Annotated in this window: 99 protein-coding genes, 1 tRNA gene and 3 pseudogenes; 45 read left to right on the plus strand and 58 right to left on the minus strand. The window is 71.7% G+C overall.

The window, feature by feature from the left end; all coding sequences use genetic code 11:
• The first annotated feature begins 371 nt into the window (after window positions 1-371).
• Window positions 372-1,721 (plus strand): hypothetical protein, encoded by a 1,350-nt coding sequence (locus ACIRSU_RS32380; RefSeq protein WP_403799831.1) that lies wholly within the window; start codon window positions 372-374, stop codon window positions 1,719-1,721.
• Here ACIRSU_RS32380 and ACIRSU_RS32385 read toward each other — a convergent pair.
• Both ACIRSU_RS32385 and ACIRSU_RS32390 read right to left on the minus strand, forming a co-directional pair.
• Complete coding sequence (locus ACIRSU_RS32385; RefSeq protein WP_403799833.1) at window positions 1,699-2,232, minus strand: NUDIX hydrolase; 534 nt, start codon at window positions 2,230-2,232, stop codon at window positions 1,699-1,701. The genes ACIRSU_RS32380 and ACIRSU_RS32385 overlap by 23 nt on opposite strands.
• A gap of 245 nt (window positions 2,233-2,477) precedes the next feature.
• Window positions 2,478-2,960 carry a GNAT family N-acetyltransferase gene (locus ACIRSU_RS32390; RefSeq protein ID WP_403799835.1) on the minus strand — a complete coding sequence of 161 codons (483 nt, stop codon included), beginning with the start codon at window positions 2,958-2,960 and terminating at the stop codon, window positions 2,478-2,480.
• Between the two features lie 285 nt (window positions 2,961-3,245).
• Here ACIRSU_RS32390 and ACIRSU_RS32395 point away from each other — a divergent pair, with 285 nt between their 5' ends.
• Entirely contained in the window at window positions 3,246-4,643 is a 1,398-nt protein-coding gene (locus ACIRSU_RS32395; RefSeq protein WP_403799837.1) for an NAD(P)/FAD-dependent oxidoreductase, read from the plus strand.
• 181 nt (window positions 4,644-4,824) lie between these two features.
• Here ACIRSU_RS32395 and ACIRSU_RS32400 read toward each other — a convergent pair whose 3' ends face one another.
• Together ACIRSU_RS32400 and ACIRSU_RS32405 are read right to left on the minus strand one after the other, a co-directional pair.
• Complete coding sequence (locus ACIRSU_RS32400; protein ID WP_403799839.1) at window positions 4,825-6,867, minus strand: restriction endonuclease; 2,043 nt, start codon at window positions 6,865-6,867, stop codon at window positions 4,825-4,827.
• A 101-nt stretch (window positions 6,868-6,968) separates the two neighbouring features.
• A tRNA-Thr gene (locus ACIRSU_RS32405) sits at window positions 6,969-7,042 on the minus strand.
• Window positions 7,043-7,232: 190 nt separating this feature from the next.
• On the opposite strand from ACIRSU_RS32405, the gene ACIRSU_RS32410 reads away from it, so the two are divergent.
• The 3 genes from ACIRSU_RS32410 (at window position 7,233) to ACIRSU_RS32420 (ending at window position 9,745) form a co-directional block, all read left to right on the plus strand.
• The gene (locus tag ACIRSU_RS32410; protein WP_403799841.1) at window positions 7,233-8,330 is read left to right on the plus strand and encodes an ABC transporter ATP-binding protein; all 1,098 of its coding nucleotides are present in this window, start codon (window positions 7,233-7,235) and stop codon (window positions 8,328-8,330) included.
• 237 nt (window positions 8,331-8,567) lie between these two features.
• Window positions 8,568-8,981: a hypothetical protein gene (locus tag ACIRSU_RS32415; RefSeq protein WP_403799843.1), complete on the plus strand. Its 414-nt coding sequence runs from the start codon at window positions 8,568-8,570 to the stop codon at window positions 8,979-8,981.
• 50 nt (window positions 8,982-9,031) lie between these two features.
• Complete coding sequence (locus tag ACIRSU_RS32420; protein ID WP_403799845.1) at window positions 9,032-9,745, plus strand: NDP-sugar synthase; 714 nt, start codon at window positions 9,032-9,034, stop codon at window positions 9,743-9,745.
• 72 nt (window positions 9,746-9,817) lie between these two features.
• On the opposite strand, the gene ACIRSU_RS32425 is transcribed toward ACIRSU_RS32420, so the two are convergent.
• From ACIRSU_RS32425 to ACIRSU_RS32450, 6 genes are all read right to left on the minus strand, one after another.
• Window positions 9,818-11,419, minus strand: coding sequence for a DoxX family membrane protein (locus ACIRSU_RS32425; RefSeq protein WP_403799848.1), 1,602 nt, complete (start codon window positions 11,417-11,419; stop codon window positions 9,818-9,820).
• Window positions 11,420-11,537: 118 nt separating this feature from the next.
• Window positions 11,538-12,494: a 23S rRNA (guanosine(2251)-2'-O)-methyltransferase RlmB gene (gene rlmB / locus ACIRSU_RS32430; protein ID WP_403799851.1), complete on the minus strand. Its 957-nt coding sequence runs from the start codon at window positions 12,492-12,494 to the stop codon at window positions 11,538-11,540.
• A gap of 101 nt (window positions 12,495-12,595) precedes the next feature.
• On the minus strand, window positions 12,596-13,996 hold the full coding sequence (gene cysS / locus ACIRSU_RS32435) for a cysteine--tRNA ligase (RefSeq protein ID WP_403799853.1): 1,401 nt from the start codon (window positions 13,994-13,996) through the stop codon (window positions 12,596-12,598).
• A gap of 82 nt (window positions 13,997-14,078) precedes the next feature.
• Window positions 14,079-14,576 (minus strand): 2-C-methyl-D-erythritol 2,4-cyclodiphosphate synthase, encoded by a 498-nt coding sequence (gene ispF / locus ACIRSU_RS32440; protein WP_403799855.1) that lies wholly within the window; start codon window positions 14,574-14,576, stop codon window positions 14,079-14,081.
• Window positions 14,566-15,336, minus strand: a complete 771-nt coding sequence (ispD, locus tag ACIRSU_RS32445; protein ID WP_403799858.1) for a 2-C-methyl-D-erythritol 4-phosphate cytidylyltransferase — start codon at window positions 15,334-15,336, stop codon at window positions 14,566-14,568. Before ispD ends, ispF begins: the two co-directional genes overlap by 11 nt.
• Window positions 15,337-15,624: 288 nt before the next feature.
• A complete protein-coding gene (locus tag ACIRSU_RS32450; RefSeq protein ID WP_003953493.1) occupies window positions 15,625-16,107 on the minus strand; it encodes a CarD family transcriptional regulator in 483 nt (160 codons plus the stop codon).
• Between the two features lie 598 nt (window positions 16,108-16,705).
• On the opposite strand from ACIRSU_RS32450, the gene ACIRSU_RS32455 reads away from it, so the two are divergent.
• Complete coding sequence (locus tag ACIRSU_RS32455) at window positions 16,706-17,368, plus strand: DUF461 domain-containing protein (protein ID WP_403799860.1); 663 nt, start codon at window positions 16,706-16,708, stop codon at window positions 17,366-17,368.
• A 262-nt stretch (window positions 17,369-17,630) separates the two neighbouring features.
• Here ACIRSU_RS32455 and ACIRSU_RS32460 read toward each other — a convergent pair whose 3' ends face one another.
• Both ACIRSU_RS32460 and ACIRSU_RS32465 read right to left on the minus strand, forming a co-directional pair.
• Window positions 17,631-18,311 (minus strand): response regulator, encoded by a 681-nt coding sequence (locus ACIRSU_RS32460; RefSeq protein WP_403799863.1) that lies wholly within the window; start codon window positions 18,309-18,311, stop codon window positions 17,631-17,633.
• Window positions 18,308-19,636: a sensor histidine kinase gene (locus ACIRSU_RS32465; protein WP_403799865.1), complete on the minus strand. Its 1,329-nt coding sequence runs from the start codon at window positions 19,634-19,636 to the stop codon at window positions 18,308-18,310. The genes ACIRSU_RS32460 and ACIRSU_RS32465 overlap by 4 nt, the downstream gene beginning before the upstream one ends.
• Window positions 19,637-19,910: 274 nt before the next feature.
• Here ACIRSU_RS32465 and phoU point away from each other — a divergent pair, with 274 nt between their 5' ends.
• Together phoU and ACIRSU_RS32475 are read left to right on the plus strand one after the other, a co-directional pair.
• Window positions 19,911-20,591, plus strand: a complete 681-nt coding sequence (phoU, locus tag ACIRSU_RS32470; protein WP_389205180.1) for a phosphate signaling complex protein PhoU — start codon at window positions 19,911-19,913, stop codon at window positions 20,589-20,591.
• Between the two features lie 144 nt (window positions 20,592-20,735).
• On the plus strand, window positions 20,736-20,888 hold the full coding sequence (locus ACIRSU_RS32475) for a hypothetical protein (protein WP_403799868.1): 153 nt from the start codon (window positions 20,736-20,738) through the stop codon (window positions 20,886-20,888).
• Window positions 20,889-20,939: 51 nt separating this feature from the next.
• Here the strand turns inward: ACIRSU_RS32475 and ACIRSU_RS32480 are convergent.
• From ACIRSU_RS32480 to ACIRSU_RS32490, 3 genes and pseudogenes are all read right to left on the minus strand, one after another.
• A pseudogene (locus tag ACIRSU_RS32480) lies at window positions 20,940-21,404 on the minus strand (GNAT family N-acetyltransferase).
• A gap of 108 nt (window positions 21,405-21,512) precedes the next feature.
• A complete protein-coding gene (locus tag ACIRSU_RS32485; RefSeq protein ID WP_403799871.1) occupies window positions 21,513-21,866 on the minus strand; it encodes a hypothetical protein in 354 nt (117 codons plus the stop codon).
• Between the two features lie 161 nt (window positions 21,867-22,027).
• Complete coding sequence (locus tag ACIRSU_RS32490; protein ID WP_403799874.1) at window positions 22,028-22,477, minus strand: hypothetical protein; 450 nt, start codon at window positions 22,475-22,477, stop codon at window positions 22,028-22,030.
• Between ACIRSU_RS32490 and ACIRSU_RS32495 the strand changes: the two genes are divergently transcribed.
• Window positions 22,470-22,631, plus strand: coding sequence for a hypothetical protein (locus tag ACIRSU_RS32495; protein WP_403799877.1), 162 nt, complete (start codon window positions 22,470-22,472; stop codon window positions 22,629-22,631). The two genes, ACIRSU_RS32490 and ACIRSU_RS32495, sit on opposite strands and share 8 nt — an antisense overlap.
• Window positions 22,632-22,952: 321 nt before the next feature.
• On the opposite strand, the gene ACIRSU_RS32500 is transcribed toward ACIRSU_RS32495, so the two are convergent.
• A complete protein-coding gene (locus ACIRSU_RS32500; protein WP_403799880.1) occupies window positions 22,953-23,711 on the minus strand; it encodes a phosphoglyceromutase in 759 nt (252 codons plus the stop codon).
• A gap of 162 nt (window positions 23,712-23,873) precedes the next feature.
• Between ACIRSU_RS32500 and ACIRSU_RS32505 the strand changes: the two genes are divergently transcribed.
• Window positions 23,874-25,232, plus strand: a complete 1,359-nt coding sequence (locus tag ACIRSU_RS32505; protein WP_403799882.1) for an MDR family MFS transporter — start codon at window positions 23,874-23,876, stop codon at window positions 25,230-25,232.
• Here the strand turns inward: ACIRSU_RS32505 and ACIRSU_RS32510 are convergent.
• Window positions 25,201-25,719: a YbjN domain-containing protein gene (locus tag ACIRSU_RS32510; RefSeq protein WP_403799884.1), complete on the minus strand. Its 519-nt coding sequence runs from the start codon at window positions 25,717-25,719 to the stop codon at window positions 25,201-25,203. The genes ACIRSU_RS32505 and ACIRSU_RS32510 overlap by 32 nt on opposite strands.
• Complete coding sequence (gene mshA, locus ACIRSU_RS32515; protein ID WP_403799886.1) at window positions 25,712-27,088, minus strand: D-inositol-3-phosphate glycosyltransferase; 1,377 nt, start codon at window positions 27,086-27,088, stop codon at window positions 25,712-25,714. The genes ACIRSU_RS32510 and mshA overlap by 8 nt, the downstream gene beginning before the upstream one ends.
• Before the next feature lie 309 nt (window positions 27,089-27,397).
• Between mshA and ACIRSU_RS32520 the strand changes: the two genes are divergently transcribed.
• From ACIRSU_RS32520 to ACIRSU_RS32530, 3 genes are all read left to right on the plus strand, one after another.
• Window positions 27,398-28,210, plus strand: coding sequence for a class I SAM-dependent methyltransferase (locus ACIRSU_RS32520; RefSeq protein WP_403799889.1), 813 nt, complete (start codon window positions 27,398-27,400; stop codon window positions 28,208-28,210).
• Between the two features lie 202 nt (window positions 28,211-28,412).
• The gene (locus ACIRSU_RS32525) at window positions 28,413-29,468 is read left to right on the plus strand and encodes an NlpC/P60 family protein (RefSeq protein ID WP_403799892.1); all 1,056 of its coding nucleotides are present in this window, start codon (window positions 28,413-28,415) and stop codon (window positions 29,466-29,468) included.
• A 151-nt stretch (window positions 29,469-29,619) separates the two neighbouring features.
• On the plus strand, window positions 29,620-30,921 hold the full coding sequence (locus tag ACIRSU_RS32530) for a PP2C family protein-serine/threonine phosphatase (protein WP_403799895.1): 1,302 nt from the start codon (window positions 29,620-29,622) through the stop codon (window positions 30,919-30,921).
• Between the two features lie 32 nt (window positions 30,922-30,953).
• On the opposite strand, the gene ACIRSU_RS32535 is transcribed toward ACIRSU_RS32530, so the two are convergent.
• The 4 genes from ACIRSU_RS32535 to ACIRSU_RS32550 form a co-directional block, all read right to left on the minus strand.
• The gene (locus ACIRSU_RS32535; protein WP_403800103.1) at window positions 30,954-31,292 is read right to left on the minus strand and encodes a DUF2516 family protein; all 339 of its coding nucleotides are present in this window, start codon (window positions 31,290-31,292) and stop codon (window positions 30,954-30,956) included.
• Between the two features lie 104 nt (window positions 31,293-31,396).
• Window positions 31,397-31,915: a hypothetical protein gene (locus tag ACIRSU_RS32540; protein WP_403799898.1), complete on the minus strand. Its 519-nt coding sequence runs from the start codon at window positions 31,913-31,915 to the stop codon at window positions 31,397-31,399.
• Between the two features lie 22 nt (window positions 31,916-31,937).
• A complete protein-coding gene (locus ACIRSU_RS32545; protein ID WP_403799900.1) occupies window positions 31,938-32,318 on the minus strand; it encodes a helix-turn-helix domain-containing protein in 381 nt (126 codons plus the stop codon).
• 145 nt (window positions 32,319-32,463) lie between these two features.
• Window positions 32,464-34,857, minus strand: coding sequence for an ATP-binding cassette domain-containing protein (locus ACIRSU_RS32550; RefSeq protein ID WP_403799903.1), 2,394 nt, complete (start codon window positions 34,855-34,857; stop codon window positions 32,464-32,466).
• 151 nt (window positions 34,858-35,008) lie between these two features.
• On the opposite strand from ACIRSU_RS32550, the gene ACIRSU_RS32555 reads away from it, so the two are divergent.
• Together ACIRSU_RS32555 and ACIRSU_RS32560 are read left to right on the plus strand one after the other, a co-directional pair.
• Window positions 35,009-35,443, plus strand: a complete 435-nt coding sequence (locus ACIRSU_RS32555; protein ID WP_403800106.1) for a helix-turn-helix transcriptional regulator — start codon at window positions 35,009-35,011, stop codon at window positions 35,441-35,443.
• Window positions 35,444-35,453: 10 nt separating this feature from the next.
• Window positions 35,454-35,882 (plus strand): VOC family protein, encoded by a 429-nt coding sequence (locus ACIRSU_RS32560; RefSeq protein WP_403799905.1) that lies wholly within the window; start codon window positions 35,454-35,456, stop codon window positions 35,880-35,882.
• Here the strand turns inward: ACIRSU_RS32560 and ACIRSU_RS32565 are convergent.
• On the minus strand, window positions 35,863-36,384 hold the full coding sequence (locus ACIRSU_RS32565; RefSeq protein ID WP_403799908.1) for an HAD domain-containing protein: 522 nt from the start codon (window positions 36,382-36,384) through the stop codon (window positions 35,863-35,865). The two genes, ACIRSU_RS32560 and ACIRSU_RS32565, sit on opposite strands and share 20 nt — an antisense overlap.
• 78 nt (window positions 36,385-36,462) lie before the next feature.
• Between ACIRSU_RS32565 and ACIRSU_RS32570 the strand changes: the two genes are divergently transcribed.
• The 3 genes from ACIRSU_RS32570 to ACIRSU_RS32580 all read left to right on the plus strand — a co-directional run bounded on the left by ACIRSU_RS32570 (window position 36,463) and on the right by ACIRSU_RS32580 (window position 39,519).
• The gene (locus tag ACIRSU_RS32570) at window positions 36,463-36,948 is read left to right on the plus strand and encodes a MarR family winged helix-turn-helix transcriptional regulator (protein WP_403799911.1); all 486 of its coding nucleotides are present in this window, start codon (window positions 36,463-36,465) and stop codon (window positions 36,946-36,948) included.
• Between the two features lie 88 nt (window positions 36,949-37,036).
• The gene (locus ACIRSU_RS32575; protein ID WP_403799914.1) at window positions 37,037-38,473 is read left to right on the plus strand and encodes an MFS transporter; all 1,437 of its coding nucleotides are present in this window, start codon (window positions 37,037-37,039) and stop codon (window positions 38,471-38,473) included.
• Window positions 38,470-39,519: a helix-turn-helix transcriptional regulator gene (locus ACIRSU_RS32580; protein WP_403799917.1), complete on the plus strand. Its 1,050-nt coding sequence runs from the start codon at window positions 38,470-38,472 to the stop codon at window positions 39,517-39,519. Before ACIRSU_RS32575 ends, ACIRSU_RS32580 begins: the two co-directional genes overlap by 4 nt.
• Here the strand turns inward: ACIRSU_RS32580 and ACIRSU_RS32585 are convergent.
• The 4 genes from ACIRSU_RS32585 to ACIRSU_RS32600 all read right to left on the minus strand — a co-directional run bounded on the left by ACIRSU_RS32585 (window position 39,434) and on the right by ACIRSU_RS32600 (window position 44,391).
• A complete protein-coding gene (locus ACIRSU_RS32585) occupies window positions 39,434-41,491 on the minus strand; it encodes a HelD family protein (RefSeq protein WP_403799920.1) in 2,058 nt (685 codons plus the stop codon). The two genes, ACIRSU_RS32580 and ACIRSU_RS32585, sit on opposite strands and share 86 nt — an antisense overlap.
• Before the next feature lie 91 nt (window positions 41,492-41,582).
• Complete coding sequence (locus ACIRSU_RS32590) at window positions 41,583-42,266, minus strand: TetR family transcriptional regulator (RefSeq protein WP_403799922.1); 684 nt, start codon at window positions 42,264-42,266, stop codon at window positions 41,583-41,585.
• A 22-nt stretch (window positions 42,267-42,288) separates the two neighbouring features.
• Window positions 42,289-43,539 (minus strand): GNAT family N-acetyltransferase, encoded by a 1,251-nt coding sequence (locus ACIRSU_RS32595; RefSeq protein ID WP_403799924.1) that lies wholly within the window; start codon window positions 43,537-43,539, stop codon window positions 42,289-42,291.
• 198 nt (window positions 43,540-43,737) lie between these two features.
• A complete protein-coding gene (locus ACIRSU_RS32600; protein WP_403799927.1) occupies window positions 43,738-44,391 on the minus strand; it encodes an ABC transporter substrate-binding protein in 654 nt (217 codons plus the stop codon).
• 129 nt (window positions 44,392-44,520) lie between these two features.
• Here ACIRSU_RS32600 and dtd point away from each other — a divergent pair, with 129 nt between their 5' ends.
• A complete protein-coding gene (gene dtd, locus ACIRSU_RS32605) occupies window positions 44,521-44,946 on the plus strand; it encodes a D-aminoacyl-tRNA deacylase (protein WP_403799929.1) in 426 nt (141 codons plus the stop codon).
• Window positions 44,947-45,042: 96 nt separating this feature from the next.
• Here the strand turns inward: dtd and ACIRSU_RS32610 are convergent, their stop codons facing one another.
• The 7 genes from ACIRSU_RS32610 to ACIRSU_RS32640 form a co-directional block, all read right to left on the minus strand.
• Window positions 45,043-46,023 (minus strand): YgfZ/GcvT domain-containing protein, encoded by a 981-nt coding sequence (locus ACIRSU_RS32610; RefSeq protein WP_403799931.1) that lies wholly within the window; start codon window positions 46,021-46,023, stop codon window positions 45,043-45,045.
• 10 nt (window positions 46,024-46,033) lie between these two features.
• Window positions 46,034-46,471 (minus strand): Fur family transcriptional regulator, encoded by a 438-nt coding sequence (locus ACIRSU_RS32615; RefSeq protein ID WP_403799932.1) that lies wholly within the window; start codon window positions 46,469-46,471, stop codon window positions 46,034-46,036.
• A gap of 49 nt (window positions 46,472-46,520) precedes the next feature.
• Complete coding sequence (locus ACIRSU_RS32620) at window positions 46,521-46,913, minus strand: zinc ribbon domain-containing protein (protein WP_403799935.1); 393 nt, start codon at window positions 46,911-46,913, stop codon at window positions 46,521-46,523.
• A 402-nt stretch (window positions 46,914-47,315) separates the two neighbouring features.
• Window positions 47,316-47,888 carry an FABP family protein gene (locus ACIRSU_RS32625; protein ID WP_403799938.1) on the minus strand — a complete coding sequence of 191 codons (573 nt, stop codon included), beginning with the start codon at window positions 47,886-47,888 and terminating at the stop codon, window positions 47,316-47,318.
• Between the two features lie 278 nt (window positions 47,889-48,166).
• The gene (locus ACIRSU_RS32630; protein WP_403799940.1) at window positions 48,167-48,907 is read right to left on the minus strand and encodes a hypothetical protein; all 741 of its coding nucleotides are present in this window, start codon (window positions 48,905-48,907) and stop codon (window positions 48,167-48,169) included.
• A gap of 353 nt (window positions 48,908-49,260) precedes the next feature.
• Window positions 49,261-50,124, minus strand: coding sequence for a hypothetical protein (locus ACIRSU_RS32635; protein ID WP_403799943.1), 864 nt, complete (start codon window positions 50,122-50,124; stop codon window positions 49,261-49,263).
• Entirely contained in the window at window positions 50,121-50,966 is an 846-nt protein-coding gene (locus ACIRSU_RS32640) for a hypothetical protein (RefSeq protein ID WP_403799946.1), read from the minus strand. The genes ACIRSU_RS32635 and ACIRSU_RS32640 overlap by 4 nt, the downstream gene beginning before the upstream one ends.
• Before the next feature lie 124 nt (window positions 50,967-51,090).
• Between ACIRSU_RS32640 and ACIRSU_RS32645 the strand changes: the two genes are divergently transcribed.
• Window positions 51,091-51,453, plus strand: coding sequence for a DsrE family protein (locus ACIRSU_RS32645; RefSeq protein ID WP_403799948.1), 363 nt, complete (start codon window positions 51,091-51,093; stop codon window positions 51,451-51,453).
• 71 nt (window positions 51,454-51,524) lie between these two features.
• On the opposite strand, the gene ACIRSU_RS32650 is transcribed toward ACIRSU_RS32645, so the two are convergent.
• The 7 genes from ACIRSU_RS32650 to ACIRSU_RS32680 all read right to left on the minus strand — a co-directional run bounded on the left by ACIRSU_RS32650 (window position 51,525) and on the right by ACIRSU_RS32680 (window position 57,094).
• Window positions 51,525-51,827, minus strand: a complete 303-nt coding sequence (locus ACIRSU_RS32650) for a DUF3099 domain-containing protein (protein WP_403800108.1) — start codon at window positions 51,825-51,827, stop codon at window positions 51,525-51,527.
• A 132-nt stretch (window positions 51,828-51,959) separates the two neighbouring features.
• Window positions 51,960-52,247 (minus strand): DUF1416 domain-containing protein, encoded by a 288-nt coding sequence (locus tag ACIRSU_RS32655; RefSeq protein WP_403799950.1) that lies wholly within the window; start codon window positions 52,245-52,247, stop codon window positions 51,960-51,962.
• 36 nt (window positions 52,248-52,283) lie between these two features.
• Window positions 52,284-53,129, minus strand: a complete 846-nt coding sequence (locus ACIRSU_RS32660) for a sulfurtransferase (RefSeq protein ID WP_403799953.1) — start codon at window positions 53,127-53,129, stop codon at window positions 52,284-52,286.
• A gap of 555 nt (window positions 53,130-53,684) precedes the next feature.
• On the minus strand, window positions 53,685-54,377 hold the full coding sequence (locus ACIRSU_RS32665) for a DUF2993 domain-containing protein (RefSeq protein ID WP_403799956.1): 693 nt from the start codon (window positions 54,375-54,377) through the stop codon (window positions 53,685-53,687).
• A 110-nt stretch (window positions 54,378-54,487) separates the two neighbouring features.
• On the minus strand, window positions 54,488-55,909 hold the full coding sequence (locus tag ACIRSU_RS32670; RefSeq protein WP_403799959.1) for a hypothetical protein: 1,422 nt from the start codon (window positions 55,907-55,909) through the stop codon (window positions 54,488-54,490).
• Between the two features lie 9 nt (window positions 55,910-55,918).
• The gene (locus ACIRSU_RS32675; RefSeq protein WP_403799962.1) at window positions 55,919-56,173 is read right to left on the minus strand and encodes a MoaD/ThiS family protein; all 255 of its coding nucleotides are present in this window, start codon (window positions 56,171-56,173) and stop codon (window positions 55,919-55,921) included.
• A 45-nt stretch (window positions 56,174-56,218) separates the two neighbouring features.
• Window positions 56,219-57,094 carry an alpha/beta hydrolase gene (locus tag ACIRSU_RS32680; RefSeq protein WP_403799964.1) on the minus strand — a complete coding sequence of 292 codons (876 nt, stop codon included), beginning with the start codon at window positions 57,092-57,094 and terminating at the stop codon, window positions 56,219-56,221.
• 192 nt (window positions 57,095-57,286) lie between these two features.
• Between ACIRSU_RS32680 and ACIRSU_RS32685 the strand changes: the two genes are divergently transcribed.
• The 5 genes and pseudogenes from ACIRSU_RS32685 to ACIRSU_RS32705 all read left to right on the plus strand — a co-directional run bounded on the left by ACIRSU_RS32685 (window position 57,287) and on the right by ACIRSU_RS32705 (window position 62,707).
• On the plus strand, window positions 57,287-58,171 hold the full coding sequence (locus tag ACIRSU_RS32685) for a response regulator transcription factor (RefSeq protein ID WP_403799967.1): 885 nt from the start codon (window positions 57,287-57,289) through the stop codon (window positions 58,169-58,171).
• Between the two features lie 61 nt (window positions 58,172-58,232).
• A complete protein-coding gene (locus ACIRSU_RS32690; protein ID WP_403799970.1) occupies window positions 58,233-59,258 on the plus strand; it encodes a LacI family DNA-binding transcriptional regulator in 1,026 nt (341 codons plus the stop codon).
• Between the two features lie 106 nt (window positions 59,259-59,364).
• On the plus strand, window positions 59,365-60,447 hold the full coding sequence (locus ACIRSU_RS32695; protein ID WP_403799973.1) for a S1C family serine protease: 1,083 nt from the start codon (window positions 59,365-59,367) through the stop codon (window positions 60,445-60,447).
• 44 nt (window positions 60,448-60,491) lie between these two features.
• Window positions 60,492-61,226: pseudogene (locus tag ACIRSU_RS32700) on the plus strand (response regulator transcription factor); the annotation flags it as partial.
• Between the two features lie 80 nt (window positions 61,227-61,306).
• Window positions 61,307-62,707, plus strand: a complete 1,401-nt coding sequence (locus ACIRSU_RS32705) for a sensor histidine kinase (protein WP_403799976.1) — start codon at window positions 61,307-61,309, stop codon at window positions 62,705-62,707.
• An 8-nt stretch (window positions 62,708-62,715) separates the two neighbouring features.
• On the opposite strand, the gene ACIRSU_RS32710 is transcribed toward ACIRSU_RS32705, so the two are convergent.
• Both ACIRSU_RS32710 and ACIRSU_RS32715 read right to left on the minus strand, forming a co-directional pair.
• Window positions 62,716-63,570 (minus strand): phosphatidylinositol-specific phospholipase C, encoded by an 855-nt coding sequence (locus ACIRSU_RS32710; RefSeq protein WP_403799978.1) that lies wholly within the window; start codon window positions 63,568-63,570, stop codon window positions 62,716-62,718.
• 55 nt (window positions 63,571-63,625) lie between these two features.
• The gene (locus ACIRSU_RS32715; protein ID WP_403799981.1) at window positions 63,626-64,231 is read right to left on the minus strand and encodes a TetR/AcrR family transcriptional regulator; all 606 of its coding nucleotides are present in this window, start codon (window positions 64,229-64,231) and stop codon (window positions 63,626-63,628) included.
• 168 nt (window positions 64,232-64,399) lie between these two features.
• Between ACIRSU_RS32715 and ACIRSU_RS32720 the strand changes: the two genes are divergently transcribed.
• The gene (locus ACIRSU_RS32720; protein ID WP_403799984.1) at window positions 64,400-65,179 is read left to right on the plus strand and encodes an alpha/beta fold hydrolase; all 780 of its coding nucleotides are present in this window, start codon (window positions 64,400-64,402) and stop codon (window positions 65,177-65,179) included.
• An 82-nt stretch (window positions 65,180-65,261) separates the two neighbouring features.
• On the opposite strand, the gene ACIRSU_RS32725 is transcribed toward ACIRSU_RS32720, so the two are convergent.
• Together ACIRSU_RS32725 and ACIRSU_RS32730 are read right to left on the minus strand one after the other, a co-directional pair.
• Window positions 65,262-68,588: a FlgD immunoglobulin-like domain containing protein gene (locus ACIRSU_RS32725; RefSeq protein WP_403799987.1), complete on the minus strand. Its 3,327-nt coding sequence runs from the start codon at window positions 68,586-68,588 to the stop codon at window positions 65,262-65,264.
• A gap of 163 nt (window positions 68,589-68,751) precedes the next feature.
• The gene (locus ACIRSU_RS32730; protein WP_403799990.1) at window positions 68,752-70,590 is read right to left on the minus strand and encodes a bifunctional metallophosphatase/5'-nucleotidase; all 1,839 of its coding nucleotides are present in this window, start codon (window positions 70,588-70,590) and stop codon (window positions 68,752-68,754) included.
• A 234-nt stretch (window positions 70,591-70,824) separates the two neighbouring features.
• Here ACIRSU_RS32730 and mshD point away from each other — a divergent pair, with 234 nt between their 5' ends.
• From mshD to ACIRSU_RS32755, 5 genes and pseudogenes are all read left to right on the plus strand, one after another.
• Window positions 70,825-71,751: a mycothiol synthase gene (gene mshD, locus ACIRSU_RS32735; protein WP_403799991.1), complete on the plus strand. Its 927-nt coding sequence runs from the start codon at window positions 70,825-70,827 to the stop codon at window positions 71,749-71,751.
• Window positions 71,752-71,809: 58 nt separating this feature from the next.
• Window positions 71,810-72,022: pseudogene (locus tag ACIRSU_RS32740) on the plus strand (ATP-binding cassette domain-containing protein); the annotation flags it as partial.
• Window positions 72,023-72,324: 302 nt separating this feature from the next.
• Entirely contained in the window at window positions 72,325-74,595 is a 2,271-nt protein-coding gene (locus ACIRSU_RS32745) for an RNA degradosome polyphosphate kinase (protein ID WP_403799994.1), read from the plus strand.
• Window positions 74,596-74,935: 340 nt separating this feature from the next.
• Entirely contained in the window at window positions 74,936-75,961 is a 1,026-nt protein-coding gene (locus ACIRSU_RS32750) for a CHAD domain-containing protein (protein WP_403800109.1), read from the plus strand.
• Window positions 75,958-76,401 carry an NUDIX hydrolase gene (locus tag ACIRSU_RS32755; RefSeq protein ID WP_403799996.1) on the plus strand — a complete coding sequence of 148 codons (444 nt, stop codon included), beginning with the start codon at window positions 75,958-75,960 and terminating at the stop codon, window positions 76,399-76,401. Before ACIRSU_RS32750 ends, ACIRSU_RS32755 begins: the two co-directional genes overlap by 4 nt.
• Here ACIRSU_RS32755 and ACIRSU_RS32760 read toward each other — a convergent pair.
• Window positions 76,352-78,004 (minus strand): recombinase family protein, encoded by a 1,653-nt coding sequence (locus ACIRSU_RS32760; protein WP_403799998.1) that lies wholly within the window; start codon window positions 78,002-78,004, stop codon window positions 76,352-76,354. The genes ACIRSU_RS32755 and ACIRSU_RS32760 overlap by 50 nt on opposite strands.
• 282 nt (window positions 78,005-78,286) lie before the next feature.
• Here ACIRSU_RS32760 and pstS point away from each other — a divergent pair, with 282 nt between their 5' ends.
• The 4 genes from pstS (at window position 78,287) to pstB (ending at window position 82,389) form a co-directional block, all read left to right on the plus strand.
• Complete coding sequence (gene pstS, locus ACIRSU_RS32765) at window positions 78,287-79,420, plus strand: phosphate ABC transporter substrate-binding protein PstS (protein ID WP_403800001.1); 1,134 nt, start codon at window positions 78,287-78,289, stop codon at window positions 79,418-79,420.
• Window positions 79,421-79,545: 125 nt separating this feature from the next.
• Window positions 79,546-80,520, plus strand: coding sequence for a phosphate ABC transporter permease subunit PstC (gene pstC, locus ACIRSU_RS32770; RefSeq protein WP_403800004.1), 975 nt, complete (start codon window positions 79,546-79,548; stop codon window positions 80,518-80,520).
• Window positions 80,517-81,587, plus strand: coding sequence for a phosphate ABC transporter permease PstA (gene pstA / locus ACIRSU_RS32775; RefSeq protein WP_403800005.1), 1,071 nt, complete (start codon window positions 80,517-80,519; stop codon window positions 81,585-81,587). Before pstC ends, pstA begins: the two co-directional genes overlap by 4 nt.
• A 25-nt stretch (window positions 81,588-81,612) precedes the next feature.
• The gene (pstB, locus tag ACIRSU_RS32780) at window positions 81,613-82,389 is read left to right on the plus strand and encodes a phosphate ABC transporter ATP-binding protein PstB (RefSeq protein WP_403800008.1); all 777 of its coding nucleotides are present in this window, start codon (window positions 81,613-81,615) and stop codon (window positions 82,387-82,389) included.
• A gap of 166 nt (window positions 82,390-82,555) precedes the next feature.
• Here the strand turns inward: pstB and ACIRSU_RS32785 are convergent, their stop codons facing one another.
• Complete coding sequence (locus ACIRSU_RS32785; RefSeq protein WP_403800011.1) at window positions 82,556-83,554, minus strand: anion permease; 999 nt, start codon at window positions 83,552-83,554, stop codon at window positions 82,556-82,558.
• Between the two features lie 6 nt (window positions 83,555-83,560).
• Window positions 83,561-84,181, minus strand: a complete 621-nt coding sequence (locus tag ACIRSU_RS32790; protein ID WP_403800013.1) for a DUF47 domain-containing protein — start codon at window positions 84,179-84,181, stop codon at window positions 83,561-83,563.
• A gap of 193 nt (window positions 84,182-84,374) precedes the next feature.
• Here ACIRSU_RS32790 and ACIRSU_RS32795 point away from each other — a divergent pair, with 193 nt between their 5' ends.
• A complete protein-coding gene (locus ACIRSU_RS32795) occupies window positions 84,375-84,752 on the plus strand; it encodes a metal-sensitive transcriptional regulator (protein ID WP_403800015.1) in 378 nt (125 codons plus the stop codon).
• Window positions 84,753-84,915: 163 nt separating this feature from the next.
• Here the strand turns inward: ACIRSU_RS32795 and ACIRSU_RS32800 are convergent, their stop codons facing one another.
• On the minus strand, window positions 84,916-85,077 hold the full coding sequence (locus ACIRSU_RS32800) for a hypothetical protein (RefSeq protein WP_403800017.1): 162 nt from the start codon (window positions 85,075-85,077) through the stop codon (window positions 84,916-84,918).
• Between the two features lie 124 nt (window positions 85,078-85,201).
• The gene (locus ACIRSU_RS32805; protein ID WP_403800020.1) at window positions 85,202-86,008 is read right to left on the minus strand and encodes a hypothetical protein; all 807 of its coding nucleotides are present in this window, start codon (window positions 86,006-86,008) and stop codon (window positions 85,202-85,204) included.
• Between the two features lie 111 nt (window positions 86,009-86,119).
• On the opposite strand from ACIRSU_RS32805, the gene ACIRSU_RS32810 reads away from it, so the two are divergent.
• Window positions 86,120-86,257 (plus strand): hypothetical protein, encoded by a 138-nt coding sequence (locus tag ACIRSU_RS32810; protein ID WP_403800023.1) that lies wholly within the window; start codon window positions 86,120-86,122, stop codon window positions 86,255-86,257.
• A gap of 35 nt (window positions 86,258-86,292) precedes the next feature.
• Here the strand turns inward: ACIRSU_RS32810 and ACIRSU_RS32815 are convergent, their stop codons facing one another.
• From ACIRSU_RS32815 to ACIRSU_RS32840, 6 genes are all read right to left on the minus strand, one after another.
• Window positions 86,293-87,003, minus strand: a complete 711-nt coding sequence (locus tag ACIRSU_RS32815; protein WP_403800026.1) for a phosphatase PAP2 family protein — start codon at window positions 87,001-87,003, stop codon at window positions 86,293-86,295.
• Window positions 87,004-87,181: 178 nt separating this feature from the next.
• Complete coding sequence (locus ACIRSU_RS32820; RefSeq protein ID WP_403800112.1) at window positions 87,182-88,210, minus strand: NlpC/P60 family protein; 1,029 nt, start codon at window positions 88,208-88,210, stop codon at window positions 87,182-87,184.
• A 67-nt stretch (window positions 88,211-88,277) separates the two neighbouring features.
• The gene (locus ACIRSU_RS32825) at window positions 88,278-88,799 is read right to left on the minus strand and encodes a hypothetical protein (protein ID WP_403800028.1); all 522 of its coding nucleotides are present in this window, start codon (window positions 88,797-88,799) and stop codon (window positions 88,278-88,280) included.
• A gap of 95 nt (window positions 88,800-88,894) precedes the next feature.
• Window positions 88,895-90,805, minus strand: coding sequence for an alpha/beta hydrolase (locus ACIRSU_RS32830; protein ID WP_403800031.1), 1,911 nt, complete (start codon window positions 90,803-90,805; stop codon window positions 88,895-88,897).
• Between the two features lie 4 nt (window positions 90,806-90,809).
• Window positions 90,810-91,250, minus strand: a complete 441-nt coding sequence (locus ACIRSU_RS32835) for a hypothetical protein (RefSeq protein ID WP_403800033.1) — start codon at window positions 91,248-91,250, stop codon at window positions 90,810-90,812.
• Window positions 91,251-91,410: 160 nt separating this feature from the next.
• Window positions 91,411-91,767: a hypothetical protein gene (locus tag ACIRSU_RS32840; protein ID WP_403800036.1), complete on the minus strand. Its 357-nt coding sequence runs from the start codon at window positions 91,765-91,767 to the stop codon at window positions 91,411-91,413.
• A gap of 474 nt (window positions 91,768-92,241) precedes the next feature.
• On the opposite strand from ACIRSU_RS32840, the gene ACIRSU_RS32845 reads away from it, so the two are divergent.
• The 6 genes from ACIRSU_RS32845 (at window position 92,242) to ACIRSU_RS32870 (ending at window position 99,528) form a co-directional block, all read left to right on the plus strand.
• On the plus strand, window positions 92,242-92,550 hold the full coding sequence (locus ACIRSU_RS32845; protein ID WP_116159777.1) for a hypothetical protein: 309 nt from the start codon (window positions 92,242-92,244) through the stop codon (window positions 92,548-92,550).
• A gap of 93 nt (window positions 92,551-92,643) precedes the next feature.
• Window positions 92,644-93,468 carry a hypothetical protein gene (locus ACIRSU_RS32850; RefSeq protein ID WP_403800039.1) on the plus strand — a complete coding sequence of 275 codons (825 nt, stop codon included), beginning with the start codon at window positions 92,644-92,646 and terminating at the stop codon, window positions 93,466-93,468.
• Window positions 93,458-94,846, plus strand: a complete 1,389-nt coding sequence (locus tag ACIRSU_RS32855; RefSeq protein WP_403800042.1) for a hypothetical protein — start codon at window positions 93,458-93,460, stop codon at window positions 94,844-94,846. The genes ACIRSU_RS32850 and ACIRSU_RS32855 overlap by 11 nt, the downstream gene beginning before the upstream one ends.
• Entirely contained in the window at window positions 94,843-96,396 is a 1,554-nt protein-coding gene (locus ACIRSU_RS32860; protein WP_403800045.1) for an SCO6880 family protein, read from the plus strand. The genes ACIRSU_RS32855 and ACIRSU_RS32860 overlap by 4 nt, the downstream gene beginning before the upstream one ends.
• A 20-nt stretch (window positions 96,397-96,416) precedes the next feature.
• Window positions 96,417-97,814 carry an ATP-binding protein gene (locus ACIRSU_RS32865; protein WP_403800048.1) on the plus strand — a complete coding sequence of 466 codons (1,398 nt, stop codon included), beginning with the start codon at window positions 96,417-96,419 and terminating at the stop codon, window positions 97,812-97,814.
• Between the two features lie 10 nt (window positions 97,815-97,824).
• The gene (locus tag ACIRSU_RS32870) at window positions 97,825-99,528 is read left to right on the plus strand and encodes a type VI secretion protein (protein WP_403800050.1); all 1,704 of its coding nucleotides are present in this window, start codon (window positions 97,825-97,827) and stop codon (window positions 99,526-99,528) included.
• Here ACIRSU_RS32870 and ACIRSU_RS32875 read toward each other — a convergent pair.
• Window positions 99,525-100,088, minus strand: a complete 564-nt coding sequence (locus ACIRSU_RS32875) for a GNAT family N-acetyltransferase (protein WP_403800053.1) — start codon at window positions 100,086-100,088, stop codon at window positions 99,525-99,527. The two genes, ACIRSU_RS32870 and ACIRSU_RS32875, sit on opposite strands and share 4 nt — an antisense overlap.
• Before the next feature lie 104 nt (window positions 100,089-100,192).
• Here ACIRSU_RS32875 and ACIRSU_RS32880 point away from each other — a divergent pair, with 104 nt between their 5' ends.
• Both ACIRSU_RS32880 and ACIRSU_RS32885 read left to right on the plus strand, forming a co-directional pair.
• Window positions 100,193-101,356, plus strand: a complete 1,164-nt coding sequence (locus tag ACIRSU_RS32880) for a sensor histidine kinase (protein WP_403800056.1) — start codon at window positions 100,193-100,195, stop codon at window positions 101,354-101,356.
• Complete coding sequence (locus ACIRSU_RS32885) at window positions 101,353-102,018, plus strand: response regulator (protein WP_403800059.1); 666 nt, start codon at window positions 101,353-101,355, stop codon at window positions 102,016-102,018. The genes ACIRSU_RS32880 and ACIRSU_RS32885 overlap by 4 nt, the downstream gene beginning before the upstream one ends.
• A 52-nt stretch (window positions 102,019-102,070) precedes the next feature.
• On the opposite strand, the gene ACIRSU_RS32890 is transcribed toward ACIRSU_RS32885, so the two are convergent.
• Window positions 102,071-102,895, minus strand: a complete 825-nt coding sequence (locus tag ACIRSU_RS32890; RefSeq protein WP_403800062.1) for a hypothetical protein — start codon at window positions 102,893-102,895, stop codon at window positions 102,071-102,073.
• Window positions 102,896-103,031 lie beyond the last annotated feature (136 nt).

Here is a 103,031-nt window from a genome sequence, read left to right on the forward strand (position 1 = left end):
TTCCCGTGCCAGATCGAGGGGCACCCGGCGCCAGTGCGCGCAACGCATCACGACACCATCCGGAAGGACTCACTGGCATTCCGGGCCTGCTGCGAGCACCGGGAGCAGACGCAGGGCGGGTAGCGGCCCGGGTTTTCCGGGACCACCGGGTCCTCGCCCACGCATACCTCCGTGAGAGGCCCCCATGTCTGGCCGGAGTCGCGGGAGACCCGCAGCGTCATCCGTACGTCGTCCTGTCCGTTCGCCATGGCCAGGAGCATCGCGATCCGCGGGCCCAGCCAGAAAGGCCAAGCTGATTACCCAACTTGGGTAACATCACCCTCGGTTGACCAAGTGCAGCGATCCGTAGTCCTCATGCCGGAGCGTGCCCGATGCCCGAGCCATCTCGCTCGAAGGAACTCCCGGTCGGCCTGCTCACGGACCCAGTGATGATCGAGGCATGCCAGGCCAGAGACTTCGGCCGCATCTTTCAGCTGGTCAAGGCACGCGCAGGCATCTATCCGTCGATGGTCGCGCGCCGCTGTGACCTGACCCCGAGTCGGGTGGGCGAGGTGATCGCCGGACGGCGGCAGTTGCTGCACATGGACGTGATCGAACGGATCTCGGACGGACTGCGCATCCCCGGGCACATGCTCGGCCTTGCCCGCCGTTCCTGGGAGACGCCGCCCAGCCTGACGGTCGCGCCCCGCGAGCCGACCGAGGTCCCGGCCCCCTCAGCCATCGAGCCGCTGGCCGTCGGACTACCGGGGGCGGACGTCGACAGCATCCTCGCCCTGGCGGCCGAGCGCGATCTCAGCCCGTCGACGCTGGACGCATTGCAATCGTCGATCGCGGACTACTGGCGCCGGGACGATGAACACGGCGGCGAGACCTTACGGCCGGCGGTCGTCGGCCAGCTCCGCTACGTCGTCGACCTCCTCAAGGAACAGCGGCCAGCCCCTCTTCGCGACGGCCTGCACAGCATCGCGGCCGAACTGGCCCGACTCACCGGATGGACCTACTTCGACGCCCGCCAGTACAACCAGGCGCGCGCCTACTTCACCGAATCCCTCGGCCTGGCCAAGGCCATCGACGACCGCCAGTTCATGGCCAACGTGCTTGCCTGCATGAGCCTCCAGGCCACGTACCAGGACAAGCCCGGCGACGCCCTCGCATTCGTCACGGCCGCCCAGGACCAGGCCCGAGCCGCTGCAGGGACAACACCGCGCGTGCTGTCCATGCTCGCGATGCGCGAAGCCTTCGCCCACGCCACCCTCGGCAACCACGCCGCGACCCACACCGCGATCTCGGAAGCCCACACTCAGTTCGGCCGGATCAGCACCAGTGATCCGGATCCGGCCTGGGTCGCCTATTTCGACGAACCAAAACTGATCGTGGACACCGGCATCGCGCACGGCCGCCTGGGCGAAGCCTCCCTCGCCGAACCCCTCATCGCGGACGCTCTTCGCCGAGAACACCAGTCGAACCACCGAGGCCGGGCCTTCCACGCCTTCTGGCTCGCCCGCACCCAGCTTCAGCGCGGCAAACTCGACGAGGCGTGCCACACGGCCATGGATGCTCTGGCCCCGGCAGCGGCCGTCAGCTCACAACGAGTCGCCGGCCACCTGCGGGAGTTCTACGAACAGCTGGAACCCTTCCGTCGCGAACCGGCCGCGGTGGCATTCGAGTCCCGGTTGCGGGAAGTACTGCCTCGCCAGGTCAGCGGATCACCTCGTCCATGAGGACGTAGAGCAGCCCGACCAGGGAGCCGCTGCTGACGATCTCGCGCCGGTCGATCATGCCCCGCACATCGGCCAGCGGGATCCACTCGATCCGGTCCGACTCGTTCTTCTCGGTCGGCGGGCCCTCGTACGTCGCCCCGTCGGCGCGGAAGACGTAGTGCTGGGAGTCGGTGATGCCGTTCGCCGGCTCTGCGTAGATCAGCGGCTTGGTGGGGCCAGGCCGCCAGCCGGTCTCCTCCAACACCTCACGGGCCGCCGCCTCGGCAGGCGATTCGCCCTCCTCGATCAGACCCATGGGCAACTCCCACGCCCACGCGTTCGTGATGAAGCGATGCCGCCACATCATCAGTACCTCGCGCCGCTCGTTGACGACGGCGGCCACGGCCAGGTGTCGGAGCTTGACGACATGGTGCTCCCACCGGTTCCCGTCCGGCGTCTCGACGTCGGTGAGCCACAGGTTCACCCAGCTGTTCTCGTAGATCGGACGTTCCCCGTGGATCTTCCACTGCATCGCTGCGGCCCCTCTCGATCGACCTCCAGCATCGCAGAGTCGACTTACGCAGAGCCGAGTTCTGCCCAATTCATGTCACAGTGACGAATTCTGCAGAGGACGCGAAAGCCGTCGGAGGATTCTTCAGGTTCGCGGCGTGCACCGCTGACGGTCCACGCCTGGCGTGGCGCGCCGAAGCCCCGCTCCCGGATACGCCCGAAGGTGCCGCGCTACGCCCTTCGACCGAGTCGCTTGAGTCCGCCGGCCTACGCCTCCACGCCCCCGCCCAGCTCCTTGAGCGCCCCGTCCGTCAGGCGGTACACCGTCCACTCGTCCTGCGGGCGCGCGCCCAGGGACTCGTAGAAGTCGATGGAGGGCTGGTTCCAGTTGAGGACGGACCACTCAAGGCGCTCGTAGCCGCGCTCGACGCAGATGCGGGCGAGCTCCGTGAGCAGGGCCTTGCCGTGGCCGCCGCCGCGCAGGTCCGGGCGGACGTACAGGTCCTCCAGGTAGATGCCGTGGACGCCGCGCCAAGTGGAGAAGTTGAGGAACCAGAGCGCGAAGCCGGCCACCTCGCCGTCCTCGGTCTCGGCGATGTGGGCGTAGGCGGCGGGGCGGTCGCCGAAGAGGGCGTCGTGGAGCTGCTCGGGGGTGGCGCGGACCTCGTCGAGGGCCTTCTCGTACTCCGCGAGGTCGCGGATCAGCTGGTGGATGACGGGGACGTCGGCAGGCGTGGCGGTACGGATCATGGGGACAGGGTGCACCGGGTGGGGGCGTGCGGGCCAGCGGGGTCCGGGCGACGGACACCTGGCCGCGACCGCCGTCGGACCGGCGACCCCAGATCGACGGAAACCGTCACCCCGTGTCTTTCCGTCCGCCCGCGCAGTGCCCCTCCGGCCCGCCCGCGACGGCTTCCCACCGCGACGAAATCCGCACCCGCCCGCCCGCGAGGCCCCGCACACCGCCCCACGCCCCGTATCCCCGCCCCCGGGCCCCCGGCTACCCTCCCGCCAACACATCAGGGAGAGGGCACCATGAGCAGCACGACGACGGTCAACGGCGGCATATCGTTCTGGTACGCGCAGGAGGGCGCCCCCGCTCCGCGTGAGCCGCTGCCCGGTGACGGCACCGCCGACGTCTGCATCGTCGGCGGCGGCTACACCGGGCTGTGGACCGCCTACTACCTCAAGAAGGCCGTCCCCTTCCTCAACATCACCGTGCTCGAAGCCGCGTTCTGCGGTTACGGCGCCTCCGGGCGCAACGGCGGCTGGCTCTACAACGGCATCGCCGGCCGCGACAGCTACGCGCGACTGCACGGCCACGAGGCCGCCGTACGCCTCCAGCAGGCCATGAACGACACCGTCACCGAGGTCGTCGACGTCTGCGCCGCCGAGGGCATCGACGCCGACCTGCACCGCGGCGGCGTCCTCGAAGTCGCGCACTCGCCCGCGCAGCTGGCCCGGCTCAAGGAGTTCCACGCCGCCGAGGTGGCCTTCGGCGAGAAGGAGCGCGAGCTGTACGGCGCGCGGGAGACCGCCGAGCGGATCCGGATCACCGGGGCCGTCGGCTCGTCTTGGACCCCGCACGGCGCCCGCCTCCACCCGGTGAAGCTGGTCAAGGGCCTCGCCGCGGCCGTCGAGGCGCTCGGCGTGACGATCCACGAGTCGACGCCGGTCACCGAGATCCGCCCGAAGCACGCCGTCACCCCGTACGGCACGGTCCGCGCGCCGTACGTGATCCGCTGCACCGAGGGCTTCACGGCCTCGCTCGCCGGGCAGCGCCGCACCTGGCTGCCCATGAACTCCTCGATGATCGCCACCGAGCCGCTCACCGACGCCCAGTGGGAGTCCATCGGCTGGAACGGCCTGGAGACCCTCGGCGACATGGCGCACGCCTACATGTACGCCCAGCGCACCGCCGACGGCCGGATCGCACTCGGCGGCCGGGGCGTCCCGTACCGCTTCGGCTCGAAGACCGACAACGACGGCCGGACGCAGCCGCAGACCGTCACCGCGCTCCGCGAGATCCTGATCCGCTTCTTCCCGCAGCTCGCCGGCGTCGGGATCGCCCACGCCTGGTCCGGCGTCCTCGGCGTGCCCCGCGACTGGTGCGCCACCGTCACCCTCGACCGCTCCACGGGACTCGGCTGGGCGGGCGGTTACGTGGGCTCCGGCGTCGCCACGACCAACCTGGCCGCCCGCACCCTGCGCGACCTCATCCAGCAGGACTCCGGCCAGGGCGGGTCCACCGAGCTCACCGAACTGCCGTGGGTGAACCACCGGGTCCGCAAGTGGGAGCCGGAGCCGTTGCGCTGGCTCGGCGTGCAGACCATGTACGCGGCCTTCCGCGCCGCCGACCGGCGCGAGACCGCCGCCCGCACGGCGGCCACGGACCGGATCGCGGTCATCGCCAACCGCCTCAGCGGCCGCTGAGCCCCGGCGGGGGCGCCCCCGGCCTCAGCAGGCGCCGAGACCCGGGAGACGCCCCCGCCTCAGCGGCCACCGATGCCGCAGCCGGGGATACACCACCACCCCCGGCCACCGATGCCGCTGGCCGGGGATACACCACCACCCCCGGCCGCCGATGCCGTAGCCGGGGGTGCACCACCCCCGGCTACTCCACCTCGATCCCGAAGTCCCCCACCAGCTCCGCGAGCCCGCCCCGGTACCCCTTCCCGCCGAGGACGAAGTCCCAGTCGCCGCTCGCCCGCCGCCGGAACGAGCCGAGCACCAGCGCCGTCTCACCCGGCCGCCCGTCCGACACCTCCAGGCGGTCCAGCTCCGCGCCCGCGTCGTCGCGCAGCACGATCCCCGCGTCGGCGAAGCCCGCCAGATCGGCGTCCGGGTTCACCTCCGGGTCGATCGCCGCCACGAGGACCAGCCGGTCCGCGTGCGCCGGCAGGGCGTCGAAGCCGACCCGTACCGCCGCCTTGTCCCCGGCCGGGGCCGTCACCATCGCCACCGAACCGTCCGGCGTCGCCGGGTTGTTGAAGAACACGAACCACTCGTCGCCGAGCACCCGGCTCCCCGCGCAGACCAGCGCGCACACGTCGAGCGCGACGGATCCCGTCCACACCATGCCGAGCACGTTGAAGTCCTCGTCCGCCTCGGCCGGCGCCCGTACCGGCTCGACCAGGGTCGGCGTCGGCTCCCCCGTTCCGAGGCGGCCCCGCAGCCCGTGCTGGTGCAGCAGCTCGACCAGCTCACGACCCGAGATCAACGTCAGCGGCTTGCCGTTGGCGAAGGCGTACGAGCCGGGGCCGAAGCCCGAGGTGGTGACGAGCACGCCCTTGTTCGCCCCGGCCCCCTGCACCGTCCCGAACAGGTCCCGCACCGCGCTCGGCGGCACCGTGTTCCGGTAGCGCTTCACCTGCACGAGGATCGAACCGCCGCTGATCGGGTCCGGGTCGAGCGCCTCCACGTCCACCCCGCCGTCGTTGGAGCGCCGCGTCGTCACCGCCTGCAGGCCGCGCGCCCGGAACAGCTCGGCCACCAGGCCCTCGAAGGCGATCGGGTCCATCGCGAGCAGGTCCGGCTCCGCGCCGTCACCCTGCGAGACGACGCCCGAGCCCACCTGCTCCGGCAGGAGGAAGGGCTGTACGGGCGCCCGCTCGTCCGGCTTCGCCGACAGCCGCCCCGACAGCGCCCCGGTCAGGCACTCCAGCGGGCTGACCAGCTCCAGGTTCAGCTGCTCGAAGGGCTGCCGGGCGGCCGTCACGGACGCCACGCAGACCCGGCCCGCCACCCCGGTCGCCGGATCGACGCCGTCGACGAAGCCGTTGAGCGTCACCCGGTCGAGGACCCCGAAGCGGTCGGCGGCGAACAGCTCCCGCAGCGCGAGCAGCACGCTCTGCGCCAGCACCTCCCGGTACAGCGCCCGCCGCTGCGACACCGGGCGCGGGACCTCCTTCTCCTGGTCCGTGCTCGGCAGGTACTTGACCCCCTTGGCGGCCGGCACCACCTCGTACCCCGGCAGGTCCCACTCCAGGGCGAGGCCGCGGGACCCCTGGTCGTACGCGGCCGAGACCTGGCGCGGGAATCCCTCGGGCCAGGCCGTCGACGCGTACAGGACCGCCGAGAAGTACTCGACCACCGTGTCCGGCTCGCCGGCCCGCAACGCCGTCTCGGTGCCCGCGATCCCGCTGTTGTGCGCCCGGATCTCCGCGAGCCGCGTCGCCGCCCACTCGTCGTACTGCCGCCGGTACGCCGCCAGCTGCTCGACCCGCCGGGCCTCCGCCGCCTGCGCCGCGTACCAGTCCCGCTCGAAGGCGGCCCGGTCCTGGTAGAAGCGCTGGTCCGGCATCGGCACCGGCTCCGCGAGCGGGCCCGGCGCGAAGGGCGCCACCTCCTCCGGCTGCCGCAGCGCCTCCACCGACACGGGCCTGCTCCGGCAGCCCGCGACCAGCAGGCCCTCCAGGACCGCCACCCGCTCGTCCAGCTCCCGGGTCCGCCGCAGCGCGTCCGCGTCCCGGTGCCGCCGGTACTCGGCCCGCTGCTCCCGGTGCATCCGCGCCACGTCGCGCTCCTGCCCGCGCTGCGCCCGCTCGGCCTCGCGCTGCTGCCGCAGCACCGCCTGCTGCCGCCCCTCGCGTTCGCGCTGCGCCAGCCGCTGCGCCTCGGCCCAGGTCCCGATCAAGCCATTGGAACGCCGGCTCATCCGCCGCACCCCTCCCCGGAAAACCCCTCGCACCTGCCCCTCGACGCACAAGTGTCCCGGACCCTGGAGGGTCCGGGACACCTGGTCGCGTGATCGCGAAGAGCCGCCTGTCGGAATCGAACCGACGACCTCAAGATTACAAGTCAAGCGCTCTAGCCAACTGAGCTAAGGCGGCAGCGGAAGCAGTGTAACGAACCCCCGCGCGCCCACGGTCGGAAATCTCATGACCTTCACGGCCCGCCGACTGCTGACAGATCCGGTCCGGCCGGGTAGCGTCACCTGCGGTTCACCCAGGTGGACTACACCACATCCTTCCTTTACTCGGATCGTCCGGCACGTTCCTGCCGGTGAAGGGACACATCACCATGGCTTCCGTCACCTACGACAAGGCGACCCTGGTCTACCCCGGCGCCGAAAAGCCCTCCGTCAACGAGCTGGAGATCGAGATCGCCGACGGCGAGTTCCTCGTCCTCGTCGGCCCCTCCGGCTGTGGCAAGTCGACCTCGCTGCGCATGCTGGCCGGCCTGGAGGACGTCACCTCCGGCGCCATCCGCATCGGCGACCGCGACGTCACGCACCTGCCGCCGAAGGACCGGGACATCGCCATGGTGTTCCAGAACTACGCGCTCTACCCGCACATGACCGTCGCCGACAACATGGGCTTCGCCCTGAAGATCGCCGGCGTCAACAAGAGCGAGATCCGCACCAAGGTCGAGGAGGCGGCGAAGATCCTCGACCTCACCGAGTACCTCGACCGCAAGCCGAAGGCGCTCTCCGGCGGTCAGCGCCAGCGTGTCGCCATGGGCCGCGCCATCGTGCGCGAGCCGCAGGTCTTCCTCATGGACGAGCCGCTGTCGAACCTCGACGCCAAGCTCCGGGTCTCGACCCGTACGCAGATCGCCTCGCTCCAGCGCCGTCTCGGCATCACCACGGTGTACGTGACGCACGACCAGACCGAGGCCCTCACCATGGGCGACCGGGTCGCCGTCCTCAAGGACGGGCTGCTCCAGCAGGTCGACACCCCGCGCAACATGTACGACAAGCCCGCCAACCTCTTCGTCGCCGGCTTCATCGGCTCCCCGGCCATGAACCTGATCGAGGTCCCGATCACCGACGGCGGCGTGAAGTTCGGCGCGAGCGTCGTCCCGGTCTCCCGCGAGGCGATCGCCGCCGCGGCCGCCAAGGGCGACCGCACGGTCACCGTCGGCGTCCGTCCCGAGCACTTCGACGTCCAGGGCGCCACCGGCAAGGACGGCCTCGCCGTGACCGTGAACGTCGTCGAGGAGCTCGGCTCCGACGGCTTCGTCTACGGCACCACCCGCGTCGACGGCGAGGACAAGGAGATCGTGGTCCGCGTCGGCGGCCGCGAGGTCCCGGCCAAGGGCTCCACGCTGCACGTCGTGCCGCGCTCGGCCGAGCTGCACGTCTTCTCGACCTCGACCGGCGAGCGCCTCTCCGACTGACCCGCACCGGTGGCTCCCGACGGCCCCGCCCCCGCTTGCGGGGGTGGGGCCGTTGGCGTACAGGGCGGATTCGTCGGGCATGAAACGCCGACTCGGCGAAAACCCCGGCAGAACTGGGCATTCGGACCCCCGGCCACGCCTCCGCGTCAACACGGGATTCGAAAAGGCTCCGAGTACCGTCCCTCGTGAGAGTGACTAAATGTCGCCATTTCACTACCGACCGCTACGCTCGCCTGCGTGACGCACACTGCCCGCCGAATCGGCCGCTCCCTCGCCCTCGTCCTGCCCGTCGTCCTGGTGCTCTCCGGAACGCTCGCGGTGTCCGCCGTTCCGTGGGCCGGCCAGGGCTCCGGGACCCAGATGCTGACCGCGTCGTCCACGGACGTCTCCACCCAGGCCAAGTCCCGCGCCCCGCAGGACGTTCTCCGCGAGAAGCTCCTCGCCGAGCTGCAGGAGAAGGACCCGGCCGTCGCCCTCACCCACCTCCAGCGCGAGGTGGAGAACCGGCCGTCGCTCGCCAAGCACTGCGTCTCGATCGCCCGCGCCCTCGGCGCCGCCGCCGTCGAGCGCTTCGGCCCGACGCGCGCCCAGTCCTACTCCCGCCCGGTCTGCGACACCGCCTTCGCGTACGGCGTCCTGCACGCGAGCTGAGCGCGAGCTGATCCGCACCGGCCGGGGCGGCTGCGCCTATCGTTCCCGGTATGCATACCTCCCCGACGCAGGCCGTGGTCCTGGCGGGCGGCCAGGGCTCGCGGCTGCGCCCGTACACCGACGACCGCCCCAAGCCGATGGTCGAGATCCCGGGCACCGGGACCCCGATCATCGGCCATCAGCTGTCCTGGCTCGCCGCTGAGGGAGTCACGGACGCCGTCGTCTCCTGCGGCCATCTCGCCGAGGTGCTCCAGGAGTGGCTGGAGACCGCGCAACTGCCGCTGAAGGTCACGACGGTCGTCGAGTCCGAGCCGCTCGGCCGCGGCGGCGGCCTCAAGTACGCGGCCGCGCACCTGCCGGACCCCTCCCGGCCCTGGTACGCCACCAACGGCGACATCTGGACCCGCTTCTCGCTGCGCGAGATGGCCGAGTTCCACACCGAGCGCGACGCCACCGCGACCCTCGCCCTGGCCCGCCCCCGCATCCCGTGGGGCGCCGTCGAGACCGACGCCTTCGGCCACATCACCGACTTCATCGAGTCGCCGCCGTCCCCGTACCTCATCAACGCCGGCGTGTACGTCTTCTCCCCGGCCTTCGTCGACCTCCTGCCGGAACGCGGCGACCACGAGCGCACCACCTTCCCCCGCCTGGCCCGTGAGCGGCGCCTGGCGGGCTTCCCGCTGCCCCAGGGAGCGTACTGGCGGGCCATCGACACGGCGAAGGACCTGACGGAGGCGGCGAAGGAGCTCGCCGCGCAGGCGTAGGCCACCGCTGTCACGGCGAAGGGCCCCGGGTGTCCGTCGACACCCGGGGCCCTTCGCCGTGTCCCTCGCGGGCTAGCCCAGCAGGCCGCCGATCGGGTTCCGCGCCCCGCCCGACGTCGAGCCGCCGTCCGTCGAACCGCCGCTGCTGCCGCCGCTGCTCGGCGTCCCGCTCGTGCCGCCGGACGAGGAGTCCGTCGTGGACGAGGACGGCGCTGTCGTACGCGACTGGGTCGGCGTGCGGCTGCCGCCGCTGCTCGTCGTCGCGGACGGGGTACGGCTCTCGGCGCGGTGCGTCTCCCGGGCCGACTCCGTCGGCTTCGCCTCCGCGGTCTTCTCCTTCTCGCCGCTCGCACCGGTCGTCGCCGACGGCTTCGGGCTCGTGGGCGCCTTGCGGGAGGCGCCGGTCGCACCGGGCTCCTTGGGGAGCGGCTGGCCCGGCAGGTGGTTGACCGGGTCCTCGTCCGGTCCCGGCACGGTGACCATCGTCGTGGACCGCACGGCCCCGCCGAGCATCGAGCCGACGAGCAGCGTGAGACCGACGACGACGGCCGCGATGACCGTGCCGCGGCGCAGCACCCGGCGGCGCAGCTCCCACAGCTCGGAGCGCGGCCCGAGGGTGCGCCAGGCCTCGCCGGCCAGGCGGCCGTCGATCGAGTAGACCGGGGCGCCCGCGATGATCAGCGGCGACCAGGCGGCCAGGTAGATGATGTCCGCCGAGTCGTAGACCGGGACGGTCTTCCAGCTGACGGTGAGGATGAGGGCGGCCGAGAGCAGCGCGCCGACGACCGCCGCGACCCGCTGCCACAGGCCGAGGACGGTGAGGACGCCGACGACGACCTGGAGGAAGGCGACGGTCAGTCCGGCGCCGACCGGGTGCTGGAGGGCGAAGTCGCGCAGCGGCTCGGCGAGCGGCCACGGGTGCAGCGCGTGCAGCCACTTGACCATGGAGCCGCGCTCGCCGCCGTCGAAGTAGACGGGGTCGCAGAGCTTGCCCATGCCGGCGTAGATGGAGATGAAGCCGAGGAAGACCCGCAGGGGCAGGAGCACCACCCCGAGGTTCATCCGGCGGCCCGGGTAGTAGGCGTGCCGGACCCCCGCCGCGGCAGCGGCTGATGTCCACGTCGAACCGTGCCGCTGGGCCGCCCGGTCCGCGGCGTTCGGATCGTTCGGATCGGCGGCCGGGGCGCCGTACCCGTACGGGGCGGCGTCGGGCTCGAGCTCGTAGAGATCGTCGTACGCACCCTCGGCGCGCCGCATCGGCGGCAGCAGCGGGGCGCCGGGCTGCGCGGTGCGGGGCGGCACCACGGGGGTGGGCATGGTGTCGGTGACGCGCGGGATGGTCTGGGTGGTCGGCTCCAGAGTGGAGACCGCGCCACCGGAGACCGTGCGCACGGCCTGGAGCAGACCGGTCGTGCCGGAGGCCGACTTGCCGGTCCATACGACGGGCCGGCGCCGGCCCGCGGCCGCGCCGGCGCCCGCGGCGAGCCCGGCGGCTCCGGCGAGCGCGGCGATACGGGGGTTCGCGGCGAACTTCGGCTGGTGGGCCGGCGCGAGCCGCACACGGAAGCTGGCGTGGTTCACGATCACCTGGGCGGGATCGGAATCCACCTTGACCATGCTCAGCGCGGGCTGATCGTCGAACCCCGGCCGGGGCGTTCTGGTGTCCACACTCATCTAACCGAGTGACGCGCGGTTAGGACACTGCCTTGACGGCCTCGAAATGTCCGAGGCCCGTCAAGATCACGGCCGGGGCGGTTAACCCTTTCGGGTCAGCCTTTTCGCCTGCAGGGGCTCAGCGCATGCGGCGGCGGGCCGCCTCGTACAGCACCACGCCCGCCGCGACACCGGCGTTCAGCGACTCGGCGCCACCCGGCATCGGGATGCGGACCAGGAAGTCGCAGGTCTCGCCGACCAGGCGGGACAGGCCCTTGCCCTCGGAGCCGACCACGATGACGACCGGGCCGGAGAGCGCCTCCAGCTCGTGCACCTCGGTGTCGCCGTCCGCCGAGAGACCGACGACCGTGAGACCGGCCTTCTGGTACTGCTCCAGGCAGCGGGTCAGGTTGGTGGCGCGGGCCACCGGCGTACGGGCGGCGGTGCCGGCCGAGGTCTTCCAGGCGCCCGCGGTCATGCCGGCCGCGCGCCGCTCGGGCACGACCACGCCGTGGCCGCCGAACGCGGAGACGGAACGGACGACGGCGCCGAGGTTGCGCGGATCGGTGACGCCGTCGAGGGCGACGATCAGCGGGTCCTCGTGGTCGTCGTAGGCCGCCTCGGCGAGGTCCTCGGGGTGCGCGTACTCGTACGGCGGGACCTGGAGGACGAGGCCCTGGTGGTTGAGGCCGTTCGTCATCCGGTCCAGCTCGGGGCGCGGCGCCTCCATGATGTTGATGTTGCCGCGGCCGGTGGCGAGGTTCAGGGCCTCGCGCACACGCTCGTCGTTGTCGATGAACTGCTGGACGTAGAGCGTGGTGGCGGGCACGCCGTCGCGCAGCGCCTCGAAGACCGGGTTGCGGCCGACGACCATCTCCGACTGGCCCTTGCCGCCGCGGCGGGCGACGGGCTTGCGCTTGGCCGCGTTCCGGGCCATCGCGTTGGAGACGCGGTACGCCTTGTGGCCCTTGCGGTTCTCGGCCTTGGGCGTCGGACCCTTGCCCTCGAGGCCCTTGCGCCGCTGGCCACCGCTGCCGACCGTCGCGCCCTTCTTGTTGGACGTGCGACGTCCCCTGCGCTGGCTGTTCCCGGCCATGGCTATCTGTTTCCTCTGCCTGCGTTCGTACGAAAGTCTGTAAGTGAAGTGTGCCGCCCGGAGCCCCGGACGGCACACTCGCCGGCGCTGCGGCCGGTTTCCTAGCGGTTGGCGATCGACCAGCGGGGGCCGTCGGGGCTGTCCTCGATGGCGAGGCCGGACTGGTTCAGCTGGTCTCGGATGGCGTCGGCGGTCGCCCAGTCCTTGCGCTCGCGCGCCGACTGGCGCTGGTCGAGCACGAGCCGGACCAGGGTGTCGACGACGCCGTGCAGCTCCTCGCCCCGGTCGGTCTCCTCGGCCCAGTGCGGGTCGAGCGGGTCCAGACCGAGGACGCCGAGCATGGCGCGGACCTCGGCGAGGCGGGCGATCGCCTCGTCCTTGTCGTCGGCGGCCAGCGCGCTGTTGCCCTGGCGGACCGTGGTGTGGATGATCGCCAGCGCGTGCGGCACGCCCAGGTCGTCGTCCATGGCCTCGGCGAAGGCCGGCGGCACCTCGGCGGCGGGGGCGACGGGCGCCCCGGCCTTCTCGGTGGCGCGCTGCACGAAGCCCTCGATGCGGCCGAAGGCGGCCTCGGCCTCGCGCAGGGACTCCTCGCTGTACTCGATCATCGAGCGGTAGTGCGGGGTGCCCAGGTAGTAGCGCAGGACGATCGGGCGCCAGTTCTTCACCATCTCGGAGACGAGGACGCTGTTGCCCAGCGACTTCGACATCTTCTCGCCGCTCATGGTGACCCAGGCGTTGTGCACCCAGTACTGGGCGAAGTCGTCGCCGAAGGCCTTGGCCTGCGCGATCTCGTTCTCGTGGTGCGGGAAGATCAGGTCGAGGCCGCCGCCGTGGATGTCGAAGGCGGAGCCCAGGTACTTGTGGGCCATCGCCGAGCACTCCAGGTGCCAGCCCGGACGGCCGCGGCCCCACGGCGTCTCCCAGTCGGGCTCGCCCGGCTTGGTCGCCTTCCACATGGCGAAGTCGCGCGGGTCGCGCTTGCCGGTGATGCCCTCCTCGGAGGGCTGGCGCAGGTCGTCGATGTCCTGGTTGGACAGCTCCAGGTAGCCGGGGAAGGACCGCACGTCGAAGTAGACGCTGCCGTCGGCCTCGTAGGCGTGGCCGCGCTCGATGAGGCCGCGCATCATCTCGACCATCTCGGTGACATGGCCGGTGGCGCGGGGCTCGTACGTGGGCGGCAGGCAGCCGAGCGCGTGGTAACCGTCGTTGAACGCGCGCTCGTTCTCGTAGCCGATCGACCACCAGGGGCGGCCCTGCTCGGTGCCCTTCTTGATGATCTTGTCGTCGATGTCGGTGACGTTCCGGATGAACGTGACGTCGTAGCCGCGGTAGTCGAACCAGCGGCGCATGATGTCGAAGTTCAGACCCGAGCGGATGTGCCCGATGTGCGGGGCGGCCTGCACGGTCGCGCCACACAGGTAGATCGAGACGCAGCCCGGCTTGATCGGGGTGAAGTCACGAATCTGCCGGGCGCTGGTGTCGTACAGGCGAATGGTCACCACACCAGGGTAGTGGGCGGGGGGCAGTGCCCCGCGACCCCTTCGGGATCACGGGGCGCTTTTTTCCCGTCGTCCCGTGCTTCTAGCGCTGTACGGGATAGACCAGCGCGGTCGCGAGCGCGGCCAGGCCCTCGGCGCGGCCGGTGAGGCCGAGGCCGTCGGTGGTGGTGCCGGAGACGGAGACCGGCGCGCCGGCCGCCTCGCTCAGCGCCTTCTGGGCCTCGTCGCGGCGCTTGCCGACCTTGGGGCGGACGCCGACGACCTGGACGGCGATGTTGCCGATCTCGTAGCCCTCGGCGCGGACGATCCGGGCCGCCTCGGCGAGCAGGGTGACGCCTGAGGCGCCGGACCACTCGGGGCGGGAGGTGCCGAAGTGGGCGCCGAGGTCGCCGATGCCGGCGGCGGAGAAGAGCGCGTCGCAGGCGGCGTGGGCGGCGACGTCACCGTCGGAGTGCCCGGCCAGCCCGTACTCCTCGCCCTCCCAGAGAAGGCCGGCGCACCACAGCTCACGCCCCTTCTCGAAGGCGTGGACGTCGGTGCCGATGCCCGTGCGCGGCATCAGGGGCTGGTCAGAAGCCATCGTTGGCCCTCCTGCGGGCGAGTACGGCCTCGGCGAGGACGAGGTCGAGGGGGCGGGTCACCTTGAAGGCCTCTTCGTGGCCGGGCACGACGACGACGGGCGCGCCGAGCTTCTCGACCATGCCGGCGTCGTCGGTGGCGCCCTCGCCGGTGAGGGCGATCGTGGCGTGGGCGTTGACCAGCGTCTCGCGGTCGAAGCCCTGCGGGGTCTGTACGGCGCGGAGCCGGGCCCGCACCGGGGTGGCGACGACCTGCTCGGGGGCGCCCGGCTCGGCCGGCTCGACCTCCTTGACGGTGTCGGCGACGGGCAGCGCGGGGACGACGGCGACGGCCCCGTCCCGTACCGCCTCGATCACGGCGTCGACGGTGTCCACGGGTACGAGCGGGCGGGCCGCGTCGTGGACGAGGACGGTGGTGATGTCGTCGGGCACGGCCTTCAGGCCGAGGTGGACGGACTCCTGGCGGGTGTCGCCGCCGGGCACGACCACGTAGTCGGTGCTCCCCCAGCTACCGCTGGGGGGACCCCCAGGCAGGGCGTGGGCGTCGAGCATCGCCTTGACCTCCGCTACGCCGTCGGCGGGGGCGACCACGACGACGAGGGAGACGGCGCGGGAGGCGGCCATCGCCCGGACGGCGTGGATCAGCATGGGGGTGCCGTTCAGCGCGCGCAGCGCCTTGGGGGCGCCCGGACCGAGGCGTACGCCCCGGCCGGCCGCGGGAATCACCACGGCGGTTCGACTATGACGCGCTTGGTCTGTCATCGGTTGCACTCCGGCAGGTTTGTTTCCGCGGGCGACGTGGGTATGGCGTCAACAAGCTGATGGCGACGCCTCGACCGGGCCCTTTCCGTGACGACGGTCGAGGCGTCGCCATGCGAGAGCCGCTGGGGATTGCAAGCTTGCAAGGGGATGGGAGCGAAAAGAGAGACGAACATGCCGCAGTGCCCGGCGACGGGACTGTGGAATCGTGGGATTCACAGCACGTCGGCGGGCACCGCGGCATGGATGCTGAGCATGGCGGTTGCGCCAGGCGTCAGACTGCTTCAGGCGTCAGGACGCGAGCACCTCGTCGAGGAGCGCCTCGGCCTTGTCCTCGTTGGTGTTCTCCGCGAGGGCCAGCTCGCTCACCAGGATCTGGCGGGCCTTGGCGAGCATGCGCTTCTCACCGGCGGAGAGTCCGCGCTCGCGCTCGCGGCGCCACAGGTCGCGCACCACTTCGGCGACCTTGATGACGTCGCCGGAGGCGAGCTTCTCCAGGTTTGCCTTGTAGCGACGGGACCAGTTCGTCGGCTCCTCTGCGTACGGCGCGCGCAGCACCTCGAAGACCCGGTCCAGCCCATCCTGACCGACCACGTCGCGAACTCCGACGAACTCCGCGTTGTCCGCCGGTACACGCACCGTCAGGTCGCCTTGCGCGACCTTGAGCACCAAGTAGGTCTTGTCCACGCCTTTGATCTGGCGAGTTTCGATGGCCTCGATCAGCGCGGCCCCGTGATGGGGATAGACCACGGTGTCGCCAACCTTGAACGTCATGTGACAGGTACCCCTTCCGTGGCTATCCAGGGTAACACGGATACGGCTTCTTCTGAATGGCGTTTTCGCAGGTCAGGGCATATCTCGGGGCTTGACAACAGCGCCGCGAACGTGCTGCGGAGGGCTTCCGGAAGGCGGTATTCGCAGGTCGGAGCGGCTGCGCGGACACAGAGAAACACCCACGTTACAGGCTCCGGGAGGGAGGCGGAGGGTGTCGGATGTACCGGTTTGCCGGGTTCGGTGTGGCCTGCTTCACGTACTCCGTTCGAGGATCGATCACTCGTACGGATGGATTCTCGAATTGATCACCGGAGTCTCCGGCGGGGTTTCTCGAATGCCCCGGACGGACCCGGACGGGGGAATGTGCGAATTGATCACGACGGATATGTGAACGGAAGGTGATTGCGGCGCGATCCGGCCAGGACGGCGAGTTCCCGACGGCGCCTCCCGGACGGATCCCGGAGGGTTCCCGGGGCCGGGTGCGCCGAGAGGGGCGGGTCGGGTGCGGCACGGAGAGTGGGGCTCGGTAACCTGACTCCGCTGACACACCTTTAGCCGTTCCTTAGCCTGTCCGATCGTCCTAGGAGTTGCCGCCGCCGTGAGCCGCAGCCTTCGACGCGGCGCCATCGCCGCCACCGCCGTCGTGATCTCGATCGCCGCCCTGTCCGCCTGTGGTGCGGGCAATGACGCGCAGACGCTCCAGGTCCGCCCGGACAACGCCGCCGTCACGGTTGACGACGTCAAGGTCCAGAACGCCTTCGTGATCACCCAGCCCGACCCGGGCGCCGTGGGCCCGGCGGTCGTCTCCGCCACCGTCTTCAACAACGGCCGGACCCGCCAGACCCTCGACTCGATCACCCTGCCCGGCACCGTCGGGACCGTGAAGCTCAAGGCGGCCGAGGGCAACGGCCCGATCGTCGTCCCCGCCGGCGGCTCCGTCGTCATCGGCGGCCAGGGCAACGCGTCCGCGGTCATCGAGGGCGGCCTGCACGAAGCCAGGAACGGCAACGCGCAGAAGGTCGTCTTCAAGCTGAGCAAGACCGGCGACGTGAGCCTGAGCGCGTACGTCGTCCCGGCGAAGAGCTACTTCACGGAGTACGGCCCGACCGAGCTCCCGAAGCCCCCGGCCACCCTCCCGACGGCCTCCGCCACGGCGACGCCGTCCGGCACCGCCACCCCGTCGGGCACCCCGACGGGCACGGCCACGCCGTCCGGCACGACCACGCCGACGGGCGGGTCGACGCAGGCCGCCGGTCACTGAGCCGACGAGAAGAGGGGCGCCCCGCGGGGCGCCCCTCTTTTTCATGCCTGCCGGCTCATGCCTGCCGGCTCATGCCTTGCCGGCCTACGGCTCGAACTTGTAACCCAGACCGCGCACCGTCACCAGATACCGCGGCGCACCCGGATCCGGCTCGAGCCACTGCCCTACGGCGCCCCTCGCACTGCTCGGCCCCAAGGGGCCTCCCAGGCTTCGGGCCGCTGCGCCGGACTCCGTCCGGCGGTGGGCGGCCGAGGAGCGCGCTCTACGGCTCGAACTTGTAACCCAGACCGCGCACCGTCACCAGATACCGCGGCGCACCCGGATCCGGCTCGATCTTGGCCCGGAGGCGCTTCACGTGGACGTCGAGGGTCTTGGTGTCGCCGACGTAGTCGGCGCCCCAGACGCGGTCGATGAGCTGCATGCGGGTGAGGACGCGGCCCGCGTTGCGCAGCAGCATCTCCAGGAGGTCGAACTCCTTGAGCGGGAGGTCGACCTTGCCGCCGCCGACGGTGACCACGTGACGGTCGACGTCCATGCGGACCGGGCCGGCCTCCAGGGCGGCCGGGGTGACCTCCTCCGGCTCGCCGCGGCGGCGCAGGACCGCGCGGATGCGGGCGACCAGCTCCCGCGAGGAGAAGGGCTTCGTCACGTAGTCGTCGGCTCCTATCTCCAGGCCGACGACCTTGTCGATCTCGCTGTCCTTCGCGGTCACCATGATGACCGGCACGTTCGAGCGGCTGCGCAGCTGGCGGCACACCTCGGTACCGGGCAGGCCCGGCAGCATGAGGTCGAGGAGGACGAGATCCGCTCCGTTGCGCTCGAACTCGTCGAGGCCGTCGGGCCCGGTCGCCGCGATGGCGACCTCGAAGCCCTCCTTGCGGAGCATGTACGACAGGGCGTCGCTGAAGGATTCCTCATCCTCGACGACAAGCACACGGGTCACGGAAGGACCTCCGGGGCGGGGAGTGGTTCGGTCATGAGTTCAGGGGTGGGGGAAGCGGAGGCGAAGTTTCCGCGGTGGGAACCGGCGGATCCTCCGGAGCGGGGCGTGCCGTGGGCGCCGTCGGCGTCCTCGGCGTCGTCCGGGCCGCCGTCGTCCGCCGCGCGGCGGTTCCGCGCGGCACCGGCCTCCGGCAGCCGCAGGGTGAAGGTCGAGCCCTGGCCCTCGGTGCTCCACACCGTGACCTCCCCACCGTGCGAGGCGGCCACGTGCTTGACGATGGCGAGGCCGAGTCCGGTACCGCCCGTGGCCCGGGAGCGGGCCGGGTCGACCCGGTAGAAGCGCTCGAAGACCCGCTCGCGGTCCTTCTCCGAGATGCCGATGCCCTGGTCGGTGACGGCTATCTCGATCATGTCACCGCCGGGCGCCGCGACGCGGCGGGCGGCGATGCCGACGCGCGTGCGGGCCGGCGAGTAGTTCACCGCGTTCTCGACGAGGTTGCCGAGCGCGGCGGCGAGCTGGCCGCGGCTGCCCCAGACGAACAGGTCGGCCGTTCCCCCGGAGGCCATCGTGATCTGCTTGGTGGACGCGGTGTGCCGGGAGCGGTCGATCGCCTCGGCGACCAGCTCGTCCACCCGTACCGGCTCGGAGTCCTCCAGCGGATCGTCGTTCTGCACCCGGGACAGGTCGATGAGCTCCTGCACGAGGTTGGTCAGGCGGGTGGCCTCGATCTGCATCCGGCCCGCGAAGCGGGTGACCGCCTCGGGGTCGTCCGACGCGTCCATGACCGCCTCGGAGAGCAGTGAGAGCGCGCCGACCGGGGTCTTCAGCTCATGGCTCACGTTGGCGACGAAGTCGCGTCGTACGGCTTCGATGCGGCGGGCCTCGGTGAGGTCCTCGACCAGCAGCAGCACGAGCCGCGATCCCAGCGGGGCGACCCGGGCGGAGACCGCGAGGGCCTCGCCCCGGCCGGTGCCGCGCCGGGGCAGATCCAGCTCGACCTGTCGTATCTCACCGTCACGGCGGGTGTCGCGGGCCATGTTGAGCATGGGCTCCACGGCCAGCTTCCCGCCTCGGACCAGGCCGAGCGCGTACGCCGCCGAGCTGGCCTTCACCACGGAGTCGCTCTCGTCGAGGACGACCGCGGAGGAGCGCAGCACGGAAAGCACCGTGTCGACGCCGGGCGGCAGCACGGCGTCGGTGTGCAGGGAGGTACGGGTGGGTCTCGCCTGGTCGCGCTCGCTCCAGCGGAACGCCAGCATGGCGATCACGCCGGTGCACACGCCGGCGATAGCGGCCAATGCGGCGACCGCCGCGTTCACGTCCATGCCAACCAGGTTATGCGGGTCGGCTGACACTCTCCCAGCCGTCCGAGTGGCTGCTCGAACAGTCGTCGCCCAGAGTTCACCAGGGAGACGGTACCGATTCATTTGACCCGTCCGACACCTTGGGGCGCGTCGCCCAGAGTTCACCTGGAGGACAGTGCGGGTTTACGAGACCGGCCGGAGCAGTACGCGTACGGGCCGCACCGTGGGAGCGTGGGGGTCCGACACCACCGTGCACCACCCGGATCCCAGAGCATCGCGTAGAGAAGGGACACCCATGCGGGACGCGTACCACGAGGAACTTGACTCGATCGGCGAGGGCCTGGTCGAGATGGCCCGCCTGGTCGGGTCCGCGATCGGCCGGGCCACCACGGCCATGCTGGACGCCGACCTGAAGCTCGCGGAGAGCGTGATCGCCGCGGACCAGAAGGTCGACGACCTCCAGCACGACCTGGAGGCGCGGGCGATAGCGCTGCTCGCCCGGCAGCAGCCGGTGGCGACGGACCTGCGGATCGTGGTGACCTCGCTGCGGATGAGCGCCGACCTGGAGCGCTCCGGCGACCTGGCCCAGCACGTGGCCAAGCTGGCCCGGCTGCGGTTCCCGGACCGTGCGGTGCCGAACGACCTGCACGCCACCGTCCTGCAGATGGGTCAGCTGGCGCAGCGCCTGATGGCGAAGGCGGCCGAGGTCGTCATCACCAAGGACGTCGACCTGGCGCTCCAGCTGGAGCAGGACGACGACGAGATGGACCTGCTGCACCGGACGCTCTTCCAGCACCTGATGGACGACCGCTGGAGCCACGGCATCGAGACGGCCGTGGACGTCACGCTGCTCGGCCGCTACTACGAGCGGTTCGCGGACCACGCGGTGTCGGTGGCGAAGCGCGTGGTGTACCTGGTGACGGGTGAGCACGCGGACGAGCTGCAGCCGGCGGAGTCGCCGGTCGAGGGCGCGTAGGCAGGGGGCGCCAGGCGGAGGGCGCGCAAGGCTTACGGCGCGGACGGTCGCACATCTGTGCGCCGTCGGTGCGCCGTGTGCGGTGACCGGGTCCGGGCATGGAATGGAGGGGAGGCGAGGTACGCCTTCTCAGGGAGGGACTCCATGCCCGAATCCGCTCCGATCACCGACCTCCAGCAGGAACCCGCGCGCGAGCCGGAGTTCCTGCCCGTCCTCGGCGCCTGCGGGTGCGGCTCGGGCTGCGGCTGCGGCTGCCAGTCCGGCGGGCCGTGCCAGTGCGGCGGCTGCAGCGGCTAGCGAGGTCCCTGTGCGGGCCCTGCTCCCGGTCTCCGGGCGGGGCCCGCGCCGTCACGTCTCCAGGACGCCGACGATCTGGTCCCCGGCGAGCTCACCGGTCTCCCGGAAGCCGAGCCCCCGGTAGAACTCCCCCGGCCCGTCCTCCCCGGCGTGCCACGACACGTACATCTCCGCCGTCCCGCGCCGCCGCAGCTCCTCGCGCACGGCCCCGACGGCGAACCGCCCGTACCCCTTGCCCTGGTGACCGGCCCCGATGTTGAGCCGCCACAGCCCGCTGCGCCGGTCGGCCGGGTCCTTCTCGGCGTCCCACTGGATGTCGACGAACGCCATCAGGAAGCCGACGGTCTCGTCCCCGTCGACGATCAGCCGCGGCCAGGCGGTCTCCCCGTACGCGTACGCCTCGGCGAGTGAGCGGACGACGGGTGCGACGTTCTGCTCCTAGTGGGGGTGGACGCGCAGGGCGAGGGCGGCGTCGACGTTGTCGGGGGTGATCGGCTCGAGGCGGGGATTGCTCATGAGCGGGAGGCTAGGCGAGACGCGACGATCTCGGCACACGGATATCCGGAGCGCCGTGCGGACCCGGCGCCCCGGTCAGCCGCAGGTCAGCGGCTCAGCCGCGGATGGTCACGGGGTGAGGAAGACGACCGAGCGCAGCTTGAGGGCGTCGGTGGCGGGGCGGCCGTGGGGGCGCAGCTGCCAGGTGTCGCCGTCGCAGTCGGTGCCGGTGAAGACCAGCGCGTAGTCGCTCGTGTCGTTGTGCGGGGCGAAGGCCGGTTCGGTGGAGTTCGGGTCGGCGACCTCGGGGAGGGTGATGCACTCCCCGCTCTCCGGCTCGTGCAGGGTGACGGCGAGGGGCTCGCCGTTCAGGCCGACCACCTTGTAGTGGAAGTCGCCGGTGGCGGCGTGGGCGGGGGCGGCCATGACGGCCGTGAGGGCGAGGGCGCCGCAAGCGGCGGCGACGGTGTGCCGAAGGCGCACGGAAGGTCTCTTTCGTCGGCGTGGGAAAGACCGAGGTCATCGGTCCTCCGCAGCTCTACCGCGCCCCGTGCGCTCCGCGTGCGGCACGCGCTCGCCGGAAGGTTTCTCTGTCCCCCGTCCGGCGCAACGTCCCGGCGTCCCTCGCCCCGTCATCCAGGGCGTCAGGGCGTGAAGACCTCCTGCAGGCTGTCGATCGAGCCGTCGCCGCCCACGTCGTACCGGAAGACGAGACCGGAGTTCGGGTTCGCCTTCACCCAGTCGATCAGCTCCTGCACGCCGATCCGCTTGTTCTCGGCGCTCGCGATGATGGGGTTGGTCGCGGTGACGTACGCGGCCTGGTCCATCGCCCAGCGGGCCTCCTCGCCGCTGACGACGAACGGCCCGCCGTCGCTGTCCGGGCTGCCGCAGCCCCAGGCGCCGTGCTGGAAGACGAGGTTGACCTTGCCGGTGCTTCCGGGGATCTCCTCGATGCGGTAGAGGGCGATCTCGTCCGGGTCGTAGGCGTCCGGGTTCGGCGCGGCGGTGACGCAGTCGCTGCCGGGCTTCTTCACGGGATACGTGGTCGGCTTCGCCGCCGGCTTCCCGGCCGGCTTGGTGGGCGGCTTGGCCACCGGCTTCACGCTCGGCTTCGCCGGGGGCGCGGTGGCGGGCTCGGCGGTCGCCGGCGCCTTCGTGGCCGGCGCCTCCGTCGCCGCGGGCGCCGAACTCGCCGGAGCGCTCGGCGTCCCCGCCGCCCCCGCCCCGCTCGCGGTGCCGCCCTTCTGACACCCGGTCACCGCCGCGCTCAGCGCGACCGCCACGACCGCCACACCGACAGATCTCAGCCGCAGACCGTTCATCCGGGACTCCCCCTCTTTCCACGACGGCCGCCCTCGGACCGCTTCCCGGCCGGAACGTAGCAACCCGCCACCCCGATGCGCGATATCCAGCCACTCTCTGTCACGCATCCGAGACAATCCCGGCACCGCAGCACGAAGAAGCCCCCGGTCCGCCGCCGCACAGGCGGCAGCGGACCGGGGGCTTCCGTGAGACGTGACTCAGGCGAGACGCTGATCAGCCGAGGCGTGACTCAGGCGAGGCGCAGGGTCACTTCTTGCCCTGGTTCTTCACGGCCTCGATGGCCGCGGCCGCGGCCTCCGGGTCGAGGTAGGTGCCGCCCGGCTTGAGCGGCTTGAAGTTCTCGTCGAGCTCGTAGGCGAGCGGGATGCCGGTCGGGATGTTGAGGCCCGCGATGTCGGCGTCCGAGATGCCGTCGAGGTGCTTGACGAGGGCGCGGAGGCTGTTGCCGTGGGCGGCGACGAGGACCGTGCGGCCGGCCAGGAGGTCCGGGACGATGCCGTCGTACCAGTACGGGAGCATCCGCTGCACGACGTCCTTGAGGCACTCGGTCTGCGGGCGCAGCTCCGGCGGGATCGTGGCGTAGCGGGCGTCGTGGGCCTGCGAGTACTCGTTGTCGTCGGCGAGCGCCGGCGGCGGGGTGTCGTACGAGCGGCGCCACAGCATGAACTGCTCCTCGCCGAACTCGGCGAGCGTCTGCGCCTTGTCCTTGCCCTGCAGCGCGCCGTAGTGGCGCTCGTTCAGGCGCCAGCTGCGGTGGACCGGGATCCAGTGGCGGTCGGCGGCCTCCAGGGCGAGCTGCGCCGTGCGGATGGCGCGCTTCTGGAGGGAGGTGTGCAGCACGTCGGGCAGCAGGCCGGCGTCCTTGAGCAGCTCACCGCCGCGGACCGCCTCCTTCTCGCCCTTCTCGGTGAGGTTGACGTCCACCCAGCCGGTGAACAGGTTCTTCGCGTTCCACTCGCTCTCGCCGTGGCGGAGGAGGATCAGCTTGTACGGTGCGTCGGCCATGCGTACGAGCCTAGACGACGGCCGACGATTGACGCGCACCGTCAATTCACTGGCGTCCGGCGTATGAGATGCGTAAGTTACGAGGACGGTAAGCGGGACTTACAAGCCAGACGTTCACGCAGACGCTCACGCAGACGTTCAACCAGGGGGGGCCGGCCACCCATGTCCATCGACTCACTCAGACGGTCAGCGCGCTCGACGGTCAGCGGACTTCCGGGCGCTTTCTGGTGGCTCTGGCTGTCGACCCTGGTCAACCGCACCGGCGCCTTCGTCCTGACCTTCCTCTCCCTCTTCCTCACCCAGGAGCTCGGCCACTCCGCCTGGTTCGCCGGACTCGTCGTCGCCCTCCACGGCCTCGGCGGCGTCGCCGGATCCCCGCTCGGCGGCATGCTCACCGACCGCTGGGGCCGCCGCCCCACCATGGTCACCATGCACCTGGCGGCCGCCACCTGCACCGTGCTGCTCGCGCTCGTCACCAGCGCCTGGGGCATCGCGGCCGTCGTACTCCTGATGGGCGTCGCCATGCAGGGCGTCCGGCCCTCCATCAACGCCACCATCGCCGACCTCGTCCCCGCCGACGACGTCCGCCGCGCCTACGCCCTCAACTACTGGGCCCTCAACCTCGGCTTCGCCATCGCCGCCATCGGCGGCGGCGTCGCGACCGTCCTCGGCTACCGCACCCTCTTCGTCATCGACGCCGTCGCCACCGTCCTGTGCGCCCTGATCGTCTTCCTCCGACTGCCCGAGACCCGCCCGGAGTCCGGCAAGGACGGGGCGAGCGGCGGCGCGGAGCAGGAGAAGGTCAGCATCGGCACCGTCCTGCGCGACGCACCCTTCCGCACCCTGGTGCTGCTCAACCTGTTCGTCTGCCTGGTCTTCACCGCCCCGTGGATCGGCCTGCCGCTCACCATGGCCGGCCAGGGCCTCGACCCGTCCGCGTACGGTGTCGTCATCGCCGTCAACGGTGTCGTGATCGTCGCCTTCCAGCTGCTCGTCAACAGGCTCACCGACAAGCGCTCCCCGGCGATGCTGCTCACCGTCTCCTCGCTGCTCTTCGCCCTCGGCACCGGCGCCACCGCGCTCGCCGGCTCCTCCCTCGCCTTCGCCGCGACCGTCGTCGTCTGGACGATCGGCGAGATGATCCACGTCCCCACCAACGCCGCCGCGACCGCCCGGCTCGCCCCCGAGCACGCCCGCGGCCGCTACCAGGGAGTCATGGGCATGTCCTGGGCGGTGGCCGGTTTCGTCGCGCCGATCCTGGCCGGCGCGATCGTCGACGGGCCCGGTCCGGACGTCCTGTGGATCGCCTGCGCGGTCATCGGCGCCGTCGCCGCCCTGGGCTACCAGACCCGGCTGCGCGCCGCCCTCGCCAGCGCGGAGGAGGACGCGGACACCGAGGAGGCGGACATGGAGGAGACCGTGGAGGCCGTCATGGAGGAGGCCGAACAGTCGGTCGCCGCGCCCGAGAGCACCGGGACCGCGGCCGCCGTCAGTTCGCCGGCTTCCTCGTCAGGTTCCTGAACGCGTCGAGGTTACGGGTCGACTCACCGCGCGACACCCGCCACTCGTACTCCCGCCGGATCGCCGACGCGAAGCCCAGTTCGAGCAGCGTGTTGAAGTCGCCGTCCGCCGCCTCCAGGACGGACCCGAGGAGCCGGTCGAGCTCCTCGGGGGTGACGGCGGCCAGCGGCAGCTTCCCGGCCAGGTAGATGTCGCCGAGGCCGTCGATCGCGTAACCCACCCCGTACAGCTTCAGGTTGCGTTCGAGCAGCCAGCGGTGGACGCCGGCCTCGTTCTCGTCGGGGTGGCGGATGACGAAGGCGTTGAGGGAGAGGGAGTGCTTCCCGACGCGCAGCGAGAGCGTCGTGAACAGCTTGCGGGTGCCGGGGAGTTTCACCACGTACGAGCCCGGCTCCGCGGACTCCCACTCCAGTGACCCCTCTGATGATGCAGCCTTGAACGTGTCCTCGATGATCCGCCGGACCTGCTCCGCCTCGACCTCAGCCATGGTGGGAGCGTACGCGACGGCGGTGCTCCCGCTGTTCCCGGTGATCCCGCAGCCGGTGGTCGTGCATCGCCGCCGTGTAGACGTCCGCCGTCGCCGACGCCGCCGTGTCCCAGCCGAACAAGGCGGCGTGCCGGGCCGCCGCCGCGCCCATCCGGGCCGACAGCGCCGGCTCGTCGACGAAGCGGCCGAGCGCCCTGGCGTAGTCCACCGGGTCGTGGCCCTGCACCAGGAAGCCGGTGACGTCGTCCCGAACGGCCACCGGCAGACCGCCGACCGCGGCCGCGACGACCGGGGTGCCGGCCGCCTGGGCCTCGATGGCGACCAGGCCGAAGGACTCGCTGTACGACGGGACGACCAGCACGCTCGCGGCGCGGAACCAGTCCGCGAGCCGGTCCTGGCCGACCGGCGGCTGGAAGCGCACGAGATCGGCGATGCCCAGCCTGGCGGCGAGCTTCTGCAGCCCCTCCGGCTTGGCGAGGCCGCTGCCGCTCGGACCGCCGACCACCGGCACCACCATCCGCCCGCGCAGCGACGGATCGCGGTCCACGAGCAGGGCCGCGGCGCGCAGCAGGATGTCCGGGGCCTTCAGCGGCTGGATGCGGCCGGCGAAGACGGGGATGAAGGCGTCCCGGGGCAGGCCGAGCCTGGCCCGGGCGGCGGCGCGGCCGTCGGCCGGCCGGAAGTGGTCGAGGTTGACCCCCGGGTGCACGACGGCGATCTTCGCCGGGTCCGCCTCGTAGAAGCGGGACAGCTCGTCGGCCTCCTCCGCGGTGTTGGCGATGAGCCGGTCGGCCGCCGCGACGATCTGTGTCTCGCCGATCACCCGGGCCGCGGGCTCGGGCGTGTCGCCCTCGGCGAGTGCCGCGTTCTTCACCTTGGCCATGGTGTGCATGGTGTGGACGAGCGGGACGCCCCAGCGCTCGGCGGCGAGCCAGCCGACATGGCCGGAGAGCCAGTAGTGCGAGTGCACCAGGTCGTAGTGGCCGGAGCGGTGGCCCGCCCACGCCTGCATCACGCCGTGCGTGAAGGCGCACAGCTGGGCCGGCAGCTCCTCCTTGGCCAGCCCTTCGTACGGCCCCGCGTCCACGTGCCGTACGAGCACGCCGGGCGCGAGCTCGACGACCGGCTGGAGGCCGCCGGCGTTGGCCCGGGTGAAGATCTCGACCTCGACGTTGATCGCGGCGAGCCGCTTGGCCAGCTCCACGATGTAGACGTTCATGCCGCCCGCGTCGCCCGTGCCGGGCTGGTGCAGGGGCGAGGTGTGCACGCTGAGCATGGCCACGCGGCGCGGGCTGCGGTGCCGGCCGGGGAGCCGGAGCCGGGGCGGCGCCGCCAGGGTGCCGGCGAACCGGGACACGTACTGGCTCACGTCGGCGGTCCTTCCGCTGTCGGGCATGACGACTGTCGGGCATGACGAGCGAGGGCACGTCGCACCCCGCAACGGCCACAACACCCGCCCGGTCCGATTTCATTTCCGGCGCCGCCGCCGCTTTGCCAATTCGTTGCGTGGCCCGGCGTGAAACGGGGCGTGAACGGCACGTGTGTCCGGCCCCGGGCCGGACCCGGACAGGGCCCGGTCAGGGCTCCGTCAGGGCCCGGACGGGACCTGGTCAGGGCCGCGGCAGGACCCGGTCAGGACCTGGTCAGGGCCTCCACCAGCACCCTTTACGCTCGTTTCATGGCATCCCGCACTCCCCGCACGGTCGGCGCCCGGCCCGTCGGCACGGTCACCCGCGGGACCACCAACCCCAACCGGCTGCGCCGCCAGGACCGCTGGATCGCCGCCGTGCACGGCCCGGCGCTGCGCCGCTCCGACGCGCCGCCCGTCGCCGTCGACCTCGGCTATGGCGCCGCGCCCTGGACCGCCGTGGAGCTGCTCTCCCGGCTGCGCACCGCCGACCCCCGCACCCTTCTCTACGGCATCGAGATCGAGCCGGCCCGGGTCGCCGCCGCGAAGCCGTACGAGTGCGAGGGCCTGGAGTTCCGGCACGGCGGTTTCGAGGTGCCGGTGCCCGGCGAGGTCGCGCTGATCCGGGCCGCGAACGTGCTGCGGCAGTACGACGAGGAGCAGGTCGCCGCGGTCTGGGAGCGCCTGTGCGGCCGCCTCGCGCCCGAGGGCCTCCTCGTCGAGGGGACGTGCGACGAGATCGGCCGGCGGCACGTGTGGGTGGCGCTCGACCGCTCGGGGCCGCGGACGGTGACCTTCGCGACCCGGCTCGGCTCGCTCGACCGGCCCTCCGACCTGGCCGAGCGGCTGCCCAAGGCGCTGATCCACCGGAACGTGCCGGGCGAGCCGGTGCACGCGTTCCTGCGGGACTTCGACCGGGCGTGGGCGGCGGCGGCCCCGTTCGCCTCGCTGGGCGCGCGGCAGCGCTGGATCCGCACCGTACGCGATCTGGCGGCCGACTGGCCGCTGACGGACGGCCCGCGGCGGTGGCGGCAGGGCGAGGTGACGGTGCGGTGGGAGGCGCTGGCGCCCAACTCCCGGTGAATTCCCGCCCGGTGGGGAGCGTCGTCGGGCGCCATGGGGAACGCAACAGGAGCAACGCACGTCACCACTAGGGGGGAGTGACCCGACAGGCCCGGCCTTCCCCTGTTGTTTTCCGGTTGCACATGGCACTATCGCCAAGGTCACGACCAAGTTACTGACGGTAAATCAGCTACATTCATGCAGGTCACTTGAGGGGGAGCCAGTGAACCGACGCCGCCACGCCATCGCCACGCTCACCGTGGTCTGCGCCCTGACGGTGCTCGCCTCGCCGGCGCTCACCCTCCAGGCCGCCGCGGCCCCGCTCCCCCCGCCGCCGAAGCAGCCGCAGAAGACCCTCGAAGAGGTCCGCGAGGAGATCGACGAGCTCTACCGGCAGGCCGCCGTCGCCACCGACGCGTACAACCTCGCCGAGGAGAAGACCAAGGAGCAGTCCGCCGAGATCGTGCAGCTGGCCCGGATGATCGTGGCCGGCCAGCAGAAGATCGCGGACCTCAAGGCCCGGGCCGGCGCCACGGCGCGCGCCCAGTACCGCAACGGCGGTCTGCCGGACGGCGCCCAGCTCGTCCTCACCAACGACCCCCAGCTCTTCCTCGACAACGCGGGCCGGCTCAAGGAGGGCCAGAAGGCCACCACCGACCTGCTCGCCGAACTGACGCAGACCCAGGCGGAGTTGACCACCTACGCCAAGGACGCCAGCGACAACTGGACCAAGCTGGAGGCCAACCGGGTCAAGCAGGCCAAGGCGAAGAAGGAGATCAACGACAAGATCGACGCGGCGAAGAAGCTGGAGTCCCAGCTCGCCGCCGAGGAGCGGGCCCGGCTGCTCGCCCTGGAGCAGCAGGCGCAGTACCGGGCGCAGACCAAGTGGCTCGACTCGGGCATCCTCAGGGACCTGAACCAGCAGGCCACCCCGGCCGGCAGGCGGGCGGTGGAGTTCGCCACCGCGCAGATCGGCAAGCCGTACGTGTGGGGGGCCGAGGGCCCGGGCTCGTACGACTGCTCCGGGCTCACCCAGTCCGCCTGGGGCGCCGCCGGCCTGTCCATCCCGCGCACCTCGCAGGAGCAGTGGCGACTGCTCAAGCACGTGGACATCAAGGACATGCGGCCCGGCGACCTGATCGTCTACTACAAGGACGCCAGTCATATCGGGATGTACGTGGGGAACGGGGCGATCGTGCACGCGCCGCGCCCCGGGCGGAACGTGACGCTCACGGGCGCGGGCACGATGGAGATCCTGGGCGTCGTCCGCCCGGAGTGACGTTTCTCATCGGAACAGGTGCCAACCTCCCCATCCGCGGCATATGCCAAGGCGTTCCGGCGGTCCGCTCTGTGATCGCCATTCCGCTGCGGCGCACGGGCCCGCTATGGTCGGTCCCCGGCCCTCGGGGGGAGGGAAGGAAACCAGACCGATGCCCGTACCCGTACCGCGCCAGAGAATCGATTCTCCCGCGGCACCCGGAACGCCCGGCACCACCGCCACGAACGCTGGCACCGGTGGCACCGCCACCGACCTCACGCTCCTCGTCGTCGAGGACGACCCGGCGGGCCCGCTCGCCGTACCCGACATGCTCGACGCGGCCGGCCCCCGGCTCCGCGTCCGCACCGCCCGCAACCTCACCGAGGCCGAGCGGCTGCTCACCGACGACGTGCACTGCGTCCTGGTCGACCTCGCCCTGCCCGCACCCCGTGGCGCCGAGGACGACCCGCTCGCGCCGCTCCGGCACATCCTGCGGCTCGCGCCGCGCCACGCCGTCCTCGCCCTCGCCGCCTCCGCGGACGCGGAACTCGCGGCCGAGGCGGTACGGGTCGGGGCGCAGGACCACCTCTTCCGCGAGGAGCTCGACGGGCGGCTCCTCAGCCGGGCCATCCGGTACGCGGTCGAGCGCAAGCGCGCCGACGCCGTGCAGGTCAAGCTCACCGAGTCCCGGCTGCGCGCCCAGGAGAACGCCCGCCTGGAGCGCGGCCTGCTGCCGACCCCGCTCCTGGAGGGCTCCGAGCTCCGCTTCGCCGCCCGCTACCGGCCCGGCCGGTCCCGCGCGCTGCTCGGCGGTGACTTCTACGACACCGTCCGCACCTCCGACGGCACCGTCCACGCCATGATCGGCGACGTCTGCGGACACGGCCCGGACGAGGCCGCGCTCGGCGTGGAGCTGCGGATCGCCTGGCGGGCGCTGACCTTCGCGGGCCTGTGCGGGGACGAGCTGCTCTCCACGCTCCAGCAGGTCCTGGAGCACGAGCGGGAGAGCGACGAGATCTTCGCGACGCTCTGCACGGTCGACATCGCGCCCGGCGGGCGCCGGGCCGGGCTCTGCCTGGCCGGCCACCCCGCGCCGCTGATCGCCCGGCACGGCCTGCCGGCCCGGCTCCTGCCCTACGACGAGGGCGGCCCGGCCCTCGGCCTGCTGCCGCGCGCCCGCTGGCCGCGCCGGCAGGTGGAGCTGGGGGCGAGCTGGAGCCTGCTGATGTACACGGACGGCCTCATCGAGGGCCGTTCGGCTGGCCCGGGTTCGCCGCGGCTCGGCCAGGACGGGATGGTCGAGATGATCAACCGGCAGCTGGCGGCGGGGCTGCGCGGCGAGGAGCTGCTCGACGCGGCCGTGACGGAGGTGCGCGAGCTGAACGGCGGGGAGCTGACGGACGACGTGGCGGTGCTGGCGCTGGAACTGGACCGGGTAGGGGACCTGGTACGGGACAGGGCCCGGGGTCAGTGACCCCGGGCCCTGTGCCCTGTGATCCGTAACCGCTACCGGCCGCCGTTGTAGGGGCCGTACGGTCCGTCGCTGCTCGACCCGCCGCGCCGGCCGCCGCCGCCGGAGACCTGACGGAGGGCCGGCCGCACGTCGACCATGAAGACGATGGCGGCGATGAGCCCGGCGATCTGCAGGAACAGCATCGGCAGCAGCACGTTGAGGAGCAGGTTGATCCCGAGCAGGATCAGCCAGAACTTCTTGGTCTGCTTGTCGGCGGCACGGTAGGCGTCCTCGCGGGCCATCGCGGCGAAGACGAACGCGGCGACGGCGAAGCCGGTGAAGACCAGGAAGGTCACCAGGGAGAGGATCGAGTCGAAGCCGTTCGCCAACATGCTGAGCACCGCCTAGGTGTGTGGGTGGAGCGCCTCGCGGCCAAGGTACCCGTTACAACGCGCCGGACACCGGTTTCGTGCCCGGAGCGGGGGCCAAGTGGGGACTACTCGCCGCTTTCGGCGGCAACGGCCTTCTTGGCGGGCGCCTTACGGGTGGAGGCCTTGCGGGCGGCGGGCTTGGGAGCCTCGGCGTCGGCCTCGGCCTTCGGCCGCGGCTCGGGGTCCGGCTCGACGACGACGGCGATCTCGGTGATCTCCTCGGCGACCTCGCCACGCCACGCCTTGACGGCCTCCTCGCCGTGCGCGGCGAGCTCCTCGTACTTCTCGCGCGCCTTCACCGCGTACTCGGCGGCGACGCCGACCCCGCGCAGCGCCAGGTCCTGAGCCTGCTCGCCCAGCTTCTTCAGGTCGGTGTCGATGCCGCCCACGAACTCGGCGAACTTCGCCTGCGCCTTCTCCTGCACCGCCTTCGGGTCCGTCTTCTTCACGGCCTCGATCCGCGCGGGCGCCTCGGCGGCGAGCTGCTCGATCAGCCCGGGCACCTTCTTAGCCTGCTGCACGGCGAGGTCGGCGGTGCCGGCGGCGAAGTAGAGGGGGGTACGCAGTTCGTCGATGATGGCCATGGTCGTGGTCCTCCCGGAAGTTCTACGTGTCGGTGGGCTGCTGCTCAGCGTCGTTCTCGGCGGCGTTCTCCTTGCGGAAGGAGTCGTAGATCTGGAGCAGCACCTGCTTCTGCCGCTCGTTGATCGAGGGATCGGCCAGGATGACGGCGCGCGTCTCCAGCTCGTCCCGGTCCTTCTCGTCGAGGATCCCGGCGCGCACGTACAGCGTCTCGGCGGAGATCCGCAGGGCCTTGGCGACCTGCTGCAGCACCTCCGCGCTGGGCTTGCGCAGCCCCCGCTCGATCTGACTCAGATACGGATTCGACACCCCCGCGGCCTCGGCGAGCTGCCGCAGGGACAGCTGCGCCGTGCGCCGCTGCTCGCGGAGGTACTCACCGAGATTGCCGACGTTGAGCGATGCCATGCCTCGACCCTGCCAGCTGCCGCTAACTATTGCAAGCAGGCGCTTGCAATAGTTCTGTTACGCGGTCGCCTCAACCCCCGCCCCGCCAGCCGCGTCCCCGCGCAGCCGCCCGTACATCACCATGTCCCGCCGCGCGCCCCCGCCGTCAGGCCCCGACGTACTCCGCCAGGTGCTCCCCCGTCAGCGTCGAGCGGGCCGCGACCAGGTCCGCCGGAGTGCCCTCGAAGACGATGCGGCCGCCGTCGTGGCCGGCGCCGGGGCCGAGGTCGATGATCCAGTCGGCGTGGGCCATGACGGCCTGGTGGTGTTCGACGACGATGACGGACTTGCCGGAGTCGACGAGGCGGTCGAGGAGGCCGAGGAGCTGTTCGACGTCGGCGAGGTGGAGGCCGGCGGTGGGCTCGTCGAGGACGTAGACGCCGCCCTTGTCGCCCATGTGGGTGGCCAGCTTGAGCCGCTGGCGCTCGCCGCCGGAGAGGGTGGTGAGCGGCTGGCCGAGGCTGAGGTAGCCGAGGCCGACGTCGGCGAGGCGCTCCAGGATGCGGTGGGCGGCCGGGGTGCGGGCTTCGCCGGCGCCGAAGAACGCCTCGGCCTCCTCGACGGACATGGCGAGGACCTCGGCGATGTTCCGGCCGCCGAAGCGGTATTCGAGGACCGAGGCCTGGAAGCGCCTCCCCTCGCACTCCTCGCACACCGTGGACACCCCGGCCATCATCGCCAGGTCCGTGTAGACGACCCCGGCGCCGTTGCAGGTCGGGCAGGCGCCCTCCGAATTGGCGCTGAACAGCGCGGGCTTCACGCCGTTGGCCTTGGCGAACGCCTTGCGGATCGGGTCGAGGAGCCCGGTGTACGTCGCCGGGTTGGAGCGCCGCGAGCCGCGGATCGCGCCCTGGTCGACCGACACCACGCCCGCGCCCGCCGCCTGCGGCTGCCGGCACAGTGAGCCGTGCACCAGCGAGCTCTTGCCGGAACCGGCGACACCGGTGACGACGGTGAGGACGCCGAGCGGGATGTCGACGTCGACGTCGCGCAGGTTGTTCGCGCTCGCGCCGCGCACTTCGAGGACGCCGGTCGGCTTCCGTACGGAGTCCTTGATCGCCGCCCGGTCGCCGAAGTGCCGGCCCGTGACCGTGTCACTGGCCCGCAGCGCGTCGACGGTCCCCTCGAAGCAGACGCTGCCGCCCGCCGTACCCGCGCCGGGCCCGAGGTCCACGACATGGTCGGCGATCGCGATGGTCTCCGGCTTGTGCTCGACGACGAGGACCGTGTTGCCCTTGTCGCGCAGCCGCAGCAGCAGGCCGTTCATGCGCTGGATGTCGTGCGGGTGCAGTCCGGTGGTCGGCTCGTCGAAGACGTACGTGACGTCCGTGAGCGACGACCCGAGGTGCCGGATCATCTTCACGCGCTGCGCCTCGCCGCCCGAGAGCGTGCCGGAGGGACGGTCGAGCGCGAGATAGCCGAGGCCGATCTCCACGAACGAGTCGAGGGTCTGCTGGAGCGTCGCGAGCAGCGGCGCCACCGACGGGTCCTCGACACCGCGCACCCACTCCGCGAGGTCGCTGATCTGCATCGCGCACACGTCGGCGATGCTCTTCCCGCCGATCTTCGACGAACGGGCGCCCTCGTTGAGGCGGGTGCCGTCGCAGTCGGGGCAGACGGCGAAGGTGACCGCGCGCTCGACGAAGGCGCGGACGTGCGGCTGGAGGGAGTCGACGTCCTTCGACAGCACGGACTTCTGGAGCTTGGGGATCAGGCCCTCGTAGGTGAGGTTGATGCCCTCGACCTTGATCTTGGTCGGCTCGCGGTGCAGGAGGTCGTTCAGCTCGCGCTTGGTGTAGCGGCGGATCGGCTTGTCCATGTCGAAGAAGCCGCTGCCGGCGAAGATCCGGCCGAACCAGCCGTCCATGCTGTAGCCGGGGATCGTCAGCGCGCCCTCGGCGAGCGACTTCGTGTCGTCGTACAGCGCCGTGAGGTCGATGTCGGAGACCGCGCCGCGGCCCTCGCAGCGCGGGCACATGCCGCCGGTGATGCTGAAGCTGCGCCGCTCCTTGACCGTCCGGCCGCCCTTCTCCACGGAGACGGCGCCGGCGCCGCTGACGGAGGCGATGTTGAAGGAGAACGCCTTCGGGCCGCCGATGTGCGGCGTGCCGAGGCGGCTGAAGAGGATCCGGAGCATGGCATTGGCGTCGGTGGCGGTGCCGACGGTGGAGCGCGGGTCACCGCCCATCCGCTGCTGGTCGACGGTGATCGCGGTGGTCAGACCGTCGAGGACGTCGACGTCGGGGCGGCCGAGGGAGGGCATGAAGCCCTGGACGAAGGCGCTGTACGTCTCGTTGATCAGCCGCTGCGACTCGGCGGCGATCGTGTCGAAGACGAGGGAGCTCTTGCCGGAGCCGGAGACGCCGGTGAAGACGGTGAGCCGGCGCTTCGGCAGCTCGATGCTGACGTCCTTGAGGTTGTTCTCGCGCGCGCCGTGCACGCGGATCATGTCGTGGCTGTCGGCGGCGTGCGACGGCTTGCTCGTCGGCGGCTTGCTCATCGTGTCTCCTCGGTGGTGGCTCGCCCAGCCAGGCTAGGCGGGGCGGGCGGCCGGTGCTTCTCGATTCCTGACCGACCCGGGTCGGTCGTGGCAGGCTGGGACCGTGACGCCGACGCTCGACGACCTGGTGAGACTGCGCCGCGCGCGGGACATGATCGACCGCGACTACGCGGAGCCGCTCGACGTGCCGGCCCTTGCGCGGGCCGCGCTGATGTCGGCCGGGCACTTCCAGCGGAGCTTCCGGGCCGCGTACGGGGAGACGCCGTACAGCTACCTCATGACCCGGCGGGTCGAGCGGGCGAAGGCGCTGCTGCGGCGCGGCGACCTGAGCGTGACGGAGGTGTGCTTCGCGGTCGGGTGTACGTCGCTCGGGTCGTTCAGCACGCGTTTCGCGGAGCTGGTCGGGGAGAGCCCGAGCGCGTACCGGGCGCGGAACCACGAGGCGGGCGAGCCGATCCCGGCGTGCGTGGCGAAGTTCCTGACACGCCCGACCAGGGCGCCGCGACAGCCCGTCCCCGGCTCCGGCTCCGGCTCCCGTGCGGAACCGGTCAGGAACGGAGAAGCGGAAAGCCCGGCGGGCTCCTAACGTCGGTTCCATGAACACGAACGCCACCACCATCAACCTGTCCCAGTGCTTCATCGCCGTCGACGACCACGACAAGGCGCTCGCCTTCTACCGCGACGCCCTCGGCCTCGAGGTCCGCAACGACGTCTCCTTCGAGGGCATGCGCTGGGTCACCGTCGGCTCGCCGACCCAGCCGGACGTCGAGATCGTCCTCGAACCCCCGCTCGCCGACCCCAACGCCCCGGCCGCCGACCGCCAGGCCGCCGCCGAACTCCTCGCCAAGGGCATGCTGCGCGGCGTCATCTTCCGCACCGACGACGTCGACGCCGCCTTCGAACGCATCCGCGCGGCGGGCGGCGAGGTCCTCCAGGAGCCCATGGACCAGCCCTACGGCGTCCGCGACTGCGCCTTCCGCGACCCCGCGGGCAACATGCTCCGCTTCAACCAGCCCCGCTCCTGACCGCACCCCCGCCCCCGAGGCCGGCCACCCAGCCCGCGACGGCCGCGTAGTCCGCCTCGCCGAGGCCCGTACGCGGATCCACCCGGTGCAGCAGAGCCGGCGCCGGGTGGTGGGCGGCCGTCCAGGCGCGGTCGGGGGCGGTGATCTCGTCGTCGAGCCAGACGTACGCACGGCCGCCCGCCCAGGCTGAGAGAGCGCGGGTCTTCCAGTGCAGCCCCGCGGCCACGTCGGTGAGGTCGTCGTCCGGCCAGTCGACCACGGGCAGCGGCCGCAGCCCGAGCCGCGGCGCGAGCAGCTCGTTGGCGTCGGGGCCCCAGGTGGTCGCCCAGACGAGCTCGCAGCCGAGTGCGCCGAGGCGCGGGCCGTGAGCCGGGTCGAGGCGCTGGAGCAGGGGGTGGGTGTCCTGGGGCGGGACGGGGGCGTAGGAGGGATACGGGGTGGGGGCGCCGAAGGGGATCAGGGGGCCGTCCACGTCGAGGAAGAGCAGGACCGAGGGCCGCATGGGGTCAGCCTGGCACGTCGGGTCACTCGTACGCTCGTCGATAATCCGTGACGAAACGGTTCTCGTTACCCTGGCCGTATGACTGCCATGGCGCCCGCCCGTACCGAGCCCGACCTCTCCTACCTCCTCGACCACTCCAGTCATGTCCTGCGCAGCCAGATGGCGGCCCGGCTCGCCGAGATCGGGCTGACGGCGCGTATGCACTGTGTGCTGGTGCACGCGCTGGAGGAGGAGCGGACGCAGGCGCAGCTCGCGGAGATCGGGGACATGGACAAGACGACGATGGTCGTGACCGTGGACGCGCTGGAGAAGGCGGGGCTCGCGGAGCGGCGGGCGTCGAGTGCGGATCGGCGGGCGCGGATCATCGCGGTGACCGAGGAGGGGGCGAAGGTCGCGGCGCGGAGTCAGCGGATCGTGGACGAGGTGCACCAGGCCGCGCTCGGGGCGCTGCCGGAGGAGGAGCGGGAGGTGTTGGTGCGGGCGCTGAACCGGCTGGTCACGGGGCATCTGGAGACCGCCGTCGAGGGGCCGCGCACCGCTCGGCGGGCGCGCCAGAAGAGCTGAGGACCAACCTCGTTCCGAGATAGATGGTCTACAACAAAACTATCTGTTAGCGTTCTTCCTGTCGCCACATCCGACAGGAGACCCCGCCATGCGCACCTCCCGGTGGACCGCCCTCGCCGTCCTCGCCACCTCCCTCCTCATGACCGTCCTCGACGGCAGCATCGTCACCGTCGCCATGCCCGCCATCCAGGCCGACCTCGGCTTCACGCCCGGCGGCCTCAGCTGGGTCGTCAACGCCTACCTCATCGCCTTCGGCGCCCTGCTCCTCCTCGCCGGCCGCCTCGGCGACCTGATCGGGCGCAAGCGGATGTTCCTCGCCGGCACCGGACTCTTCACCGCCGCCTCCGTCCTCGCCGGCGCGGCCGCCACCCCCGCCGTCCTCGTCGCCGCCCGCTTCCTCCAGGGCGTCGGCAGCGCGATGGCCTCCGCCGTCAGCCTCGGCATCCTCGTCACGCTCTTCACCGAACCCCGCGAACGCGCCCGCGCCTTCGCCGTGTTCGGCTTCACCGGCGCCGCCGGCGCGTCCATCGGGCAGGTCGCCGGCGGGCTCCTCACCGACGCCCTCGCCTGGAACTGGATCTTCTTCATCAACCTCCCCATCGGCGCCGCCGCCCTCCTCCTCGCGCTCCCCGCCCTCCCCAAGGACCCCACCGGGACCACGCGGGGCTCCGCCGACGTCATCGGCGCGCTGCTCGTCACCTCCGGCCTGACCACCGGCATCTACGCCGTCGTCAAGATCGAGGAGTACGGGGTCACTTCGGCCCACACCCTCGGACTCGGCGCCCTCGCGCTCGTCCTCCTCGCCGGCTTCCTCGTCCGCCAGGCCACCGCCGCCCAGCCCCTGATGCCGCTGCGGATCCTGCGCTCCCGCGCCGTCGCCGGCGCCAACCTCGTGCAGATGCTGATGGTCGCCGCCCTCTTCTCCTTCCAGATCCTCGTCGCCCTCTACCTCCAGAAGGTCCAGGGCTACGGCGCCGCCGGGACCGGGCTCGCGATGCTGCCCGCCGCCGCCGTCATCGGCGCCGTCTCGCTCGGCCTCGCCGCCCGCCTCATCACCCGCTTCGGCGAGCGGAACGTCCTCCTCACCGGCCTCGTCCTGCTCTTCGGCGTCCTCGGCCTGCTGACCCGCGCACCCGTCCACGCCTCGTACGCCGTGGACCTGCTCCCGGTGATGCTGCTCGCCGCCGGCTTCGGGCTCGCGCTGCCCGCGCTCACCGGGCTCGGCATGTCCGGGGCGAGCGAGGAGGACGCCGGCCTCGCCTCGGGCCTGTTCAACACGACCCAGCAGATCGGCATGGCCGTCGGCGTCGCCGTCCTCTCCACCCTGGCCAACGCCCGCACCGAGACCCTCACCGCCGCCGGCCGGCCCGTCGCCGAGGCGCTCACCTCCGGCTACCACCTCGCCTTCGCCGTCGGCGCCGCACTGCTCGTCGCCGCCTTCACCGTCGCCTTCCTCCTCCTGCGCACCGAGAAGCCCGCACCGGCCGCACCGGCCACCCCGCAAGCGCTGACAATGGCCGGGTGAGAGCCGACCGACTCGTCGCCGCCCTGCTCTTCCTCCAGACCCGGGGCCGGCACGACAGCCCCGTCACCGCGGCCGAACTCGCCGCCGAGCTGGAGGTGTCCGAGCGCACCGCCCGCCGCGACCTCGAAGCCCTGGCCGCCGCCGGAATCCCCGTCTACTCGACGGCGGGCAAGGGCGGCGGCTGGCGTCTGGTCGGCGGCGCACGCACCGACCTGACCGGCCTCACCGCCCCCGAGATCCGCGAGCTGTTCCTCCTCGCCGGGCCCGGCGCCGACACCACCACACTGCGCAAACTCGTCCGCGCCCTGCCCGCACCGCTCCGCCCCGGCGCCGAGGCCGCCGCACAGGCCGCGGTCACCGACACCAACGACTGGACCGGCACCGGAACCGAACCGCCCCACCTCCACGCACTCCGCCAGGCCGTCGTCGACGGCGTCCAGGTCCACATCGGCTACGCCCGCCCCGGCCGCGAGCCGAGCAGCCGGCTCGTCCACCCGCTCGGCATCGCCGCCAAGGCCGGAGTGCCGTATCTGGTGGCCGGGACCGGCGCCCGCACGCACGACGAGCTCCGCACCTACCGGATCAGCCGCGTCACCTCCGTCACCACGACCACCGAACCCGTCGCCCGGCCCGCGGACTTCGACCTCGCCACCACCTGGCGCGCCCTCGCCGCGCGCATGGAGGACCGGATGGTGGCCGCCACCGTCCGGGGCCGGGCCGCGCCCGGCACGGAAGGACTCCTGGAGGGGCTGTTCGGCGGGCGGATACGGTACGGGGCGCCGGAACGGGAACCGGGCGCGCCGGGCCGCGCAGCGCCGGGCCGGGCCGGCTGGTACGCCGTCGAGATCGACGGGCCCTCCCCCGAGGTCGTCGCCGCCCAGGCCGCCGGGCTCGGCGCCCGCATCGAGCTCACCGACCCGCCCGAGGCCCGTGCCGCCCTCGCCCGGATCGGCGCCGAACTCACCCGGATATACGGCCCGCCCGCCCCAGCGCCGCCGGCAACGGCTCACGGTGCACCACGTCGAGCCGCGACACCGCGCGCGTGAGCACCACATACAGCCGATGCAGCCCGCGCGGTTCGGCCGCGACGATCGCCGCGGGCTCGACGACCACCACGTGGTCGTACTCCAGGCCCTTGGCGAGGGACGCCGGGACGACCGCGACCCGCTCGCCGAAGTCATGGGCCGCCAGTCCGGCCACCGCCTCGTCCGCCGCGATCACGCCCACCGAGCCCTCCTCCTCCAGCGCCTCCCGTACCGCCTGAACCACGCCGTCCATGAGGTCCTCGGCCTGACGTATGGTCACCGCCCCGCCGGCCCGCAGCGAACGCCCCGCCGGCACGCCCGCGCCCAGCTCCGGAAGGAGCCGGTTGGCGAGCTCGACGACGGCGGCCGGGACGCGGTAGCCGGTGTTCAGCGGCACCAGAGCGGCGTCGGGCTTGCCCAGGTGCTGCAGTTGCTCGCGCCAGTCGCGGGCGGCCCACGGCGTGGTGCCCTGCGCGAGGTCGCCGAGGATGGTGAGCGAGCCGAAACCGGCGCGCCGGGCGATGGCCCGGCACTCCATGGGCGACAGGTCCTGGGCCTCGTCGACGACGACATGCCCGTACCCCTCGGGGCGCTCGACAAGCCCGGCGAGTTCGTCGAGCAGGACGACGTCGGCGGCGCTCCAGCGGGCACTGCGGTACGAGCGCGGGGGCTTCGCCCAGCGGATCGCCTCCCGCTCCCACTCGGCGAGCAGCGGATCCCGCGGCTCCGTCAGCACCTCGGCGAGCACCTCCTCCGGGGTGGCCTTGGGCCAGCAGGCGTCCACGCACGCCGACACCGGCCGGGCCCGCTCGATCCTGCGCACCCAGGCGGCGCCGAGTACCCCGGCCCGCCGCTCCGCCCGCAGTTGCAGCGCCCGCACGATCCGGGCCCGGACCCGCTCGCGGCCGGTCGCATAGGGCGGGGCCTCCTCCCGTACCGCCGCGACGATCTCGGCCAACTCGTGGGCCGGCACCCGCCACTGGTACGAGCCGTCCGGCACGGCCAGGTCCTCGGCCGGCGCCGGGTCCACCCGCGCGTACAGCGCCCGGCACAGCACCTCCGCCATCCGCGCGTCGTGCTTGACCCGGGCCGCGGCCTCGCCGTCCTCCGCCCGCACCTCGTGCCGGGCGATCTCCTCGTGCACCGTGGACTGGCGCACACCGGTCTCGCCGAGCGCGGGCAGCACCTCGGAGATGTAGGAGAGGAAGGTGCGGTTCGGGCCGAGGACGAGGAGTCCGGAGCGCTGGAGCCGCTGCGGGTGGGTGTAGAGGAGAAAGGCGGCGCGGTGCAGGCCGACGGCGGTCTTGCCGGTGCCCGGCGCGCCCTGCACGCAGATCGACTCGGCGGGCCCGGCCCGTACGAGATCGTCCTGCTCGGGCTGGAGGGTCGCGGCGATGTCCCGCATGGGACCGACGCGAGGGCGCTCGATCTCCCCGGCCAGGATCGTGCCGGGCCCCACCGGCCCGGGTCCCACCGGCCCGCGCCCCGAGTCCGGCCCGGGGCCCGACCCCGGGTCCCGCCCCGTCGATCCCTGGCCCGGCTGCCCCGCCGCCAGGTGCTCGTCCTCCAGGGCGGTCAGATCCTCCGACGCGCCCAGGCTGCCCGGCGCCCAGCCGAACCGGCGCCGCCGCACCACGCCCAACGGGTCCTGCGGCCCCGCCTGGTAGTACGCGCGGGAGACCGGCGCTCGCCAGTCCACGACGAGCGGCGGCGCGGCCGGATGCTCGGCGATCCGGCGCCGCCCTATGTGGTGGACCTGCCCGTCCTCCCGGTCGAGCCGGCCGAAGAAGAGCGGGCCCGGCGGCATCTCGCGGAACACCTTGGCGCGGCTGCGCAGGTGGCGGCCGAGGGCTTCGGCGTCGGCGCCGGACGCGGCGGTGTCCTCGCCTATGACGACCTGCTCCTCGACGCCCTCGGTCATACGGACGAGGGCGGCGCGGCAGGCGTCGTGATGGTCGCGTTCGAGGTCGAGGTCATGCCGGAGGAGCTTCATACCTCCAGACTACCCGCAAAGCATTACTCGGTAACGTTTTTTACCCGGTGATTTTTCGATTGGCTTCTCGGCCACCCCCGCCCCATCCGGCTCAGTACGGGAGGCCCTCCGCCAGTCGCCGGAACGCCAGCTCCGTCGCCGCCACCGCCCCCGGCAGCACCTCTTCCACCCGCTCCCCCGCCTCCACCCGCCGCACGTTCTCGTGCGCCAGGACCCGCAGCACCGCCACGATCTGCGCCGCCGCGAGCCGCGCCGCCAGCGGGTCGTCGCCACCCTCGGATTCCCCGCCCGCCGGCTCCCCGCCCGCCTGGGCCTCGCCCGCCGGGCCCCTGAGCGCCGGGCCCCCGAGCGCCGCCGCGAGCGCCTCCTCCGAGCGGCCCTGGTACGCGGACATCCGGGCGACCAGCGCAGGCGTGCCGTACAGCAGGCGCAGGAAGGCGAGCACGCGCGGATCGCCGTTCAGGCCCGTCACCGGGTCGCGCCGCTCCAGCCCCGCGAGCACGTGGTCGCGCAACGCGTCGAGCGGCGGCACGCCCGCCGCACGCGCGGCGGCCACCACCCGGGCCGGCTCGTCCTCGTGGTCGGCGAACCGGTAGAGCGCCAGGTCCTCCTTGGCCGGGAAGTAGCGGAACAGCGTCGGCTTCGACACCTCCGCCGCCGCCGCGATCTCCGCGACCGACACCGCGTCGAAGCCCCGCTCCAGGAACAGCTCGACCGCGGTGTCCGACAGCGTCCGCCGCGTCCGCTCCTTCTTCAGCTCCCGCAGCCCGCTCACGGCATCCTCCACGCGCTCTCGATCAGAAGATGTCCATACTCCACGGCCGCCGCGAGGTCCGCAGCAGCAGGTCCGCCCGCGCCGCCGCCCCGGCCGCGGCCTCCTCCACCCGGCCGAGCGCCCCGAGCCGTACCGCCGACTCGTCGCCGAGCACCAGCGTCGCCAACTCGGCCACGTCCAGGACCAGATCGGGCGCCGCCGTCGTCGGCGTGCACGAGCCGCCCTCCGGGGACGCGTCGAGCCGGTAGCGCCCGCCCGCGAGGCCGGCCGCGTCCCGCACGTCCAGGACGAGGCTGCCCTCGGTCGCGTACGTCCGCGGTTCGAGAACCTTCGGCACGTCCAGGATCCGCAGCCACAGCATGTCCGCGTGGGTGACGACCTGCGCGGCGCGCGGGTCGGGCAGCAGCAGCGGCAGGACGTCGTCGGGGGCGCGGTAGCCGGTGCGGACCCGGGTGATCCAGTCGACCGAGCAGACGAACCGCCACAGCGCGCGCTCCGCGGCGGGCGTGACGGCCACCAGGTCGCGCACGCTCGCCGTGTTGACCGGCTGCTTCTGGTCGCTCCACTTGTCGTCGACGGTGTACGCGACATAGCCCTCGATCTCGCCGGCGGCGGACCGGTAGACGGCGTAGAACGGCTCGGTCCACGGCTCGAAGTGGTACGAGTTCCCGGTGCCGATGTCCCAGCCGCGCGCCGTGCGGTCGGTGACCCCGGCGCGCTGCGCGGCGAAGCGCCGGTGCAGCGCCGGGCCCTCCTTGCGGATCTCGGCGCCGTCGGAGAAGTCGATGCGCCCGCCGCCGTCCGCCTCCCCCGGCCCGGACCAGCGGCCGTCCAGTCCGGAGCGGGTCACGTCGACGAGCCACTCGGTGGCCCAGCTCGCGACGCCGAAGCCGAACCGCCCGTATATCGGGTACTCGGCCGCGATCAGCGTCGCGCACGCGTCGCCGCGTTCCTTCGCCCGCGCCAGGTCGCCCGCCATCATCCGGCTGAGCAGGCCGCGCCTGCGGTGGGTCGCGGAGACGGTGACCCCGCTGACCGCGCTGGCGGCGAGGTCCGCGCCGCCGACCGTGGACAGCTTCTGGGCGAAGGAGTGGAAGGTGGCGACGATCCGGCCGCGGTCGAAGGCGCCGTAGGCACGGGTCAGGTCCGTGTGCGGCAGCCGGTCGGCGACCTCCTCGTCCTTGACCACCGGAGGGTTGAGGAAACCGAGCCGCTTGGTCAGCAGCCAGTCGCGGAACTCGGACTCGTCGATCGCGCGCACCTCAAGGCTCATCCTTCGAGGCTATGCGGGCGGCGAAGCCGGGCGCACGCGAGTTTCCCGCGGGCACGGGGAGCTCACGGTCCGGCAGGCCCGGGGAGCTCCGCTCCCGCAGCCACGGGGAGCCCCGTTCGCGCAGGCGCGGGGAGCCCCGGCAGGCCCGGGGAGCTCCGCCATGCCCGGGGAGTTCACGTTCCCGCAGGCCCGGGGAGTTCACGCCAGCAGGTCGTCGACCTGCGCCTCGCCCTCCCGGTAGCGGCGGGCGATCTCCGCGCTGCAGTCGTCCGCCGTCCGCTGGAGCTGGTGCCGGCGCCGGGAGACCTGCTGCTCGTACCCCGCGAGCCGCGCCATCGCCGTGTGCAGCTCCTCGTCCGTACGGGCCGTCAGGTCCGACAGCTCGACCTCCGACAGCATCTCGGCCGCGAGCCGCCGGTACTCCTCGCCGCGCGGCGTCGACAGCGTCACGTGCCGCACCGACGTACGGTGCCGCGACGGGGCGTCCGCGAGGATCTCCGACAGCCGGTCGAGCAGCGGCGTCTCCGCACCCGCCGCACCCGCCCGCGCCCCGGGGTCCGCGGACGCCGGGTCGGTGCGGCGCGCCAGCTCGGCGCGCAGGATGTCGATCCGGCCCTGGAGCATCCGCCGTACGTAGCTCAGATCGGCCTCGTCGCTCTGCGCCTCGCGGCGCAGCGTCCGCAGCTCGGGCAGCCGCAGCGCGCCGAGCTCGGGCTGCGGCCGCTCCGGCAGGTCGGGCTCGGCGGTCCGCTGCACGGGCGGGCGCCCGACGGATCCGTCGACGGAACCGCCGGAACCGCGGGTCAGGCGTACGGGACCGGACGGCGTGTGCCCGGTGCCAGGTGTACTCATGAGAATCGTCCCCTCGACCGGTGCGGTCGGCCGCACCGCCTGAGAGGCATGGTGCCACTCGCGCCCCGGCCGACGCAGGCGGTCTGCACCCGTTCGGCCCTGCCCGTATCAGTCTGTAGGTTGGTCCGTATGCGAGCAGTGGTGCAGAGGGTCGACGGCGCGAGCGTCGTCGTCGCAGGGGAGACCGTCGGCGAGATCGTCGGCGAAGGGCTGTGCGTGCTGGTCGGGGTGACCCACGACGACACGCCGGAGAAGGCCGCACAATTGGCCAGAAAGCTCTGGTCCGTCCGGGTGCTGGAGGGCGAGAAGTCCTGCTCCGACGTGAACGCGCCGCTGCTCGTCATCTCCCAGTTCACCCTCTACGGAGACGCCCGCAAGGGCCGCCGCCCCACCTGGAATGCCGCCGCGCCCGGCCCGGTCGCCGAACCGCTGGTCGACGAGGTGGTCGCACAGCTGCGGGCGCTCGGCGCGCACGTGGAGACGGGCCGGTTCGGAGCGGACATGCGCGTCTCGCTCACGAATCACGGCCCGTTCACGGTGCTACTGGACATCTGACAGCCGGTTCACGGCTCGGCGGTACGGCTCAACCGCTACGGCTCAAGCGATACGGCCCAGGCGGTACGGCTCAACCGCTACGGCCCAGGCGTATGCCTACGGCTCGACGATCGTCTCCTGCGCGGCCGCCGTCGTGCCCGCGATCAGCTCGGCGTCCACCGGCACGTTCCGCTTCACCAGCGCGAGGGCGATCGGGCCCAGCTCGTGATGGCGCACCGCGGTCGTGACGAAGCCCAGCTGGCGGCCCTCCGCCCCGTCGGCGGCGAGCCGGACCGGGTCGCCGTGCGCCGGCAGGTGCACCTCGCTGCCGTCCAGGTGCAGGAAGACCAGGCGGCGCGGCGGCTTGCCCAGGTTGTGGACGCGGGCGACCGTCTCCTGGCCGCGGTAGCAGCCCTTCTGGAGGTGGACGGCGCTGCCGATGACGCCGATCTCGTGCGGGATGGTCCGGTGGTCGGTCTCGAAGCCGAGCCGCGGCCGGTGCTGCTCGACGCGCAGCGCCTCGTACGCGAGGATGCCGGCGGCCGGCCCGTGCGAGGCGGCGAAGGACTCCAGGTCCGCGCGCGGCAGGAACAGGTCGCGGCCGTGCGCCGTCTCCCGTACGACCACGCCCTCGGGCGCGGCGGCGATGGAGCCGGCCGGCAGGTGGACCACGGCGAAGTCGTCGGTGCGGTCGGCGACGTCGACCCGGTAGAAGAACTTCATCGACTCCAGGTACGCGATGAGCTCGGCCTGGGTGCCCGGCTCGACGTGCGCCCACACCGTCTCGCCGTCGTCGACGAGGTACAGGGCGTGCTCGATGTGTCCGTTCGCGGAGAGGATCAGCGCGTCCGTGGCCTGGCCGACGGGGAGGGCGCTGACGTGCTGGGTGAGCAGCAGGTGCAGCCAGCTCAGCCGGTCGGCGCCGGTGACGGCGACGACACCGCGGTGCGACAGGTCGACGAAACCGGTGCCGTCGGCAAGGGTCCGCTGCTCGCGGAACAGGTCGCCGTAGTGGGCGGCGACTCCTTCGTCACGGCCTTCGGCGGGGACGGCGCCGGGCAGGGACAGCAGTGGGCTGAGCTTTGAATGTCGCTGCATGGATGAAAGCCTACGACTCCGCGGCGGCGTGCTTTCGTGCGCAGTCCCCGCACTGGCCGAAGATCGCGAAGTGCTTCATGTCCGTCTCGAAGCCGAAGGTCTCGCGGAGCTTGCCGGTGAAGTCGGCCGCGACCTCCACGTCCGCCTCGATGACCTCCGAGCAGTCCCGGCAGACCAGGTGCAGATGGTGGTGCCGGTCGGCCAGGTGGTAGGTCGGCGCCCCGTGCCCCAGATGGGCATGGCTGACCAGACCGAGCTCCTCAAGGAGCTCCAGGGTCCGGTAGACGGTCGAGATGTTGACGCCGGAGGCGGTCTTGCGGACCTCGACGAGGATGTCGTCCGGAGTCGCGTGCTCCAGCGCGTCGACGGCCTCCAGGACAAGCTGACGCTGGGGCGTCAGCCGGTAGCCGCGCTGCCGCAGGTCGCTCTTCCAGTCGGTGCTCACCACGCCCCCCAGTTTGACATCCTCCGCCCCGCACAGGGAGCGGACTCCCGACTCAGGCCGCGTGCGACCCGGTGGGTGGTTGACGCTTCGCAGACCGGGTGCCCCCGAGGTCTCCACGTCCTGACACCGCCTGCCCGGCGGCGTGATCGATGTTGCGCCCCGCATTGGTGTCCGCGTGGGCCTCGAAGCCGCACCCGGGGTTCTTGCAGACGAAGCGGGCCTGGGTCTCCCGGCTGCCCGGCGTGATGCAGCCGCAGGCAGAGCAGCGGCGGGAGGTGTTCGGGGCGGGGACCTTGACCACGACGCCACCGCGCTCCGCCGCCTTGTACTCCAGCATCGCCACCGTCCTGCCCCATGCCTCACCGGCGATCGCCCGATTGATCCCGGCCTTCTGGCGGACGTTGCTGCCAGGTGCTTCCACGGTTCCCCCGGCGGACTTGACCATGCGTGTGACGGCCAGGTCCTCCACCCCGATGCGCGAGAACTTCTCGGCGATCTAGGTGGTGGTCTTGTGCTGCCAGTCGACCAATCGGCGCTTGGCTGTCGCGCGGAGCTGGGCGATCTGGCCGTACGTGCGCGCCAGGCGGCGTGAGTCGACGTCGCCGGACTTACGAGCCCGGCGCTTTCGCTCCCTGGTCTTCTCCAGTCGACGGAGCCGCTTGGTCTCGCCTTTGGTGAGCCAGGGGCCGTGTTCGCGGAAGGTGCCGTCGGACAGGGCGAGGGGCTTGGCGATGCCCCGGTCGATGCCAACGGTCGGGCCGGTGTGCGCAGCCGGTTCGGCGACCTCTCGCTGGACCGCCCGAGGGCCCGTCGGCGGCGGCCGACGGGCCCTCGGAAGCGCGGTTGCCTACTTGAAGAAGGCGATGCCGTCGTCCGGCATGTCGGGGAGGTTGCGCGCCATCTCGGCGACCTCCTCCGGGGTGACGACCTTCTTCAGGTGCGCCGACATGTAGGGGCGCAGCGGGACCTCGGGGGTGGCCTTCTCGCCGACCCACATGAGGTCGCTCTTGACGTAGCCGTAGAGGCGCTTGCCACCGCTGTACGGGCCGGAGGCCCCGGTGCGCGCGACGGCGTCGGTCGCGATGTCGATCTGCGGCTTCTGGTCGGCGAGCTCGCCGTACCAGACCTCGACGACGCCCTGGTCGCGGACCATGACGATCTCGACCTTGCGGTCCTTGTCGATGCGCCAGTAGCCGCTCTCGCTCTCCAGCGGGCGGACCTTGTTGCCGTCGGCGTCCAGGACCCACGAGTGCGAGTGGTACTCGATGAAGTCGCGGCCGTCGTGGCTGAACGTCACGGACTGGCCGAAGTTGCACTTCTCGGCGCCGGGGAAGTCGGACACGCCGGCGCCTTCCCACGTGCCCAGCAGGAACGCGAGGGGGACGAGCCCGGGATTGAGGTCGGACGGGATCTGGATCATGAGCAGCTCAGGCGATCTGTTCTCGTTCGGTTGTTTAGCGCTGGCCCTGGTACAGCTTCTTCACGGTCAGACCCGCGAAGGCGAGGACCGCGACACAGACGAGCGCCAGCAGAGTTTCGAAGAAGACGATCACTTGATGCTCCTCGGTGAGCGGTGAAGGCGGAACGGGCCGGACCCCAGCTTAGTGGGCGGGGGCCCGGCGCTCTCGGTGAGGTGGGTCTCGTACGTGATCTGTGCGCCGGCCCGTACGCGATCTCGTACGGGCTCACGTACGGCGATCAGCTGAGCAGCTGGTCCTGCAGGGTCACCGTCTGCTGGAACGGGACGGCCGCCGCCCCGCCCCTGCGGGACTGGACGATCAGGGCGAGCGTGTCGCCGGCCTGGATGTAGGACCAGCGGGTCTGCTCGGCGCCGTACGGCTTGGTCTCGGCGACCGTGTACACCGCCGTGTCGCCGGCGCGCATGTCGCTGCCGAGCGAGTCGCTCTCGACGGTCCCCGTGCCGTCCAGCGGCACGGTGTCCCGTGAGCCGCCGTTCAGCGCGTCGTCCTTGAACGCCTCCGAGAAGCCGACCGACTTGAACCGCAGCAGGTAGACGGCGCTCTTCGTGCCGTCCGGCATGGTCCAGGCGCGGGCGGCGACGTGGCGGAGGGCGGAGTCGTCGATGGCCTGCTTCAGGGCGCCGCGCCTGTCCTTCGGGTAGAGGGACAGATAGTCGTCGACGCTCACCCAGCCGCCGGCCCGCTTCGGGTCCACGGTCGCCCCGGCCGGCGCCGGCAGCACGAGCGCGCGCAGGTCGGCGTAGTGGATCTCGCCTTCGTTGCCGTCTGTGAAGGGGCGCGGGGCGCCCTCCGGCAGCGCGGGGAGGCTCAGCTTCGGGTACGCCCACCGGCCGTCGTTCGCGGTCGCGAGCCCGGGCACGTCGGTGCGGTCCATGGCCGTGATCCCGGCGGCGGTCCCGACGCCGAGGCCGCCGCAGACGACGAGCGCGGCGGTCCAGAGCGCGACGGCGCGCAGCACGCGCCCGCGGGGCTTCGCCGGGTCGGGGGCCGGGGCAGGGGTCGGAGCGGGGGCCGAAGCGGGGGCCGAAGCGGGGGCTTCGGAGGCTTTGGGGGCTTCGGGGGCTTCGGGAGCTTCGGGAGCTTCGGGAGCTTCGGGAGCTTCGGGAGCTTCGGGAGCTTCGGGAGCTTCGGGAGCTTCGGGAGCTTCGGAGGATGCTGCGGCCTCCGGGGTCTCCGGGGCCGCTGGCGCCTCGGGGGCCGCTGGCGCCTCGGGGGCCGCTGCCGCCTCAGGGGCCGCTGGCGCCTCGGCGGCCTCCGGGGTGGTCCTCAGCTCGGGAGCGGCCTGCGGCTCCGTCTCGCTCACGGTCTCGCTCATACGTACTCCCCCGGGGACTTGATGTGGTCGAGCTGCTTCTTCACCAGCTCGGCGACAGCGGACTTGTCGAAGGGCCGGCTGCCCGAGGCGTTGACCGAGACGTAGTACCCCGACTCGTTCGCGGAGCAGACCATGCCGTCCAGGCCCTCGTCGCCCTTGGTCTTCTTCGGCTTCGGCATCGCGAAGCAGGACGCGTTCTTGTGGTCCGCGATCTTCGGGCCCTTGGGGAACCCGAGCAGGTCGGCGATCTCGGCCTGCAGCCTGCGCAGATCGGCGCCGAACCGCTTGTCCTTCAGGTGCACGACCTGCACCTCGACCACGAGGTCGTCGTCCTCGGAGGCGTAGGAGCGCACGGCGATGCCCTGGATGCCGAGCTTCTCGATCCGCTTGTCGAAGTCGCGGCGCTTCTTTCCGGAGAGGCCCTTGCCCTGCTGCTCGACCAGGGCGATCGCGTCGCGCGCGGAGAGTTCGCCGTCGTTGCCGTAGCGGTCGACGTCCGGACCGAGCACGTACCCCTCGGGGACCGGCAGCAGCAGCTTGCTCAGCGGCGTCGAGGACTTGCCGTGGACGAGCGCGTCGGCGGCCGGGTCCTTGCTCTCCGCGTCGCTCGCCGCGTCCGGGGCCGGTTCCTCCCAGCCGATCGTGGGCGCGTGGCGCTCGGCTCCCGCCACGGTGACGCCGGTGTAGGTCCCGCCGGCGGCGAGGCCGAGCACGAGTACGCCGCCGAGGACGTACGGGAACAGGCGGCGGGGCCTGCGCTGCGCGCGTACGGGGGCGGGGGCGGGGGCGGGTACGTCCATGGCGGCGCCCTCGTCGAGGCCGGCGTCGGCGGCGGCGTTCGGGTTGGTTTCCTCGCTCACAGGCGCTCCAGCTGCCGCTCGGCCAGGGAGGAGATCTCCTTCTGGCTGATCTTCTTGGTGTCCGTCACGAAGATCTCGATCGCGACGTCGCCACGGTGGACGTACGCCCGGGCCTCGTAGATGTCGAGGTAGCCCGACTTGCGCTGCACCGGGAGCAGGTAGGTGCGCCCATCGGCACTGCCCTTGACCGGCTGGCCGTAACCGGCGTCGTGCTCCATGAACCCGCGCTGGTCCTCCGCGTGCTCGGCGGCGCCCAGAGTGCTGCCGGACCGGAACTGGACCAGGTTGATCTGGGTGAACCTGTACTCGCCCGTGCGCCAGCCCTCGCTGGCGACCCGGCGGATGCCGCCGTCCAGCAGGTACTGGAACTCGCCGGACGGCCCGTCGAAGTCCGAGGCGTACGAGGCGAGGCTCAGCCAGCCGTCCTCGGGAACGAAGTCGGCCTTCCTGGCCCCCGCCGGCTTCGGCAGCAGCAGCTTGCGCAGGTCCCCGTCGGTCTTCAGGCCGCGGTCCTCCGCCGCCGACAGCGGCTCCGGCTCCTTGCCCGTCGGGAGCGGCTTCGCCGGGTAGGCCAGGCCCTTCTGGTTGAGGGCCGGGAGCGGAGTGGGCTCCCGCTCGGCCTGGATGCCGTAGCCCACCGCCGTACCGCCGACGATGCCGAGCACGGCGGCGACGGCGATCAGCGCGACGGCGCGGCCGGCCCGGCGGCGCGGAGCCGGAACCGGCGCCAGAGCGGAAGCCGAAGGCTGATCAGTAGCAACAGTCGGCTGAGGAACCGGCGCGGGCGCGGGTATCGGCGCCGGCTCGGGCTCGGGCGCCGGGGTGATTTGAGCGGATCCCACCGCTTCTGATGCTTCCAAAGCAGTCCCCCCACGAGACTAGAAGCGCGGATTCCGTATCACCGCGCACCCAACTGACCCGTGAGTGATGCATGAGGTTGCCTCGGACCGCATTACAGTTCGGTATATGGCGAAGAAGCTCGTGATCAAGGTGACCGCCGGTGCCGACGCCCCGGAACGCTGCTCCCAGGCCTTCACGGTGGCCGCCGTCGCCGTCGCCAGTGGCGTCGAGGTCTCGCTCTGGCTGACCGGCGAGTCCTCGTGGTTCGCCCTGCCGGGCCGCGCGGCCGAGTTCGAGCTCCCGCACGCCGCACCGCTGCCGGACCTGCTCGACTCGGTCCTCGCGGCCGGCCGCGTCACTCTGTGCACCCAGTGCGCCGCCCGCCGCGAGATCACCGAGGACGACGTCCTCAAGGGCGTCCGCATCGCGGGCGCGCAGGTCTTCGTCCAGGAGGCCATGGCGGACGAGACCCAGGCCCTCGTCTACTAGTCCGGTGGTCCCGTAGCCCCGGCAGTCCCGGCAGTCCCCCAACCCCGGCAGTCCCCGTTACGCGTCCCCCGTCACGCGTCCCGGTCGCGCTTCTTGCCGTCCAGCTCGTCCCACCAGTCGTCGGACTGCCTGTCACCGCTGGGATCGTCCCACCAGCGGTCGTCCGGCCCGCGCCGGTTCGCGACCATCGCCGCGAACGGCGGGATGAGCATGGCGACCACGCACATGGCGATGGCGGCGGGGACCGAGAAGAGGCGCACGACGGCCCAGGCGCCCACGAAAAGCACCAGGCAGACGCCCATCATCCAGAAGTAGACGCGTCGTCGCCGTGCGTACACACCTTCAGAGTACGACCGGAACGCGACCGCCGACAGTCTCCGCGCGGGTGCCGCCCGGGCAGACCGAAGGGCCGTGCCTCAGGTCCCGGAAAGCGTCCAACCCCCCAGGAGGCACGGCCCCTCGGCCGTTCAGTGGTGCGGTGGTGTCACACCGCGATCACCTCGCGATCAGACCGCGATGGCGACCTCGGCGAGGCCACCCTTCTGGGCCACGACCTGACGGTCGGCGGTGCCGCCCGGGACCAGGGCGCGGACGGTCCAGGTGCCCTCGGCCGCGTAGAAGCGGAACTGGCCGGTGGCGGAGGTGGGGACCTCGGCCGTGAACTCGCCGGTGGAGTCGAGGAGACGGACGTAACCGGTGACGGGCTGGCCGTCCTTGGTCACGTAGCCCTGGATCGTGGTCTCACCGGGCTTGATCGTCGAGGCGTCGGGGCCGCCGGGCTGCGCTCCGCACATGTCAGGAATCCTTACGGTCGAAGAGGGGAGAAGGTCTTACTTGTTGGCGCCGAGCTCGATCGGCACGCCCACGAGGGAGCCGTACTCGGTCCACGAGCCGTCGTAGTTCTTGACGTTCTCGACACCGAGCAGCTCGTGCAGGACGAACCAGGTGAGCGCGGAGCGCTCGCCGATGCGGCAGTAGGCGATGGAGTCCTTCGCCAGGTCGACCTGCTCGTCGGCGTAGAGGGCCTTCAGCTCCTCGTCCGACTTGAAGGTGCCGTCGTCGTTGGCGTTCTTCGACCAGGGGATGTTGCGGGCGGACGGGACGTGGCCCGGACGCTGCGACTGCTCCTGCGGGAGGTGCGCCGGGGCGAGCAGCTTGCCGGAGAACTCGTCGGGCGAGCGCACGTCGACGAGGTTCTGGTTGCCGATCGCGGCCACGACGTCGTCGCGGAAGGCGCGGATCGAGGTGTCCTGGGCCTTGGCCTTGTACTGCGTGGCCGGGCGGTTCGGGACCTCGGAGCCGTCGACCAGGTCGCGGGAGTCGAGCTCCCACTTCTTGCGGCCGCCGTCGAGCAGCTTGACGTCCTGGTGGCCGTACAGCTTGAAGTACCAGTAGGCGTACGACGCGAACCAGTTGTTGTTGCCGCCGTACAGGACGACGGTGGTGTCGTTGGCGATGCCCTTGGCCGAGAGGAGCTTCTCGAAGCCCTCCTGGTCGATGAAGTCGCGGCGGACCGGGTCCTGGAGGTCCTTCGTCCAGTCGATCCGGATCGCGTTCTTGATGTGGTTCTTGTCGTACGCCGAGGTGTCCTCGTCGACCTCGACCAGGGCGACCTGCGGGTTGTCGAGGTTGGCCTCGACCCAGTCGGCGTCGACCAGGACGTCGCTGCGAGCCATGCTGTTTCTCCTCCGGGGCAGTGTGCGGCGGTGTCGTGCGGGGTGGTGCGGTGCGGGTACGCGTCGGTGCGCATGCGGCGTTTTCGGCTGCGTGCGGACGACGGCGTACGGCTGCGCAGGGGTGGCCCCGACATCACGTCGGAGGGCCTGAGGAAATACGGGGCGAGGTGCGCCCCGCTCAGACAGAGCGACAGAGCATGGCGGCGATGCGGCACAGGTCTACTGCCCGCCGCTTCGTGAGTTCCGCCTGTCGCTTCATGTCGACGATCGTAGGGACGGACAGGCGGCCGTGTCACCGGCGTGTCGTATTTTGAGACGCGATCGTCCGGCATTCGGGATGCGAAAAGGGTGCGGAACACCCCGGAGGGCCCGCCGACAGCGGGCTTGGCCATGGTTTCTACGGATCGGACGCGACTGTCTCAGAATGTGATCAGAAGGCCCTCGCCGACGATCCTGACGGCAGGCGGCCGGCGTCCTCCTGGCGCCCTGCCGGCGTCAGGACGCCTTCAGACGCCTGCAGACGCCTGCAGACGCCCTCAGCGCAGTCAGACGCAGTCAGGACGCCGTCAGGACCACGTTCTCGCCCGACACCGTCACCGCGAGGCCGTCCTCGCGCGGCTCCACCTTCGTCAGCCGCATGCCCGTCGGCAGCCCCTCGACCCGCCAGTCGAAGTCCGTGCGCGCCCGCACCAGCTTCTCCAGGCCGGGGATGCCCTCGCCAGGCACCTCGTCGGCCCGCACCCGGATGGTGTCGCCGCCCACCAGGGTCACCGTGGACGTCACCGTGCGGGTGAGGATCTGCCCCAGGAACCGCACCCCACCCGTCACCTTCAGCTTGCCGGTGCCCCCGTACGCGACCTTCGCGTCCTCGCCGGAGGCGGCGGCCAGGTCCGGGTACGAGGTCAGGGCCGTGCCGCTCGCGGTGCGGGCCCGCTCGATCGCGTAGTCGTCGTTCAGGGTGACGTCGTGCAGCGCGGCGGTCAGCTTGCCGATGCGCACCGGGTGGCCACCGGCGGTGGTACGGACGCCGGTCAGCGCCACGTCGACCTCGCCGAACCGCTTGTCCGCCACCTGGGTGAGGAACGGGAAGCCCTTGATGTCGACGTCCGTGGACTCGGCCCGCACGCTGCCGAGCCGCACCCCGTCGGCCGCCTCCGACTCCGCGTAGGCGGCGGCCAGCCGGTCCACGCCGACGAGGATTCCGCCGAGCACCACGGCAAGGATCAGCACCGTCCGCAGCGCTCGCATCGCCCACATCCTCCTCGTCAGCAGCAAAAAGGCCGGCAAAGACCCGGCCCTCCGACACGAAGATCGACGTGTCGGAGGGCCGGTCGGTTCCCCGGGGGCGTTTCGCGGGCCTACGCGAGCACCCGTCCCAGCAGGTACACGGCCGGCACCGCGGCCGTCAGCGGCAGCGCCACGCCCGCCGTCATGTGCACGAACCGCGACGGGTAGTCGTAGCTCGCCACCCGCAGGCCGACCAGCGCGCACACCCCCGCGCCCAGGCCGAGCAGCGCCCCGCCGGTGCCCAGGCCGGTGAAGCCGCCGGCCGCGATGCCGCCGCCCGCCGCGGCGAGCAGGGCCACGACGACCGACACGGGGCCGGGCAGCGGCACCGCCCGGGCGAGGACCGCGGCGGCCACGGCCACGGCACCAACAACCACGGCGTCCGGGTCGGCGCCGAGGTGCCCGGCGGCCAGGATCGCGAGCGCCGACGACACGACCGTCGCCATCAGGCCGTACATCCGCTCGTCCGGATCGGCGTGGCTGCGCAGCTGCAGCACCAGCGTCAGCAGGACCCACACGCCGAGCGTCCCGATGATCGCGCCCGGCGCGTGCTCCCGGCCGACCGCGAGCAGCGCCGCGTCCGCGACGACACCGCCGAGGAACGCGAGCGCGATGCCCTGCCGGGCCGGCCACATGCCGTTGAGCCGGAACCAGCCGGCGGCGGTGAGCGCCTGCAGCAGGAGCAGCGGGACGAGCAGCGCGTACGAGCCGAACGCCGCGCCGCCCGCGAGCAGCACGCCGAGCACCGCCGTCAGCGCGGCCGGCTGCATCCCGGGCTCGATGATCGGCGACCGGCCCTCGGCGCGGGCGCGCTGGGCATCGGTGACCCGGGCGGTGCCGGACGTGGTGGGGACGGAGTACTCGGCGGCGGACGCGAGAACGGAAGCCGGGGCGGCGGGCGCGGCGACGGAAGCCGGGGCAGCGGGAGCCGGGGTCTCGTACGACGCCTGCGGGGCCGGGGCAGAGACGTCGTACGCCTGCGGGGCCTGGGACTCGTACGACGCCTGCGGGGCCGCGACGGGGACCTCGTACGCCTGCGGGGCCTGGGGCTCGTACGACGCCTGCGGGGCCGCGGCAGGAACCTCGTACGCCTGCGGGGCCGGAGCAGAGACCTCGTACGCCTGCCGGGCCGCGGCGGGGGCCTCGTACGCCTGCGGGGCCGCGGCAGGAACCTCGTACGCCTGCGGGGCCGGAGCAGAGACCTCGTACGCCTGCCGGGCCGCGGCGGGGGCCTCGTAGGCGGCCGGGGCCTCGGGCGGCAGCGGGTGGCCGCCGGTCACCGGCTGCGGCGCGTAGTCGTACTGGCCCTGCGGCGGCGGATACGCGTTGTCGTTCTCGCTGTCGTACGACGCCGGGGCCTGCGGCTGCACCGTCGGCTGGTACTGCGTGTCCCAGGTCTGGCCCTGCCACGTCTGAGTGACCTCGGGGTCATAGGACTGACCGGTCTGGGACCCGGCCCGGGGGTCGTACGGGTACTGCTGATCACTGCTCATGCTGTCGGTTCACCCTCCTGCGAACGGGGGGAGCACCTCGACCGTGCCGCCCTCGGCCAGCCGTACCGTCTCATGCGCGCGGGTCCCGACGGGATCGCCGTCGATCAGGAACGAGCAACGCAGGAGGACCCGGGCCAGCTCGCCGGGGTGCCGCTCGCGGGCGGCGTCGAGCGCCTCCGCGAGGGTGTCGGCCGCGTACGGCTCCTCGGCGACTCCGGCGGCGGCCTTCGCCGCGGCCCAGTAGCGGATGGTTCCCGCTGCCATGACGGCGCTCCCTTCGTTCGTGTGCGCGCCGCCCCCCATGATGGGCTATGGCCGGGCGAGCCAGGTCCCGAGGCGCCCCAGCAGCTCGTCGCCGGCCGCGTTCTCGGCGTGGCCCATGCCCCGCTCCAGCCACAGCTCGGCCGGGGCGCCGGCCCGCTCGGCCGCGGCGGCCAGCATCCGGGGGTGGTCGACGGGGAAGTACGGGTCGCGGTCGCCGTGCACGATCAGCAGCGGCGTCGGCGCGATCAGCGGCACCGCCTCGACCGGCGAGAGCGGCACCGGGTCCCAGTCCCTGGTGTCGATCCTGGTCCCGAGCCCGTAGCGCCCGACGACCCGGCCGAGCGGCCGGGTGACCACCCAGTGGACGCGGCGCATCGGGGGCGTGCCCCGGTAGTACCAACGGGCGGGAGCGGACACGGCGGCCACCGCGTCCGTGCGGGCGTCCGCCTCCTTCGCGATCGCCGCGTGCCGCAGCACCACCGAGCCGCCCATCGAGAAGCCGACCGTCACCACGCGCCGGTGGCCGAGCTCGCGCGCCCAGCGGACGGCGGCGGACAGGTCGAGGACCTCGCGGTCGCCGACGGTGGAGCGGCCGCCGGAGCCGCCGTGGCCGCGGAAGGAGAAGGAGACGACGGCGGCGTGGCCGCGGAAGGCGGCGACGGCGCGGCGGAGCGCGGGGCGGTCGACCGAGCCGGTGAACCCGTGCGCCACGACGACGGCCGTATCGGTGACACTTGCGGTGGAGGGTTCGTAAACCGCCTCGATCCGGACACCGTCATCGGTACGGAGATCGGTACGAAGATACGTACGAAGGTCCGTACGGATCCGCGTACCGCCGGGATCCGCGCGCGGACCGGTGGGCAGGTCGGCGTGGCGGGTGTCCTCCAGAGGGCCGGAAGTGATCTGAGAAACATCCACCATGTGAAATTGCCCCTCTGCCTCGGAACTCATGTCGGCTATTGTGCTGGCAGAGGATCCGGGCACCGCAGCCCCCGGGTCCTTTTGTGTTTTCCGACCGTTGTTACGGACAGGTGAACAAAAGCTCTCGGGTCGCGAGGGCCGAGGAGGAACCGACGTCATGGACGATCCGACGATTCAGGCAGGAGGGGCGCGATGAGTTCCCTGCTGCTCCTGACCAACGCCCTCCAGCCGTCGGCCGAGGTGCTGCCCGCGCTCGGTCTGCTGCTGCACAACGTGCGCGTGGCCCCCGCCGAGGGCCCGGCCCTGGTGGACACCCCGGGCGCCGACGTGATTCTCGTGGACGGGCGGCGCGATCTGCCGCAGATCCGCTCGCTCTGCCAGCTGCTGCGCTCCACGGGCCCCGGCTGTCCGCTCATCCTGGTCGTGACGGAGGGCGGGCTCGCGGCCGTCACCGCCGACTGGGGCATCGACGACGTGCTGCTCGACACCGCCGGGCCGGCCGAGGTCGAGGCGCGGCTGCGGCTGGCCATGGGCCGGCAGCAGATCACCGTCGACGACTCCCCGATGGAGATCCGCAACGGCGACCTGTCGGTGGACGAGGCCACCTACAGCGCCAAGCTGAAGGGCCGGGTCCTGGACCTGACCTTCAAGGAGTTCGAGCTGCTCAAGTACCTCGCCCAGCACCCGGGCCGGGTCTTCACCCGGGCCCAGCTGCTCCAGGAGGTCTGGGGCTACGACTACTTCGGCGGCACCCGAACGGTCGATGTGCACGTACGGCGGCTGCGGGCGAAGCTCGGCGTCGAGCACGAGTCGCTGATCGGCACCGTACGGAACGTCGGCTACCGCTTCGTGACGCCCGAGAAGCCGGACCGGACGGACCGGGCGGACAGGACGGACAGGGCCGACGGCCGGGCCGACGGCCGTTCGGGGTCGGGCGCGAGGCCGGGCTCCGGGCCCGGCTCGGGATCCGGTGCCGGGTCCGGCTCGGGATCCGATTCCGGGTCCGGCTCGGGGGCGAAGGCGGAGGCGCGCGTCAAGGACGGCGCGCGGGAGCTCACTCCGGCGGAGGACCGTTAACGTGGCGTATGCCACAGCGCGACCTGCCGGTAGCTAGGTCACCCCGCGTAGACTTCCGCGCGTGGCCAAGGTGACGCGGGATGACGTGGCGCGACTGGCGGGTACTTCCACCGCGGTCGTGAGTTACGTGATCAACAACGGACCCCGGCCGGTCGCCCCGGCCACGCGCGAGCGTGTCCTCGCAGCGATCAAGGAACTGGGCTACCGGCCCGACCGGGTGGCCCAGGCCATGGCGTCCCGCCGCACCGACCTCATAGGCATGGTCGTCCCGGACGCCCGCCAGCCCTTCTTCGCGGAGATGGCGCACGCGGTCGAGCAGGCCGCCGCCGAGCGCGGAAAGATGGTCCTGGTCGGCAACTCCGACTACCGCACCGAGCGCGAGATCCACTACCTGCGCGCCTTCCTCGGCATGCGGGTCTCCGGGCTGATCCTGGTCAGCCAGGGCATGAGCGAGCAGGCCGCGAGCGAGATCGAGGCCTGGGACGCGCGCGTGGTGCTGCTGCACGAGCGGCCCGAGGCGATCGACGACGTCGCCGTCGTCACGGACGACATCGGCGGCGCCCAGCTCGCCACCCGGCACCTCCTGGAGCACGGCCACGAGTACGTGGCCTGCATGGGCGGCATCCCCAACACCCCGGCCGTCGGCGACCCGGTCGCCGACCACGAGGAAGGCTGGCGGCGGGCCATGCTGGAGGCGGGCCGCTCGGTCGAGGGCCGGCTCTTCCAGGCCCCGTACAACCGCTACGACGCCTACAAGGTCGCGCTGGAGGTCCTGTCCGGCCCGGACCGGCCGCCGGCCATCTTCTGCTCGACGGACGACCAGGCCCTCGGCGTGCTGCGGGCCGCCCGCGAGCTGCGCATCGACGTGCCGACGGAGCTCGCTGTGGCGGGCTTCGACGACGTCAAGGAGGCGGCGCTCGCCGATCCGCCGCTGACCACGGTCTACTCGGACCGCCCGGCGATGGCGCGCGCGGCGGTGGACCTGGTCCTCGACGACTCGCTGCGGGTGGCGGGCTCGCGCCGCGAGCGGGTGAAGCAGTTCCCGTCGGCGCTGATCGTGCGCCGGTCCTGCGGCTGCGCGCACTGACGCGTCCGTACGCCACCTGGGTCTTTATTTCGGGCATACAGGCTTCTGTCGGGCTTCTCACCCCGTCCTCAGACGGTTCTCATGTACGGCTCCGAGAGTCGTAGCCATGACGGACAACCAGGAGCCCCAGCCGCAGCAGCAGCCGTACTACCCGCCGCCGCCCCCGTACGACCCGGCCCAGCCGTTCCAGCCGGAGCCCGGCACCACCGTCTGGCCCGCGGGCGGGCATCTGCCGCCCACCGCTCCCCCGACCCCCACCCCGGCCCCGGCCCCCGCACCGCGCCGCCGCCGCGCCAAGCGCGGCGTCGGTCTGCTCACGGCCGTGGCCATCGCCGCGGCCGCCGTCGGCGGCGGCACGGCGACGCTCGTCGAGCGCTGGATGTCCGACGGCACCCCGACCGCCTCCGCGGCGAGCAGTGTGAGCGGGACGAACGTGTCGGCGGGCAGCAAGGGCACGGTCGCCGGCGTCGCGCAGGCCGTCTCGCCCTCCATCGTGGAAATCTCGGCGAGCTCCGGCGCGGGCAAGTCCACCGGCTCCGGCGTGATCATCACCTCCGACGGCGAGATCATCACCAACAACCACGTCATCGCCGGCGCCTCCTCGATCAGCGTGCAGCTCAGCGACGGCAAGACGTACGACGCCAGGGTCGTCGGCACCGACCCCGACAAAGACCTCGCACTGATCAAGCTGGAGGGCGCCTCCGGCCTCAAGGCCGCCGCCCTCGGCGACTCGTCCAGGATCCAGGTCGGCGACCAGGTCGTGGCCATCGGCTCGCCCGAGGGCCTGACCGGCACCGTCACCAGCGGCATCGTCTCCGCGCTGAACCGCGACGTGACCGTCGCGAAGGAGGACGGCGGCGGCCAGGACGGCGGCGGCCAGGGGCAGCAGTACGACCCCCGGCAGGGCTGGCCGTTCGAGTTCGGCGGGCAGCAGTTCAACGGCGACACGGGCTCGTCGAAGACCACCTACAAGGCGATCCAGACCGACGCCTCCCTCAATCCCGGGAATTCCGGCGGCGCGCTGATCAATATGAACGGCGAGATCATCGGAATCAATTCGGCCATGTATTCGCCCAGTTCCTCGGCCGGTTCGAGCAGCTCGGCGGGGAGCGTCGGGCTCGGATTCGCGATCCCGGTGAACACCCTCAAGGCCGACCTGGACCAGCTGCGCGCGGGCGGCTCGAACTGAACACGCTCGAACTGAACACGTGGGACGCTGACCCCATGAGTGGCATGAGTGGCCAGCAGCATGATGACGAGCGCATCCTCATCGTCGACGACGAGCCCGCCGTCCGCGAGGCCCTGCGCCGGTCCCTCGCCTTCGAGGGGTACGGGACGCAGGACGCCGTCGACGGGCTCGACGCGCTCGCCAAGCTGGAGTCGTACGACCCCGATCTCGTCGTCCTCGACGTGCAGATGCCGCGCATGGACGGCCTCACCGCCGCCCGCCGGATCCGCGCGTCCGGGTCGACCGTGCCGATCCTGATGCTGACCGCCCGCGACACCGTCGGCGACCGGGTCACCGGCCTCGACGCGGGCGCGGACGACTACCTCGTGAAGCCGTTCGAGCTCGACGAGCTGTTCGCGCGGATCCGGGCACTGCTGCGGCGCAGCTCGTACGCGGCGCAGCAGCGGCAGCCGGCGGACGACGCCGCGGCCGGCGACGTGATGTCGTTCGAGGACCTGCGGATGGACCTGGCCACCCGGGAGGTGACGCGGGGCGGGCGCCGGGTGGAGCTGACCCGTACCGAGTTCACGCTCCTGGAGATGTTCCTGGCGCACCCGCGGCAGGTGCTCACCCGCGAGCAGATCCTCAAGGCGGTGTGGGGCTTCGACTTCGAGCCCAGCTCGAACTCCCTGGACGTGTACGTGATGTACCTGCGGCGCAAGACGGAGGCGGGCGGCGAGCCGCGCCTCGTCCACACGGTGCGCGGCGTCGGCTACGTACTCCGAGGCGGGGCCGGCGGGACCGGCGGCGACGGCGGGACCGGTGGAGTCGGCGGGGCCGGCGGGGCCGGCGGCGAGAGCGGGACCGGCGGGGGCTCGGAGTGACCGTGCCCCACCCGGTCGCCTGGTTCCGGTCCCGGCCGCTGCGCTCCCGGCTCGCGCTGCTGACCGCGCTCGCGGTGGCGGTCGCGGTGGCCGCGGTCTCGCTGGCCTGCTGGTTCGTGACCCGGGCGCAGCTGGAGAGCGAGCTGGACTCGTCCCTGCGCGGCAGCAAGGTCGACAACACGTATCTGAACCTGGTGCTCGGCGGCTGCCGCACCGACACCCGGGTGCCGCCCCTGCCCCCGTACACCGTGCAGATCGTCCTGGCCGACGGCACCGTCTGCACCTCGGGCAAGGCCCCGATCCCGGCGCAGGACGTGGACGTGGCCGTGGCGCAGGGGCTGCTCACGGACACGCTGCACACGACGAAGGACGACGACGGCCGCGAGATGCGGGTCTACACGTACGACCAGCCGGGCCGCATCGGCATGGCGGTGTCGTTGGCCCGGCCGCTGTCCGAGGTCGACAACTCGATGAACACGCTGGCCTGGGTGCTGCTCGTCGTCTCCGGCATCGGGGTCGTCGGCGCGGGCGCGGCCGGCCTGTGGGTGGCGCGGACCGGGCTCGCGCCGGTGGACCGGCTGACGGGCGCGGTCGAGCACGTGGCGGCGACCGAGGACCTGACCGTGCGGATCCCGGTGGAGGGCGAGGACGAGATCGCCCGGCTGTCCCGGTCCTTCAACGCGATGACGGCGGCGCTCGCCACCTCCCGGGACCGGCAGGCCCGGCTGATCGCCGACGCCGGCCACGAGCTGCGCACGCCGCTGACCTCGCTGCGCACCAACATCGAGCTGCTCGCGCGGAGCGAGCAGACGGGCCGGGCACTGCCGCCGGACGACCGGCGGGCCCTGATGGCCTCGGTGAAGGCCCAGATGACGGAGCTGGCGTCGCTGATCGGCGACCTCCAGGAACTCGCCCGTCCCGAGGCCGCCGCGCCCGGCCCGCTGGAGGTCGTGGCGCTGCACACCATCCTCCGCTCGGCCCTCGACCGGGCCCGGCTGCGCGGCCCCGAGCTGACCTTCGAGACGGACCTCGCGCCCTGGTACGTACGGGCGGAGCCGGCCGCGCTGGAGCGGGCGCTGGTCAACGTCCTGGACAACGCGGTGAAGTTCTCGCCGGAGCGCGGGACGGTCGAGGTGCGGCTGATGCGCGGCGAGCTGACCGTGCGCGACCACGGCCCGGGCATCGCGGCCGACGAGCTCCCGCACGTCTTCGACCGCTTCTGGCGCTCCCCGTCGGCCCGCAGCCTGCCGGGCTCGGGCCTCGGCCTGTCGATCGTCGCCCGCACGGTCGGCCAGGCGGGCGGCACGGTGGCGCTGACCCCGGCGGAGGGCGGCGGCACGGTGGCGACGGTCACGCTCCCGGGCGCACCGACACCGCCGCCGGAGGCGGCTGCCTGACCAGGCCGTCAGTTGTGCCGGACGAGCGCCTCCACGAGCCCCGCGTTGGTGTTGGGGAAGTCGAGCGGGACGATGCCGAGGCCCCGCCAGGCGGTCGCCTCGGCGCTGTCGAGGAGGGTGTGGACCTGGGGGTTGAGGCGGTCGGCGTTCCAGCGCGGCGGGAGGCCGGCGGCGGTGGAGACGAAGTTGACGTAGAACGGGCCCGGTTGGGCGGCGGCCTTGCGGAACTGGGCCTGGACCTTGGGCCACTTGGCGAAGGGCTCGGCCTGGTAGTCGTCCTGGACGTCGAAGTAGGCGCTGTCGGCCCAGCGCAGCCCCGGCAGCCCGGCGTTGTCGGCGAGCAGGACGACCCGGCCGCGGGACTCGCCGAGGGTCGGGACGCCGGAGCCGATGCGGAAGAGCGGGCGCCAGCCGCGGTTGTCGAGGTAGTCGTCGAAGATCGCGCGGAAGGTGGCGTCGGACTCGGTCGAGTACTCCTGCTTGACCCGCATGAGGACGGTCTCGGTGGGGTGCGCGGCGAGGAAGTCCCAGCAGGCGCCGAGGACGTCGCCGAACATCAGGTTCTGGTAGTACGCCCCGTGGTGGATGGCGAACGAGCCGCCGGTCACCCGGCACCGTACGTCGAGGAAGCGGATGCCGCTGTCGAGCTGCTGGGCGATGGTGGTGTTCTGGCACTCGGTCCACAGCCCGCCGTAGCGGGCGCCGGAGTCGTGGGTACCGGGGATCGTGAGCCTCTGGAGCGGGGTGGGGTCGCCGTGGGCGGCCATCCAGTCCTGAACGGCTGCCGCGCGCGCGGAAGGGGCGCCCAGGAACAGGGCGGCACCGGCCGCGCCGGCGCCCGCGAGAAAGCGTCGTCGGTCCATGGCCCGCACTATGACAGCGCTTGACGTGCCCCTGCCAGAGTCGTGCAACGACTTCCTACCGGCGAGTATCCGGACCGATCCGCTCCGGACCGATCCGCTCCGCATCAATCGACTCCGGGTCGATCCGCTCCGCCAGCGCCCGCAGCCCGATCGCCAGCTCCCGTGCGTCCGGCGCCGCCTGAGGATCAGTCAGCCACTGGATCATCACCCCGCTGAGCAGCGCCATGTGGACCGAGCCGAGCGTCCGCACGTCCTCCTCGGCGACCTCCTCCTCCGGTACGCCCCTGAGCTGCGCGGCCGTCCCGCGGCGCCCCTCGCGCTGACCGGCCGCGAGCAGCGCGAGCAACTCGGGCGAGCTCTGCGCGTGCACGAACGCCTCGACGCTCGCGAGCCAGAGCCAGCGCTGCTCCCCGAACGAGCGGATCTTGCCGGCCCACAGCTCCTCGAAGCCGCCGCCCGCCCCGCCGAACTCCTCGCCCCACTCCTCCATGGCCGCGAAGAGCGCCTGGTTGAGCAGGGCCTCACGGGAGCCGAAGTGGTAGCCGATTGCGGCCATGGAGACGCCGGAGGCGGTGGCGATGTCGCGGACGGTGGTGCGCAGATACCCCTTCTCCTCCAGGCAGCGCCTGGCTCCGGCCAGCAGTTTCTCGCGGTTTCCCATGCGGGGATGGTACGGCGGGATGCACCGGGGCCCGGACTTTGGGCAAGCGATCTATACATTTGTCTTGCGCGCTTGCCCAAACCCTGCGTACAGTCAGGCCATCGCCGCCGAGAAGCGGAAAGCTGGCAAGCCGACAGGCGAACCGGCCGACAACCCAAGGAGCCCGACATGCGCAAGGAACTCACCACCGCCGACGGCCGCACGCTCTCCTACCTGGACTTCACCCCCGACAGCACCGGCCGCCCCCTGCTCGCCCTGCACGGCCACCTCTCCGAGGGCGCCTCCTTCGCGCACCTCGCCGAGGCCCTCGGTCCCGAGTGGCGGGTCGTCGCCCTCGACCAGCGCGGCCACGGCGACTCCGATCGCGCCGGCGACTACCGCCGTGAGGGCTACGTCTCCGACGCGCTGGCCCTCCTCGACCACCTGGGCCTGGACCGGGTCGCCCTCGTCGGCCACTCGCTCGGCGCGATCAACGCGTACCACCTGGCCGCCGCACAGCCCGAGCGGTTCATCGGCCTCGTCTCCGTCGACACCGCGGCCCATCTCCCGGAGACCGGCACCAGCCCGCTCGCCTTCGTCCTCGGCTTCCCCTACACCGCGCCCACCCGCGAGGAACTCACCGCCGCCTGCGGCCCCGTCGGCCCGATGATCGCCCCGGCCCTGCGCCCCCACCCGGAAGGCTGGCGGCTCCCGTTCCACCCCCAGGACACCGTCGACTCCGAGACCCTCGTCCACGGCGACCACCGCCCCGCCTGGATCGCCTCCCCCTGCCCCGCCCTCGTCGTCCACGGCACCGCCAGCCAGGTCCTCAGCGCCGCCCACGCCCAAGAGATGACGACCACCCGCCCCCGCACCACCCTGGTCGAGCTCGACACCGACCACTTCGTGCAGCTGAAGGACCCGCGGGGCTTCGAGAAGGCGGTCGGGGACTTCCTGGCCGCGCTGTGAGGGGCACTCCGACCACGCCTCGGACACGCCGAAGGGCGGCACTCCGTCGAAACGATGTGCCGCCCCACTGCTCTCTGTTCTGTTACTTCGTGTAGTAGCCGAACGCGTCCACGATCACGTCGATCAGACCCGCGCGGTTGTAGATGTCGATCGAGCCCTTGCTCGACATCTTGACCACGACCTGGTTCGCCACCGTCGCACCCGGCACGGGGTTCAGGTTCGACATCGTCGGACGGGACGTCAGGGCCGACAGATCCGGGTGGACCGTCAGGTACGTCGGGGACGTGGCGTTCGTGCCCGCGACGTTGAGGACCAGGGCGGTCGCGCCGGACGCCGGGACACCGCCGTAGCCGGCCACGGGCAGGGTGCCGTAGTAGTCGCCGGGGATCTTCCCGTCGGTGCCGTAGTCACGGCTGTCGAGGAGCCGGACCGGCCACAGCGGCATGAAGCGGTCTCCCTGGCCGGCCACGTTGGTGAAGTAGCCGGCCACGTCGCCGAGCAGGTCGACGGAGCCGCTGTGGTTGTACAGCGTCACCTTGCCGTTCTTCACCGGAACCGTCACCAGGCCGGCCACCGCCTGGTTGGCGACCATGTTCAGGTTCGAGGTCGCGGGCCGGGTCGTCCCATACGGGTAGACGGACACGTAGGTCGAGGACGTCGGCCTGGTCGCGGTCACGTTCATGACGACCGCGGTCACACCGGTCGACGGGACCCCGCCACGGCCGGCGATCTGGAGGTTGACGGTCTTGCCCGCGCCCAGCTTGGCCTTCGGCGCGCCGACACCCGCCAGGGTGTTGAGGATTCGGGCGGGGGTCACCGCCTTGAAGCGGTCACCGGCGCCGTCGAGCGTGTAGTAGCCGGACACGTCCACGAGCAGATCGGCCGAGCCCCACGCGTTGTACAGCGTGACCTTGCCGTCCCGGCTGACCGGCACGGTCACCTGGTTCGGGACGCTGCGGCCCTTCGGCACGTTCAGGTTGGAGACCAGCGGACGGGCCGTCCCGTACGGGTAGACCGCGACCCAGGTGCTGCTGGTCGGGTTGGTGACCGTCACGTTCAGGACGACCGCCGACACGCCGGTCGCGGCGACTCCGCCGCGCCCGGTGACCTGGAGGTTCACCGTGCCGCCCTGGCCGACCTTGGCCTTGGGCGCGCCGACACCGGCGATGGTGTTGAGGATCCGGGCCGGGGCCACGGGACGGAAGGTGGAGATGCCGTCGTGCGTCACGTACACCGTGCCGGTGGTGCGCAGCGCGGCGCCGGAGCCGTCGACGGACGGGGCGGTCAGCTCCCAGCTGTAACCGCCGTCGGGGACCACGGCGCCGTTCCCGTTCTTGGCGTCCCACGCGGTCTCGACCAGTCCGCGGGTCTGCAGCCCGGTCTTGGTGCGCACCACGGCACCGGTCCTGTCCTTGACCGTCAGCGTCCAGGACGCGACCGGCTTGGACAGCCACCACGAGCCGGTCCAGGCGGAGCCGCCGTCGAGGTTGATGATGTCGGAGGGCACGACGGAGTCGACGACGGACACCGGCGAGGTGGGCACGCCGCTCGGGACGACGTGGGTGCGCGACTGGTTGTCGACGAACACGGTGTTGCCGCCGAAGCGGTCCACGCTCCAGCCGGTCTCCGGCATGGCGTCCGGCAGGGTGCCGAGGTCGCGGGCCGCGCCGCCGCCGCGCAGCGGCGTCAGGGCCAGCACGTCGCCCTTGGTGTACGAGACGAAGCCGTCGCCGAGACGCGCCGCGCCGTGCGCGGGCAGAGCCGTGTTGACCTGGGTCGCGGTGTTGAGGACACCGGACTTCGTGTCGCACTTCCAGTAGAGGTCGGCGCCGACGGACTGGACGTCCTTCAGGACGCAGTCGGCGACGGTGACCGTACGGACCGTGGCACCGGTGCGGACGTCGATCGCGGCGACGGCGCCGGCGGTGCCGGTCGCGGCCCACAGCGTGGGGCCGTTGATCGCGGTCGGGCCGGTGCCGAGGTTCCGGGTGAAGACGGACTTCAGGGTGTCCAGGTCGAAGACCCGGCGCTCACCGGTCGTCAGGCGGTACGAGGCGTAGTGGCCGGACGCCTCCAGGTCGCCCCCGACGGAACCGGCCGACAGGGCGGTGCCGGGCAGCGAGGCGCCGTCGGCGAGGACGGACAGCGAGGTGCCGGTCTGACGGACGACGCGGCCGTCGCCGGTGGGCACCTCCCAGGAGGTGTCGAGCTTGTCGTCCGTGCCGTGGTCGACCCGGTCGCCCGCGACGAGCGGCCCGCCGGCCTTCATCTCGATCGAGCGCAGCCGGTACTCGCCCGACGGGACCTGGTCGAGGGTGCGCAGGACGCCCTGAGCGGCGGCGATCCGGTGCGTCATGGTGCGGTTGCCCGGGACGACGGCGACCTTGGCGGCCGCGAACGCGTCGTCGGCGCCCGCCCGCAGGCGGTAGACGACGTGCTCGACGTCATAGCCCTTGACGACGGCGAGCAGGTCGCCGCCCAGCAGGTACGGGTCCCCGACGACGCCGTCGAGCACCGTCTTCTGGTCGCCGCCCGCGAAGGCGCGGGAGAGCAGCTTCCGCTCGGTACCCGAGGTGAGGCTCAGGACCTGGTCGCCCTGGACGCGGACCGGGGCGTCGGAGCCGGTCCAGTCGGTCTCGCGGGCGGGCGTGGTGAAGTCGCCCTTGAGGTCCCAGACCTGAAGCTTGCCGGCGTCCGTGACGCGGAGCAGGGTGTCGCCGTCGACGACCGAGGACTTGGCGTGGTCGAGGGGGACCAGCTTCGGCGTGGCGCCGGACAGGTCGACCCACGCGCGGGCCTCTTCCTCGTCGCTGTTGACGTTGTACTGCACCTGGAAGCCGTGGGAGTTGGCGCCCAGGAACACGAAGTCGAAGGCGCGGTCCTGAAGGCCGCCGACCGGCACGTCCTGCACGGTGCCGCTGACGAGCGAGACCGCGTGCAGGCCGCCGCCGATGCTCTCGCCCGCGGTGATGACCGTGCGGCCGACCAGGCCGAGGACCGTCTGGCCCGCGGCGAGCTGGACGGTCTCCTCGGCGCCGCCGGCGGCGTCCTGGAGCACGACCTTGTTCGTCGACCGGTACCGGCGGGCGACGGTGTCGTCGGTGCCGTTGGTGAAGACGTTCGTGGCGCCCTGGGCGTTGAACGTCCTGTCGCTGCCGTCGGCGTACGAGAACCAGCGGTAGAGGCCGTCCTTGCCGTCACCCTGGAGGAAGCCGGTGGCGCCGGTCCGGACGACCGCGGCGTCCGCGGCCACTGCCTCCTCCGCCGGGATCACCAGCTCGGCCGGCGCGTCGGCCGTCTCGGCCGCGTACGAAACGCCGGCGACGGCCGGCGTCAGAGAGATCAGTACCGCGGTCGCCGCGGCCAGTGAGAGGGCGCTGCTGCGCCGCTTGCCCCACCCCGTGTGCATCAAATCGAACCCCTCCCCAGAGACCCAAGTGGGCTGAGGGTAACAGGGCTTCGAATGCGTTCAAAACGAGATTCGGATCGAGTTCCGGTACGCGAAAAGGGGTGGCCCCCGCCGAAGCGGAGGCCACCCCTCCCTGTCTGTCCTGTCCGTCCCGTCCGAGCGACTACTGCTTGACCGTGATCCGGTCCGCCGCCGGCACCTGCAGCGGCGCCGCCGCCGAGGAGTGCGCGGACAGGTAGGCGTTGAAGACGTCCAGGTCGGAGGCGCCGACCAGCTTGTGGGTGCCGGTGGCGAGGGCCGCGAAGCCGTCGCCGCCGCCCGCGAGGAACTCGTTCATCGCGACGCGGTAGCTCTTCGCCGGGTCGATCGGCTCGCCGTTCAGCTTGATGGTGCCGTCGACGACGCGGTCCGCGCCCGACTTCGTCATGTCCAGCGTGTAGGTGAGGCCCTTCGACACCTGGAGGATCTTCACCGCGTTCAGGTTCGATCCGCTGACCTGCTGCTTGAGCGCCGCGATCAGGTTGGCGCCGGACAGGTCGACCACGTTCATCATGTTGGTGAACGGCTGCACGGTGAAGGACTCGCCGTAGGTCACCACGCCGTCGCCCTCGGCGCCGGACTGCTTGTAGACGAGGTCGGCGCGGATGCCGCCCGGGTTCATCAGGGCCAGCTGCGCGCCGCCCTTGTCGGCCGGGGCGAGGCCCTCCAGCTGGGCGTCGGCGATCAGGTCGCCGAGGGGCTTCTCGTACGCCGTGGAGCCGCGGCCGTTGATGTCGGCGGCGATGTAGCCCTGCGGCCGGTTGGCGACCGGGGCCGCGAGCTGCTTCCACTCGGCGATGAGCTGGGTGATGTCCTCGGCCTTCGGGACGTCACGGCTGACGACGTGGTTCGCCGAGGCGACCGCGGTGCGGACGATGTCCTTCGTGCGGCGGTCGTACGTCAGCGTGGTGTCCGTGTAGAGCTTGCCGAACGAGGACGCCGAGGTGACCAGGCGCGGCCGGCCCGCCGGGTCGGGGATGGTGCACACGTACGCCTGGTGGGTGTGGCCGGTGACCAGCGCGTCGACCTGGGGGTCGATGTTCTTGGCGATGTCGACGATCGCGCCGGAGACGCCCTCGCCCTCACCGTCGCCGTCACCGTCGCAGTTGTAGTTGTACGCGGACGAGGCCGGCATGCCGCCCTCGTGGATCAGGGCGACGATGGACTTGACGCCCTGCCGCTCCAGGATCTTCGTGTACTTGTTGATCGTCTCGACCTCGTCGCCGAACTTCAGGCCCTTGACGCCCTCGGCGGTGACGACGTTCGGGGTGCCCTTCAGGGTCACGCCGATGAAGCCGATGCGGACGCCGTCCTTCTCCCAGACGAAGGTCGGGTCGAGGATCGGCTTGCCGGTCTTCTCGTCCGTCACGTTGGCCGCGAGGTACGGGAAGTCGGCGCCCTTGAACTCCTTGCCGTCCACGTAGCAGCCGGCGGTCGGGTGACAGCCGCCGTTCTGCATCCGGGCCAGCTCGAGGGCGCCCTCGTCGAACTCGTGGTTGCCGACCGAGGTGACGTCCAGGTCCAGGTCGTTCATCGCCTGGATGGTCGGCTCGTCGTGGAAGAGACCGGAGAGCAGCGGCGAGGCGCCGATCAGGTCACCGGCGGCGGCCGTGATGGAGTAACGATTCCCCTGACGGGCCTGGCGCAGGTGCGTCGCCAGGTACTCGACACCGCCCGCGTCGATCTTCTCGGTGGTGCCGTCCGGCTTCACCCGGGTGACCTGGCCGGACGAACCGGCCGGCGGCTCCAGGTTGCCGTGCAGGTCGTTGAAGGAGAGCAGCTGGACGTCGACCATCCGCCCCCAGCCCTTGCCGTTGGTGCCCCCGTACGCGGCGGCGTCGGCCCCGCTGTCCTGCGAGGCACCGGCCGGCATCGCCGCGACCAGCGCGCCGACGGTGGCGAGCCCCGCCCCGAGGGCGAGTATCCGCCGCCCCGCCTTGTTGTTCTTCCGCGTCGCTGCCATCTCTCCCCAGTTCCCTGAACGACTCCGGTCCTGCCCGCGCAGCCTAGAGTCAACGCGCGTAGCGCAACAGGGGTAAATGGTCACGAGGTGGTTGCGCCCGGCCGTCCGTCGCCCCGCCCGCGGCCCCGCCACCTGCCCGCGGCGGCCCGCCCACCGGCTCGGCGGCCCCGGCCATCTGACAGTGTCGGTTTGATCTCCCACGGGGCGGGACACGCCCGCCGTAGGCTCATAGCCATGACTTCTGACACGGCGCCGGCCCTCGAACCCGGTCGGCAGATCCACACCTACGACGAGCTGAGCCCCGAACAGGTGACGGACGTCCTCGACCTGCTCGCGGCTGCCGACCGGGCAGACGGCGTGCACGCCGTGTCCGAGCAGGGGCGGCTCTACCTGCGCCACGGCAAGCGGGAGGGCGTCCGCCACTTCCTCCTGACCGTCGGCTCGAACCTCTACGGTTACGCCCAGCTGGAGGAGACCGACCCGGTCGAGGCCCCCGCCGCCGAGCTGGTCGTGCACCCGGGGCACCGTGGCCGCGGGCACGGGCGGGCGCTCGGCACGGCGCTGCTCGACGCGACCGGCAAGCGGCTGCGGGTGTGGGCGCACGGCGGCAAGCCGGCCGCCCGGCACCTGGCCCAGGTGCTCGGCCTGACCCTGTTCCGCGAACTGCGCCAGCTGCGCCGGTCCTTGGTGCCCCTCGACATCCCTGAGCCGGTCCTGCCGGCGGGCGTCACCGTCCGCACCTTCGTACCCGGCCAGGACGACACGGCCTGGCTCGCCGTGAACGCGACCGCGTTCGCCCACCACCCGGAGCAGGGCTCGATCACCCAGCGGGACCTGGACGACCGGATGGCGGAGCCGTGGTTCGACCCGAAGGGCTTCTTCCTCGCGGAGCAGGAGGGCCGGCTCGTCGGATTCCACTGGACGAAGGTGCACGCCGAGGAACAGCTCGGCGAGGTGTACGTGGTCGGCGTGCTGCCGGAGGCCCAGGGCGGCGGCCTCGGCAAGGCGCTCACCGCGACGGGCCTGCTGCACCTGGCGGGCGAGGGGCTGCCGACGGCGATGCTGTACGTGGACGCGGACAACACGGCGGCGGTGACGGTGTACGAGCGACTGGGCTTCCGTACACACGAGGTGGACCTGATGTACCGCGCGGAGTCGTGAACGAGAACACGGACGCGAGCGCGAGCCTGAACGCGAACTAGCTGATCGAAGGGGGCGGTTGACACCGCCCCCTTCTTTCCAGCACGCCCGCCCCTGGGCCCTGCGCGACTGCACCTTCACCCTCCCCGCAGGCCGCGTCTGCGCGCTGGTCGGCCCCAACGGCGCGGGCAAGTCCACACTGCTCGCGCCGGCGGCGGGGCTGCTGCGGCCGACGGAGGGCGCGATCACGACGCCGGCGCGGGAGCGGATGGCGTACGTGGCGCACGGGCGGGGCGGACGAGCACGGGACGGGGCGGACGGGCACGGGCGGGCCGGACGAGCACGAGACGGAGCGGACGGGCACGAGACGGGGCGGACGAGCACGGGCGGGGCCCGTTGCGACCCCGCCCTTGATCCGCCCCCGATTCCCTCACGTCACGTCCTCGTTACCGACCATTCAGACGCGCTTGCGACGCTCACGCAATGAAGCGCTCCGTGCCCGCCCCCACCAGGGCCCTCCCCAAAGGGAGGCTTCCCTCGCCCACGGCCCGCTCCGACGCGCCCGACCTGACCTTCGCGCGGAAGAATGGGGCCATGAGCCAGCAGCCCGCCGAGGTCCCGGTCCAGCCCAAGAAGAACGCCTCCGCAAAGAGCGCGAAGAAGTCGACCGACGCCCAGCCTTCGCTGGGCTCCATAGCCACACACCGGCCGCACGCCGTGAACGGCGCGGCCGGCAGCGAGCTCGCGCCCGATCTGGACGCCGATCTCGACGCGTACGAGGAAGGGGACGGCGGCGCGAGCGAACTGCCGCAGGGGCGGTTCCTGGACCGGGAGCGCAGCTGGCTGGCGTTCAACGAGCGAGTGCTCGAACTCGCCGAGGACCCGACGACCCCCCTCCTCGAACGGGCGAACTTCCTCGCGATCTTCGCCTCGAACCTGGACGAGTTCTTCATGGTGCGCGTGGCCGGCCTCAAGCGCCGCATCGCCACCGGTGTGGCCACCCGTTCCGCGTCCGGACTCCAGCCCCGCGAGGTGCTCGACCTGATCTGGACGCGCTCGCGCGAGCTGATGGCGCGGCACGCCGCCTGCTTCCAGCAGGACGTGGCTCCGGCGCTCGCCGACGAGGGCATCCACCTGATCCGCTGGCCGGAGCTCACGGAGAAGGAGCAGGCGCGCCTCTTCACCCTCTTCCGCCAGCAGATCTTCCCGGTGCTCACGCCGCTGGCCGTGGACCCGGCGCACCCCTTCCCGTACATCTCGGGCCTCTCGCTCAACCTCGCGGTCGTCGTCCGCAACCCGGTCAGCGGCCACCGCCACTTCGCGCGCGTGAAGGTCCCGCCCCTGCTGTCCCGCTTCCTGGAGGCGTCGCCGGAGCGCTACGTCCCGCTCGAGGACGTCATCGCGGCACACCTGGAGGAGCTGTTCCCGGGGATGGAGGTGCTCGCGCACCACATGTTCCGGGTGACGCGGAACGAGGACCTGGAGGTCGAGGAGGACGACACCGAGAACCTGCTCCAGGCCCTGGAGAAGGAGCTCATGCGGCGCCGCTTCGGCCCGCCGGTGCGCCTGGAGGTCGAGGAGTCGATCGACCCGTACGTGCTCGACCTGCTGGTCCGCGAGCTGAAGGTCTCCGACTCCGAGGTCTACCCGCTGCCCGGCCCGCTCGACCTCACCGGCCTCTTCGGCATCGCCTCGCTCGACCGGCAGGAGCTGAAGTTCCCGAAGTTCGTCGCCGGCACCCACCGCGACCTCGCCGAGGTCGAGTCGGCGTCCGCGCCCGACATCTTCGCGGCGGTGCGCGAGCGCGACGTGCTCCTCCACCACCCGTACGACTCGTTCTCCACGTCCGTGCAGGCGTTCCTGGAGCAGGCGGCGGCCGACCCGGACGTCCTCGCGATCAAGCAGACGCTGTACCGGACCTCCGGCGACTCGCCGATAGTCGACGCGCTCATCGACGCCGCCGAGTCCGGCAAGCAGGTCCTCGTCCTCGTCGAGATCAAGGCCCGCTTCGACGAGCAGGCCAACATCAAGTGGGCGCGGAAGCTGGAGGAGTCCGGCTGCCACGTCGTCTACGGCCTCGTCGGGCTCAAGACCCACTGCAAGCTGTCGCTGGTGGTGCGGCAGGAGGGCGAGACGCTGCGCCGCTACAGCCACGTCGGCACCGGCAACTACCACCCGAAGACGGCCCGGCTCTACGAGGACCTCGGCCTGCTCACCGCCGACCCGCAGGTCGGTGCGGACCTCTCCGACCTGTTCAACCGGCTGTCCGGCTACTCGCGCCGCGAGACCTACCGGCGCCTGCTCACCGCGCCGAAGTCGCTGCGCGACGGCCTGGTCTCCCGCATCAACAAGGAGATCGCGCACCACCGCGCCGGCCGGCCCGCGTACGTGAAGATCAAGGTCAACTCGATGGTCGACGAGGCCGTCATCGACGCCTGCTACCGGGCCTCGCAGGCCGGTGTGCCGGTCGACATCTGGGTCCGCGGCATCTGCGCCGTGCGCCCCGGCGTCGAGGGCCTGTCGGAGAACATCCGGGTCCGCTCCGTCCTCGGCCGCTTCCTGGAGCACTCCCGGATCTTCGCCTTCTGCAACGGCGGCGAGCCGGAGGTGTGGATCGGCAGCGCCGACATGATGCACCGCAACCTGGACCGCCGCATCGAGGCCCTGGTCCGGGTCACCGATCCCGCCCACCGGGCCGCCCTCACACGGCTCCTGGAGACCGGGATGTCCGACACCACCTCCTCCTGGCACCTCGGCCCGGACGGGAACTGGACGCGGCACGCGACCGACCCCGAGGGCCAGCCGCTCCGGCACGTCCAGGAGATGCTCATCGACGCGCGGAGGCGCCGGCGTGCACAACCCTGACCACGACGTCACGACGTCCGACGCCCCCCGCCCGGACGCGAACCGCCCGCACGCGACCGTCACCACGACGGGAGACGGGTCCGCGGAGCCCCCGGCTGCCGGATCCGCGGGCGCCCCGGCGGGCCGGCCGACGGGCGGTTCCGCGGGCGAGCCCGTAGACGGCCCGGCGGGCCGGCTGGCGGGCGGTTCCGCACGCCGGCGAGCTGCGGGCGGCCCTGCGGGCACCCCGGCAGGCGTCCCGACAACGGCCGCGGACGCGAACGCGGACGCCACCTCGACCGTGACCACGACCGCGCCCTCGACCGCCACCTCGACCATGACCACGACCGCGCCCTCGACCATGACCACGACCGCCACCTCGACCGTGACCACGGCCGCGCCCTCGACCTCGCCCTCGGCCGTCACCGCGGGCGAGGTCGTCGCCCCCTATCTGCACGCCCGGGCCGCGGACTTCCTCCGCGGCCTGCGGCTGCACACCGAGAGCGGCGCCGACACGACGGGCTCCGAGGCCGCCGCCCGCACCCTGCGGGCGGCCGCCCGCCGGATCAGCGGCACCCTGCACACCTTCCGGCCGCTGCTCGACCCCGTCTGGGCCGACCAGCTCCGCACCGAGCTGGCCTGGCTCTCCGGCACGCTCGCCCTGGAGCACGCCTGCACCTCCCGGCTCGTCCGCCTGGTGGACGCGCTGTCCCGGCTGTCGAGCGGCGGCGCGCAGGGACCGGTGCCCGCCGCCCGCGGTACGGAGACCAGCCGGGGCCTCACCGTCGGCGCCGCCCGGGCCGGCGCCCTGCTCGAACGCCAGCTCACCCTGGCCCGTACGCGGGCGCACTCCGCCGCACTCCAGGCGCTCGGCTCCTCCCGCTTCCACGCCGTCGCCGACTCCGTCGCGCTGCTCGCCTCCGACGTGCCGCTCGGCCCGGCCGCCGCCGCCCGCGCCGTCGACGTCCTGGACGCCCCGGCCGCGGCCGTCGAACGCCGGCTGCGCGACGCGGTCGCCGCGCTGCCGCTGACCCGGGCGGCCCACCCGTACAACGCCGACGCCCTCGCGCTCACCGCCGGCGAGTCCCAGGACACGCCCTGGCACCAGACCCGCGGCCTGCTGCGGCTGCACCGGTACGCGGGCGAGGTGCTGTACGGCGGCGCCGACCCGGACCCGGTCCTGTACGAGGCCGCCCGCGCCCTCGACCGGCACCGCGACGCCGCCGAGGCCGCCGCCGCGGCCGCCGCGGCCGCCCGCACCCCGCGGATCGCCCCGGCCACCGCCTACGCCCTCGGCGTCCTCCACGCCGACCAGCGCCACGACGTCGAAGCCGCCCGCTTCGCCTTCCAGCGCGCCTGGTCCCGCACGACGGCCCCGGTCCCGTGACCTCACCCGAGCCCGTCCTCGCGGCGGGCGCCGTCCTGTGGCGCCCGGCCGCGCGGGGCGAGGGCGTCGAGATCGCCGTGATCTTCCGTCCGAAGTGGGCCGACTGGTCCCACCCGAAGGGCAAGCTCAAGCAGGGGGAGAACGCACAGGCGGCAGCGGTCCGAGAAGTGAGGGAGGAAACCGGCATGGCATGCGCTCTGGGCATCGAGCTGCCCACTGTGAGCTATCAAGTCCAGGGCCGTGCCAAGGAGGTCCGCTACTGGGCTGCCGAGGCTACCAGCGGCTCGTTCGAGCCGAACCGCGAAGTCACACGCCTCCGGTGGGCCTCGCCGGAGGGCGCGCGGGCCCTCCTTACTCAGGACAGGGACAAGGAGCTGGTCGACGCCCTGCTTATGGCATGGAAGGCCGGACAGGCGTCTCGCCGCGCCACGTGGGGATGAGCAGGGCCGGATCGAAAGGGGCCTTGTCGCTGATGCCCGTCGGCACCGGGAGGACGAGCACCGACGCGAGCACCCTCGCGATTACCTCACGCTTGTCCCGGGACGACAGTCGGCCCCAGGTCTCGCGACGCCATCCACGGAGAAGGTTCGCGTAGGACCGCGCCTCCAGGTGCTCCTGGCGCTCCGCCTCCAGGCTGCCGATGTTCCGGTTGACTCGCGCGAGCAGGTCCTGGACGTCGCTCCATGCCGCCTCTCCCGCAGCCAGCGACGCCTCGATCCCGTGTCTCGTCGCGCGCAGTTCGGCCAGCTTCCTCTCGCCGCGCCAGGTGACCGGCTCGGCCGTGCCGCCCGCGCAGTTCTCATCGAGGTGGTCGAGGACCAGTCGTTCCAGAAACTCGTCCACGGGGGCCACCCGGCGGCCGACGCCCCGGCAATTGGGATCCCCGCAACGGTAGTAGTCGCCGTACTTGGCGTTTCTCCCCGTCGCCCGGTTGCCGCAGAGCCTGGAGCGGCAGATCTCCCCGAGATCGTTGAGCCGCCCGCATCTGAGCACGCCGGAGAACAGGTACGTCCGCGGCGTCGTCGCCAGTGCGGAGCGGTGTGACGCCTCGCTCGGGATCATTCCGCGGTGCAGGCGCGCCGCCTTCACCCCGCTCATGATGGTCCGCCACGTCTCGTGGCCGACACCGTCCCGTGCTACGTCGGCGTGGTCCCACTCCCCGACCACCGGTTCACCGGTCGCGGGGTCCCTGACGAGCACGCCGTCGAGGATGCGCCCGCCCCACCACGCCGGGTTGGCGACCAGCCCCTTCACACCCTGCTCGGACCAGCGGCCGCCCCTCGCGGTCCTGACCCCCTGCCGATTCAGCTCACCGGCGATCCACCGCCATGACCTGCCGGCTGCACGAGCCTTGATCATGGCCACCAGATGCGGCCACTCCAGGTCATTCCTTCGCGTGTTGCCGCGTCTGTAAGGGTCCTCGGAAGCTCCCAGCCACCCGAACCGACGCGGACCCGCATAGATGCGTCCTTCCTCCGCCCGGTCGGCCCGGCTCCTGGCCGTACGGGTCCGCACTCTCTCCACCTCGGCTGCCTCCGTGGCAGGACCACTGAGCTGCGCAAGATCCAGCAGCGTGGTCCCCTCGATGAAGACTCCGTCACCAGCCATGACCAGAGCGTCCTGAAAGGCGACGAAGTCATGGGGAAGGCGGTAGACCCTCTCGCGCTCGACACTGATACATCCTCGGACAGGGATCCCCGTCTCCGCTTCATGACCGTGAGTGATGTCCTGGCACATGCGTCGGAACGCCGGCCGTACCACCGTCTCCTTTGCCGCCGTCAGGTTGTTGTCCTCGTAATGCAGAACCACCGCGCAGCCCGACGCCTCCGCGCTCCTGGTGTTACTCCGATGCTGGCGGGTGACGCCGACGGAGCCGCCGTCCAGCCTGTCGGCAGAAATGCGCGCGTACGAGATCAAGGGCACCCGTCCGCGCAACCAGCCGTCCACCGTGCCGCCTGCGTCGAGCCACGCCCGGAGCCGGGGGGCGACATAGCAGCGCGAGAACGTCCTGGACGGCTGTTGCGGATCACGCGTATCGATCACGTCGCCCCCTGCACCGTAGTTGTTACCGGCACAACGAGACGTACCACCAGAAGGGCACGCACGGCACAGCGGTCCTGGATCGAGGCGACCGCACCTCACCTTCCGGCACGGTTCACTTCCCGTTCACTCTCCTCCGTCGACGGCTTCACCTGATCTGCCTAATTTCGGCCGTACACGGTGCACCGCTCGGTACCGCACCGGACACCCCGACACGCGCCGCCGTAGAAACGTTCAGGACACCAAGGTCCACGACATGGCGGCTTCTGGAAGGAACACCCGAAAGTGAAGCTTTCGAAGAACGGGCTTCGCGCCTCCGCGATCGGTGCCCTCGTCGTCTCCGGCGCGCTCGTCCTCTCGGCGTGTGGTTCGGACAACAACAACGAGCCCACCAAGGACGGCGGCAAGACCTCCGCCGCGGCGTCGAACATCAAGTGCGACGGCGCCAAGGGCCAGCTGCTCGCCGCCGGCTCCTCCGCGCAGAAGAACGCGATGGACCTGTGGGTCAAGAACTTCCAGGCCGCCTGCTCGGGCGTCGAGGTGAACTACCAGGCCATCGGCTCCGGCGGTGGCATCACCAAGTTCAACCAGGGCCAGGTCGCCCTGGCCGGCTCCGACTCCGCCCTGAAGGACGAAGAGGTCGCGGCCTCTCAGAAGGTCTGCGCCGGCGGCAAGGGCATCAACCTCCCGATGGTCGGCGGCCCCATCGCCATCGGCTACAAGCTGGACGGCGTGGACAACCTGGTCCTGGACGCCCCCACCCTGGCGAAGATCTTCGACACGAAGATCACCAAGTGGAACGACCCGGCGATCGCCAAGCTGAACCCGGGCGCCAAGCTCCCCGGCTCCACCATCCAGGCCTTCCACCGCTCGGACGAGTCGGGCACCACCCAGAACCTGGGCAAGTACCTCTCCGCCACGGCCCCGGCCGACTGGAAGTACGACCCGAAGACCAAGTCGTGGCCCGCCCCGGGTGGCCAGGCCGCCAACGGCTCCTCCGGTGTCGCCACCGCGGTCAAGGACGCCGAGGGCTCCATCGGCTACTTCGAGCTCTCGTACGCGACCGCCAACAAGATCAGCACGGTCTCCATCAACACCGGCGCCTCCGCCCCGGTCGCGGCCACCACGGAGAACGCCTCCAAGGCCATCGCCGCCGCCAAGGTCAAGGGCACCGGCTCCGACCTGGCCCTCTCCCTCGACTACACGACCAAGGCCGAGGGCGCCTACCCGATCACCCTGGTCACGTACGAGATCGCCTGCGACAAGGGCAACAAGGCCGAGACCCTGCCGACCGTGAAGGCGTTCCTCAACTACACCGCCAGCGAGGAGGGCCAGAAGGTCCTCTCCGACGCCGGCTACGCCCCGCTCCCGGCCGAGATCGCCGCCAAGGTGCGCGCGATCGTCCCGACCCTGTCCTGACCCCCGGCCGGGGGCGGCCCCTCACCTCCCGTGGAGGGGCCGCCCCCGGCATCCGGTGCACCGCCGCCAGGAGCCAGTAGCAGAGCCCCGTGCTCGTACCGGCTCCGCAGACCGGAGAAACACAGATGGCTACTTCGACACCAGAGATACAGAGGAGCCGGCGCGCCAAGAGCGCGACCCGCGCCGGGGACCGCATCTTCAGCGGTCTGTCCCGCGGCTCCGGCATCACCCTCCTCGTGATCATGGCCGCGATCGCGGTCTTCCTCACCTACCGCGCGATCAACGCGATCTCGAACGACAGCACCAACTTCTTCACCACGTTCGAGTGGAACCCGGCCGGCAACCCGCCCGTCTTCGGCATCGCCGTCCTCGCCTTCGGCACGATCGTCTCCTCGGTCATCGCCATGGCCATCGCCGTGCCCGTCGCCATCGGCATCGCGCTGTTCATCTCGCACTACGCCCCGCGCAAGCTGGCCAAGCCGCTCGCGTACGTGGTCGACCTGCTCGCCGCCGTGCCCAGCATCATCTACGGCCTGTGGGGCGCGATCTTCCTCGTCCCGTACCTGGACGGCCTCAACAAGTGGCTCGACCAGTACCTGGGCTGGACGTACATCTTCGACAAGTCCAGCGACGGCGTCGCCCGCAACATCTTCACCGTCGGCATCCTGCTGGCGATCATGATCCTCCCGATCATCACCAACGTGACCCGCGAGGTCTTCCTCCAGGTGCCGCGGATGCACGAGGAGGCCGCGCTCGCCCTCGGCGCCACGCGCTGGGAGGTCATCCGCATGTCGGTGCTGCCCTTCGGCCGCTCCGGCATCATCTCCGCCTCGATGCTCGGCCTCGGCCGCGCCCTCGGCGAGACCATGGCCGTCGCCGTGGTCCTCTCCCCGAGCTTCGTGCTCTCGGGCCACCTGCTCGACCCGGGCGGCGGCACCTTCGCCCAGAACATCGCCGCGAAGTTCAACGAGGCCAACGAGTTCGGCCGGGACGCCCTGATCGCCTCGGGTCTCGTCCTCTTCGTCATCACCCTGCTGGTCAACGGCGCCGCCCGCATGATCATCGCGCGCCGCAAGGAGTACTCGGGGGCGAACGCATGAGCCACGCCATACAGGACCGTCCGGTGGCCGTCTCCCCGCGCCGCTCCCTCTCCCACGCCCGGCTCCCGCGCTGGACGCCCGCCGCCGTCGCGGCCGGCTCCATCGCCGCGGGCTGCGGCCTCGGCCTCGCCGCCGGCTGGCACAGCAAGGTCCAGTGGGGCCTGGTCTCCGCGCTGCTCTTCGTCCTCGCCACCTTCGCCGCCACCGCCAAGGTCGAGGGCGTCCGGCAGGCCAAGGACCGCGTCGCCACCAGCCTCGTCTGGGTCTGCTTCGTCCTGGCCGTCGTGCCGCTGCTGTCCCTCGGCTGGGTGACCGTCAGCAAGGGCCTCGAGGTCCTCGACCCGTACTTCCTCAGCCACTCCATGAACGGCGTCCTCGACGCCGAGGCCGGCGGCGGCGTCTACCACGCGCTGCTCGGCACCATCGAGCAGGTCGGCATCGCGACCCTGATCGCCGCGCCGATCGGTCTGCTCACCGCGGTCTACCTGGTCGAGTACGGCAGCGGAAAGCTCGCCAAGGCCGTCACCTTCTTCGTCGACGTCATGACGGGCATCCCGTCGATCGTCGCGGGCCTCTTCATCCTCGCCACCTGGAACCTGATCCTGGGCTTCGGCCCCTCCGGTTTCGCCGGCTCGATGGCCCTCGCGATCCTGATGATGCCGGTCGTGGTCCGCTCCACCGAGGAGATGCTGAAGCTCGTCCCGAACGAGCTGCGCGAGGCCTCCCTGGCCCTCGGCATCCCCAAGTGGCGCACGATCCTGAAGGTGGTCCTGCCCACCGCGATCGGCGGCATCACCACGGGCGTCATGCTCGCGGTCGCCCGTATCACCGGTGAGACGGCCCCCGTCCTCCTCCTCGTGTTCGGTACGAAGCTCATCAACCCGAACCCCTTCGAAGGCGCCCAGTCCTCGCTGCCGCTCTACGTGTACGAGCAGTACGCGGTCGGCACCGACGCCGCCGTGGCCCGTGCCTGGGCCGCCGCGCTCGTCCTGATCGCCTTCGTCATGATCCTCAACCTGGTGGCCCGCGGCATCGCCCGCTGGAAGGCCCCGAAGACCGGCCGCTGACCGCGGCACACTGGAAGTGATTGATATGGCCAAGCGAATCGACGTCAGCGGCCTCTCCGCCTACTACGGCAACCACAAGGCGATCGACGACATCTCGATGACCGTCGAGCCCCGCTCCGTGACGGCCTTCATCGGCCCGTCCGGCTGCGGCAAGTCCACGTTCCTGCGCACCCTGAACCGCATGCACGAGGTCACCCCCGGTGGCCGCGTCGAGGGCAAGGTGATGCTGGACGACGAGAACCTGTACGGCACCGGCGTCGACCCGGTCGCGGTGCGCCGCACCGTCGGCATGGTCTTCCAGCGCCCCAACCCCTTCCCCACCATGTCGATCTTCGACAACGTGGCGGCGGGCCTGCGCCTGGCCGGCTCGTACAAGAAGTCCGAGCTCTCCGACATCGTCGAGCGCTCCCTCAAGGGCGCCAACCTCTGGAACGAGGTCAAGGACCGCCTGAACAAGCCGGGCGCCGGCCTCTCCGGCGGTCAGCAGCAGCGTCTGTGCATCGCCCGCGCCATCGCGGTCGAGCCCGACGTGCTGCTGATGGACGAGCCCTGCTCGGCCCTCGACCCGATCTCCACCCTCGCCATCGAGGACCTGATCGGCGAGCTGAAGGAGCGCTTCACGATCGTCATCGTGACGCACAACATGCAGCAGGCCGCCCGTGTCTCGGACCGTACGGCGTTCTTCAACCTGGCGGGCGTGGGCCAGCCGGGCAAGCTGATCGAGCTGGACGACACCGAGCGCATCTTCTCCAACCCGAGCGTCCAGGCGACCGAGGACTACATCTCCGGCCGCTTCGGATAAAGCAGTCGTACGGTGCTGCATGGCGGTGCCGCCGTACGACGCAGAAGGGCCCGGCTCCCCTGAGGGGGAGCCGGGCCCAACCACGTTCCGTGGAGCCTCGCGATCAGCCGGTCCGCTGGTCCGCCGGTCGGCGGTCAGCCGGTCCGCTGGTCAGCCGGTCGGCCGGTCAGCCGAAGACGAGCTTGATCACGTAGTAGCTCAGCGCGGCGACGATGGCCGCGGCCGGCATGGTGATGAACCAGCCGAGGATGATGTTCTTGGCGACGCCCCACCGCACCGCGTTCACGCGCTTGGTGGCGCCCACACCCATGATCGCCGAGGTGATGACGTGGGTCGTGGAGATCGGCGCCTTGAAGAGGAACGCCGTCACGAACATGATCGACGCACCGGTCGTCTCCGCGGCGAAGCCCTGCGGCGGGTCCAGCTCGATGATCTTGCGGCCGAGGGTCCGCATGATCCGCCAGCCGCCCGCGTACGTACCGAGCGAGAGCATCACGGCACAGGCGAGCTTCACCCACACGGGGATCGGGGCGTCGGCGCTCTGCACGTCACCGATGACCAGGGCCATCACCACGACGCCCATCGTCTTCTGGGCGTCCTGGAGGCCGTGGCCGAGCGCCATGCCGGCCGCCGAGACCGTCTGCGCGATACGGAAGCCGCGCTTGGCCTTGTGCGGGTTGGCCTTGCGGAACAGCCACAGGATCGCGCACATCACCAGGTAACCGGCGACGAGACCCACCACCGGCGACAGGAACATCGGGATGACGACCTTGTCCAGGACGCCGGACCAGATGACCTCCGTACCGCCCGCGAGCGCCGCGCCCACCATGCCGCCGAACAGCGCGTGCGAGGACGACGAGGGAAGGCCGAAGTACCAGGTGATGAGGTTCCACACGATCGCGCCGAGCAGCGCGGCGAAGAGGATGGCCATCCCCGAGTTGCCTGTCGGCGTCTCGATCAGGCCCTTGCTGACCGTGTGCGCGACGCCGCTGCCGAGGAAGGCACCGGCGAGGTTCATGACCGCGGCCATCGCCAGGGCGGCCCGCGGGGTCAGCGCCCGGGTCGACACCGAGGTGGCGATGGCGTTCGCCGAGTCGTGGAATCCGTTCGTATACGTGAAGCCGAGCGCGACCAGGATGGTCACGACCAGGGCGAAGGTGTCCACGAAGCCTCAGGACTCCTTGACGGCGATGGTCTCCACCGTGTTCGCCACGTGCTCGAAGGCGTCCGCCGCCTCTTCGAGGACATCCACGACCTGCTTGAGCTTCAGCACCTCGATGGCGTCGTACTTGCCGTTGAAGAGGTGGGCGAGCAGCTTGCGGTGGATCTGGTCGGCCTGGTTCTCCAGCCGGTTGACCTCGATCCAGTACTCGGTGAGGTTGGACATGGTCCGCAGGTTCGGCATCGCCTCGGCGGTCAGCTCCGCCGCCCGGGCCAGCACCTCGATCTGCTGCTCGACGCCCTTCGGCAGTTCCTCGATGTTGTAGAGGACGACCAGGTCGACGGCCTCCTCCATGAAGTCCATGATGTCGTCGAGGGAGGAGGCGAGGGAGTAGATGTCCTCGCGGTCGAACGGCGTGATGAAGGACGAGTTCAGCTGGTGGAAGATGGCATGGGTCGCGTCGTCGCCGGCGTGCTCCGCTGCCCGCATGCGTTCCGCGATCTCGGCCCGGGCGGAGGGATCCGCTCCGAGCAGTTCCATCAGGAGCTTGGCGCCCGTGACGATGTTGTCCGCGGACGCGGCGAACATGTCATAGAAGCTCGTCTCCCTGGGGGTCAGACGAAATCGCACGTGGGGTCCTCGGGGTGCTGGGTTTCGGTCAGGCTGATGCTAGGCGCATCATCCGGCCACGGCTAACCGGCGTCCCTTCAGTGTCGCCCATCAGGCACAGTGATCTGCACGGGCCCCCGCCGCGATTCGCGGGGATCGGTACCCTATACCCACGAGGGGTATACCCACTCTTTCTGGACAACGGGAGGACGCGATGACGACCACCGAGGCGACGACCGCGGCGGCAGCCGAAGTCACCCCCGAGACCACCCAGCCGGCGCCCGAGCACGGCACGGGTCACGAGCACGGGGTGCACGGCTACCACAAGCAGAAGGACGAGCACCTGAAGCGGCTGCGCCGCATCGAGGGCCAGATCCGCGGGCTGCAGCGGATGGTCGACGAGGACGTCTACTGCATCGACATCCTCACCCAGGTCTCGGCCTCCACGAAGGCGCTGCAGTCCTTCGCCCTCCAGCTCCTGGAGGAGCACCTGCGGCACTGCGTCGCGGACGCGGCGACCAAGGGCGGCGACGAGATCGAGGCGAAGGTCGAGGAGGCCACCAAGGCCATCGCGCGGATGATGCGCACCTGATCCCGATCCTGGCCCTGAGCCTGAGCCTGATCCGAACGCCGGCGAGCGGGGCCGGTGGGCCTGACGGTCAGCGGGCCTGACGGTCAGCGGGCCTGGGAGTCAGCGGGCGTCGGGGTCAGCGGGCGTCGGGGTCAGCGGGCGTCGGGGTCAGCGGGCGTCGGGGTCAGCGGGCGTGGGCGCCGACGCGAAGGACCTCGTCGATACGGGCTGCGCTGAGCCGCTCCCCGTCGACGGCGGAGGCCGCGATGATCAGCTCCCCGCACAGTTCGATTTCGGCCAGGGCGACGCACTCGGGGTCGCCGGGTGCGGTCGCGATCGGGGTCATGCGTCCTTCACCTCTTCCTGCCGGCGCCGGTCTCCCAGCGTAGGGAGGGCCCCGCGAACCGCGCATGACACGACCGGACCATTTGGCGATGGCCCGCCCGCCCCGACCCCGTGGGCGCGGGCGGCTACGCCTGGATCTTCCCGGCGTAGATGTCCGCGCGGTCCGGCAGCGTCACCGAGACGCGCGCCCCGAACCCGTAGAGCAGGGTGGTCGACGCGACCGCGACCGTACGGCCCTGGTTGCTGAAGCTGAACTGGTGGCGGACCTTGCGCAGCCGCCCCTCCTCGTCCAGGTACGCGTCGAAGGGCACGACGTCCGTGGTGAACCCTTTCGCCGCCGCGGCCAGTGCCCCGCGCACCTGCGGCGAGGCCAGCCGGGCGGCCTCCGCGATGTCGGTGGTCCCCCGGTAGTGCCGCACCTTCACGCCCGCGAGGTCGACCTCGCCCACGTACGTCACCTGGCGCGCGCCGCGCAGCAGCTCGGCGGCGGCGGCCGGGTCGGTGGCGCCGCCGGTGACCAGGTTGCCGTCGTCGAGGGTCGTGGTGTCGACCCGTACCCACTTGTCGGCGGGGACGCCGGCGCCGCGGTTCTTCATGTAGAGCGCGCCGGGGACGAGCAGCTCGGTGATGGGCCGGTGCTCGCTCTCGCCCGCGGCGTCACTGGGGAGCATCACCTGGAGCCGTCCGGTGCGGAGCCGGAAGTCGTAGCCGCCCTCGCCGCGGATGGTGACGCGGGTGCCGCCGGTGGCCATCTCCATGGAGGTGCTGGTCTTCGACGAGCCGACGCGGACCAGTGCCTCGGCCGCGCCGCGTACGGTCAGCGCCGGGTCGCCGCCGGGCTCGGCGTCGTCACCGGGGCCGGCGCAACCGCCGCCCAGCACCAGAGCTATCGCGACGCCCCACACCCTGCCCGAGCGTCCGTTGCCACGCATCCCCATCGCCTGCCAACCCCCAACGCCGTACCACGTGTCCGTCCGGATTCCGCCCGACCGGATAACGACGGTCCCGACGACCCGTCACGCAGGGCGCAGTACGGTGGAGGCGTGCATCACACGGAGACCATGGAGCGCGGTTCGTTCGCGTTCGCCCGGTGCAGCTGCGGCTGGACCGGCCCGGCCCGCAGGTCACGCGACCGGGCCCGTACGGACGCGGCGGAGCACCAGGCTTCGGTGAGCGGCTAGGCGGCCAGGCTGCTGGGCGGCCAGGCGGCGAGCCGTCAGGCCGCGAGGTCGCTCTCGCCGGTGCCGAGCCGGGGCTCGGGGATGCCGATGGCCTCCGTGACGGCGTGACCCTCGGGGGCGCGCCGGGAGCGCACCAGACGGGCGCCGCGCGGGGAGCGGGCGACGGCGGCGACGACCGGGGTGAGCATCGCGAGCGCGGGCGGGGCGAGCAGCAGCGCGACGGCGGTGCCGAGCGCGAGGCCGCCGACGACGTCGGTGGGGTAGTGGACGCCCATGTAGACCCGGCAGAAGCCCTCGGCGAGGGCGAGTCCGATGGCGGCGAGTCCCCAGCGGCGGTGCGCCATGAAGACGCCGACGGCGATGGCCATGGTCAGGGTGGCGTGGTCGCTGACGAAGGAGAAGTCGGTCTTGCCGGCGACGAGGACGTCGAGGCCCTGGTGTTCCCGGAACGGCCGGGGGCGTTCGACGAAGCCGCGGATCGGGATGTTGACGAGCAGCGCGAGGCCGGCGGCGATCGGCGCCCAGACAAGCCCGGCGACGCCCGCGACGGAGTCGGCGAGGGTGCCGCGCCGGCGCAGGTGCCACCAGCAGCCGAGCACGACGAGGACGAGGCCGAGCACGATCCCGTACTCGCCGACGAACTCCATGACGCGGTCGAACCACGGCGGGGCGGCCTTGGCCAGCCCGTTGATGTCATAGAGCAGGCTGACATCGGGGTTCATACCGTCCGATGCGAGTCCAGCCATCTGCTGCGGCCCCTTGCTGTGTGGGTGTACTGGTGGCGGTGTCCAACCCCCGTGGTCAGAGCAGTCGGATCGGGAACGATCCGCCCGAGGGGAGCGTTCCGCTCCGCACCCAAGATCACTACGACGTTACCGAAAGGTGACGCACCGCCGCAGCCCGGGGCCACGACTTGACGCGCAGTCACTGTTGCGGCAGGTGCGTGGGCAGCGCGGCGGCGCCGTCCCGGGTGACGCGGGTGGCGCCGAAGTAGTCCGGCGTGTCGATCCGGTCGAAGCGGATGACGGCGCCGGTGCGCGGCGCGTCGATCATGTAGCCGCCGCCGACGTAGATGCCGACGTGCCGAATGGCCCGCGAATTGGTCAGGTCGTCGGAGAAGAAGACGAGATCGCCGGGCAGGAGCTCGTCACGGTTCGGGTGCGGCCCGGCGTTGTACTGGTCGTTGGCCACGCGCGGCAGCTCGATCCCGACCGACTCGTACGCGGCCTGGGTCAGTCCCGAGCAGTCGAACCGCCCGTTCTGCGCGGCTGTTCCCGTACCGCCCCACAGATACGGCGTGCCGAGCTTCTGCTGCGCGTAGTAGATGGCGGCCGCCGCCTGCCGGGACGGCTCGACGCGGCCGATGGGCCGGGCGAAGCTCTTCTCCAGCGAGCGGATGATCCGCACGTAGTTCTGCGTCTCGCTGATCCGCGGCACGCCACCGGACCTGATGACCCGATAGGCGCCGGCGTTGTACGCGGCGAGCATGTTGTCCGCGTTGTCGCCCGGCACGTCCTTCACGTAGCCGGCCAGCTCGCAGTCGTACGAGGCCGCCGACGGGATCGCGTCCTTGGGATCCCAGATGTCCCGGTCGCCGTCCCCGTCACCGTCGATGCCGTGCCCGGCCCAGGTGCCGGGGATGAACTGGGCGATGCCCCGGGCGTCGGCGGGCGAGACGATCGTCGGGTTCCAACCGCTCTCCTGGTACAGCTGGGCGGCGAGCAGCGCGGGGTTGAGCGCCGGGCAGAGGTTCCCCCACTTCTGCACCAGCCCCTGGTACGCCGCCGGCACGGCCCCCTTGGCCAGCCCCACGGTCCCGCTCCGCCCGTTCCCGGCCCCTCCGACGAGCCCGGCCGCGGCGGAGTAGGTCCCGACGACGAGCAGCACGACGAACAGCAGGCAGACCCCGCCGACCCCGCCCCCCACCAGCCAAGCCGCCCGCACCTTACGCACCGTCAACCACCCCTCGGCTCCTGCCAGTACGCCTGCCGGACCTCAGTTTAGGCGGCCGACCCCGGCATCAGGGGGTGGACGAACCGGACGGAAGGGGAGTGTCCGAGGACCAGAAGGGGGAGCGGACGGAGGGCAGGGGCACGACGGAACCTTCGAAGGGGGTTCCATTGGCCTTCGTCTTGGGGTCCTGGACCTTCGACGCGATGAAGCACGGGGTGACGATGTCGAAGTAGAACTGCCCCTTCTCGCCCACCACGACACTCATCCGAAAATCCTCCGGCGTCCGGGCGAAGACGGCCGGGAATTCCCGGCTCGGGTTCGTGTCGGTGATCTCGAACCCGCGGCTCTCCCAGTACCGCTCCACCACACCCAGCAGACTCCCCCGCCGCGCTTCGGAGACCACGGTCATCACGACAGCCCGCCGCGTGGCCTGTGCGGTGGCCTTTCCATCGATGGTGTAGCCGTCGCACCCGCTCTCCGTGGCCGCGTCATGGACCCAGTTGAGCTCCGGCCGCACCGAGGAGACCGTGTCGAACATGATGGCATCGGCCTTTTCGGCCGCCTCTTGCAGGCTGATCTTGCTCGGCATGGATTTCTCCGCTCCTCGTCCCCCCTGGCTTCCTGACATGGCGCATGCGGACACCCCCATGAGGAGGGCTATGGACAGCATCAGGCGCAGTCTGTTCATCGCGGCTCCTCGGTCGTGATGTCGTTGCTGTGACCAGAAACGATCAGGGCGATGTTGTTCGCCGATACGGGATCCTTGCCGGGCAGGGGATTGAAGTAGTTGGAATGGGCATCGATGGGCCCTTCTCCCCCGACCAACGGCAAGGGTCCGTCCGCGGTCTTGAAACGCCTCGCGCCGAACTCCTCATGCGCCGGATCCGTGCCGAACCAGAGCTGGCTCTCGTCATTTGCCGCCGAGTAGCCACCGTACGCACCTCCCGCAGCGCCCAGGAACCCGCCTACCACGACGCCCGCAGGCCCCCGGCCGAACGGCTGCCCGAACATTCCACCGGCCAGGCCACCGGCAACGCCTCCGACCCCGCTCCCGGCCAGGCCGGCAGCCGCTTCCCCTTTTGCAGGCAACCTGGTCACCGGGTCGTTGTCCGCCGCCCCCACGAAGACGTGGTCCTTGCCGACACCGAGTTCCGCAGCCGAGTCGGCGCCGGTGCCAGGGCTGCCCAGCAGCACGATGTCGTCCGCACCGGGAATTCCCCCCTCCCGCTGCGCGGCCTGCCCAACGGTAAAGGAGCCGTAGGAATGGCCGATGGCCGTCACGTGCGGATCCTCGTGCTGATTCGTCGCCGAAATGCCGGCCATGAACTGGTCGTAAGCCACGGCTCCGACCTTTCCGTCGTGCTCGAACATCACCGCCGCGTTGTCCAAGACTCTCTCGGCGGGCAGTTGCGGTGCGTCATAGCCCAGCCAGACGATCGCAGCAGTCGACCGGTCGTACCTCATGGCGCCCTTGGCCGTGTCGCGAGCACGCTGGATGTCGTTGGTCGCGAATTCCTTGTCCAGCGCCGTGCCCAGACCGGGCACGTAGGCCGACACGTTCCTCGACGTGTCCGGGTTGCCGAAGGACACGATGGCGCGGCCGTTGCCGTGCTCTCCGATGCCCAGTAGGTACATCGGCGGCACACCCGGCTTCGGCGTCTCCCGTAACTGTCGGTCGATCTCCTGCAGGCCCGCCAACTGCGTTCGCGCCTTCTCCGTGTCCGCGCCCGAGAGCTTGCCGATCAGCAACTGCAGATTGTCCCGGTTCGCGGCGTCGCGTACGTCGGCCGGAATGCCGTCCAGATTCCCGATGTAGTTCGGGTAGACCGCCAGATACTCCTCGCGCTGCTCCTGTGTCAGATACGTCCACCACGCCTTGCGTTCGGCCGGCGACTTGTCCAGTGGAATGTCGTTCTTGAGGTAGTCGTCGGCCACGCCCCGCACGGCCGCGGCGTCGGCCGCCGCGTCCGTCCACGTCTTCGTGTCCACGGTGAGTCCGGGCGGTGCCTTCAGCTTGGCCAGTGTCTCGCTGAAACGGCCGTCGATCTCCCGGGCATCGTTCACGGCCCGGAGAATCCGGTTGGCGATGTCCTGGGCCTTGGCGTGATTCGGATTGGCCGGCGCCAGTCCCGGCTGCGGCGGGCCGAGGTGCAGGGGTGGGCCGTACGGCGTCCCGTACGACGAGCCGGTCGCGGTACCACCGGGCAGCGGCTGCTGGTCGCCCAGGTTCTCGCCGCCGGGCGGGTAGCTGACCGTCCCGTCCTCATGGACCGTGAACTTGAGACCCGCCGCGTCCTCCAGCGCGTCCTTCACCTGCCGCTGCGGCCCGCTCAGCTCGTACGCCAGGCTGTTCAGCGTCGTCCGCACCAGACCGCACTCGGTGTGGACGTAGTCAAGGTTCCGGTCCAGCCGTACCAGCCGCCCGAGCGCCGCCTTCGCCGCCTCACCCTTCTGGCTCGCGGCGAGCGCGTTCGTCATCCCGTTGCTCACCCGGTCGCGGCCGGCGCCGGCGAGGTTGCTCGCCTCGCCCCAGCCGTCAGCGGCGTCTTCGAGGTCGGAGAGCTTGAGGTCCCGCAGTTGCTGCCATGTCAGCACGTCGTCACTTCGCCTTCGCGTCCGAGAGCCCGTGGACGCCGCTGAAGGCCGCCTTCACCGAAACGTCCTGCTCGCCCTGCTCCTTGGCGACCCGGCGCAGCGCGGGCCCGAGGGAGCCGCACTCGTCCTTCACGGCGGCGAGCCGCTCCTCCCAGGAGGTCAGCACGGTCTTCAGCGTGCCCACGCTCGCCAGCCCCACGGTTCCGGCGGCGACACCCTGATGGGCCGAGGTCAGCCGGCTCCTCGCGGTCGCCATGCTCGTCGACAAGGACTCGGCGACTCCTGCCGCTTTCGTCCACGGCCCCGCACTGTGCCTGAGATCGCCGTCCGCGGCTCCGTCGCCGGCGGAGGCCAGTGACATGTGCGCGGTCGTCGTGCCGTCCCGGCTCTGGCCCGCCTGTTCCAACAGCTTCTGCCAGGCAGCCGAGTACGTGCGTTCGGTCACTTATCCCCGCCTCCGTCACGCTGGACACTCGGATCGAAAAGCACGTTAGGGAGCGACACGTGCGAGTTGCCGGGCGTGAAGCCATAGAACGTCACATCGAAGAGGCGCTGCCATAGCAGCACCTGCCGACGCCGCACAAGAGTGCGCCTGCTCATCCCCATCAAGCCCCCGCGCCGATCAGGACGGCCAGGGCGCCCAGGATCGTCGCCTGCGGCAGGAGCGCCCCGAGTGCCAACCAGATGCGGATACGGCGCCAGCGGCGGCGCCAGGGCAGGGCGAGGGACGCGATCACGGCGAGCGGGGTGACGACGTAGATCGCGTAGTAGGCGAGGTACATGACCGTGAGCGGGCCGGTGATCCAGGTGTCGCAGTCGTCGGGGCCGCAACCGTCCGTGGCCATCGTCGAGAAGCCGAGCACGAGCTGCCAGAGCACGTGGGTGGTGACGGCGACCGCCGCGGTGACGGCTCCCGGCACGCAGGCGTTGCCGTCGCGGTCGGCCGGCTCCGGGCCGGGCACGCGCCGAACGGTGCCGGTTCGGGAGGCCGGCGGAGTCCACGGAGAAGTCGTCATGCCCCTCAGTGGACCGCCTGACGGCCCGTCCTCTCCTCGGCTCACGTACTCAGTCGGCTGCCGTCAGCTACTCAACCGCGGGGACGGCCCGGCGGTCGTCACGACCACCGCCGCGCGATAGGCCGCGTTCGAGCACTCCGGGGCTGCCTGACGCCTCGTCGACACCACCCCAAAGGTGCTACAACGACAATCATTGCCCGGAGTCACCCCCCGTGATACACAGAGTGACCATACGCTTCTTCGCATAGAAACCGGGCACACCGTCGCAGGTCAAGACGGTCAGATCGGTCAAGTGTGCGGGGATCGGGTAAAGAGAGCCGTCAAGCCGTCACACGCGAGCGGTTTCATCAGCGAAGATAGGTCGACGACCCATGCCGTTCGGCAGGGGCGACGAACTACCCAACAGGGGCGGTGAGTTACATGTACCTGGCGGCCGAGAAGGGCGACATCTCCACCATCATCGGTGGAATCGCCCCGAACTGGGGGCCTTTCGGGAGCCTGGGCGCCGAGGCCAAGGTGATGATCGAGGTCGTGATGGCCGTGGCCATCCTGCTCTGTCTCGGCATCGCCATCTGGGGTGCGGCCAAGCAGCGCATCGGCGCGACCGCGCTGCGCGACACCTTCAGCGCCGAGCAGGGCAAGGGCCTGATCGTGGCCGGCCTGACCGGCGTCTTCATCATCGGGTCTCTGGGGACGCTCTTCACCATCGTGTACGGGATGGCCGTCTAACCCGTTTCTACCAACGAGGTCGCGTTCCCTGATGTCCAGTCACCACCCGGACCCGCTTCCGTACCCGCGCGTGCTTGAGAGGGCGTACCCGGCATGAGCCTCGGCGACGAGCACGACGGCCAGACCCGTACCCGCCTGCCCGACGGCAACTCCGGCGACCCCTACGCCACGCCCCGCCGCGCGGCCCGCGGCTCCCGCTCCCTCATCGCGGTCGTCGGCGTCGTGGCGCTCCTCATCGCCGCGATCGCCCTCGCCAACCGCGGCAACGACACCCCGGGCGGCGACTCCGGCACCGCCACCGGCGGCGCGGGCGCCCCGGCCCGCTCGGCCGCCCCGACGGCGGCGACGGGCGTGCGCCCGGTGACGGGCAGGAACGGCGAGATCCCGACGGGCTTCGCGAGGGACGAACAGGGCGCGCAGAGCGCTGCGACGAACTACGCGGTGGCGCTGGGGTCGGTGGACATGTTCCAGCGCGGGCCGCGCGAGGCCATCGTCCGGGCCATCCACGACCCGGCCGTCGCGGACGGCCTGGTGAAGCGCCTGGACGAGTCGTACTCGGCCGCGTTCCTGGCGAACGTGGGCCTCACCGCCGACGGCCTCGCGCCCACGGGTCTGACGTTCGTGTCCCGCACGATCCCCGTCGGCGCGAAGGTCAAGGACTACACGGGCGACACCGCCACCGTGGAGGTGTGGTGCACCGGGCTCGTGGGCCTGGCCGGCGAGGGCTCGACCAAGCCGGTGACGTCGACGTGGTTCACCATCACCGAGAAGCTCAGGTGGGTCGGCGGCGACTGGAAGATCGTCAGCTCGGAGCAGGCAGAGGGCCCCACGCCCGTCAACGGTGACAACCGGGCCTCCATGGCAGACGAGATCGCCAAGGCGGTCGAGGGATACGGAGGCTTCACCTATGCCCGCTAGCCGACGTGCCCCCCTGCGCGCCCTGGCCGCCGGCGTGGCCGCGCTCCCCGCCACGCTCGTGCTGCTCGCCTCGCGTGCGTACGCCGCCCCGACGCCCACGACGCCGCCCAGCGGCACGCCGTCGCCCGGCGCGCCGTCCGCAACCGTCACGCCGACGCCGAGCGCCAGCAACAACCCCTGCGACCTCATCGTGGGCCAGGCCCGGGAGTACTGCGAAAACGGCCAGTCCGGCAGCACCGGCACCCGGCCCCGGCTCGACGACCCCACCACCGCCCTCGACCCGCTCTCCTCCCTCGCGCACGGCTGCGCCAAGGCCGCCGCCTGGGTCGTCGACACCCTTTCCGCCGCCGTGAAGGAGACCGCCCAGGTCGACTTCACCAACCCGCAGTTCCTCGGCCGCTACGCCATCGTCTTCGCGGCCTCCGTCTTCCTCACCCTCCTCCTCTGGCTGCTCGCGGTCGCCAAGCGCGCCATCCGCGGCGTCCCGCTCACCACCGCGATCTCCGAGGCCATCGGGTTCCTCTGGCTGACGGTGCTCGCCTCCGCATTCACGCCGCTCATCCTCTACACCGTCGTCAACGCGACCGACGCCGTCACCGAGGTCATCGCCTCCGGCACCGGCCAGCAGACCGACGTGTTCTTCGGCAGCTTCAAACAGGCCCTGGAGAAGGGCGACAGCATCGGTGGCGGGCCCATCATGCTGATCATCGTGTCGCTGGTGACCGTCCTCGCCGCCGGCGTCCTCTACCTGGAGCTCGTCCTGCGCGCCGTGCTCCTCTACGTCGGCGCCCTGCTCGGCGTGGTCGTCTACTCCGGGCTCGTCGACAAGAACATGTGGGGCCACGTGCGCCGCTGGGCCGGGATCATGATCGCGGTGATCCTCGTCAAGCCGGTGATCGTGATCGTGCTCGGGCTCGCCGGAGCGCTCTCCTCCGGCACCGGGCCCGACTCGTTCTCCGCCGTCGTCTCCGGCCTCTCGATCATCCTCCTGGCCATCTTCGCGTCGGCGATGATCTACCGCTTCGTCCCCGGCTTCGGCGACGAGATCATCGCGTCCCGCAACAACCGCCTGCACCGCGCCGGCGAGAACACCGCTGCCGCCGTCATCTCCTCGCCCGCCTCGCTCGTGTCCCAGGGCATCAAGACCCACAGCACCCGCGGCGACAGCGGCGGAGGCTCCCAGGGCTCCCAGGGCGGCGCCCGCCCCGCCAACCCGCTCTCCGGCGGCGTCGCCGCCCACAGCAGCCGCGGATCGAGCCCGAGCAGCGGCGGCGCCACTCCCCCGCCCCGCAGCGCCGGTCCCACCGCGGGCACCCCGCACACCAGCCGTAGCAGCAACAGCAGCAAGAACACAGGAGCAGGAGGTGCAGGGCGTTGACGACCCAGTCCCAGCCGGTCTCGCCCCGCCGCACGTATCTCGTCGGCCGTGCCCGGCCGAACGCGGTCATCGGCAAGAACCGTGAGACCGGCGAGATCGCGCTCATCATCGCCGGCGCCTTCCTCGGCATGATGTGCGGACTGCTCGTCCCCGTCCTGTCCCTGCGCATCGTGCTGCTCACCGGCTTCCCGCTGCTCGCGCTCGCCGCCGTCTACGTGCCGTACAAGCACCGCACGTTCTACAAGTGGTTCGAGATCAACCGCAGTTACAAGCGGATGCTCAAGCGCGGCACCGCCTACCGCTCCGCCGCCGTCGAGGCCGGCACCCGCCTCGACGGCCGCGAGGTCGAGATCGGCCCGCCGCCCGGCATCGGCCGCATCAGCTGGCTCTCCGCGCCCTTCGGCCCCGACGAGATCGCCGTGCTGCTGCACGCCGACCGCCGCACCGTCACCGCCGCCATCGAGATCGAGGGCCCCGGCGTCGGCCTGCGCGACTCCGAGGACCAGGAAGCCCTCGTCGACCGCTTCGGCACGCTCCTCAAGCACGTCGCCAACGGGGACGGCTTCGTCACCCGCCTCCAGATGCTCGCCCGCACCCTCCCCGCCGACCCCGACGCCCACGCCAAGGACGTCGCCCAGCGCGGCGACCGCCAGGCCCCGGCCTGGCTCCAGGAGTCGTACGACCAGCTCCAGTCCATGGTGTCGACGAGCAGCGAGCAGCACCGCGCCTACCTCGTCGCGTGCATGCACTACACCCGCGAACTCGCCGCCGAGGCCAACGCCATGGCCCGCGCCGCCCGCCACGCCTCCGGCGCCCGCAAGCTCGACCGCGACGCCGGCCTCGCCGTCGTCATGGCCCGCGAGCTCACCGACATCTGCGCCCGCCTCGCCGAGGCCGACATCCGCGTCCGCCAGCCCCTCGGCCAGTCCCGGCTCGCGTCCCTCGTGCACTCCATGTACGACCCGGACCACCCGATCGACCACATCCAGGCCATGACGAAACGAAACGCTTGGCCCGCCGAACTGGACGCGATGGAGCCCACGTACCTCCAGGCCAAGACCCGCGAGTCCACCACCCGCGCCCCCTGGTGCCACGCCACCGCCTGGATCAAGGAGTGGCCGATGACCCCGGTGGGCGTCAACTTCCTCGCCCCGCTCCTCGTCCACACCCCCGACGTCATCCGCACCGTCGCCGTCACCATGGACCTGGAACCCACCGAGGTCGCCATCGAGCGCATGCTCACCGAGAAGACCAACGACGAGGCCGAGGCCTCCCGCCAGGCCAAGATGAACCGCACCGTCGACCCGCGCGACATCGCCGCCCACGGCCGGCTCGACCAGCGGGGTGAAGATCTCGCCAGCGGCGCGGCGGGCGTCAACCTCGTCGGGTACATCACCGTATCGTCGCGCTCGCCCGAGGCCCTGGCCCGGGACAAGCGCACGATCCGGGCCTCCGCCGGAAAGTCGTATCTGAAGCTGGAGTGGTGCGACCGCGAGCACCACCGGGCCTTTGTGAACACCTTGCCGTTCGCGACCGGCATCCGCCGCTAGGGCCGAAGGGGCACAGACCGATGCGAGATCCGCTGTCCGTCCTCACCGAAGCCTTCACCTCCTTCCTCTTCGGGAAGGTGGAGACGACCCGCCTGCCCGTGCGCACCTCCACCGGGCAGGCCCAGGCCGTCTACCTGCCGACCGCCGCCCCCGGCCTCGGCGACTCCGGCGTGATCATCGGCCGCGAGGTCTACAGCGGCAAGGGGTACATCTACGACCCCTTCCAGCTGTACGGGCAGCAGCTCCCCGCCCCGCACTGGCTCGTCCTCGGCGAGTCCGGCAACGGCAAGTCGGCGCTGGAGAAGACGTACGTGCTGCGCCAGCTCCGCTTCCGCGACCGCCAGGTCGTCGTCCTCGACGCCCAGGGCGAGGACGGCGTCGGCGAATGGAACCTCATCGCCCAGGAGCTGGGGATAACGCCCATCCGGCTCGACCCGATGGTCGCCAACGACGACGGCATCCGCCTCAACCCGCTCGACCCGGCCATCACCACCACCGGCCAGCTGGCACTTCTGCGCACCATCATCGAGGTCGCCATGGGCCACGGCCTCGACGAGCGCTCCGGCTTCGCGCTCAAGGTCGCCCACGCCTACGTCAACGAGCACATCACCGACCGCCAGCCGATCCTCACCGACATCGTCGAGCAACTCCGCCACCCGGAGGCCGAGTCCGCCGAGGCCATGAACGTCGACATAGACGACGTACGGGCCTGGGGCCTGGACGTGGCGCTCGTCCTCGACCGCCTGGTCGACGGCGACCTCCGCGGCATGTTCGACGGCCCGACGACCGTCGGCATCGACCTCGACGCCCCGCTCATCGTCTTCGACCTGTCCCACATCGACCGCAACTCCATCGCCATGCCCATCCTCATGGCGATCGTCGGCGTGTGGCTGGAACACACCTGGATCCGCCCCGACCGGAAGAAGCGCATCTTCCTCGTCGAGGAGGCCTGGCACATCATCAACAGCCCGTTCGTGGCCCAGCTGTTCCAGCGCCTGCTCAAGTTCGGCCGCCGCCTCGGCCTGTCCTTCGTCGCCGTCGTCCACCACCTCTCCGACGTCGTCGACGGAGCGGCCGCCAAGGAGGCCGCGGCGATCCTCAAGATGGCCTCCACCCGCACCATCTACGCCCAGAAGGCCGACGAGGCCCGCAACACCGGCCGCGTCCTCGGCCTGCCCCGCTGGGCCGTCGAGATCATCCCGACGCTCACGCCCGGCATCGCCGTCTGGGACGTCAACGGCAACGTCCAGGTCGTCAAACACCTCATCACCGAGAAGGAACGCCCGCTCGTCTACACCGACCGCGCCATGACCGAGTCCTCCGCCCCCACCGACCCCGAGCTCGAATGGGAGACGGAACAGCGGGCACTGCTCATCGAGCAGCAGATGAACGACTCCTCGCAGTCGACGGTGGCGTAAGGACATTGGCATGGAGAAAGCGGCACGGAAGGAGGGCGGCATCCCCGACGGTCTCGTCGTCGGACTGCTCGCCCTCCTGCTCGCCCTCGCGTTCCTGGTGTGGACGGCCACCGGCCTCGCCGCCCTCTTCGCGCACGGCACCTGGCCGGCCGGCGTGACCTTCACCCGCACCCCGCTCGCCCTGCGCTCCCTCATGACCGCCCCGACCGACCTGCCGACCGCCTGGCCGGACGCCGCACCGGCACAGCTCTCGGGCTACGGCCTGTTCTGGGGCCTGCTCATCGGCGAGGCGATGGTCCTCGCCGTCCTCACGGTCTTCGCCCTGGGCACACTGGCCCGCTGGCGTGCGGTACGGGCGAACAGAAAGGCCGGGGCGTACGGAGAAAACCGCGACGGCCGAGCACCGGGCGCGGCCAGGGGCGCGGCTGTACGGGGCAAGGGCGCCGCCGTACGGGCCGAGGAGGGCGTGGCCTGGGACAAGGGCGCCTCCGTACGGGCCGAGGGCGGCGCCGCATGGGGCAAGGGCGCCGCCGCACGGACCGAGGGCGCTGCCGAACGGGCCCGGGACGCTGCCGCACAGCCCGAGGGCGGCGTCGTACGGGCCGAGGAGGGCGTGGCCTGGGACAACGCACGCACCCACGGCGCCACCACCGAGCACGTGCCCGTCGCCGAGGCCGCGTACGAGAGCCGCCCCGTCGAGCGCGCGCCCCTGCCGGTGCCCGCGACCGCCGCGCCGCCCCACCCGCGTACCCCCACCGACGACGCACCGGCCCGCGCGGCGGCTACGGCCATCCCCCGGATCGTCTACGGCCCCGCCGCCACCCGCCGTCCCGCCGCCGTACAGGCCGTCGGGGACGCCGACGGCGCCGTGCTCGTCGTGACGTCCGACCCGAGCCTCTGGGCCGAGACCAAGGACGCGCGCGGCAAGCTCGGCCCGGTCCTGCTCTACGACCCCGGGCACCTCTGCGACACGCCCGCGCGGCTGCGCTGGAGCCCCGCGGAAGGGTGTGAGGACCCGGACAGGGCGCGGGAGCGGGCGGCGGCACTGCTCGCGCCCGTACGACCGCAGGCACGGCTCGACGCGGCGACGGCGGACACCGCGGAAACGCTCCTGCGCTGCTGGCTGCACGCCGCGGCGACGGACGGCCGGCCGTTCAAGCAGGTGCACCGCTGGGCCCAGGGCGCCGACGCCCACGAGCCCGTACGGATCCTCCGCACCCACCCCAAGGCCGCCGCCGGCCACGCCGGCCTCCTGGAGTCGGCGCTCACCGCGCACCAGGAACGCCGTGCCGCCGCCCAGGAACTGACGGCACGTGCGCTCGGCGCGCTCTCCTCGATCCACATCCGGGACGCCTGCACGGCAAATCGAACGGATTCGCTCACGCTCGCATCTTTCGTCGCCGAACAGGGCACGCTGTACGTGGTGGGTGAACCGATCGAGGACCCGCGCACCCACCCGGGCGCGATGCCCCTCCTCACCGCGCTCGCAGCGAGCGTGGTCGAGCACGGCCGCCGCATGGCCGCACGGTCATCCGACGGTCGGCTCGACCCACCACTGAGCCTCGTCCTCGACGACGTCGCAGCGGTCGCACCGCTCCCCGGCCTCCCCGAACTCGTCGCCGCCGGCGCGGAACAGGGCCTGCCGACGCTCGCCCTGATGCGCTCGCAGGAGCAGGCCCGGGCCCGCTGGCCCGAGCCCCTCCCGTTCGGCTAGCTGCTCCGCGGCAGCACGTACTCCAGGTCGTAGCCGCTCTCGGCATCCGCCAGAAGTATCCGCCCACCCGTCGGGACGAAGCCGAAGCGCCGGTAGAAGGCGACCGCCCGGTGGTTGTCCTCGTGCACGTACAGCCGCACCCGCTCGACCGCCGGCTCCGGCAGCGCCCAGGACCACTCCACCGCCGCCCGGAACAGCGCGTCGATCACGCCGGCGCCGCGCGCCTCGGGTCGTACGTACACGCCCACCAGCTGCGTCTGGTCGACCTTCGAGGGCTCGCCGAACAGCGGCTCGGCGTCCGAGGGCCGCTCCACGATCACCGTCGTCGCGCCGATCCAGCGCCCGTCAGGCGTCTCCGCGACGAACTGGCGCACCCGCCCCGCGCCGCTCTCGGAGCCGTTCACCGTCCGCTCCCGCCAGAAGGAGTCGGGCTGGGCGACAGCCTTCTCGTACGTCTCCACGAAAGCGAGGTGCGCCACCGGGTCCTGCAGCGCGGCGAGCCGCAGCTCGCGCACCTTCTCCCACTCGTCGGCGCGGATGGTGCGAATTGAATAGTCCATGCCGCGATCTTCACCACCGCCGCACCACGGTGACAAGCAGTTTCTTACCGGCGTGGTACCTGGGTACGACGACGGCGCGAGCTCCGGCCGCCTAACGTGGCCGGGTGACGACGGAGACGGGACCGAGCCGGTACGTGCGGCACCTCCTCACCCGCGTACGGGCCCTCGACGCGGCCCGCCCGTGGCTGTGGGACGCGACGGTGACCGCGACCCTGACGTCCGCCGCACTCGTCGACGTGTCCGGCGGCGGCTGGCGCACCGTCGCGCGCGACCCGTCCCTGCCGCCCTGGCTGGTCCTCGCCCTCAGCCTTGTCCTCACGCTGCCTCTCCACTGGCGGCGCCGCCGGCCGACGGCCGTCCTCGCCGTGACGACGGTCGCGGCGCTCGTCAGCGCGAGCTCGGGCGCCTTCCTCCAGGCCGGCTACCTCCAGGCCGTCCCGCTCTTCCACATCGCGCTCCGCCGCCCGCCCCGCGCGCTGCTCGGCGCGGCCGCGCTCCTCACCGCGCCCCTGGTCGTGGGCGCGCTCCGCTTCCCGGCCGGCGCGCCGGCCGCCGACCCGCTGGTGTGGACGTACGTCCTGGCGGCCCTCCTGGGCATCACGGTCCGCTCCCGCAAGGAGGAACGCGCACAGGAGGTCCGGCTCGCGGCCGCGGCCGAACGCGCCCGGATCGCCCGCGAGATGCACGACATCATCGGCCACAACCTCTCCGTCATCACCGGCCTGGCCGACGGCGGCCGCTACGCGGCGGCGAAGAACCCCGAACGCGCCGCCCAGGCCCTCGACGCCATCGGCACCACCAGCCGCCAGGCCCTCACCGAACTCCGCCGTCTGCTGGGCACGCTGACGGCGGATCGGACGCCTCAGCCGGGGCTCGCGGAGCTGCCGTCGCTGATCGAGGGGGTACGGAAGGCGGGCCTCCCGGTCGAGACGACGCTGCAGGACTGTGGCCGAACGCTGTCCGCGGGAGCGGAACTGACGGTGTACCGGGTCGTGCAGGAGGCGCTGACGAACACGCTGAAGCATGCGGGGCCGGGGGCGAAGGCGACGGTGACGGTGAGGCCAGGGCCGGAGGGCGTGGCGGTGACGGTGACGGACACCGGAAGCGGCGCCCGATCCCTGGTCTCCGGCCGCGGCCGGGGACTGACCGGGATGCGCGAGCGCGCGGCCCTCTACGACGGCACACTCGACTGCGGCCCGCTGCCGGCCGGCACGGGCCCGGGCTGGCGGATACGGCTCCGACTTCCCCGGGAGGACTCCCCCTCGTGACGACGGTTCTGATCGCGGACGACCAGCCGATGCAGCGCCTCGGCTTCCGCATGCTGCTCGAGAGCCAGGACGACATGACGGTCCTCGGCGAGGCCGCGCACGGCGCGGATGCCGTCCGCCTGGTCGACCGCCACCGCCCGGACGTCGTCCTGATGGACATCCGCATGCCGGGCCTCGACGGCATCGAGGCCACCCGCCGCATCGTCACCTCGGGCGCCCGCACCCGCGTCCTCATCGTCACGACCTTCGACCTCGACGAATACGCCTACGACGGCCTGCGCGCCGGCGCGAGCGGCTTCCTGGTCAAGGACGCCCAGCCCGAGGAACTCCTCGCGGGCATCCGCGCGGTAGCGGCCGGCGACGCGGTGGTCGCCCCCAGCCTCACCCGCCGCCTCCTCGACACCTACATCCACCACCTCCCGCCGACCTCCGCCCTCAAGGAGGACGACCCCCGTCTCGCCGCCCTCACCGAGCGCGAACGCGAGATCCTCACGGTCGTCGCCCAGGGCTGGACCAACACGGAGATCGCCACCCGCCTCCACCTCGCCGAATCCACGGTGAAGACCCACATCACCCGCATCCTCGCCAAAACCGGCTCCCGCGACCGCGTCCAGGCCGTCATCCTCGGCTACGACACGGGCCTGGTGACTCCGTCCGCGTAGCCTCCGCCCGCCGCGGTGTCTCGGCACGTCAAGACTGGCTGGACGGCGCACCTCACTGCACGTCGAACCAGTACCCGTGCCCCACATCGCGCGGACACGCGAAGACCCGCAGGTCCCCGAACCGCCCGACGACGATCCCCGTCCTGTTGTCGCTGGCCACGGTGAACAGCAGTGGCATCACGGCGTCGCAGACATCGCACCGGTGCTCGTACGGGTCGGTGATCCCCCAGTACGGCCAGCCGCCGAACTTGATGCCGCCGAGGCTGGTGATGGGGACCTGCTGGTCAGGGTCGGCCCCGTTATCCGGCTCCATCAACCGCCAGACCTCAGGCACGAGATCTTCCGGAAGCTCGTCGGTGTTGGCGAAGTCCGTGTAGGGGAACGACGTGAGCGTGCACGGCCGCGGCATGAAACCGTCGAGCTCGTCTCCCGTCCGCAGGGGTACGGGCGGCTCCGCCAGCACGTCCGTGACATCGGCCGCCCGGCGCCACCTGATCTCGATCACCGGATTCACGTCCGGCTGCGGCGCAGGCGGATCCCAGTGCATGTTGGGGCACCACAACAGCTGGAAGACATCGGCTCCGTCGGGTCCGTCCGGCCACCAGGCACCGGGCGCATCCGCCCGGAAGACCTGGACGACGGGCACCATCGCGGACGGCTCCGGCTCCTCCTCCGCTGATGACTCGTCCGGCACGGAACAGTGCGGCCACGGCTCATCGGCCGGCCAGAGCAAGGGCCCGCCGATCGAGCTCTCGCGCACACCCGGTGTTCCGGGCGTCGGCTCAAGAATCACGGCCGGCCGCGCGTACGGCGCGAGCCCGGGAACGGCGGCGAGTATCGCTTCGGCCGAAGGCCGGTCGGGAAAGGGCTGCAGCATGCCTCGAATCCTAGGCATCATAGGGACCCCGTAAACGCAGGAAAGCCCCGCACCATACGGTGCGGGGCTTTCCCACAATGATTGTTCGGCGGCGTCCTACTCTCCCACAGGGTCCCCCCTGCAGTACCATCGGCGC

The organism is Streptomyces sp. NPDC101160 (assembly GCF_044768205.1).
Taxonomy (GTDB): domain Bacteria; phylum Actinomycetota; class Actinomycetes; order Streptomycetales; family Streptomycetaceae; genus Streptomyces.

Excerpts from the sequence above, each read along its gene's own strand:
- ACIRSU_RS32380 (WP_403799831.1), top strand. The coding sequence starts at position 372 with ATGCCCGAGCCATCTCGCTCGAAGGAACTCCCGGTCGGCCTGCTCACG.
- ACIRSU_RS32385 (WP_403799833.1), bottom strand. The coding sequence starts at position 2,232 with ATGCAGTGGAAGATCCACGGGGAACGTCCGATCTACGAGAACAGCTGG.
- ACIRSU_RS32390 (WP_403799835.1), bottom strand. The coding sequence starts at position 2,960 with ATGATCCGTACCGCCACGCCTGCCGACGTCCCCGTCATCCACCAGCTG.
- ACIRSU_RS32395 (WP_403799837.1), top strand. The coding sequence starts at position 3,246 with ATGAGCAGCACGACGACGGTCAACGGCGGCATATCGTTCTGGTACGCG.
- ACIRSU_RS32400 (WP_403799839.1), bottom strand. The coding sequence starts at position 6,867 with ATGAGCCGGCGTTCCAATGGCTTGATCGGGACCTGGGCCGAGGCGCAG.
- ACIRSU_RS32410 (WP_403799841.1), top strand. The coding sequence starts at position 7,233 with ATGGCTTCCGTCACCTACGACAAGGCGACCCTGGTCTACCCCGGCGCC.
- ACIRSU_RS32420 (WP_403799845.1), top strand. The coding sequence starts at position 9,032 with ATGCATACCTCCCCGACGCAGGCCGTGGTCCTGGCGGGCGGCCAGGGC.
- ACIRSU_RS32425 (WP_403799848.1), bottom strand. The coding sequence starts at position 11,419 with ATGAGTGTGGACACCAGAACGCCCCGGCCGGGGTTCGACGATCAGCCC.
- rlmB (WP_403799851.1), bottom strand. The coding sequence starts at position 12,494 with ATGGCCGGGAACAGCCAGCGCAGGGGACGTCGCACGTCCAACAAGAAG.
- ispF (WP_403799855.1), bottom strand. The coding sequence starts at position 14,576 with ATGGCTTCTGACCAGCCCCTGATGCCGCGCACGGGCATCGGCACCGAC.
- ispD (WP_403799858.1), bottom strand. The coding sequence starts at position 15,336 with ATGACAGACCAAGCGCGTCATAGTCGAACCGCCGTGGTGATTCCCGCG.
- ACIRSU_RS32450 (WP_003953493.1), bottom strand. The coding sequence starts at position 16,107 with ATGACGTTCAAGGTTGGCGACACCGTGGTCTATCCCCATCACGGGGCC.
- ACIRSU_RS32465 (WP_403799865.1), bottom strand. The coding sequence starts at position 19,636 with ATGGACGTGAACGCGGCGGTCGCCGCATTGGCCGCTATCGCCGGCGTG.
- phoU (WP_389205180.1), top strand. The coding sequence starts at position 19,911 with ATGCGGGACGCGTACCACGAGGAACTTGACTCGATCGGCGAGGGCCTG.
- ACIRSU_RS32475 (WP_403799868.1), top strand. The coding sequence starts at position 20,736 with ATGCCCGAATCCGCTCCGATCACCGACCTCCAGCAGGAACCCGCGCGC.
- ACIRSU_RS32500 (WP_403799880.1), bottom strand. The coding sequence starts at position 23,711 with ATGGCCGACGCACCGTACAAGCTGATCCTCCTCCGCCACGGCGAGAGC.
- ACIRSU_RS32505 (WP_403799882.1), top strand. The coding sequence starts at position 23,874 with ATGTCCATCGACTCACTCAGACGGTCAGCGCGCTCGACGGTCAGCGGA.
- ACIRSU_RS32510 (WP_403799884.1), bottom strand. The coding sequence starts at position 25,719 with ATGGCTGAGGTCGAGGCGGAGCAGGTCCGGCGGATCATCGAGGACACG.
- ACIRSU_RS32520 (WP_403799889.1), top strand. The coding sequence starts at position 27,398 with ATGGCATCCCGCACTCCCCGCACGGTCGGCGCCCGGCCCGTCGGCACG.
- ACIRSU_RS32530 (WP_403799895.1), top strand. The coding sequence starts at position 29,620 with ATGCCCGTACCCGTACCGCGCCAGAGAATCGATTCTCCCGCGGCACCC.
- ACIRSU_RS32535 (WP_403800103.1), bottom strand. The coding sequence starts at position 31,292 with ATGTTGGCGAACGGCTTCGACTCGATCCTCTCCCTGGTGACCTTCCTG.
- ACIRSU_RS32540 (WP_403799898.1), bottom strand. The coding sequence starts at position 31,915 with ATGGCCATCATCGACGAACTGCGTACCCCCCTCTACTTCGCCGCCGGC.
- ACIRSU_RS32545 (WP_403799900.1), bottom strand. The coding sequence starts at position 32,318 with ATGGCATCGCTCAACGTCGGCAATCTCGGTGAGTACCTCCGCGAGCAG.
- ACIRSU_RS32550 (WP_403799903.1), bottom strand. The coding sequence starts at position 34,857 with ATGAGCAAGCCGCCGACGAGCAAGCCGTCGCACGCCGCCGACAGCCAC.
- ACIRSU_RS32555 (WP_403800106.1), top strand. The coding sequence starts at position 35,009 with ATGATCGACCGCGACTACGCGGAGCCGCTCGACGTGCCGGCCCTTGCG.
- ACIRSU_RS32560 (WP_403799905.1), top strand. The coding sequence starts at position 35,454 with ATGAACACGAACGCCACCACCATCAACCTGTCCCAGTGCTTCATCGCC.
- ACIRSU_RS32565 (WP_403799908.1), bottom strand. The coding sequence starts at position 36,384 with ATGCGGCCCTCGGTCCTGCTCTTCCTCGACGTGGACGGCCCCCTGATC.
- ACIRSU_RS32570 (WP_403799911.1), top strand. The coding sequence starts at position 36,463 with ATGACTGCCATGGCGCCCGCCCGTACCGAGCCCGACCTCTCCTACCTC.
- ACIRSU_RS32575 (WP_403799914.1), top strand. The coding sequence starts at position 37,037 with ATGCGCACCTCCCGGTGGACCGCCCTCGCCGTCCTCGCCACCTCCCTC.
- ACIRSU_RS32585 (WP_403799920.1), bottom strand. The coding sequence starts at position 41,491 with ATGAAGCTCCTCCGGCATGACCTCGACCTCGAACGCGACCATCACGAC.
- ACIRSU_RS32595 (WP_403799924.1), bottom strand. The coding sequence starts at position 43,539 with ATGAGCCTTGAGGTGCGCGCGATCGACGAGTCCGAGTTCCGCGACTGG.
- ACIRSU_RS32600 (WP_403799927.1), bottom strand. The coding sequence starts at position 44,391 with ATGAGTACACCTGGCACCGGGCACACGCCGTCCGGTCCCGTACGCCTG.
- dtd (WP_403799929.1), top strand. The coding sequence starts at position 44,521 with ATGCGAGCAGTGGTGCAGAGGGTCGACGGCGCGAGCGTCGTCGTCGCA.
- ACIRSU_RS32610 (WP_403799931.1), bottom strand. The coding sequence starts at position 46,023 with ATGCAGCGACATTCAAAGCTCAGCCCACTGCTGTCCCTGCCCGGCGCC.
- ACIRSU_RS32620 (WP_403799935.1), bottom strand. The coding sequence starts at position 46,913 with ATGGTCAAGTCCGCCGGGGGAACCGTGGAAGCACCTGGCAGCAACGTC.
- ACIRSU_RS32625 (WP_403799938.1), bottom strand. The coding sequence starts at position 47,888 with ATGATCCAGATCCCGTCCGACCTCAATCCCGGGCTCGTCCCCCTCGCG.
- ACIRSU_RS32645 (WP_403799948.1), top strand. The coding sequence starts at position 51,091 with ATGGCGAAGAAGCTCGTGATCAAGGTGACCGCCGGTGCCGACGCCCCG.
- ACIRSU_RS32655 (WP_403799950.1), bottom strand. The coding sequence starts at position 52,247 with ATGTGCGGAGCGCAGCCCGGCGGCCCCGACGCCTCGACGATCAAGCCC.
- ACIRSU_RS32660 (WP_403799953.1), bottom strand. The coding sequence starts at position 53,129 with ATGGCTCGCAGCGACGTCCTGGTCGACGCCGACTGGGTCGAGGCCAAC.
- ACIRSU_RS32665 (WP_403799956.1), bottom strand. The coding sequence starts at position 54,377 with ATGCGAGCGCTGCGGACGGTGCTGATCCTTGCCGTGGTGCTCGGCGGA.
- ACIRSU_RS32670 (WP_403799959.1), bottom strand. The coding sequence starts at position 55,909 with ATGAGCAGTGATCAGCAGTACCCGTACGACCCCCGGGCCGGGTCCCAG.
- ACIRSU_RS32675 (WP_403799962.1), bottom strand. The coding sequence starts at position 56,173 with ATGGCAGCGGGAACCATCCGCTACTGGGCCGCGGCGAAGGCCGCCGCC.
- ACIRSU_RS32680 (WP_403799964.1), bottom strand. The coding sequence starts at position 57,094 with ATGGTGGATGTTTCTCAGATCACTTCCGGCCCTCTGGAGGACACCCGC.
- ACIRSU_RS32685 (WP_403799967.1), top strand. The coding sequence starts at position 57,287 with ATGAGTTCCCTGCTGCTCCTGACCAACGCCCTCCAGCCGTCGGCCGAG.
- ACIRSU_RS32695 (WP_403799973.1), top strand. The coding sequence starts at position 59,365 with ATGACGGACAACCAGGAGCCCCAGCCGCAGCAGCAGCCGTACTACCCG.
- ACIRSU_RS32710 (WP_403799978.1), bottom strand. The coding sequence starts at position 63,570 with ATGGACCGACGACGCTTTCTCGCGGGCGCCGGCGCGGCCGGTGCCGCC.
- ACIRSU_RS32715 (WP_403799981.1), bottom strand. The coding sequence starts at position 64,231 with ATGGGAAACCGCGAGAAACTGCTGGCCGGAGCCAGGCGCTGCCTGGAG.
- ACIRSU_RS32720 (WP_403799984.1), top strand. The coding sequence starts at position 64,400 with ATGCGCAAGGAACTCACCACCGCCGACGGCCGCACGCTCTCCTACCTG.
- ACIRSU_RS32725 (WP_403799987.1), bottom strand. The coding sequence starts at position 68,588 with ATGCACACGGGGTGGGGCAAGCGGCGCAGCAGCGCCCTCTCACTGGCC.
- ACIRSU_RS32730 (WP_403799990.1), bottom strand. The coding sequence starts at position 70,590 with ATGGCAGCGACGCGGAAGAACAACAAGGCGGGGCGGCGGATACTCGCC.
- mshD (WP_403799991.1), top strand. The coding sequence starts at position 70,825 with ATGACTTCTGACACGGCGCCGGCCCTCGAACCCGGTCGGCAGATCCAC.
- ACIRSU_RS32745 (WP_403799994.1), top strand. The coding sequence starts at position 72,325 with ATGAGCCAGCAGCCCGCCGAGGTCCCGGTCCAGCCCAAGAAGAACGCC.
- ACIRSU_RS32750 (WP_403800109.1), top strand. The coding sequence starts at position 74,936 with ATGACCACGACCGCCACCTCGACCGTGACCACGGCCGCGCCCTCGACC.
- pstC (WP_403800004.1), top strand. The coding sequence starts at position 79,546 with ATGGCTACTTCGACACCAGAGATACAGAGGAGCCGGCGCGCCAAGAGC.
- pstA (WP_403800005.1), top strand. The coding sequence starts at position 80,517 with ATGAGCCACGCCATACAGGACCGTCCGGTGGCCGTCTCCCCGCGCCGC.
- pstB (WP_403800008.1), top strand. The coding sequence starts at position 81,613 with ATGGCCAAGCGAATCGACGTCAGCGGCCTCTCCGCCTACTACGGCAAC.
- ACIRSU_RS32795 (WP_403800015.1), top strand. The coding sequence starts at position 84,375 with ATGACGACCACCGAGGCGACGACCGCGGCGGCAGCCGAAGTCACCCCC.
- ACIRSU_RS32800 (WP_403800017.1), bottom strand. The coding sequence starts at position 85,077 with ATGACCCCGATCGCGACCGCACCCGGCGACCCCGAGTGCGTCGCCCTG.
- ACIRSU_RS32805 (WP_403800020.1), bottom strand. The coding sequence starts at position 86,008 with ATGCGTGGCAACGGACGCTCGGGCAGGGTGTGGGGCGTCGCGATAGCT.
- ACIRSU_RS32815 (WP_403800026.1), bottom strand. The coding sequence starts at position 87,003 with ATGGCTGGACTCGCATCGGACGGTATGAACCCCGATGTCAGCCTGCTC.
- ACIRSU_RS32825 (WP_403800028.1), bottom strand. The coding sequence starts at position 88,799 with ATGCCGAGCAAGATCAGCCTGCAAGAGGCGGCCGAAAAGGCCGATGCC.
- ACIRSU_RS32845 (WP_116159777.1), top strand. The coding sequence starts at position 92,242 with ATGTACCTGGCGGCCGAGAAGGGCGACATCTCCACCATCATCGGTGGA.
- ACIRSU_RS32850 (WP_403800039.1), top strand. The coding sequence starts at position 92,644 with ATGAGCCTCGGCGACGAGCACGACGGCCAGACCCGTACCCGCCTGCCC.
- ACIRSU_RS32855 (WP_403800042.1), top strand. The coding sequence starts at position 93,458 with ATGCCCGCTAGCCGACGTGCCCCCCTGCGCGCCCTGGCCGCCGGCGTG.
- ACIRSU_RS32865 (WP_403800048.1), top strand. The coding sequence starts at position 96,417 with ATGCGAGATCCGCTGTCCGTCCTCACCGAAGCCTTCACCTCCTTCCTC.
- ACIRSU_RS32870 (WP_403800050.1), top strand. The coding sequence starts at position 97,825 with ATGGAGAAAGCGGCACGGAAGGAGGGCGGCATCCCCGACGGTCTCGTC.
- ACIRSU_RS32875 (WP_403800053.1), bottom strand. The coding sequence starts at position 100,088 with ATGGACTATTCAATTCGCACCATCCGCGCCGACGAGTGGGAGAAGGTG.
- ACIRSU_RS32890 (WP_403800062.1), bottom strand. The coding sequence starts at position 102,895 with ATGCTGCAGCCCTTTCCCGACCGGCCTTCGGCCGAAGCGATACTCGCC.